General features: G+C 61.2%; 81 protein-coding genes (2 of these 81 running past the window's edge). 30 read left to right on the forward strand and 51 right to left on the reverse strand.

The annotated features are described in order from the left end of the window. From EKH80_RS03635 to EKH80_RS03645, 3 genes are all read right to left on the reverse strand, one after another. On the reverse strand, positions 1-19,965 hold the 5' portion of the coding sequence (locus tag EKH80_RS03635; RefSeq protein WP_126683362.1) for a non-ribosomal peptide synthetase. It extends 1,560 nt beyond the left edge of the window; the window shows 19,965 of its 21,525 coding nt (coding positions 1-19,965); its start codon is at positions 19,963-19,965; its stop codon lies off the left edge, out of view. Between the two features lie 45 nt (positions 19,966-20,010). Continuing rightward, positions 20,011-22,407 (reverse strand): ACP S-malonyltransferase, encoded by a 2,397-nt coding sequence (gene fabD, locus EKH80_RS03640; protein WP_126683363.1) that lies wholly within the window; start codon positions 22,405-22,407, stop codon positions 20,011-20,013. Positions 22,408-23,152: 745 nt separating this feature from the next. Further along, a complete protein-coding gene (locus EKH80_RS03645; RefSeq protein ID WP_126683364.1) occupies positions 23,153-24,727 on the reverse strand; it encodes a tyrosinase family protein in 1,575 nt (524 codons plus the stop codon). Positions 24,728-25,348: 621 nt separating this feature from the next. Between EKH80_RS03645 and EKH80_RS03650 the strand changes: the two genes are divergently transcribed. After that, positions 25,349-26,290: an MBL fold metallo-hydrolase gene (locus EKH80_RS03650; RefSeq protein ID WP_230473419.1), complete on the forward strand. Its 942-nt coding sequence runs from the start codon at positions 25,349-25,351 to the stop codon at positions 26,288-26,290. 205 nt (positions 26,291-26,495) lie between these two features. Here EKH80_RS03650 and EKH80_RS03655 read toward each other — a convergent pair whose 3' ends face one another. The 10 genes from EKH80_RS03655 to EKH80_RS03700 form a co-directional block, all read right to left on the reverse strand. Further along, on the reverse strand, positions 26,496-27,137 hold the full coding sequence (locus EKH80_RS03655) for a hypothetical protein (RefSeq protein ID WP_148110419.1): 642 nt from the start codon (positions 27,135-27,137) through the stop codon (positions 26,496-26,498). A gap of 16 nt (positions 27,138-27,153) precedes the next feature. Continuing rightward, entirely contained in the window at positions 27,154-29,892 is a 2,739-nt protein-coding gene (locus EKH80_RS03660) for a GAF domain-containing protein (RefSeq protein ID WP_126683367.1), read from the reverse strand. A 20-nt stretch (positions 29,893-29,912) separates the two neighbouring features. Then, positions 29,913-30,959, reverse strand: a complete 1,047-nt coding sequence (gene cheB, locus EKH80_RS03665) for a chemotaxis-specific protein-glutamate methyltransferase CheB (protein ID WP_126683368.1) — start codon at positions 30,957-30,959, stop codon at positions 29,913-29,915. A 52-nt stretch (positions 30,960-31,011) separates the two neighbouring features. Beyond that, complete coding sequence (locus EKH80_RS03670) at positions 31,012-33,339, reverse strand: hybrid sensor histidine kinase/response regulator (protein WP_126683369.1); 2,328 nt, start codon at positions 33,337-33,339, stop codon at positions 31,012-31,014. A 5-nt stretch (positions 33,340-33,344) separates the two neighbouring features. Beyond that, positions 33,345-34,814 (reverse strand): CHASE3 domain-containing protein, encoded by a 1,470-nt coding sequence (locus EKH80_RS03675; RefSeq protein ID WP_126683370.1) that lies wholly within the window; start codon positions 34,812-34,814, stop codon positions 33,345-33,347. Positions 34,815-34,854: 40 nt separating this feature from the next. Then, complete coding sequence (locus EKH80_RS03680; protein ID WP_230473398.1) at positions 34,855-35,514, reverse strand: chemotaxis protein CheW; 660 nt, start codon at positions 35,512-35,514, stop codon at positions 34,855-34,857. Further along, positions 35,511-36,947, reverse strand: coding sequence for a CheR family methyltransferase (locus EKH80_RS03685; RefSeq protein ID WP_126683371.1), 1,437 nt, complete (start codon positions 36,945-36,947; stop codon positions 35,511-35,513). Before EKH80_RS03685 ends, EKH80_RS03680 begins: the two co-directional genes overlap by 4 nt. Beyond that, a complete protein-coding gene (locus EKH80_RS03690; RefSeq protein WP_230473399.1) occupies positions 36,944-37,423 on the reverse strand; it encodes a chemotaxis protein CheW in 480 nt (159 codons plus the stop codon). Before EKH80_RS03690 ends, EKH80_RS03685 begins: the two co-directional genes overlap by 4 nt. Before the next feature lie 330 nt (positions 37,424-37,753). Beyond that, positions 37,754-39,187 (reverse strand): DUF1501 domain-containing protein, encoded by a 1,434-nt coding sequence (locus EKH80_RS03695; protein ID WP_126683372.1) that lies wholly within the window; start codon positions 39,185-39,187, stop codon positions 37,754-37,756. Positions 39,188-39,197: 10 nt separating this feature from the next. Then, the gene (locus EKH80_RS03700; protein WP_126683373.1) at positions 39,198-40,982 is read right to left on the reverse strand and encodes a DUF1800 domain-containing protein; all 1,785 of its coding nucleotides are present in this window, start codon (positions 40,980-40,982) and stop codon (positions 39,198-39,200) included. 576 nt (positions 40,983-41,558) lie between these two features. On the opposite strand from EKH80_RS03700, the gene EKH80_RS03705 reads away from it, so the two are divergent. Both EKH80_RS03705 and EKH80_RS03710 read left to right on the forward strand, forming a co-directional pair. Then, the gene (locus tag EKH80_RS03705) at positions 41,559-41,810 is read left to right on the forward strand and encodes a hypothetical protein (protein ID WP_126683374.1); all 252 of its coding nucleotides are present in this window, start codon (positions 41,559-41,561) and stop codon (positions 41,808-41,810) included. 111 nt (positions 41,811-41,921) lie between these two features. Beyond that, positions 41,922-43,211 carry a DUF6895 family protein gene (locus EKH80_RS03710; protein WP_126683375.1) on the forward strand — a complete coding sequence of 430 codons (1,290 nt, stop codon included), beginning with the start codon at positions 41,922-41,924 and terminating at the stop codon, positions 43,209-43,211. A 68-nt stretch (positions 43,212-43,279) separates the two neighbouring features. On the opposite strand, the gene EKH80_RS03715 is transcribed toward EKH80_RS03710, so the two are convergent. From EKH80_RS03715 to EKH80_RS03830, 24 genes are all read right to left on the reverse strand, one after another. Then, complete coding sequence (locus EKH80_RS03715) at positions 43,280-44,668, reverse strand: PKD domain-containing protein (protein WP_230473400.1); 1,389 nt, start codon at positions 44,666-44,668, stop codon at positions 43,280-43,282. Between the two features lie 393 nt (positions 44,669-45,061). Further along, positions 45,062-46,717 carry a DUF6519 domain-containing protein gene (locus tag EKH80_RS03720; RefSeq protein WP_126683377.1) on the reverse strand — a complete coding sequence of 552 codons (1,656 nt, stop codon included), beginning with the start codon at positions 46,715-46,717 and terminating at the stop codon, positions 45,062-45,064. A 9-nt stretch (positions 46,718-46,726) separates the two neighbouring features. Beyond that, positions 46,727-48,991, reverse strand: a complete 2,265-nt coding sequence (locus EKH80_RS03725) for a hypothetical protein (RefSeq protein ID WP_126683378.1) — start codon at positions 48,989-48,991, stop codon at positions 46,727-46,729. Next, complete coding sequence (locus EKH80_RS03730; RefSeq protein ID WP_126683379.1) at positions 48,991-52,164, reverse strand: putative baseplate assembly protein; 3,174 nt, start codon at positions 52,162-52,164, stop codon at positions 48,991-48,993. Before EKH80_RS03730 ends, EKH80_RS03725 begins: the two co-directional genes overlap by 1 nt. Then, entirely contained in the window at positions 52,161-54,875 is a 2,715-nt protein-coding gene (locus EKH80_RS03735) for a putative baseplate assembly protein (protein WP_126683380.1), read from the reverse strand. Before EKH80_RS03735 ends, EKH80_RS03730 begins: the two co-directional genes overlap by 4 nt. Next, positions 54,872-55,243 carry a GPW/gp25 family protein gene (locus EKH80_RS03740; RefSeq protein ID WP_230473401.1) on the reverse strand — a complete coding sequence of 124 codons (372 nt, stop codon included), beginning with the start codon at positions 55,241-55,243 and terminating at the stop codon, positions 54,872-54,874. Before EKH80_RS03740 ends, EKH80_RS03735 begins: the two co-directional genes overlap by 4 nt. Positions 55,244-55,250: 7 nt before the next feature. Continuing rightward, positions 55,251-55,574 (reverse strand): hypothetical protein, encoded by a 324-nt coding sequence (locus EKH80_RS03745; RefSeq protein WP_126683381.1) that lies wholly within the window; start codon positions 55,572-55,574, stop codon positions 55,251-55,253. Between the two features lie 12 nt (positions 55,575-55,586). Continuing rightward, positions 55,587-56,096, reverse strand: coding sequence for a phage baseplate assembly protein V (locus EKH80_RS03750; protein ID WP_126683382.1), 510 nt, complete (start codon positions 56,094-56,096; stop codon positions 55,587-55,589). After that, complete coding sequence (locus EKH80_RS03755; protein ID WP_126683383.1) at positions 56,093-57,229, reverse strand: hypothetical protein; 1,137 nt, start codon at positions 57,227-57,229, stop codon at positions 56,093-56,095. The genes EKH80_RS03750 and EKH80_RS03755 overlap by 4 nt, the downstream gene beginning before the upstream one ends. Then, a complete protein-coding gene (locus EKH80_RS03760) occupies positions 57,222-57,542 on the reverse strand; it encodes a LysM peptidoglycan-binding domain-containing protein (RefSeq protein WP_126683384.1) in 321 nt (106 codons plus the stop codon). The genes EKH80_RS03755 and EKH80_RS03760 overlap by 8 nt, the downstream gene beginning before the upstream one ends. Beyond that, positions 57,542-58,201 (reverse strand): hypothetical protein, encoded by a 660-nt coding sequence (locus tag EKH80_RS03765; protein WP_126683385.1) that lies wholly within the window; start codon positions 58,199-58,201, stop codon positions 57,542-57,544. The genes EKH80_RS03760 and EKH80_RS03765 overlap by 1 nt, the downstream gene beginning before the upstream one ends. 202 nt (positions 58,202-58,403) lie before the next feature. Continuing rightward, complete coding sequence (locus tag EKH80_RS03770) at positions 58,404-59,693, reverse strand: eCIS core domain-containing protein (protein ID WP_158628737.1); 1,290 nt, start codon at positions 59,691-59,693, stop codon at positions 58,404-58,406. 514 nt (positions 59,694-60,207) lie between these two features. Beyond that, positions 60,208-61,362: an eCIS core domain-containing protein gene (locus EKH80_RS03775; RefSeq protein WP_126683387.1), complete on the reverse strand. Its 1,155-nt coding sequence runs from the start codon at positions 61,360-61,362 to the stop codon at positions 60,208-60,210. Beyond that, the gene (locus EKH80_RS03780) at positions 61,359-62,300 is read right to left on the reverse strand and encodes an eCIS core domain-containing protein (RefSeq protein WP_230473402.1); all 942 of its coding nucleotides are present in this window, start codon (positions 62,298-62,300) and stop codon (positions 61,359-61,361) included. Before EKH80_RS03780 ends, EKH80_RS03775 begins: the two co-directional genes overlap by 4 nt. A 218-nt stretch (positions 62,301-62,518) precedes the next feature. Further along, on the reverse strand, positions 62,519-62,800 hold the full coding sequence (locus EKH80_RS03785) for a hypothetical protein (protein WP_126683389.1): 282 nt from the start codon (positions 62,798-62,800) through the stop codon (positions 62,519-62,521). Then, on the reverse strand, positions 62,797-64,971 hold the full coding sequence (locus EKH80_RS03790; protein ID WP_126683390.1) for an ATP-binding protein: 2,175 nt from the start codon (positions 64,969-64,971) through the stop codon (positions 62,797-62,799). The genes EKH80_RS03785 and EKH80_RS03790 overlap by 4 nt, the downstream gene beginning before the upstream one ends. Next, a complete protein-coding gene (locus tag EKH80_RS03795; protein WP_126683391.1) occupies positions 64,968-66,209 on the reverse strand; it encodes a Pvc16 family protein in 1,242 nt (413 codons plus the stop codon). The genes EKH80_RS03790 and EKH80_RS03795 overlap by 4 nt, the downstream gene beginning before the upstream one ends. After that, positions 66,206-67,060, reverse strand: a complete 855-nt coding sequence (locus EKH80_RS03800) for a hypothetical protein (protein WP_126683392.1) — start codon at positions 67,058-67,060, stop codon at positions 66,206-66,208. The genes EKH80_RS03795 and EKH80_RS03800 overlap by 4 nt, the downstream gene beginning before the upstream one ends. Further along, on the reverse strand, positions 67,057-67,794 hold the full coding sequence (locus EKH80_RS03805) for a T4 family baseplate hub assembly chaperone (RefSeq protein ID WP_126683393.1): 738 nt from the start codon (positions 67,792-67,794) through the stop codon (positions 67,057-67,059). The genes EKH80_RS03800 and EKH80_RS03805 overlap by 4 nt, the downstream gene beginning before the upstream one ends. 3 nt (positions 67,795-67,797) lie before the next feature. Further along, entirely contained in the window at positions 67,798-68,325 is a 528-nt protein-coding gene (locus EKH80_RS03810; RefSeq protein WP_126683394.1) for a phage tail protein, read from the reverse strand. Positions 68,326-68,336: 11 nt separating this feature from the next. Then, positions 68,337-69,896, reverse strand: coding sequence for a phage tail sheath family protein (locus EKH80_RS03815; RefSeq protein ID WP_126683395.1), 1,560 nt, complete (start codon positions 69,894-69,896; stop codon positions 68,337-68,339). A gap of 35 nt (positions 69,897-69,931) precedes the next feature. Then, the gene (locus tag EKH80_RS03820; RefSeq protein WP_126683396.1) at positions 69,932-70,201 is read right to left on the reverse strand and encodes a hypothetical protein; all 270 of its coding nucleotides are present in this window, start codon (positions 70,199-70,201) and stop codon (positions 69,932-69,934) included. A 303-nt stretch (positions 70,202-70,504) separates the two neighbouring features. Continuing rightward, positions 70,505-71,494, reverse strand: coding sequence for a sigma 54-interacting transcriptional regulator (locus EKH80_RS03825; protein ID WP_126683397.1), 990 nt, complete (start codon positions 71,492-71,494; stop codon positions 70,505-70,507). 481 nt (positions 71,495-71,975) lie between these two features. Continuing rightward, on the reverse strand, positions 71,976-72,764 hold the full coding sequence (locus tag EKH80_RS03830; RefSeq protein ID WP_126683398.1) for an SDR family NAD(P)-dependent oxidoreductase: 789 nt from the start codon (positions 72,762-72,764) through the stop codon (positions 71,976-71,978). A 153-nt stretch (positions 72,765-72,917) separates the two neighbouring features. On the opposite strand from EKH80_RS03830, the gene EKH80_RS03835 reads away from it, so the two are divergent. The 6 genes from EKH80_RS03835 to EKH80_RS03860 all read left to right on the forward strand — a co-directional run bounded on the left by EKH80_RS03835 (position 72,918) and on the right by EKH80_RS03860 (position 79,578). Then, entirely contained in the window at positions 72,918-73,832 is a 915-nt protein-coding gene (locus tag EKH80_RS03835; protein ID WP_126683399.1) for a LysR substrate-binding domain-containing protein, read from the forward strand. Positions 73,833-74,180: 348 nt separating this feature from the next. Then, positions 74,181-74,894, forward strand: coding sequence for a DUF3348 domain-containing protein (locus EKH80_RS03840; protein ID WP_126683400.1), 714 nt, complete (start codon positions 74,181-74,183; stop codon positions 74,892-74,894). A 9-nt stretch (positions 74,895-74,903) separates the two neighbouring features. Beyond that, on the forward strand, positions 74,904-77,000 hold the full coding sequence (locus EKH80_RS03845) for a DUF802 domain-containing protein (RefSeq protein WP_126683401.1): 2,097 nt from the start codon (positions 74,904-74,906) through the stop codon (positions 76,998-77,000). Then, positions 76,997-77,647, forward strand: a complete 651-nt coding sequence (locus tag EKH80_RS03850) for an OmpA family protein (protein ID WP_126683402.1) — start codon at positions 76,997-76,999, stop codon at positions 77,645-77,647. Before EKH80_RS03845 ends, EKH80_RS03850 begins: the two co-directional genes overlap by 4 nt. Next, on the forward strand, positions 77,559-78,272 hold the full coding sequence (locus EKH80_RS03855) for a DUF2894 domain-containing protein (RefSeq protein WP_230473403.1): 714 nt from the start codon (positions 77,559-77,561) through the stop codon (positions 78,270-78,272). Before EKH80_RS03850 ends, EKH80_RS03855 begins: the two co-directional genes overlap by 89 nt. Before the next feature lie 160 nt (positions 78,273-78,432). Next, positions 78,433-79,578: an ABC transporter substrate-binding protein gene (locus EKH80_RS03860; RefSeq protein ID WP_126683403.1), complete on the forward strand. Its 1,146-nt coding sequence runs from the start codon at positions 78,433-78,435 to the stop codon at positions 79,576-79,578. 89 nt (positions 79,579-79,667) lie between these two features. Here the strand turns inward: EKH80_RS03860 and EKH80_RS03865 are convergent, their stop codons facing one another. Then, positions 79,668-80,009 carry a hypothetical protein gene (locus tag EKH80_RS03865; RefSeq protein ID WP_126683404.1) on the reverse strand — a complete coding sequence of 114 codons (342 nt, stop codon included), beginning with the start codon at positions 80,007-80,009 and terminating at the stop codon, positions 79,668-79,670. 158 nt (positions 80,010-80,167) lie between these two features. Between EKH80_RS03865 and EKH80_RS03870 the strand changes: the two genes are divergently transcribed. The 3 genes from EKH80_RS03870 (at position 80,168) to EKH80_RS03880 (ending at position 81,796) form a co-directional block, all read left to right on the forward strand. Continuing rightward, entirely contained in the window at positions 80,168-80,737 is a 570-nt protein-coding gene (locus EKH80_RS03870; protein WP_126683405.1) for a MarR family winged helix-turn-helix transcriptional regulator, read from the forward strand. Further along, positions 80,734-81,168 carry a DoxX family protein gene (locus EKH80_RS03875; protein WP_126683406.1) on the forward strand — a complete coding sequence of 145 codons (435 nt, stop codon included), beginning with the start codon at positions 80,734-80,736 and terminating at the stop codon, positions 81,166-81,168. The genes EKH80_RS03870 and EKH80_RS03875 overlap by 4 nt, the downstream gene beginning before the upstream one ends. A gap of 70 nt (positions 81,169-81,238) precedes the next feature. Then, a complete protein-coding gene (locus EKH80_RS03880; RefSeq protein WP_230473404.1) occupies positions 81,239-81,796 on the forward strand; it encodes an SRPBCC family protein in 558 nt (185 codons plus the stop codon). A gap of 282 nt (positions 81,797-82,078) precedes the next feature. Here the strand turns inward: EKH80_RS03880 and EKH80_RS03885 are convergent, their stop codons facing one another. After that, complete coding sequence (locus EKH80_RS03885; RefSeq protein ID WP_126683407.1) at positions 82,079-82,615, reverse strand: hypothetical protein; 537 nt, start codon at positions 82,613-82,615, stop codon at positions 82,079-82,081. A 403-nt stretch (positions 82,616-83,018) separates the two neighbouring features. Between EKH80_RS03885 and EKH80_RS03890 the strand changes: the two genes are divergently transcribed. The 5 genes from EKH80_RS03890 to EKH80_RS03910 all read left to right on the forward strand — a co-directional run bounded on the left by EKH80_RS03890 (position 83,019) and on the right by EKH80_RS03910 (position 87,607). Then, complete coding sequence (locus EKH80_RS03890; RefSeq protein WP_126683408.1) at positions 83,019-83,339, forward strand: hypothetical protein; 321 nt, start codon at positions 83,019-83,021, stop codon at positions 83,337-83,339. A gap of 406 nt (positions 83,340-83,745) precedes the next feature. After that, positions 83,746-84,819, forward strand: a complete 1,074-nt coding sequence (locus tag EKH80_RS03895; protein ID WP_126683409.1) for a hypothetical protein — start codon at positions 83,746-83,748, stop codon at positions 84,817-84,819. Positions 84,820-85,005: 186 nt separating this feature from the next. Continuing rightward, on the forward strand, positions 85,006-85,764 hold the full coding sequence (locus tag EKH80_RS03900; RefSeq protein WP_126683410.1) for a hypothetical protein: 759 nt from the start codon (positions 85,006-85,008) through the stop codon (positions 85,762-85,764). A 60-nt stretch (positions 85,765-85,824) separates the two neighbouring features. After that, the gene (locus EKH80_RS03905) at positions 85,825-86,970 is read left to right on the forward strand and encodes an XRE family transcriptional regulator (RefSeq protein WP_126683411.1); all 1,146 of its coding nucleotides are present in this window, start codon (positions 85,825-85,827) and stop codon (positions 86,968-86,970) included. Continuing rightward, entirely contained in the window at positions 86,960-87,607 is a 648-nt protein-coding gene (locus EKH80_RS03910; RefSeq protein ID WP_126683412.1) for a hypothetical protein, read from the forward strand. The genes EKH80_RS03905 and EKH80_RS03910 overlap by 11 nt, the downstream gene beginning before the upstream one ends. Positions 87,608-87,796: 189 nt before the next feature. Here the strand turns inward: EKH80_RS03910 and EKH80_RS03915 are convergent, their stop codons facing one another. Then, entirely contained in the window at positions 87,797-89,053 is a 1,257-nt protein-coding gene (locus EKH80_RS03915) for a patatin-like phospholipase family protein (RefSeq protein WP_126683413.1), read from the reverse strand. Between the two features lie 44 nt (positions 89,054-89,097). On the opposite strand from EKH80_RS03915, the gene EKH80_RS03920 reads away from it, so the two are divergent. Next, entirely contained in the window at positions 89,098-89,295 is a 198-nt protein-coding gene (locus tag EKH80_RS03920; protein ID WP_126683414.1) for a hypothetical protein, read from the forward strand. Between the two features lie 18 nt (positions 89,296-89,313). Here the strand turns inward: EKH80_RS03920 and EKH80_RS03925 are convergent, their stop codons facing one another. The 4 genes from EKH80_RS03925 to EKH80_RS03940 all read right to left on the reverse strand — a co-directional run bounded on the left by EKH80_RS03925 (position 89,314) and on the right by EKH80_RS03940 (position 92,975). After that, entirely contained in the window at positions 89,314-90,039 is a 726-nt protein-coding gene (locus EKH80_RS03925; RefSeq protein ID WP_126683415.1) for a hypothetical protein, read from the reverse strand. 299 nt (positions 90,040-90,338) lie between these two features. Continuing rightward, complete coding sequence (locus EKH80_RS03930; RefSeq protein ID WP_126683416.1) at positions 90,339-90,932, reverse strand: hypothetical protein; 594 nt, start codon at positions 90,930-90,932, stop codon at positions 90,339-90,341. Positions 90,933-91,225: 293 nt separating this feature from the next. Then, positions 91,226-92,032 carry an MBL fold metallo-hydrolase gene (locus EKH80_RS03935; RefSeq protein ID WP_126683417.1) on the reverse strand — a complete coding sequence of 269 codons (807 nt, stop codon included), beginning with the start codon at positions 92,030-92,032 and terminating at the stop codon, positions 91,226-91,228. Between the two features lie 310 nt (positions 92,033-92,342). Next, positions 92,343-92,975: an OmpA family protein gene (locus tag EKH80_RS03940; RefSeq protein WP_126683418.1), complete on the reverse strand. Its 633-nt coding sequence runs from the start codon at positions 92,973-92,975 to the stop codon at positions 92,343-92,345. A 432-nt stretch (positions 92,976-93,407) separates the two neighbouring features. Here EKH80_RS03940 and EKH80_RS03945 point away from each other — a divergent pair, with 432 nt between their 5' ends. Next, a complete protein-coding gene (locus EKH80_RS03945) occupies positions 93,408-94,250 on the forward strand; it encodes a CPBP family glutamic-type intramembrane protease (protein ID WP_126683419.1) in 843 nt (280 codons plus the stop codon). Between the two features lie 145 nt (positions 94,251-94,395). On the opposite strand, the gene EKH80_RS03955 is transcribed toward EKH80_RS03945, so the two are convergent. After that, positions 94,396-96,123, reverse strand: a complete 1,728-nt coding sequence (locus EKH80_RS03955; RefSeq protein WP_126683420.1) for a lipase family alpha/beta hydrolase — start codon at positions 96,121-96,123, stop codon at positions 94,396-94,398. A 140-nt stretch (positions 96,124-96,263) separates the two neighbouring features. After that, a complete protein-coding gene (locus tag EKH80_RS03960) occupies positions 96,264-97,658 on the reverse strand; it encodes an HD domain-containing phosphohydrolase (protein ID WP_230473405.1) in 1,395 nt (464 codons plus the stop codon). Positions 97,659-97,902: 244 nt separating this feature from the next. Between EKH80_RS03960 and EKH80_RS03965 the strand changes: the two genes are divergently transcribed. After that, positions 97,903-98,598 carry an alpha/beta hydrolase gene (locus tag EKH80_RS03965; RefSeq protein ID WP_126683422.1) on the forward strand — a complete coding sequence of 232 codons (696 nt, stop codon included), beginning with the start codon at positions 97,903-97,905 and terminating at the stop codon, positions 98,596-98,598. Positions 98,599-98,807: 209 nt separating this feature from the next. Here the strand turns inward: EKH80_RS03965 and EKH80_RS03970 are convergent, their stop codons facing one another. Then, positions 98,808-99,032, reverse strand: coding sequence for a hypothetical protein (locus EKH80_RS03970; RefSeq protein WP_126683423.1), 225 nt, complete (start codon positions 99,030-99,032; stop codon positions 98,808-98,810). Next, positions 99,029-100,258 (reverse strand): acetate/propionate family kinase, encoded by a 1,230-nt coding sequence (locus EKH80_RS03975; protein ID WP_126683424.1) that lies wholly within the window; start codon positions 100,256-100,258, stop codon positions 99,029-99,031. The genes EKH80_RS03970 and EKH80_RS03975 overlap by 4 nt, the downstream gene beginning before the upstream one ends. Positions 100,259-100,570: 312 nt before the next feature. Here EKH80_RS03975 and EKH80_RS03980 point away from each other — a divergent pair, with 312 nt between their 5' ends. Both EKH80_RS03980 and EKH80_RS03985 read left to right on the forward strand, forming a co-directional pair. Beyond that, positions 100,571-101,281: a response regulator gene (locus tag EKH80_RS03980; RefSeq protein ID WP_230473406.1), complete on the forward strand. Its 711-nt coding sequence runs from the start codon at positions 100,571-100,573 to the stop codon at positions 101,279-101,281. After that, positions 101,278-103,305, forward strand: a complete 2,028-nt coding sequence (locus EKH80_RS03985; RefSeq protein ID WP_126683426.1) for a PAS domain S-box protein — start codon at positions 101,278-101,280, stop codon at positions 103,303-103,305. The genes EKH80_RS03980 and EKH80_RS03985 overlap by 4 nt, the downstream gene beginning before the upstream one ends. 10 nt (positions 103,306-103,315) lie before the next feature. Here EKH80_RS03985 and EKH80_RS03990 read toward each other — a convergent pair whose 3' ends face one another. Further along, complete coding sequence (locus EKH80_RS03990; RefSeq protein ID WP_158628738.1) at positions 103,316-104,044, reverse strand: Crp/Fnr family transcriptional regulator; 729 nt, start codon at positions 104,042-104,044, stop codon at positions 103,316-103,318. A 330-nt stretch (positions 104,045-104,374) separates the two neighbouring features. Between EKH80_RS03990 and EKH80_RS03995 the strand changes: the two genes are divergently transcribed. From EKH80_RS03995 to EKH80_RS04005, 3 genes are all read left to right on the forward strand, one after another. Beyond that, positions 104,375-104,944: a GNAT family N-acetyltransferase gene (locus EKH80_RS03995; RefSeq protein ID WP_126683428.1), complete on the forward strand. Its 570-nt coding sequence runs from the start codon at positions 104,375-104,377 to the stop codon at positions 104,942-104,944. An 18-nt stretch (positions 104,945-104,962) separates the two neighbouring features. Further along, positions 104,963-105,847: a universal stress protein gene (locus EKH80_RS04000; protein ID WP_126683429.1), complete on the forward strand. Its 885-nt coding sequence runs from the start codon at positions 104,963-104,965 to the stop codon at positions 105,845-105,847. A 134-nt stretch (positions 105,848-105,981) separates the two neighbouring features. Continuing rightward, positions 105,982-106,476 carry a universal stress protein gene (locus tag EKH80_RS04005; protein WP_230473407.1) on the forward strand — a complete coding sequence of 165 codons (495 nt, stop codon included), beginning with the start codon at positions 105,982-105,984 and terminating at the stop codon, positions 106,474-106,476. A 153-nt stretch (positions 106,477-106,629) separates the two neighbouring features. Here EKH80_RS04005 and EKH80_RS04010 read toward each other — a convergent pair whose 3' ends face one another. Beyond that, positions 106,630-107,403, reverse strand: a complete 774-nt coding sequence (locus EKH80_RS04010; RefSeq protein WP_126683430.1) for an SDR family NAD(P)-dependent oxidoreductase — start codon at positions 107,401-107,403, stop codon at positions 106,630-106,632. Between the two features lie 143 nt (positions 107,404-107,546). On the opposite strand from EKH80_RS04010, the gene EKH80_RS04015 reads away from it, so the two are divergent. Beyond that, the gene (locus tag EKH80_RS04015; RefSeq protein ID WP_126683431.1) at positions 107,547-108,431 is read left to right on the forward strand and encodes a LysR family transcriptional regulator; all 885 of its coding nucleotides are present in this window, start codon (positions 107,547-107,549) and stop codon (positions 108,429-108,431) included. Positions 108,432-108,547: 116 nt separating this feature from the next. On the opposite strand, the gene EKH80_RS04020 is transcribed toward EKH80_RS04015, so the two are convergent. Next, entirely contained in the window at positions 108,548-111,646 is a 3,099-nt protein-coding gene (locus tag EKH80_RS04020) for a sensor histidine kinase (RefSeq protein WP_196240332.1), read from the reverse strand. Positions 111,647-112,223: 577 nt separating this feature from the next. On the opposite strand from EKH80_RS04020, the gene EKH80_RS04030 reads away from it, so the two are divergent. The 4 genes from EKH80_RS04030 to EKH80_RS04045 all read left to right on the forward strand — a co-directional run. Further along, positions 112,224-113,420 carry an MFS transporter gene (locus tag EKH80_RS04030; RefSeq protein WP_126683433.1) on the forward strand — a complete coding sequence of 399 codons (1,197 nt, stop codon included), beginning with the start codon at positions 112,224-112,226 and terminating at the stop codon, positions 113,418-113,420. Between the two features lie 78 nt (positions 113,421-113,498). Continuing rightward, positions 113,499-114,131, forward strand: coding sequence for a response regulator (locus EKH80_RS04035; protein ID WP_126683550.1), 633 nt, complete (start codon positions 113,499-113,501; stop codon positions 114,129-114,131). A 225-nt stretch (positions 114,132-114,356) separates the two neighbouring features. Then, complete coding sequence (locus EKH80_RS04040; RefSeq protein ID WP_230473408.1) at positions 114,357-114,725, forward strand: hypothetical protein; 369 nt, start codon at positions 114,357-114,359, stop codon at positions 114,723-114,725. Positions 114,726-114,733: 8 nt separating this feature from the next. Beyond that, on the forward strand, positions 114,734-115,343 hold the 5' portion of the coding sequence (locus tag EKH80_RS04045; RefSeq protein WP_158628740.1) for a sensor histidine kinase. The gene runs 212 nt beyond the window's last position; 610 of the gene's 822 nt are visible here — the first part of the coding sequence; its start codon is at positions 114,734-114,736; its stop codon lies off the right edge, out of view.

The following is a 115,343-nucleotide window of genomic DNA, read 5'->3' on the forward strand; positions in this document are numbered from 1 at the left end:
ACGCGCCAGGCCGTCGCCGGCAATGAACAGCTCGCCGGCGACACCACGCGGCACGGGCTCACCCTGCGCGTCGAGGATGTAGGTCTGCGTGCCGGCAATGGGACGGCCGATCGACACCGCCGCGTTCGAACCTTTCTCCACCAGGGTGAAGGTCGAGTACGTCGTGTCCTCCGAGGGACCGTACAGGTTGTAAACCCTCTCGACCGAAGGCTGTTGATACAGCGCCTGCGCCAAACTGTTGGCGAGCGCCTCGCCCGCCAGATTCACCACCTTGACCGAGGGCGGCAGCTCCCTGGCGCGCAGCACTTCGGCCATCGCCGAGGGCACGGTATTCACCAGCGTGACCGGCAATGTGCCTGCGTTTTCCATGAAATGCAGGATGTTGTCGACCAGCCATGCCGAGCCGCCCTGGCTCAGCGGCACAAACAGCTCGAAGATGGAAAGGTCGAAGCAGACCGACGTCGAGGCCAGTACCTTGGCGAGGCTTTCGCGATCGAAAGTAGCCAGCGCCCAGCGGATGAAAGCCACGGTATTTCGGTGCTGGATCGCGACACCCTTGGGCGTACCGGTGGAGCCGGAGGTATAGATCACGTAAGCCAGATCATCGCCCGTGGCCAGCAACGAAGGATTATCGTCACGCTCGCCAGCGAGCGACGCGCTTTGCGTGTCGACGCGGATGACCGTCATCCCGTCGATCGCAGGCAGCTCCAGCTGCAGCGAATGCTGCGTGAGCAGCACCCTTGGCTGCGCATCGAGCAGCATCGTCGCGATGCGACCAGCCGGATACGCGGGGTCCAGCGGCACGTAGGCGCCGCCGGCCTTCAGCACACCGAGCAGGCTGGCCACCAGGTCAGGCGTGCGCGTCATGCAGACACCCACCAGCACATCCGGGCCAACACCCAGACTGCGCAGCCGATGCGCCATGCCGTTGGCACGGCGGTTCAGTTCGGCATAGGTCAGCGCGACACCGTTGTGCATGACTGCCACACCGTCAGGCGTACGTGCCGCTTGCTCCTCGAACAGCGCATGCAGCGTTTGCGAACCATGCTCGGTACTCGAATCAACCACTGCGGCGTCGTTGAACCCATGCAGCAATTGATGCCGCTCGGCATCATCCAGCATCGCCAACTCACCCACCGGCCGCTCCGGCGCTGCCACGATCGCGTGCAGCAGGCGGCTGAAGTGGCCAGCCATCCGCTCGATCGTGCATGCGTCGAACAATGCCGTGCTGTATTCGAAGCTGCCTTGCAGTCCTTCCTGGCTTTCGATCAGCGTCAGCGTCAAATCGAACTTCGACGTCACGCTTTCGCTTTCCTTCAGGCTCAGCGACAGCCCCGGCAACGCCATCCCATCCATGGGCACGTTCTGCAACACCAGCATCACCTGGAACAGCGGTGCATAGCTGGTATGTCGCTCCGGCTGCAGAGCTTCCACCAACTGCTCGAATGGCACGTCCTGATGGGCGTACGCCTCCAGCGTCTGCTGACGCACTTGGCCGAGCAGTTCGGTGAAGCCGGCTTTCAGATCCACCTGGGTACGCAGCACCAGCGTGTTGACGAAGAAGCCGACCAGGGCCTCGATGTCGGCGCGGTTGCGGTTGGCGATCGGCGTGCCGATGCAGATATCGCCCTGGCCCGAGTAACGCGCCAACAACACATTGAAGGCCGCGCACAGTGTCATGAACAGCGTGCTCTGCGTAGTGCGACCCAGGGATTGCAATTGCGTTACGAGTGCCATCGGCAGCACGAACGGCATCGTAGCCCCCGCGTGGCTCGACTGCGGCGGACGCGGTCGGTCCGTCGGCAGCGTCAGCAGGCTCGGGCTGCCAGCCAATTGCCGTTTCCAGTAACGCAACTGGCCCTCTAGCACCTCGCCGCGCAACCATTCGCGTTGCCAGTGTGCGAAGTCGGCATACTGGATGGGCAGCGGCGGCAACGGCGAAGGCTCGCCCCGGATGAACGCCTGGTACAAGGCAGCCAGCTCGCGCACGATCACGCCGATCGACCAACCGTCCGACACGATGTGATGCATCGTCAGCAGCAGGATGTGCTCCTGCTCGTCAAGCCGCAGCAGCGCACTGCGGATCAGCAGATCCGATTCCAGGTCGAACGGCGTTTGCGCCTCCTCCTTGAACAGGCGCCGTGCCTCCGCCTGCCGATCCTTCGGCGACAGGTCCGACAGATCGCTGAGGGCCAGCGGCAACGCCATGGCCGGCATGATGACCTGCACGGGCGAACCTTCGTGGTCCGCGAAACGCGTGCGCAATGCCTCGTGGCGTTGCAGTATCGCGTCGAGCGCACGGCTCAGTGCATTCATGTCGAGATTGCCGGACAGCTGCAACGCTACCGGAATGTTGTACAACGCGCTCTCGCGATCCAGCTGATCCAGGAACCACAGGCGCGCCTGGGCGAACGACAGAGCCAGGGGCATGTCGCGATCCACCGGCCGCAGCGGCGGCGCGCTGCTTACGGTGCCGGCGTCGGCCAGGCGCTCCATCAATGCAGCAATCGACGGAGCATCGAACAAGACGCGCAACGGCAATTCGATGCGCAAGGCGCGCTGGATACGCGACACCAACCGCGTCGCCAGCAGGGAATGGCCGCCCAGCGCAAAGAAGTCGTCATGGATGCCGACCCGATCGAGCTTCAGTACCTCGGCCCATAGGCCGGCCATGATTTCTTCAGCCGGCGTGCGCGGCGCAACGTATCCCATGTCGCTGCGCGTCACATCCGGAGCCGGCAGCGCGCCGCGATGGACCTTCCCGTTCGGCGTCAGCGGCATGTGCTCAAGCGTGATGAAATAGCTGGGCAGCATGTATTCGGGCAGCGTCCGCAATAGCATGGCGCGCAGCTGCGGTTCGCTGGGCAACGGCCGCCCCTCATGCGCCACCAGATACGCCACCAGCCGCTTGTCGCCCGCACTGTCTTCGCGCGCCAGCACCACCACTTCGCTGGCCACGGCCTGCAACGCGGCCTCGATTTCACCCAGTTCGATGCGGAAGCCGCGCACCTTGACCTGATGATCGATCCGGCCGAGATATTCGATCTCGCCGTCCGTCCGGTAGCGGACCAGGTCGCCGGTGCGATACATGCGCGCCCCCGGCAGCGAACTGAAAGGATGGGGGACAAATTTCTCCGCGGTCAGCTCCGGCCGCTGCAGATAGCCGCGCGCCAATCCTTCGCCTGCGATGAACAGCTCACCGGCCACTCCCAGCGGCACCGGCTCCCCTTGGGCGTCGAGGATATAGGCCTGCGTACCGTCAATCGGGCGTCCGATCGACACGGGCGTGTTCGAGCCCTTCTCTACCAGGGTGAAGGTCGAGTACGTCGTGTCCTCCGAGGGACCGTACAGGTTGTAGACCTTCTCGACCGATGGCTGCTGATACAGCGCCTGCGCCAACGAGTTGGCCAAGGCCTCGCCAGCCAGGTTCACCACCTTGACCGATGCCGGCAACCCGCGCCCACGCAGCACTTCAGCCATCGCCGAGGGTACCGTGTTCACCAGCGTCACCGGCAATGCGCTCGCGTTCTGCATGAAATCCAGCACGTTGTCGACCAGCCATGCCGAGCCACCCTGGCTCAGCGGCACGAAGATCTCGAAAATGGAAAGGTCGAAGCAGATCGATGTCGAAGCCAACACCTTGGCAAGACTTTCGCGATCGAACGTTGCGAGCGCCCACTGGATGAAGGCTACGGTGTTGCGGTGCCGGATCGCTACGCCCTTGGGCTTGCCAGTCGAGCCGGAGGTATAGATCACATAGGCCAGGTCATCGCCACCGGCAAGCGGCGGAAGATTGTCGTCACATTCGCCATCGAGCCTTGCGTTTTCTGTTTCGACACAGAGCACCGTCATTCCGCTTACTTCGGGCAACTTCGCTTGCAGTGAGCTTTGCGTCAACAGCACCCTCGGCTGGGCGTCGAGCAGCATCGTGGCGATGCGTTCCGACGGATACGCGGGATCAAGTGGCACATAGGCGCCACCCGCCTTCAATACGCCCAACAGGCTGACGATCAAGTCAGGCGTACGCGCCATGCAGACGCCCACCAGTACATCCGGACCGACCCCAAGACTGCGCAGCCGATGGGCCAGGCGATTGGCGCGCCGATTCAGTTCGGCATAGCTCAGCACGACGCCGTTGTGCATTACCGCTACCAGGTCAGGGGTGTGCTCCGCTTGTGCCTCGAACAGGGAGTGAACGGTCTGTGTCAGTGCCGGTGTCGCCACTGTCGCCGCTCCGTTCCACTCTTGCAGCAGCTGCTGCCGCTCGGTGGCCGGGATTACATCCAGGCTGTCGATGCGCGCCTCTGGCTGGGTTTCCAGCGCATTGGCCAAGTCCTCAAGCACCGTATGCATGTATTGGCACACACGCTGTGCGCGGTCCTCGCCCTGGATCTGGACGGCGATACCGAAGCCATCGCCCGAGTCGTCGACCGAAACCAGGCAGGGATAGTTGGTGCGCTCCTTTACCCGAAGCGGACGCATGCCCTCCAGCATGTCGATAGCGGACGCGTCGGCGCCGACGTTATGGCGATAGTTGAATAGAGATGAGAACAATGGTGTCGGCGCAACCACGCTGCTGGCACGCTGAGCCAAGGCCAGCGGTGCATGTTCGTGGCGCAGCAACCGGGTCAGGATCGAATGCGTATCGCGCACTCCTTCGAGGACGGTCTTCGCTCCGGTCTGGATGCAAACTGGCAAGGTATTGATGAAGATGCCCAGCACCCGGTCCGAACCCTCGCCGCTCTGCATGCGGCCGAACAGTACCGTGCCGAACACCACGTCTTTCCTTCCGGAGAGGCGCGACAAGACCTGTGCCCACGCCAGGTGCATCAGGCTGGCCGTGCTCACGCCCAGCCTGCGTGCCTGCTGCCGCAGCCGTCGGCCCAGCATCGACTCCACTTTCAGTTGCGCCTCGGCGATATCCGTACCGTCGCCCTGCACGTTCAACATGCCGAACGGCGCGGTGGGCTCGTCGACGTGCGCAAGCATCGGGCGGAAGAATGCCTCGTGTTCGGCCTGGCTGACCCCGAAGCGGGCCTGCGCCACGAAGTTGCGATACGGCAGTGGCTCGGGCAATGTCGCTCCACGTCCGTCGAGCACGGCCTTCAGTTCGCCCATCAACAGCTTGAGCGAGGTGTTGTCGTCGATCAGGTGATGCAAGAGGACCTGCATCAGCCAGCGCCCCTGTGCCGCATCCTCGGCCACGAAGCAGCGGAGCAGCGGCGCCTGGCGCACGTCCAGGCGGTAATTGAGCGGGTTGTAGCGCTCACCCAGCTGCGCGGCCACGTCACCGCTCGGGTCCAGGCTGACTTCTTCAAGCGGCAACGGCGCATGGCGCCATACCACCTGCATCGGTTCGGCCAATCCTTCCCAGACCATGGCGGTGCGGAAGGCATCATGCCGCGCGATCACCGTCTCCCACGCCGAGACGAAGCGGTCGAGATGGCTGCGCGTTTCGAACGCCCACAGCATCTCCATCAGGTACGCGTCACGCTCGCCCGCCATCCGGTGGTGGAACAGAATGCCCTCCTGTGCCGGCGCCAAGGGATAGATGTCCTGGATATTCGCCGCGCCGCCGGGCACGCGCTGGACAATGGCGGCGATGTCCTCGCCGCTCAGTTTCGTCAGCGTCACCATCTCCGGCGTGATCTGCGTGCAACCCGCCGGAATCGCATTGGCAGGCACGACCATCCCATGGCCGCCCTTGCTCGTTGCAACGGCCAGCGCCGCCACCGTCGGCTCGGCGAAGAACTGCCGGATATCCACCGCCAGTTCGACCCGGCGCATCCGCTCGATCAACGCGATGGCGAGCAGCGAATGGCCGCCCAGGGCGAAGAAATCGTCGTGCACGCTGACCTTGTCCAGCTTCAGCACTTCGGCCCAGATGCCGGCGATCACCTCTTCCGCCGGCGTGCGCGGTGCGACATACGTTGCCTCGCTGCGCCTGGCGTCGGGTGCCGGCAACGCCTTGCGGTCGAGCTTGCCGTTCGCGGTCAGCGGAAAGGCCTGCAGCGCCACGAAATGGTTCGGCAGCATGTACTCGGGCAGGTTCTTCGCCACGGTTGCTCGCAGTTGCGCCTCGTCAGGCATTGATTGCCCGTCGCGCGCTACTACGTAGGCCACCAGCCGCTTGTCGCCGGGCTGGTCTTCGCGCACCACCACCATGGCTTCGCGCACTGCCGGATGGTCGACGATGCGCGCTTCGATCTCGCCCAGTTCAATGCGGAATCCGCGGATCTTGACCTGTTCGTCGTTGCGCCCGAGGTACTCGACGCTGCCGTCGGCCAGCCAGCGGCCGACGTCGCCGGTCTTGTAGAGCCGCGCTTGCGGATCGTCGATGAACGGGTGCGCGATAAAGCGTTCGGCGGTCAATTCCGGCCGATTGAGATAACCGCGCGCCACGCCTGCACCACCCACGTACAACTCGCCCGCCACGCCAATCGGTGCCGGCTGGCGATGTGCATCCAGCACATAGAGCTGCAGGTCGGGAATCTGGCGCCCGATCGGACTGGGGCCGACGCGATAGGCATCCGCCGCCGCCAACGCCAGATAAGTGACGTGCACGGTCGTTTCGGTGATGCCATACATGTTGACCAGGCGCGTAGCGGCGTTGACCGACCGTTCGTACCACGGTTTGAGCGCGCTCAACTCCAGCGCTTCGCCGCCGAAGATGACGTAACGCAGCCGATGCGGGCGAGCATTGTCACCCTGGGCGGCAATCAGCTGGCGGAACGCGCTGGGCGTCTGGTTGAGCACCGTCACGCCTTGCGCGCACAACAGCTCATGAAACTCCAGCGGCGAACGCGTCACTGCTTGCGGCACCACCACCAGCTTGCCGCCGTAGGCCAGTGCACCCCAGATCTCCCACACCGAAAAGTCGAAGGCGAAAGAGTGGAACAGTGTCCATACGTCGTTCCGCCCGAAGCCATACCAGTGGTCGGTGGACGACAGCAGGCGCGTTACGTTGCCGTGCGCCACCATCACACCCTTGGGTTTGCCGGTCGAGCCGGAGGTATAAATGATGTACGCCAGATGATGCGGCATGAGCCCGATGTCGGCGACGTCGAGATTGCCTGCATCGGCACGCTCCCACATCGCTGCGTCGCTTTGCAGATCCAGCACCGGCATCGATGATTCCTGCAGGATGTCCTGCACCGCCGGCGGCAGGCTTTCCCTGCCGTTGACGAGCACCACGACCGGCGCGCTGTCGGCGAGGGTGTAGCTCAGGCGATCGGCCGGATAGGCTGGATCCAGCGGCACATAGGCGCCGCCAGCCTTCAGTATCGCCAGCACACCCACGATCATGGCCACCGAACGCTCTACGCATAGCCCCACCAGCACGTCCGGACCTACGCCCCATCCACGCAGGTGGCGCGCCAGGCGATTGGCCTGCGCATTGAGTTGCGCGTAAGTCAGCGATGCATCCTGGTAAACCACCGCGATGCCGTCGGGCTCCATTGCCGCCTGAGCTTCAAACAGCTCATGCAACACGCGCCGATCGGGCCCGATGCCCGGATCCATCACGCCGGTGTCGTTGAAGGCATACAACAGCTGCTGCCGCTCAGCGTCATCCAGCATGGCCAGCTCGCCGACCGCGCGTTCCGGCTCCGCCACGATCGCCTGCAGCAAACGGCTGAAGTGACCGGCCATCCGCTCGATCGTACGCGCCTCGAACAATTCCGTGCTGTATTCGAAGCAGCCCTGCAGACCCTCCCTGCCCTCGGTCAAAGTCAGCGTCAGGTCGAACTTCGACGTCACGCTCTCGCTTTCCTTCAAGCTCAGCGACAGACCCGGCAACGACAGCTCGCCCATCGGCATGTTCTGCAACACCAGCATCACCTGGAACAGCGGTGTGTAGCTGGCATGGCGCTCGGGCTGTAGTGCTTCCACCAGCTGCTCGAACGGCACGTCCTGGTGCGCGTACGCGTCCAGCGTGTGCTGGCGTACCTGCCCAAGCAATTCGGTGAAACCAGCCTTCAGATCCACCTGGGTGCGCAACACCATCGTGTTGACGAAGAAGCCGATAAGACCTTCTATGTCGGCACGATTGCGATTGGCGATCGGCGTGCCGATGCAGATGTCACTCTGGCCCGAGTAACGTGCCAATAGCACATTGAAGGCCGTGCATAGCGTCATGAACAGCGTGCTGCGCGCACTCCGCCCCAACTCCTGCAACCGCGCGACCACGGTGGCTGGCAGCGCAAACGGCAAGGTTGCGCCGGCATGGCTCGACTGCGGCGGGCGCGGCCGGTCCGTCGGCAGTGCCAGCAGACTCGGGCTGTCGGCCAGTTGCCGTTTCCAATAGCTCAGTTGCCGCTCCAATATCTCTCCGCGCAGCCACTCGCGTTGCCAGTGGGCAAAGTCGGCGTACTGCAGCGGCAAAGGTCGCAGCGGTGAAGGCTCGCCCTGCAAAAATGCGCGGTACAGCGCCGCCAATTCGCGCACCACCACGCCCATCGACCAACCGTCCGACACGATGTGATGCATCGCCAGCAGCAGGATGTGTTCTTCGTCGCCAAGCTTGATCAGATGGAAGCGGATCAGCGGCCCCGTCGACAAATCGAAAAGCGCGACCGCGTCTTCCTGCGTGCGCAGCCGTGTTTCCGCCTCGCGTTCAGCCAACGACAGCCCGCTCAGGTCAGTGATCGCCAGATCCGGCAACGAAGCCGCGACGATGCGCTGTACCGGCTCATTGCCTACCATCGCAAACGTGGTACGCAAGGCCTCGTGACGATGCACGATCTCATTGAGCGTGCGCGACAAGGCGTTTACGTCGAGCTGCCCGGACAAGCGTACGGATGCGGCGAGATTGTAGAGCTCGCGCCGCGCTTCGTACTGATCGAGGAACCACAGACGCTGCTGCGCGAACGACAAGGGCAATGCCGCATCGCGCGCGACGGGGTGTATCGAAGAGAGCGATTCCGGCTTGCCTGTTGCCGCATCAGCCAGACGCAACCTTGCGGCCAGCGCCTTCAGGCTTGGCGCCTCGAACACCGCACCCACCGGCAGTTCGATGCCCAGCTCGATGTGGATGCGTGACACCAGCTGCGTCGCCAGCAAGGAGTGGCCGCCCAGCTCGAAGAAGTCGTCATCCGGTTCGATCGATGCGCGTCCAAACAAGTCCTGCCAGAGACGGAGCAGCGTCGATTCGGGGCCGGCCTGCGGCTCGCTCGGGCTTGCCTCGACAGGCGGCGCATCCACAACCGGGACTTCACGCCGGACAAATGATGTAGCCAATACCTCGGGCGCTTCGGGATACGGCACATCCGTCCAGTAGCGCTCACGGGCGAACGGATACGTCGGCAGACTGATGCGACGCGGGCGTCTCGCACGGGCACCGGCTTCATACAGCGAGTTCCAGTCGAAACCGAAGCCCTTGACCCACAGCTCCAGCAACTTGGTGAACTTGCCTTTGGCGACCCATGCCTGTACCGCCAGCTGGATGTCTTCGTCCCCTGCCAGCATCGCCATGGCGTGACGCTTGGCGTGGCCGCGATACACGCCCGTGATGTCTGCGTCGCCCGCGGCGCATGCGGCCAGCTTGTGGCGAAGTTCGTCGAGCGAATCGACCAGCAACGCAAGGCGCTCTTCCATGGCTTCGCGGCCGACCTGCAGCGTATAGGCCAGATTCGCCAGCGTCACGTCGGCGCTTATCCGTGCCGGCGAAATTGCCTCAGCCAGACGTTGCACCTGCTCCTGCAAGCGGCGGGGATCGCGTGCCGACAACACGACCATTGCCGGACCACGCAGCTCGGCATCCCAGCCAACCGGCGGGGGCGCGACATACTCCTCGATCACCAGGTGCGCGTTCGCACCGCCGGCACCGAATGAAGACACGCCGGCGATCCGGGGAACCTCGCGCTGCTGTCCTGCGATAACCAATACGGGACGCTTCCATTCCGCAAGGGCCCGTTGCACAAAGAACGGCGTGTCGGCGAAATCGATGTTCGGGTTGAGCACTTCCGCATGCAGGCTCGGCACCAAAGTGCGGTGCTTCATCTGCATCAGTACCTTGCTGATCCCGACGAAACCGCTGGCGCTCTCGCTATGACCCACGTTGGATTTGACCGAGCCGATCGAGCAGAACTGCCGGTCCTGCGTTCCGCTGCGGAACGCCTTGGACAAGCCGGCTACTTCGATCGGGTCGCCCATGCTGCTGCCGGTACCCTGCGCCTCGATATAGCTGACGGTGCGTGGCTCGATGCCGGCGCGCTGCAGTGCGTCGGTAACCAGCTGCGCCTGCAGGTTCGGGTTGGGCGTCATGTAGCTGTGCGACTTCCCGCCGGAATTGATCGCACTACCCTTGACCACGCCATAAATGTGGTCGCCGTCGTCGATCGCTCGTTGCAGCGGCTTGAGCACCAGGGCCCCCACCGCCTCACTATCGACAAAGCCATCGCAATCGGCCGCGAACGGCTTGCACTTGTCGCCGCTGGCCAGCATTTCCAGCGAAGACAGATCGATCACGTGCGCCGGCGTCACCAGCAGGTTCACGCCACCGGCGATGGCGACCTCGATTTCGCCACTGCGCAGGCTTTCGATCGCCAGGTGCACCGCGGTCAGCGAAGACGAGCAGGCGGTATCCACCGCCATGCTGGGCCCCTGGAAGTTGAGCAGATAGGAAATGCGGTTGGCGATCGACCAATAGCGCGGGCCGGTCGCGTAGTGCTCGTTCAACACGCCCACGTAGGTGCCGATCTTTCGGCTCCGGCACAGGGTTTCCGGCGTGTAGCCGGCGTCTTCGATGCTGGCGTAGACCTCTTGCATGAAGAGCCGCTCTTGCGGGCTGATCACGCGTGCCTCCTGCGGCGTGATGTTGAAGAACAGGCGATCGAAGCTGTCCGCGTCGTCCACGAGACCGGCCCAGCGGGTGTAGGTCTTGCCGGGCTGCTGCCTGCGCGGGTCAAAAACCTTGCTGCTGTCCCAGCGCTCCGGCGGCACTTCGGAAATACAGTTGCGCCCGGCGACCAGGTTGTCCCAGAACCGATGGACGTCGCTGGCGCCCGGGTAGCGTCCGGAAAGACCGATGATCGCCACGTCGAAGGGCTGCCCACTTGCTGGCGCGTTCGTCGCCACTTTCTGGGGACGGTTCCATCCGCGCGCGGTACGGCGCTTCGTTACGGATATTGGCGCCGATACCGCGACTGGCATCGACTTTGTCGACACCGCGGTCGTGGCGGGCGCGGTTGCGTTCGCCCCGCCAGCTTGTGCTTGCGCAATCGCCGGATATTCGTGCACCAGATGGCCGGCCAGTCCGGCCAGCGTGGGGTATTCGAAGAAGATCGTGGGCTTCAGTTCCAGCCGGTAGCGCTGATTGAGCGCGTTGGCGAACTCGGCAAACATGATCGAATCGAAGCCGTATTCGCTCAGCGAAGTGTCCTCGTCGATATCCTCCACCCTGACCTTGATCAGCGCCGAAGTCATGCTCACCAGTTCGCGCCCTAGCCTTTCCGGCTGCGGCTGAGCACTCATGCTGGCCACGGTGACGACCTCATCGGCTGCCTGGACCGGGGGCACCGCCGGTTGCCCGGATGGGCCGGTGAGCACCTCGCGGATGCGTGCCGCATCGCCGGCCATCACCAGCAGCTGGCTGACGCCACTCGCCAGCGCCTGCTGCAAGCTCGCCACGCCGCTGGCGCTGTCCAGCGCATGCATGCCCAACTGCTGTGCCAGCATGGCGCGCGTTGCCGCATCCACCTGCATGCCGCCCTCATCCCACAGCGGCCAGTTCACCGATAGCGTGCGTCCACGGCGTTGCCCTTTGGCGACCAAATCGCTGCGATAGTGAACGAAGGCATCCATGAAGGCATTGCCTGTTGCGTAGTCGGCCTGCCCGGGATTGCCGAGCGCTCCGGCGATCGACGAGAAGCAGGTGAAGAAATCCAGCGCAATATCGCGACTGGCTTCGTCCAGATTGAGCGTACCGGACACCTTGGCAGCCAAAACTTCGCGCAGTTGCTGCGAGGTCTTGCCGACGAGATAGCCGTCGCGCAGGACACCCGCGCTGTGGATGATGCCGTCCAGGCTCTCGAACTCTTCCGGAATGCCGCGTACGAGCTCTGTCAGCGCATTGGCGTCCGCGACATCCACGGCGTGGTAACGCGCCACGGCGCCAAGCGTTTCGAGCTGGCGAAGATTTGCCTGGATGCGCTCGTTCGAGGCCGAACGGCCGGTGAGGATCAGCACCGGGTTCCTGGCCAGGCCGGCTATCGCGCGCGCGAAGATCAGACCCAGCCCGCCGGCGCCGCCGGTGATCAGATAGACACCCCCTGCCTTCCACGGCATGGGCGTTTCGGTGGCCTGCGAGTACTCCTCCCAACCCGCCACCTGGCGTTTGCCGTCGATGTAACGCACCTGCTGCACATCGTCGCCGCGATTCTCCAGCAGCGCCCTGGCAACATCCTGCCCCGGCTCGACGCTGATGAGCTGGCCGGCCACGCGGGAATTTTCCAGCGCCGCGGTACGCAGCATGCCACCCAGTCCACGCAAGGTCTGGTGCACACCGCGGTCCGGCACGACTATCTGTAGCAGCAGCTTTCCTGCCTGACGGCTCCACGCCTGCAGTTGCTCAAGCAAAAGCTCCGCCGCGGCCTCGAAGCAACGGGCCGGATCACGGTCGGTCGGCAGGCGCAGGCAGATGGCATCCGGCAGATCGCGCTCGATGGCCGCATCAAGCCCAAGCAAAATGACGTGCCTGGCATAAACGGCATCCGTCGATTTCGCTACCGAACGCGCTAGCCATACAGGCTGGAACATAAGGGTTTGCATCGATGCCTGCGACATGGCCTGACGCGCAGCCGGTTGCGGCTTGACCGCAGTGCTCAGCACGGGCATCAGACTCAGGCCACGCAGGCGCACGCATACCGCGCCCTGCTCGTCGCAAAGATCCAGATCGAGCCGGCGCACTGCATCACCAGCCTTGCTCGCCACACTCGGACGCACGACCACCCACATCGAAGACGTAGACGGACGCAACATCTCCAGCGCATCCAGCGCGAACGGCAGCATCAGCGCCGTGTCCACCTTGCCGGAAGTCGTATCCATCTGCATGCCGAGCGTCGCCTGCAATGCGGCATCAAGCAGGCTTGGATGCATCCCATAGCCTTCCTGCGGCGCCGTCGGCGGCAGCACAATACGCGCAAGCAGCTGCGACGATCCGATTGAGATTTCGGCGAGGCCCTGAAACGTGGGACCGTAGTGCAGGCCCATTTGCTCGAACAACGCGTAGCACTGCGATGCACTCAAGCTGGCGGCGGCGCAATCACTGCGCAGCGATGCCAGGTCAAGCGAGGCCGAAGCCACAAGTGTGGCGACAGCTGCCGTGCCGTGGCTGTACACCATCGGCTCGCCGTCTTCGCCATCGCTATAGATTTCGAACGGCAACTCGCCGGTTTCTTCCGGATAGAGCGCAATGTGCAAATCGAGGCCATCGGCGTCCACGACCACGGGGCGCACCCAGGCGATATCACGCAGCTGCAGCCCGTGATCTTCGCCAAAGGCTTCGCGTGCGGCGCAACGTGCCATCTCCAGCTGCGCGGCGCCAGGCAGGATACGCGACCCGCGTACGACGTGGTCGGCCAGATAGAACTCGTGGCCGGTCAGCCGCGTGCTGAAACGCAAGCCTGATACGTCCGACGTGTTCCGGTGCAACAGTGGATGTAGCACCGTGTTGGTGGCGCCGTTGACGGCGCCCTGCGGCGCATTGACGTCGAGCCAGTACCGCTCGCGGGCGAAGGGATAGGTCGGCAGGCTGATACGCCGCGGCGCTTGGCTGTAAAGAGCCTTCCATGCCACCGGCAGACCCTTCACCCACAGGTCCAGCAATTTGCCTTGTTTGCCCTGGGCCATCCACGTGGACAGCAAGGTATTCGTCGCTTCGTCGCCGGTCAGCGTGCTGAGCGCTTCCTTGGTCCGTTTCACCTGGCCGCGGTAGATTTCTTGCTGCTCCGCTTCGCCCGCCAGGTATCCGGCCAAGGCCGAACGAAGCTCACCCAGCGTATGCACCGCTACGCCAAGACGCTCATCCATCGCTTCGCGCCCTACCTGCAGCGTATAGGCGAGTTCGTCCAGGCGCAGCGAGGCATCGTTCTTTCTTGCCTCCAGAAAGGCCGACAGCTGAACCACTTGTTGCCGCAGTTGTTCCTCGTTACGAGCCGACAGTACGACCAATGCCGGGCCTGATTGAGCGACATCCGTACGTACCGGCGCGTCGTACTCCTCGATCACCACGTGCGCATTCGCACCGCCTGCGCCGAACGAGGAGATCCCCGCAATGCGCGGATAGGTGCGCGTGACGCCATCTTTTTCCACCACTGGCCGCTCCCACGGGGCCAGCGTCTGCTGCACCACGAAGGGCGTGGCGGTGAAGTCGATGTTCGGATTGAGCACACTCGAATGCAGGCTGGGGGCCAGCTGCCGGTGCTTGAGCTGCAGCAGCACCTTGGTGACGCCCGCAATGCCCGCCGCGCTTTCGCAATGCCCGATATTCGACTTGGCTGAACCGATCGCGCAGTACTGACGGGCCTGCGTCCATTGCCCGAACGCCTTGCTCAAGCCCGCGATCTCGATCGGATCGCCCAGGCTGGTGCCGGTGCCGTGCGCTTCGATATAGCTGATCGCACGTGCGTCCACGCCGCCATCGCGCAACGCCTGCTCGATCACCTTCGCCTGGGCGTTCGGGTTCGGCACCGTGTAGCCGTTGGTCTTGCCGCCGTGGTTGATCGCCGTCGCGCGAATCACGCCATAGATATGGTCGCCATCGGCCACCGCCTGCGCCAGCGGCTTGAGCAGCACCGCACCCACGCCTTCGCCCGGCACATAGCCTTCGCCGCCCTCGCCGAAGCTTTCGCAGCGCCCCTTGCCGGAGATGAACTTGCCCTGCGCCAGCATCAGGTACTTGTTCGGATGGATCGATACGTTCACACCGCCGGCGACGGCCACAGCGCAACCGCCTTGTCTCAGGCTTTGACACGCCAGGTGGATGGCCGTCAGCGACGAGGAACACATCGTGTCCAGCGCCAGGCTCGGACCATGGAAGTTGCAGTAGTACGAGATGCGGTTGGCCACCGAGGCGGCGCTGTTGAGTACGGCTACGTTCTGTCCGCGCGCCTGCGCCTGCGCGCCGTATAGCTGATATTCCTCGTACATCACGCCGACGAACACCCCCACGCTGCCGTCGGTGGCGGCACTTTCACGTGTATAGCCAGCGTCTTCCAGCGCCCCGTGCACGCATTCCAGGAACAGTCGTTCCTGTGGGTCCATCAACTCCGCTTCGCGCGGCGAGATGTTGAAGAACAGCGGGTCGAACTTGTCGACCTCGTCGAGGAAGCCGCCCCATTTGCTGTAGGTGGTGCCGGCCTTGCTACGGTCGGCGTCGTAGTAGCGCCGCCAGTCCCAGCGTTCCAGCGGGATCTCGGTGATGCTGTCCTTGCCGCCGCTGAGGTTGGCCCAGAACGACTCCACGTCGTTCGCCTGCGGATAGCGGCCGGACAGGCCGATGATCGCGATGGCGCCGTGGTCGCTGGCTACGGCGGACGAGGCTTCGACACTCGCGCTTTGGAAGTTCGGACTCTGTGTGCCAAAACGAGGGCGACGCTTCAATGGCGAGACGAGCGGCGGCGCCGATGCCGTTTCGGACGCAGTCGCTACGCTGGCATCAGGCGCAGCTTCGCCCAACAATTCGCCGAGCCGGCCGGCATGGTTCTGCACAAAATAGCCGGCCAGCGCAGCAATCGTCTGGTATTCGAACAGCAGCGTCTTGGAAAGCGTCCCGAAGGCTTCTTCCAGCGCACGGGTCAGCTCCATCACCAGAATCGAATCGATCCCATAGGCTTCCATCTGCGCATGCGCGTCGATGCCATGCGCCGGGCGCTTCAAGGTACCTGCCAGTTGCCGCACCAGATAGCGGACAGCTTTCTCCTGCAGATCGCCCGTCTTGCCTTCCGGGTCGGCCGACCTGGTTGCCCCCGGCGCGACAGCTGGCGCTCCTTTGGCAAGATGGGCCTTGAAACGATCGATCGCGCCCTCGGCCACCAGCAGTTGCGGCATGCCGCTCGCGCATGCCTGTGCGTAGGCTGCCCAACTGCTTTGGGTACGCAGAGGTATCAAGCCGGTATCGCGTGTCATCGCCTGCCGGGTCGACTCATCGACCTGCATGCCGCCCGCCTCCCACAAGGGCCAGTCGAGGGCGAGCGATCGGCCAACACGCAATCCTTGCCGCACCATTTCGGCACGGTATTGCATGTAGCCGTCCATGAAGGCATTGGCCGCCGCGTAGTCGGCTTGTCCCACATTGCCAAGTGCGCCCGAAGTGGAGGCGAAGCAGATAAAACTGTCGAGCGCCATTTCGCGGCTGGCCAGGTCCAGGTTGACCAGGCCGGCGACCTTGGCGCGCAGCACTTCGCGCAGCTCCTGCGCGGTCTTCTTGATGATGAAGCCGTCGCGCAGCACGCCGGCAGCATGAACGATGCCGTTCAAGCCGCCGAACTCATCGCGGATGTTCCGCAGCAGCAGAGCCACGGCAGCGGCATCGCCGACATCCACCTGCCGATAGCGTACGAACGCGCCCGCTTGCTCGATCGCGCGAATATCCGCCTGTACCGCCTCGCTGGCCGGCGAGCGTGCCGCCAGGATCAGGGTGGCCCCCTTCGCCTGCCGCGCGATCTCGCGCGCAAAGATCAGTCCCAGGCCGCCGGCGCCGCCGGTGATCAGGTAAACGCCGTGATCCTTCCATGGCGATGGTGCGTCGGCAATGGGCGCCAGCTCGTTCCAGGCCATCGTCATGCGCCGCCCGTCGACGTAACGCACCTGCGCCGCATCGCCGCCGGCATTTTCGGCCAGCGCCTGGGCCATGTCCTGATGGCGCCCGACGGCAAGCAGCTGGCCGATCAGATTCGGATTTTCCCGTTGCGCCGTGCGCAGCATGCCGCCCAGTCCTGCCCAGGCCATGCCCTCGCCTTCGTTCGGCACCACGACCTGGATCAGCTGCCGCCCCTTTGAGCGATAGAGTTCCTGCAACTTTTCCAGCAATTGGCAGCACGCGTCTTCATAAGTCCGCGCCAGATCGCCTTCCACGTCGACGTCGACGCACTCGACACCTGGCATCGGTGTCGAGTCGACGCCGCAAAACAACGCCACGCGCCGGGCAAATGGGGCCGCCGCAACCGGTGCGGCCGGTTGCTCGCGCCAATGCGGATGCAGCAAAGCCGTGCGCGACGGCTCGCCTGCATCATCCAGGGTTGCCGCACGCACGCAGAAATCCTTGAGGCGAATGCATACGACGCCCTGGTCGTCGCAAAGATCGAGATCGAACTTCTGTACCGCGCCGGTGGCACGGCGATGGATGACCGCCCACATCTGCGGTACGCACGGCGCTAGGACCTCCAATTCACCGAGTGCGAACGGCAACACCAGGCTGCGCTCACCGGCGCTGCCGTCGCCCTCCCGCATCCCGATCGCCGCCTGCAGCGCCGCATCGAGCAAGCTCGGATGCAGGACATAACCGCCCTCCGCCATGCGCAGCACGTACGGCATGGCGATACGCGCCAACGCCCGCTCTTCACCCACGAACAATTCGACCAGGGCGCGATGGGCCGGGCCATAACTCAAGCCGACCCGATTCAACGCGGCATAAATTTGATCGGCGCCCAGGCGCGCGTGTGCGCACTGGCTACGGAAACCCTCAAGCTGGTAAGGCGCGACCGCTTCAGAAACGCGCTTCGTCACCGTGCCTTGGGTGTATACGACCGGCTCGCCGCCGTCGTTCTCGCTGTAGATCTCGAAATCGATGCGTCCGTCGGGCGTCGGGAACAAGGCAAGGTCCAGCTCGACCGCGTCGGCGCGCTTGGTGACCGGCCGCATCCACACCACATCGCGAAGACGATAGCTGCCATCGGGCCAACCCATCGCCAGCTTGACGGCGCCGCGGGCCATCTCCAGCTGGGCTGCGCCGGGCAAGGTACGCGCGCCTTTCACCACGTGATCGGCCAGGAAGAATTCGCTGCCGCTGAAGCGGGAACTGAAACGAAGCCCCGCAATATGGGACGTGTTCTGGTGTACCAGCGGATGCAGGGTCGGAGTGTCCCGCTTTACGCCATTCGCCTCGACCCAGTATTTCTCCCGGGCGAAAGGATAGGTGGGCAAGGCGGTGCGGCGTGGCCTGCTCGCGCCATAGAGCCGGGTCCAGTCGATCTCGTGGCCGGCGGCCCAGCGTTTCGCCAGCTCAGGGAGATTGCGTTCGGCAAGCAAGAGGGCGAGTTCATCGCCGGACTGCGAATCCTCGGTCAATTGCGTCAAGGTTTGCGCGCCGACGCGCCCCGTGATCGCGCCGGTCGAATCACCCTCCAGCCATGCCGCCAGCTGGGTCCGCACCGCGTCGAGCGAATCGGCCACGAACGCCAGGCGTTCTGCCATGGCCTGACGCCCCACTTGCAGCGTGTAGGCAAGCTCATCCAGGTGATAATGGCGCTCCTCCCGCGATGCCAGCGCATTGAGCAATTGCCTGGCGCCTTGGCGCAACACGGCAACGGTTTTCGCGGACAGCAGGATCAAGGCCGGCTCCGTCGCGATTTCGACACGCGCAGGCTCTCGATACTCCTCGACGATCACGTGCGAGTTCACGCCGCCGAAACCGAACGAACTGATGCCCGCACGCCGCGGGATGGCCGCTCCGGCTTCGTCCACCCGTGCAGGCCATGGCTGTGCCTGGTCGACAATGAAGAACGGACTGTCCGCCAAGCTGATGCGCGGATTGAGCTTCTGGTAATGCACCAGCGGCGGAAAACTTCGGTGCTGCATACTCAACACAGTCTTGATCACGCCCGCCAGGCCGGCCACCGATTCCAGATGGCCAACGTTGGTCTTGACGCTGCCGATGCCGCACGAGTGCTCGTCTAGCGTGACACCCTGTTCAGCGGCCACGCGCGAAAAGGCCATCTTCAGGCCTTCCACTTCGATCGGATCGCCCTTGGGGGTACCCGTGCCATGGGCTTCAACGTAATTGACGGTATCCACCGGCACTGCCGCGTCGCGCAAAGCCTCCGCCACCACGTTCGACTGGGCGAGCGACCCCGGATAGGTCACCGTGCGCGCACGGCCGCCATGGTTTATCGCCGAACCGCGCAGCACCGCAACGACGCGGTCGTTGTCGCGCCTGGCGTTGGCGAGCGGCTTGATCAGCAGCATCGCCGCGCCTTCGCCACGCACATAGCCATTGGCGCGCTCATCGAAAGTCTTGCAGCTGCCGTCGGGCGACAGCATGCCCGTCTTGGAGAACGAGATGAAATGCGTCGGACTGCACAGCACGCTGATGCCACCGACCAGGGCCTGATCGCACTGGCCGCGACGAATGGCATGCGCCGCCTCGTGCAACGCGACCAGTGAGCTGGAACATGCCGTATCGATCGGCAGGCTCGGCCCATGCAGGTTCAGGAAATGCGAGATGCGATTGGGAATCAGGGCCGTATGCGTGCCGGTCGAGACATGCCCCTCGATCGCATCGAGCGCGTTACTCAGATGCGCCTCGTAGTCGAAGTTGAAGACGCCTATATAGACGCCGGTCCTGGTGCCGCTCAGCCCTTTCGGGTCGTAGCCGGCATCCTCGATGCAGGCCCACGCCTGCTCCAGCATGATCCGCTGCTGCGGGTCCATCACTTCGGCCTCGCGCGCCGAGACGCCGAAGAAATCCGCGTCGAAGTACTCCACTGCGTCGACGAAGCCGCCCCACTTGCTGATCGATTTGTTTTTCGCCTGCGGATCGGGCGAATAGAACGCCTCCTTGTCCCAGCGGCTTTCCGGTACCTCGCCGATACTGGACAGGCCATCGCGCAGGTTGCGCCAGAACTGCTCGTAGTCGGCCGCCCCGGGGAAACGACACGCCATGCCGACGATCGCCATCAAGCAGCTGTCGTCACCTGCCTCGTTCGTGCGCGACAGACCTTCTCCGCCCGGTAACTGCTGAACGCTCATGCTGATCCCTTCCCTTGAAGTGCGATGCGTAACGACTGCTTTCTTTCAGTGACCCATAAACCGGGCGTACGACTGTGTAAGGTGTTTCGCCGCGGCATCCATAAGCTTTACGGCAATGTGATCCACGTGGCGCTTGTCCCACGACTCAAGCTCGGTGCCCTTCACCCACTGGTTGAACGAGCCGAGCGCCGGGCCGGTATGGATCTGATAATTCACCCGGTCCTCGCCCTTGCCCTCCATCGCAATGCGCGTGCAGTACGCGAAGTACCAGCGAAACACCAGCGCCATCTTGTGCTTGGCGTTCGCCTCGGCCTTGGCCACTTCATGGTCGAGCTTGACCGAGCGGAAGTAATCGACGGTCTCGCTCCAGATCTCGGTGAAGGTTTTCTTGAAGAAGGTGCCTTCCAGTTGCTGGCGCGTGCGCAACGGGATGTCGTCCAGGCTTTCGTAGTGCCGGTACAGGGACAGCAGCTTGTTGGCGCGGGCGGGAAAGAACACCGATTTCTTCATGACCTGCACTTGCGCGCCGATCTCGAACATGTCGCCGGCCGGCGCGTACTCGGTGTCCTGGATGTCGATCTCCTGCAGCATGGACTTGCCGTCCGCGCTCATGCCCGCCTCAACCGTGCACTGGTTGATCGAGCCGGTCATGACGAAATCCGCGCCGAGCAGAAACGCTGCCGCCGCGGCCTCCGGGCTGCCGATCCCGCCGGCCAATCCCATGCAGATGGGCTCGGCATAACCGTGCGTGCTCTGCATTTCGTCGCGCATGCGCAACAGCGGCGGCAGCATCACCGCGGCAATGCCGCCATCGGTATGGCCGCCGGAATCGGCTTCCACGCAGATGTCGTGGCTCATCGGAACGCGCGTCGACCATTCGGCCTGCTGCGGCGTGACCTGGCCGCGCTCGAGCAGCTGCCGGACGACGGCTGCCGGCGGCGGTGACATGAAGGCACGCGCGACTTCGGGGCGCGACACCTTGGCGATGATGCGGTGATCGCAGACCAGCTCGTTGCGCTCACCCAGCCGCAGGCCGTGCAGGCGATAACGCACCAAGGCCGGCGTCATCTGCATGAAGGCGGCCGCCTCGACATTCCGGACACCTTGCCTCAAGTAGAGGTCGACCACCGCCGCCTCCAGCTCCGGATAATCGTGGTTCGCCAGCAGATTCATGCCGTACGGCTGATCCTGCGCGAGCTCGCCCTGGATGCGCACAAGGTTGGCTTCGATCTTCGCCGGCGACAGGCCGCCCGCGCCGAAGAAACTGAGAAATCCCGCGCGACCCATGCGGATGACCAAGTCGGCCGATGCGACGCCGCGATACATGGCGCCTGCCAGGTAGGCATATTTGAGGCCGAAGCGGCGGCGAAATACTTCGCTGCCCAGGGACGTCGCTTCGATACGAGGTGCCGCACCGTTCGCGTCCGACCCGATCACGTCAGGAACTGGTGCGCGCGCATCCTCTGCTGATTCCCCGATAAGTGGTGATGCGGCGTGAACTGCCGGTCGCACCTTGTCGACTATGTGTTTGTCAAAGATCGGCTTGTCAAAGATGGGCTTGTCAAAGAGGGGCGTCTCACTGGCCTTGATGTCGGCCACCATCTTGGAAAGCACGCTTGCGCCGATCTCCTCGAACTCGGTCACGCCCCGGCCCATCAGGTAGCGGATCGAATCCACCCAGTGCACGGGCGAGGCGATCTGCATGGCCAGCGTTTCAGCAATACGCTCACCATCGTAGGGACGCGCAGTGGCATTGGCGATGACCGGAACCGAGAGGGGCGCGAACGAAAACTGGCCGAGGAACGCAGCGAAATCCGTCTGCAACGGCCGCACGTGACGCGAATGAAAGGCTGCGCTGACATTGAGCATTACGCAACGAATATTCATCGCAGCAAAACACTCCACGGCGGCGGCCAGCTGCAACTTCTCGCCGGCAATCACGGTCTGCTTGGGCGCATTGAAATTGGCGACGTCGATTTCGCCAAAGCCATACCGCTCAAGCAGCGCCTGCACCTCTAGGGCGGAAACGCCGATCACCGCCGCCATACCGCCGCCATGAACGGCGCTCATCAGTTCTCCGCGTTTCTTGACTAGCCGCAATCCCGTTTCGAACGAAAAAACGCCAGCGGCCCACAGCGCGTTGTACTCACCGAGGCTATGTCCGGCAAGGAAATCAGCGTGCGCCGGAACCTCGCCAGCACGACTGTGCGGGTACTTGCGCAGGTAATGCATGGCATTGACGACATACAAGGCCGGTTGCGTGTACTGCGTCTGCGACAGGCATCCGTTCGGATCGGCCAGGCACAGCTCTTCCAGCGAATAGCCGAGAATCTCCGAGGCTTGCCGGACCTGCGACGGAAACAGCGGAAAAAGCTCCCTGCCCATGCCCTTGAATTGGGAACCCTGCCCCGGAAACAGGATGACCTTCGCTGCTGACGTCATGGCGTGCGCACTCCTTGCCCTACCGTGCCGATCGCCCGGCGTGGCAACACTCGTTTTCTGATGTCTCGCGCCCCAAGGGCGCGAACCCTACCCTGAGAAAAGCAGTACGTAGTTTACGTGCCGCGTATGAAATTCAGCCCATCAGCGCGCTCCAAGCTCGTACCATCCGCCGGCACCGTGGCCGGCGATCGAAGGCGTGAGACCTGGCAGGCCTGGCAAATGGCGCTCCGCCCCAGGTGCCGCTGTTCGGATTGATGTTTTCGATGCCGAGGGGGAGCACTCGGCGGCCCACCGCCTCGGGTTGATGAGCTGTCGATATTCCGGGTCGAGCGCGACCGTCGATGGCGACAAGACCACGCCGTAGCAGCCGAACGCCACTTTCGCGCCCGGGCTCGCAGCCGGCCCGTCCCGTCCAAGGGCATCCCTACGCATGAATTCACCATGTCCCCTAAGCCCGTCGAATTCAAATCAACATTGCGTGAAAATGCCGTGAAGACCATCCTCACTAAGGGCAACCGGCCGGCATGCGCCCTGTGACTGCCAATCAGCCAGTCACTCAGCGTGGTGATCCATGCCGGGCTCGGGGATACCGGCATTGCCGAAACCGTGCAAGACAACGAGCCGCATGACAACCGCTTGACCCACAAATGGTTGCCTGGCTGCAGGCTGACGGCTATGGCGGAATTTCCCTCGACGCCGAAAATGAAGGCACGCCTTACCTCCCCAACTGCTCGCCAAGGGACAACTACTGCCGAAGTTCGATAGCACCAATGGTCAAATTCGCGTCGGGACGAAGCGTGGCCTCAAGCGCTCTGCGAAGTTCATTGGGTGCAACAGGGTTCTTGCTGGTAGGCACCAGTCCTGAGCTCGCCTCGAATAGGATGGTCAACTCTTTTGCGTCTGGAAACCCAAGAGCTTGCAGCTGTCGGGTTACATTGTATTCGAACGTGCGTGCTACTGGCCCTCCACGCTCCATGCGATCCATGCTGTGAGCATGATCGAAGACACCGAACCAATTGATGGTGGCAACGTAAGCTCTCGGTGTCGATTCGTCATTTTTCGCAACATACACATCCACCAATGCGCCGGGCGCGAAGAGTGAGCTTACATCGCGCAGCACAAGTTCTGTATTTTTTAGCTGCGCAGTCGCGGAAATCGTCACTTCAACGGAAGTAACATTCGAGTTTAACGGGACTGGCATGCTCGAAAACAAAACGTTCGGAAAGGCTTGTTCGACGCTGGCCGGCGGCTGTATCTGCACTTCTACTGCAGCGACCGCTGGTACGCGCGTGCATGCGCTGTCGTTGTCGTAAACATAACCTAGCACGGTGGTGTCAAGAAAATCTTTGACGGGACGGGTTACCTCAGCGCCGGTTTCGTCTACGAAGGTGAAGCTCTGGTTTTCCCACGTGCCGGGTTGCTCGCTGGGGTGCAAATACTGCCAGCAAGACCACATTCGGTCGATATTCGTGTGATGCATATAGAAGATCGGATCGTTGGCTGCCACGCCGACCAATCCCATCAGCGCTACAGGGCAAGTTTTCACCATGGCGCAGTGCACGTTGCCATGCACAGTGGATTCAATGTCCTTTTCGTACTGGAGAAAGCTCGTGTCCGTGGTCAAAGGGCCGTCAATATCGGTTATGTTCGGGTTCAACGCGAGCTGGCCCTGGTTCACCGCCGTGGACCGGCGCCAATCGTAGAGTGGAGAGGTGGTGTCTCGAAATTCAGCCGGAAGCGCAGTTTCAGCGGGATTCGTGTAGTCCCAATACGGAAGTGTCAGCGTCGGGTCGTTCGCAGCCCAGCGCATCACACGCTCCAAATAGTAAAGAAACATGCGGTGCCAACCGAAAAAGTTCACCTCCATCCCCGGCGGCGAATGCTGGCAAGTTGCCCAGATCGTCTTCGCGATGGCGTCTGGCGGTGTCTGGTCGACGATTCCCGGCATGCCCGCGGTACCAACCAGATACGGCAGGTACTGCGACAGGCCATCATTCGTCAATTGTTGGCTTCGTTCGGCAACCGTCCCGAACGAGCTGGTAGGCCCGAGATAGCCATGAATATTCGCCCAATATTTCCAGCTTCGACGAAAATCGGCCGAATCCGTCGGACTGTTATCGAGCGACCTCATTTTGGCTACGGCCTTCTTGAAGCTAGCCAATCGCTTCGCGCCATCAGGTCCGCTGACAAAGTCCTGCCATTTCATGCGGGTGTGCAGCCCAGTCACTGGGGTGGACTGCGCGACAGCAGTTTGGAAACCCAGGTTCGCGGCCACCAAGCCAAGCACGGCCACCAGCATCGAAGAGCTAAGGAATTTCATAGCTCCTCCTTTGTCACGCAGAAATACGAAGAATTGAATTTAGCCGCCTGCTCTCGTCTGCGCTGCGTGAATAAGGCCTAGCGAAAAATCCTTGCAGCATTTGTTGACGAGGATGTGAATAAGCCTTGGCGGCGAAATTTGTGCCAAAGGTCCCTCTGCTGGCAATATTTTCCAACGATACCGAGAAGGGCAAAACGTGAGTTCCCGTATTTCTCTATCGATGTTGGCGGAGCATGCCAAGGCACGCGGTTGATGAGCGTGAAAAGCACGTCACCGAAGCTCTATCCGGCGTTGATACCTGGGCTGGTCGTCTTCCTCAATCTCAATACGAGCCGCATTCCGAGGTATCGGAAAGGAGAAGACAGGGCCATCCAAGATTTAAAACGTGTGTAATCTTGGGTGACCCAGTTCTGTTTCCAGTGAAATCATTGGGCATGCAAAGGATTTGCTCGTTCGACTCATCTAACTTTGAGCACACAGAGGAAAGCAGGCCGAGGAAAACCGACGCCTAGAACAAGCGCCATGCCGTATCGTGTAAAGTGACGAGATCCACGTGATGGCAACTAGCGGCAACCCATGAAATCCCACCGAATCCAAAGCTCCATAGTGGGGCTTACCTTGGTGACTGCTGCCTTCACATCGCCCGCAGCGACATCCCATGCCCAACCCGCCAGCGTGGAACAATTGCCGGGGGTCTATCGATTCGCGCTGGGTGACGCCAAAATCACCGCGCTCTCGGACGGAACCATCGACCTGGATCTGCACCAGTTGCTGCGCGGAGTCACTCCCGATCGCCTCGACGCATTGCTCCGGCAGGACTTCCTGGAAGATCCCGTCCGCACGTCCATCAATGCCTTCCTGGTCGAGACCGGCAAGCGCCGCGTATTGGTCGACACCGGGAGCGGCGAATTGTTCGGCAACCGCGTCGGCCGGTTACAGGAAAGTCTCGCTGCAGCAGGTGTCCGCCCGGATCAGATCGACGACATCCTGATCACTCATGTGCACATCGATCACGTGGGTGGCCTGGCGCATGGCGGCAAGGCGGTTTTCACCAAGGCAACCATCCATGTCGGCAAACCGGACCTTGCTTTCTACTTTTATCCCGCAGCGTCATCGAGAGCACATGGCGACGCCGAGTCGTCGGCAAGCGCCGTCAAAGTACTGAAGCCCTACGCCAATCTCGGCAGGATAAAGCCCTTTTCCGGGTCGGAAGAAATTTTTCCTGGCATGACCGGCACGATTCGACCCGGACACACGCCTGGCAGTGCATTCTATACGCTCGAAAGCCAGGGCAGGAAAATCGTCTTCATCGGGGACTCGATTCACTCGCTCGCACAATTGACCGATCCGTCCATAACCATAGCCTTCGACACCGATTCGAAGCTCGCTGAAGGCGTTCGCACCCAGGCTTTCGCGGACTTCGCGTCCCACCGCACGCTTATAGCAGCGCCGCACCTCCCCTTCCCGGGCATCGGCCATATCCGTCAAGCCGGCCAAGGCTATACATGGGTGCCCGTTGGCTACGATGACCGCCCCTTGACACCGCTTCCCCTGGAGGACTGAGGTTGAACTTTTCCCGAAGCTAAGGCGGCAACCTTAATTTCAAAGATTGGGGCCGCAAGCTTTCGGGTGGCACTGTATGCGCGTCTGGCAGAGCGTAGGCCGGGATGGCAATCCCAGCATCTCGCGGCTGTAAGCATCGCAATGCTGGGTTTTGCAACCCAGCCTACGCGCTGGCGGCGACCGTTTTGAACGGCTCGCACGCTCCCTATGCATCGCCGGCTTTGGCTTTCCTTATTATCTCTTCCTCATAAGGCTGTATGGGAATCGGCCATCCCTCAGGACCCTTGATATATTTCACGGCCTCATCATCGCCTGGCCATATTTGGATAAGATAAAAATCTTCCGATGACCCGTCCAGCCGGCCAGTGTACTGCCCACCCCAATATATCCTGGCACGGTGCTGTCCGTTTTCCGCGGAAACCCTGGCGAAGGGCTTTGAATCGGTACTCGATTCAAAATAAATCACCCCGTCAACAACCATAAGTGGGCATTCTGCAACACGATCCCATTTACCCAAGTCCTCCTTGGTCAAATCAAGCTCATCGAGCTGATACTCGATTTGAATCGCAATTTCGCTGAATTCACTCAGAACGCGAACCATCACCCCACCAGAGAACAAGCCAAAACCGCGGGCATTACATTCATCCGCAACCATGCCGGCATTTTCAGGAAATGCCCGCGATCGGTTAAATAGGTAAAACGACAAATATTCCGGCACATGCTTAATGAGCGATATCATCATGCCATCCAATGGTTTGTCATGCAGGGAGCGCAGGACGCAAGCCCGTTTCTTCGGTCTCTCTGGGCACCAGTTATGAACGATTCCGCGAGCCAGCGCAATCGTCACCGCATGCGACTGCCGCTTAGTGACGCTCGGGCAGAATGAGTTTGAAAGTGGAGCCGCGTCCGACCTCGCTTTCAAAGCGGATGCTTCCGTTCTGCATGACCGCGAGGCGCTTGGAAAGATAAAGGCCAAGGCCGGTCCCTTCGATGGGGTGATCCGGGAGCTGGTCGACCTGCGAAAATGCCTGGAACAAGGCGTTCTGGTCTTCCGGCCGGATGCCGCATCCGGTATCGGCGACACGTATCTCGCAGCAATATTGGCCGTCGATCATGGTGCGCTCCGCCGCGAAGGAAATCCTGCCACCCTGCTCCGTGAACTTGATGGCGTTATTGCCAAGATTGATCAGGATCTGGCTGAGCGCGCGCCGATCGGCATAGATATCCAGCTCGGCCGACGGCAGCTTCAGTTCAAGCGAAATGCTCTTGCGCTTGACCAATGGATGCAACAAGGTGGCCACCTCCTCGATAACCTCCTTGCAGGAGAGATAGCGCATGTTGAGCTCGGGGTGCCCGGACTCGATCTTGGCCAGATCAAGCAGGTCGTTGATCAGCGATAGCAAGTGCTTGGCACTGGACTCTACCGTTTGCAGCTGCCCTTCCTGCTCCGCGTTCAGCTCGCCGGGCAGTCGCATCAGCAAAGTGCCGGTGTAGCCGAGGATGGCGTTGAGTGGCGTACGCAACTCATGCGACATGGAAGCCAGGAATCGATCCTTGGCTTCGGAGGTGACACGCAACTCGATGTTCTTATCGTGCAGCCGACGCTCGTTTTCCTCGTTCTGCAAATGATTCATCGCGAAAGAAATATCGCTGGCTATTTCGACCAGCAGCTGTTTCTCGTCGGTATCGAACACGTTCTCTTCGAACGCGTAAAAGCCCAGTACGCCGACCAGCTGGCCGTGTACTGCCAAAGGGAACATGGCCGAAGAACAATAGCCTCGCCTGAAGGCCTCTACGCCCAATGGCTGAAGACGATCGTCTTCGGCGATGCCGTTGCATATCACTGGTTGATTTTTCAACAACGCGGAGACGGCCGATACGCCCTTCAGACGTTCGCCCCTGGCCTCGTTCAAACTCAGGGTAAACTTGCAGGCATCAGCGTGGCCCTTGCAGGCAACCGGGGTCACCGTCTGGCTTTCTTCATCCACCAGACCTATCCATGCCAGGGCGAATTTGCCCAGTTCCACGGCAATGCGACAGGTTTCCTCAAAAAGCTCCTCGAGCTCGCGCACGCGCACGATGACACTATTGATGCCGCTGAGCACGGCGTACAGCCGATTGAGACGGGCTATCTTCGCCTCGTAGACCTTGCGTTCCGTTACGTCCCGAATGGCCACCGCAACCATTCTGTCGCCGTCGGCCTCCATCGGACTGAGACTAATGTCCACCGGGAACGACGTCCCGTCCTTGCGTACGCCAAACAGGCCATTACCCCCAGCCTCAAGACTGGGCTTTCGGTGCACGTCCAGGTGAGCCTTGTCCAGGATGCGTGGCAAAAGCCTGCCGACGTTTTCGCCGACGAGCTCGATCCGGCGGTAGTCGAATACCGCCTCGGCCTGACGGTTGACGAGTGCGATCCGGCCATTCCCATCGATCATCAGAACGGCATCGGGGGCGTATTCGAAAAGATTGTGAAACTTCAACTCCATCCGCCTGCGCTCAGCCATCTCGGCGGTCAACGCGGCCGTCCGCAAATCCACGAGACGTTCCAGATGGGCGTGCAAATTCGCGCGCTGCAGTGCAATAGCCAGCTGCAGTCCCAAGCTGTCGAATGCTTCCAGGTCACCTTCCGCGAACTCCCCCTCCCCGCCCACCAGATTGAGAATGCCCAAACTCTGGTCTCCGCTCCATAGCGGCACGCAAGCGTGAGTGGCCGCGCCGTTGCCAGGCCGTGCAATGCGCCAACAATCCGGCATATTGACAGACCGGTTCTTTCCGTCTGCAATGAATTGGCGCTGGCACTCGCACAAATCCTGAGCGGCGCACTTGGCTTGCAGTTCCGTGTCAAGATGGTGCGTACCCCCGAGTCGGAACGACTCATCGCCATTCCATAGATAGATCCATCCGCCCTCTACCCCGGGAAGATGCACAGCATTCGCGAGCGCCTGCGCGCATACCTCGCGCTCGCTCAACGCGCCATTCAAGCCTTCGGCAATGCGGTAAAGACCCGCCAAAGTAAGATTGGACTCGGACAATTCGCGCTCACGTTTCGTCAGCTCCGCAGTCAGGTGGACGGCTTCTTCATAGACCGATATCAGCAGGTCCACGATTTGCTGCCGCTCGGCCGTGACGAAATGCTTTTCCCCTCCCAGGTAGATCTCCACACCCAGGTTTATCTTTTGGTTGCGCCGCAACTCGTTGGTCATCAAAAGATAGTCGACCCTTGCAAGCAAATAGTCATCCTCGTACGGCTTGCGTATGAAATTGTCGGCGCCGCATTTCAATCCTTGCATGATGTCCGACGCATCCGAGAGCGAGGTGAGAAGAATCACCGGTACGTCATGAAGCTGCTCGTCATGCTTGACTTCCCTGCACAGATCGAAGCCGGTCATCTCGGGCATCATCACGTCGCTGATGATCAGCGCAGGCTTGCGTTTGAGCGCTGCATTCAGAGCCTTGCGCCCATTTGCCGCGATCGTCACCGAATAGCCATGCTCTTCGAGCAGGTAGCGCACGCGTTCGGCCTGGGTCGAGCTGTCCTCGGCAACGAGTATCTCTGTGGTGCGATTTTGCTCTCTCGTCTTGCTCGCTTCAGGTTTCATGATTCACCTTCCCATGTGGCTTATAGGCGCCGATTGGCGGCCGCCATGAACATGTCGGCAATCTTGTCCAGCGGGAGGACGTGCACTGCGGCGTGGAGTCGAATGGCTTCGCCGGGCATGCCATGCACGACCGAACTGGCCTCGTCCTGCGCAAAGGTGATGGCCCCCTTCTCCCTCAGCAAGCGCAGCGCCTGGGCGCCATCTCGCCCCATGCCGCTTAGCAGGCCCGCAATCGCCTCGCCGCCATAAACCTCGGCTACGGAACGGAATAGATAGGAGGCCGACGGGCGCGAGCCGGATTCGGGCGGGTCGTTGGTCAACACGATGGTGTTGCCGTGCGACACTTTCATCTGAAAGCCATCCGGCGCCACATAGACATGCCCGGGACGCATGACCTCATGCTGGGAGGCCACATGGATCGGAAGCCTGACCGTCGGCCTGAGCCATTCGACGAATCCTTCGGTAAAGCTGGCTGTCATGTGCTGGACGATCAACACCGGGACCGGAAATTCCTTGGATAAACGCGCAAGGATGGCTTGAATCGCCGGCGGCCCCCCAGTGGAAGCCCCGATCGCCGCCACGCGAATTCTTGCCGGGGCAGACGGGCTCGCCACTTCGGGAAAAAGCGCGCTCGCCACATGATTTGCACGTGGCCAACGACGGACCAGCTTGATTTCCGACATCAGCTTTACCGCCTGCACCAGTTCCTTGGCCATGCTCGCATGCAGCGGATGACCAATGCCCATGGGTGTCGCCAGCACCGTCAGGGCCCCGGCTTCCAATGCCTTGAAGGTAGTCGCCAACTCCTTTGCGTCGCGGCCTGCGGAGACGATGACGATCGGCGTAGGCGTGGTTTCCATGATGCGGCGCGTGGCTTCCAGCCCGTCCATCTTCGGCATGTGGATGTCCATGGTGATGACGTCAGGCCTATAACGGCGCACGGCGTCCAGCGCTTCCATGCCATCGCGCGCCGTGCCAACGACTTTCAGCTCAGGATCCGAACCCAGCACGTAAACCAGAAAATCGAGGACCGCGGACGAATCCTCCACGACAAGGACCTTGATCACGCGCTCCCTCCTGGAAATCTCTAAAGACAGGACTGCAATGCATCCGACGGCGTCATACCAGCCTCCTGACGGCATCCAGCAGATTGCTCTGGTCAAACTGGCTCTTCACTATGTAGGCATTGGCGCCCACATCGATCCCCCGTTCGCGATGCTCACGTGACCCCAACGCCGTCACGAGCACCACCGGCAAGTCCGATAGCTGCTTGTCGGCGCGCAGCTTGGCGGTAAGGTCAAAGCCATCCATGCGCGGCATTTCCACGTCGGACACGACCAGGTCGAATTTGCCGGTCTTGAGCGTGGTGAAACCGTCCATGCCGTCAACCGCCGTGCTGACCTGATATCCGGCGGTCTCCAGGATGCCTTTGAGCAGGGACCGCGAGGTGATCGAGTCCTCGACCACGAGTATCGACCGCTTTTCGGTGACTTCGCCCTTGTCGCCGTCAGGGCTGGCGCCTGCGGCTCGTGGCGTGAACACCTGCTTCATCGCCGATTTCAGCAAATCCGAGACATTCAATACCGGCACGACCTGTCCCGTGCCCAGTACGCTCGCACCGGCAACATTGCGCACGCGCACCAGCTGGCGGCCCAGCGGCTTGACCAGCACTTCATGCTCGCCAAGGACCTCATCCACGCGAAACGCCACCTTTACATGCGCCATTTCGATGACGACCGCCAAGGTGCTGCTCCTGGGCGGTTCGCTCGTACGCGATCGCGGCATCTCAAGCACGTCGCCAAGTCCCACCAACGATACCGCCTGGGCATTCACCGGAATGGTTTCCCGATTTTCCACCGTGCGAATGGCGCTATGATCCAAACGCATGACGCGTTCGACGTGGATCGTCGGAATGACCAAGAGTTGACCGCCTTCGCGAACGATCAAACCGTGGAAATTCGCCAGCATCAAGGGCAGCACGATGCGAAATACCGTTCCAGCATCACGCCGGGATTCAATCGCGATACTGCCACCGAGCTTCTCGACCTTTTCGCGAACGATGGCTAGCCCAAGGCCACGGCCGGAAACGTCCGTGATGATCGGGCTGGTACTGAGGCCCGACTTGAACACCAGCGCCATGGCCTCCTGCTCGTCCATGCGCCCTCCGTCCTGCAAGGCGATGTTTTTGAGCTTGCTGGCCGCCGCCTTTACCGCGGGGACGTCGATCCCCGCGCCATCATCGGCAACGACCACTTCGACCTTGCCGCTGTCCTTTTGCGAGATGGCCACCATGATCGTGCCCCTCGCCGGCTTGCCCTTGGCGCCACGCACTGCCGGAGTGGCTATGCCGTGATCAATGCTATTGCGCAGTAGATGAATCAGAGGATCTTTCATCGCATCCAGAATGCGCCGGTCGATTTCGATGTCGCCGCCCTGCATCGAAAGTTCCACAGTCTTGCCCTGTTCGCGGGCCAGCTCGCGAACAAAGCGGGGAAACCCTTCCAGCAGCGACGAGAACGGCAGCAGCTGCATCTCCTTGCAATCGCGCAACAGGCTGTCGCTCATGCTGGTCAGAACACGCTGATCGTGCTGCGTGGATCGACTGAGCCTGGCCAGGTGATCCTCGATGACTTTCAGCTGCACCTGCTCGCTGTCCAGGTACTCCAGCAGCTTCGACAGCTCCTGTTTACGGCTGGTCGCACCGTTCGCAGTAGCGTGATCGTCGGGCTCCCCCACCACGCTTTGGGAAGAAGCCTGCAGCGAATGCTCGATCACGCGCAAGGCCGGTTGCAGCCGTGCGCGCTGCTTCTTCCACGCCGAAAGCATCGACACCGCCTCATTGAGCTCCAGCAGGCGCTGACTGGCGGCCAGCCGAGGCGCCAACAGCTCCTCCACATGGCGCATCACCGTATCCAGCTTCGCAATGGATACTCGTACCGTTTCAGGCGTGACGTTGGGTGCTACGTATGGCGTGTCGGCCGGAGCCTTCATGACAGGCTCATCCGGCTGCTCCGTGTTCGTCGACTTACCCTTCAGCGCGTCGTCAAGCCGCCGCGCCGCCGCCGCCGCGAGCGGCAGGCGCTGGTCCAGCGACGCTGCATCCGTCGAAACCAGGTGGCCGATCGTGTCCAGTGACTCGTGCAGGAGATTGAGCAATGCTGGCTTCGGTTCCAGCCGCCCCGCCTTCAACGCGGCCAGGACGCTTTCCAGCGGCTGACATACCGACCCGATGGGTTCGAGATTTACCGCCTGCGCAGCCCCCTTCAGACTGTGTGCACTGCGGAATATGGCCTCGATCAGGCTTTTCGACTCACCTGACGAGGCCTGCTCCAAAGTCAGCAAGCCCGATGACATCGACTTCAGATGCTCGTCGGCCTCCGACTGAAAGGTCAGCCGCAGGCGTTCCAGCAGATCATCGCTCTTCTTGTCGGTAGTACGCCTGGTCATGGCCGTCACACCGCCACACGATGACTTCCGATCAGATCACCCAGCCGCAATCCCAGCACGTGCAGACTTTTCGCGGCCTCTTCCGCCTGGCGCGTGCCGGTCACGTTTTGCGTGCTCGCCTGCTTGATGCTTTCCATCGCCACCACGACCTGATCCATACCCGCCACCTGCTGTTGGCTGGACGCCGCGATTTGCGTGGCGGCTTGAGCCGCCTCGGTAATACTGTCCGCCAGCAGGCGAATGGATTCGCCGGTATCGCCAGTCTGTTTTACGCCGGACTCCACCGCCTTGCTGCCCTGCTCGGTAGCGAGGACGGCTGCGCTGGTCGCTTTCTGGATATCGCCCAGAATGGTCCGCACCTGGGCCGTGGCCTGCTTGGACTGGTCGGCAAGGCTTTTGATTTCCTGCGCGACCACGCCGAAACCCTTGCCTTGTTCTCCCGCCTTGGTGGCCTCGATGGCGGCATTGACCGCCAGCAGGTTCGACTGCTCAGCCAGACCATTGACGGTGGCAATGATCTCGCCGATCGCCTGGCTCTGCTCGCTCAGCCGGACGATGCTGTCCGCGACGGATTCCATTTGCGCTTGAATGCGATGCATCCCTTGCACGGTGTCATCCACCGCGCTGCGGCCAACCGTGGAAACGTTTGAAGCCTTTTGCGCGCTGTCCAGGACATAGCGTGCTTTTTCGGTGGTGAGCTGGGCCGTCTGTTTGACTTCTTCCACCGTCGCCGTCGTCTCGCTGACTGCGGTGGCCGTTTGCACGACGCTGGCGGCCAGCTGGGTGGTCGTGGCAAGGATTTCCGACGCGGAGGCTGCGAGCCTGGAGATGCCGTCCCGAAGCTCATGCGTGATGGTGCGCACGATCGCAAAACCAAGCAGCGCCAAGACCACGAAGGCAATGGGTATACCATAGACGATGGTGTGGATCGCCGCATTCGACTTGATGCTGACGTCAACATCGCGCTGATCCAGCACCGCCTTTTCCTGGCGGTTCATGTCCGTTATCACAGCCCTTATGTCATCCATGACTTTCTTGCCCCGATCCGTCTGCACCACTTCCATCGCGGCCTGAAAGCCCTTGGTCTGCCGCAGCGCTATGGTTTCCTTGAGTTCGTCGAACTTGGCGTTGATCAGCGTATGGAGTTGATCGAGCTGACGTTGCTGCTCGGCATTGCTGCCGACGAGATCCTTCAGATTCTGCAACACCTTGTATACATTCACGGACGCAGAGTTGTAAGGCTCCAGATAGCGGTCCGCACCAACGATCAGGTAGCCGCGCTGCCCGGTCTCCGCGTCCTGCATGGTCGAAAGCGTTGCGGCAAGGTTATCGATCACCTGATAACCTTGCGCACGCTGTTGCACGGCCTCCTCGTAGCCGCTGGCATTTCGGTACGAAGCGACGCCGAGCACGGCAATAATCAGCAAGGCAACGGCGTAGCCGGCCCCTATTTTTGCCCCAACAGTCAGTTTCATATCGCCCCCATGCGTGATGGTTCGAATGCCCTGTTTCGCCTCAACTTTCGCGTATCTGTTCGTTCACGACGATACCTGCGTCGGACAACAGCTTCCCGCCGTCCAGAATCGCCAAGCAATCGGCTGTGAGGCCCATGAGATAGGTTTCGCGAATGCCCGTCATGGCCGGCAATGCCGGCTGAATGTCGGCAACCCGAATCTTGTCCGCCCTTGCCACGGCGTCGACCAGCACGCCAAAACTCATGTGTTCCGATTCAAGCACGATGACTTTGTTGAGGTCCGGAAGCCCTCTTTTTGGCAAATCGAAAAATATCCGGATATCGATGACCGAAATGATCTCTCCCCGCAGGTTGGCGACACCAAGAACGTGCGATGGCGTACACGGCACCGGGGTGAGATTCTCAAGCGGATGGACCTCTCGCACGTAGTGCGATTCGATGGCGTAGCGCTCGTAGGCCAGATTGAATTCCACGACCTCGATAGACGATTCAGACGCTTCTTCCGGCGTCCCTCCCATGGCAAGCGCTTGCGCCCTTGCGGCGAGAATCCTTCGACTGTCTTCGGGCGTCAGCGTCCAGCTCGACTCGATCGAGGCATGCGCGGTCGCAAGCTTCCTTTCCAAGGCAACGTAGTCGAAACGGACGCTCGAATTGCGGCCCAGTTTGGCTTTCTCGCCCTGCATCCCATCATCCTCCATCATGCGTTCGCAGCTTCGGCTCCATCAAGACTTGCCAGCACGACCGCGACAATTTCCGCGAGACGGCCTACGCTCAGTCCATCCGATTCGGGTACCACGTCCTCCCTCGGGAGGGAACGCAGAAGGTCAAGTGCGTTTCTGAAATAGCGTCTTGCGTCGCGATGACGTCCGGTCAACGTATAGAGATTCCCCAAGGCAAAATGCGCCAGCACAAACGCAGGATCCAGATATAGAGCGTGCTTTAGCGATTGCGTGGCCTGATCGTATCGACCCTGCTCCTGCAGGATGATGGCCAGCAGATAGCGAGGAAGCGGATCGACCCGGTTCGCCGCTATGGCTGTTTCACAGCACTGCGCGGCCTCGGTCAATTTTCCCTGGTTGGCGTAGCCCCTGGCCTCATCGCAGGACGCCGGCGGCATTGCTGGTTCGGATGATATCGATACAGCCGTTGCACGCTTTTCCGAATGCTTCACGGGCGAAGGCGCCGCCACCCTCGCTGGGGCTAGGCGCTCCAGGGAAAACGATTCGAATTTCGGATAGACCTTCCCTGGCGATGGCTGCGACGCCTGGCCGCCACCTTCCGCATGCTTTTGATAAAAAATGGCGCCGGGAAATTCCACCATCTTCAAGCCATGGCGGGGCTGTACCCACGTCTCGGCGGGTGCGACGATCAACCATCCGCCGTCGATCAACGAGTCCTGCAGTTTCCTGCAAACCCGCTCCGCCTGGTCCGCGGTGAAATATTGCATCACGTTCCGGCAAATGATTACGTCCATGGCGTTGGTATTGTTCGTCATGGAGGGATAGATGTCGTCGGCAAGATTAAGATACGAAAACGACACATATTTTCGTATGTGGGGTTTCACTTCGTAGCGTGACTCGGCTGCGCGCCTGAAATACCTGGTCATGGACTTGGCCATGGCGGACGTGCTGCGGAATGACCACTGCGCATAGACGCCAGCCGATGCCTTGCGCAAAAACGAAGGGTTTATATCCGTAGCCAGGATGGCTACATTCCAGGCATGGGCATCCGGAATGAGTCGATCAAGCAGCATAGCGATCGAGTAGGGTTCCTCGCCCGTGCAACAGCCGGCGCTCCAGATACGCAAGCGCCGCTCATGCTTCATTCGTGCATGAATGAGCTCCGGAAAAATGTTCAGCTCCAAGGCCTTGAAGCAGCACTCGTCGCGAAAGAAGTACGTTTCGCCCACGGTCAGATGACTGGCCAAGGTCTCGATCTGGCCACGCGTGGGCGGCGTCGACAACAGCCAATTCGCGCAACTTTCGGCATTGGGCATGCCAAAGGTCGAGGCAGCGGCGGCAATGCCACGCTCCAGATCACCCCTGCGCTCCGCCGGAAAGTTCAAACCCATGCGCGCGGCGAGCATGTCGCTAAGCTGCGACAAGGTATGCCTGGGAAGCGTGGCGCTCGTCATAAGGGATGGCTTGCTTCCAATGCGCCATCCAGTGACTGTTCTTCATCCAGCGACAAAAAAGCATTGAGGTCGTGCACCAGCACCAAGCCGTCATCAAGCTGGATCACGCCGCGTACATAGTCCAGGTTCGGCAGGATGTTTCCGCTATGGGTCAGGTCACGCGCGTCGCACTCGATCACACCCGTGACCGTGTCCACCCACAGCGCCACCACCCGCCGCTCGGTACGAGCAAAAATGATCTGGTCGGCAACGCCGATTTCTCGTTCTGGCACGCGAAACCGTCGACGCATGTTGAAGACCGGCACGACGAGTCCTTGCAGGCTCACGATGCCAAGAACACAATCGGGAGCCTTTGCCAAAGGGGTCACGTACACCGCGTGGACCACTCTTTCGACGGCTGTCAAATACAGCGCGTAGCGCTTCTCGTCCAGAAGAAATACAACATAGTTTTCCCGCTCGCGCATATCGATCGGCACCCCAGAAATCAGCCTTGAGCCAAGACACTGGTAATGACACTTTCGATCAAGTCACGGTTACGTGGATTTCCCCTTTTTTACGTCGCGCCCGATCCCGGAAGATCGTCGCGACCAGCGCATCGCAAGTCGGCGATGGCGTAGTGGACGTTATACTTGTTGTTGTCGGCAATCAATAAGATTGTCTTCGGCGCGGCCATGGCACCTGAAATGTTAAAATGACGTGCAGATCACGTCATGCAGACATGAAGGAAGGGCCGAAGCCCCAGCCTTCTTCGATGGCCGGGATAACTGGGCAGGGCGTCCTCCTCCCATCCCCTGCCCGCGCACGAATTACCCAAAAATGCGCAAATTCGGTGCATTGAAGCGACCGAGATTCGGGAAGATGCCCGCGATATCGCCTGCGCTTACACCAAACCAACTCGCCAGCGTCGCCGCGTATTGATCGACTGCCAGGGTGGGAATGATCTGGCCGTAACCGGTATCGTTGGGATTGCCCGCAGCCGTGGTCAGCAGGCTCGGCATCGCACCGTAAAAACGTTGGCCACGCACCGCACCGCCGACGACGAAGTGGTGGCCGCCCCAGCCATGATCCGTGCCGCCACTGTTGACGGCGAGCGAGCGGCCGAAGTCCGAAGCGGTGAAGGACGTCACGCTCTGGTCCAGCCCCAGCGCCACGGTCTCGTTGTAAAACGCGGACAACGCCTGCGAGAGTTGCGTGAGATTGCCCTGCTGCTGCGCCAATTGATTGTCGTGCGTATCGAAGCCACCGGCGGAAACGAAGAATATCTGCCGGCTCACACCGAGCTTGGCGCGGATTTGCAGCAGCTGCGCCACCATTTTGAGTTGATTGCCCAGCTCCGTATCCGGAAATGCCGTGGTAGGCGCCGACGCTTGACTGAGGGCATCGAGGAGTACCGTGTAATAGTCGATGGCGCTGCTGGTCGAGGCGGCGAACGCGCGCTCGAGCGCGTTGCTCGGCGCAGGGCCTCGAATCAGCGCGTTATACGCGTTCACATCGTCCGTCGTGCCGCCGGCGACCCAGGACTCCGGGCCATTGCCGAGATAGCTCATGGCTTCGACACCGCCCGGATCGACGGCATATTGGTTCACCACCGCACCACGCTGGAAGAGATTGGTGCCGGACAAGGTCATGCTCATCGAGAATTGTGGATTGGCGTTGGCCGACGCCAGCAGATCGGCCATTCTTCCGCCCCAGCCATTGGCATTGGCATCGTCCGGGCGCGAGGTCTGCCACTGCGTGGTCTGGTCGTCGTGCGAAAACAGTTGCGGTGGCGCCGGCACCAGGCCTAGTTGATACTGCTGCTGCGTGATCGGGTAGAGCAGCGAGCCGACATTGGCGACGATGGCCGCATGCCCGGCATTGAACAGACCGCGCAATTCCGGCATGGCCGGATGAAGGCCGTAGCTGCCGCCATCGCTCGGCGGCCCGCCTGGCAATCCGCCCGCAAGTGCGGCGGGGAGCAGATTATTCGCCTGGATGTCCGCCTGCGCCAGCGCAAGATTGCCGCGCGAGGCCGCATACACCGGATAGATGGCACTGTCGTAAGGCACGATGGTGTTGAAACTGTCGTTGCCCCCATACAGATATACGCATACAAGTGCCTTGTAGTCGCTGAAGGCGTAATTGTTTTGCAAGACGGCGGCCTGCGCCAGGCGAAGGCTGCCTAACCCGGAATAGAGGCTCACGCCACCCAGAGTGGCATACATGCTACGGCGCAGAAATTCACGGCGACTGATGGGCATATCGGCATCCTTATTTCTGCACGGAATATTCGGGGGAGTTGATGATCAGATAGAGCGCGTGCAGCACGCGCTGACGACCGAGATCGCCGGCCGAGTTATCAGTTAGGGCATTGAGCCGGTTCAGCAACGTGTCGTGCATGAACGGCGACATCTGGCCCGACATGAACACCAGATTGTAGGCATCGATCAATCCGGCGGGATTGCTGAGCGCGAGCGCGGCGTCGCGATCCGCATAGATCGACATCGTGTTCGGACCGCTCGAGGTGTAGCAGCTCGTGCTGGTCGTGTAGTCGCAGAAAATGCGATGGAAAATATCGTTCGGGATGGTGACGGCCGCTGTAGCCGTGTGGATCTGGAACTCCGGACCATAAAGCCCGCGCGTGCGCAGCTCACCCGGTTGCTGGAAATCCGGCTTGAAGAAATTGAAGACGGAGGGCGATCTCAGCGGCGCCTGGCCGTAGGTACTTTCCCATTCCGGATAAGGCGTATCCACGCGCCCATTGGTCGACCCGGCCGCCATCGCTCGCCATAGATGCGTGAGCTTGAGCAAGGGCTCGCGCAACTTGCCGTAAGCATCCGGATTCGGCACATAGGATGCACCCACCCGCGCCTCGGGATCGAGCAGGATCGCTTGGACCACGGCTTGGAGATTGCCGCGCACATGGGCACTGCTGCCGTCGTCGGCGAATACCTGTGCGATGTGATTGACGTAGCCCGGAGTCGGATTGCTCGTCACCAGGCGCTGAATCAGGCGCCGCGCGATGAACGGACCGACATTGGGATGATTGAAAATATTGTCCAGCGCAGCGCGCATCTCCGTCTGCGCATCACCGCCATGAATCAGTATCCCATTGGTCAACGCCACGCCGGGATAATTGAGCAGTTGCTTGTCCGAGGTGCTGTCGTGGAAGTCGGCGACGGGTTGCAGCGGGTTCCACCACGCGGGGTCGTTGATATCGCTCGGACCGCAATTCGGATAGGTGTCCACACTGCAACACGGCCGCGTGGATGCACTGCAGCCAATGTTGTTCCAGCCCCAGCCCGTGAACACCGCCGCCATGCCGCGTACCACGGTCTGGTCGTAGGTCGGAATCGGCTGGTTGTTGGCGTCCAGCTTGGGTGTGCCATCGGAGTTGAGCTGCACCAGTCCGATCGAGAACAGCTGCATCACCTCGCGTGCGTAGTTTTCATCGGGGTGGATGTTCTGCGTCGGATCAGCCTTTTGATTGCCGACCATATTGAGATACGTACCCATCGCCGGATGCTTGGTCACGTCGTCGAGCAGGTTGCGGTAGTTGCCGAACGCATCGCTGGCAAGCATGTCGTACCAAGTCGCCAGCGCATAGGGTTGGTAGGCAAGCGTGCCGTTCGCATTGGAGACGACGAAGATTTCGGACAGCGCAAAGGCGACGCGCTGCCTTAGCTGATCGGTCGGCACCCGATTGCCGCGACTTGGGTCCGGCGTACCCAATGAATTGATCCACCACGCCTCCATCCGGGTGTCGTCGTTGACCGTGTTATTTCCATCCGGCGTGTTCGGCAGACCCGCCACCCAGTCCAGATAGGGTTTTTGCGTCGATACCGGTGCGGCAAACTGCTCGGTCAGCCACGCCTGATAGCCGACTGCGCGCAAATGGCTGATGTCCGCCGAAGTGGTTCCAAACGTCGCCTGGGCGAGAAAGCGTGCCGCTTCGGCGTCGGTCATTGGGCCGGCTAGCTGGGCCAGGCTGAGCGTTGGCCATAGAACCAAGGCGAGTGCGGCAGCGCGCAAGCCCTTCAAGGTAAAAACTTTCATGCATATCCCCTTTGCATCAAGGCAACCTGTTCACCATCGCGGTGAGCACCATTGGTTGAAGCTGCAAGCATTCATGAATGGCCGATGCCGCCGCTGTGATCAACCACACGTTTGCAAAATGTCGACGATCATCCGGTAATGTCGACGATCATCTACGTCATGCTTTTCATTACCTCATGATGGGGAGCAGTCATGAGATCAGCAGCAGGAGTGGAAACAATCGCAAAGGCACAGGATCACAGCTTTTCCGACACGTTAGAGCTAGGGACATCCCTATGCCTTCGCCGTGTGGACTGCGATGGCCGGCAAAAAGCGAGGGAACACCTCGCTTGCCTTGTGATGGATTATTTGAATAGCACGCCAGCCTTCACTTGATCTTCATGGCGTGGTAATGACGACTTTCCTATAAAGTCCAATCGCCTGCCATGACGGGCTGGGGGAATAGTTGGAATGTCCGTCGCTAGAGTCCGCTAGCGAGCAGGCGTTACGCAACGGAATCTTCCTGAAAGCGGTGACTTGTAGTGGGGTACCACCCGAGGTTGCGATGTACTCACCTCCAAAGTCGAGGATATTCCTATGGCAACTCGAGTAAACCATCAGGAGATCGTCAAGAAGCTGCTTGACACGAAGGCGGTTGACTTCAACGCGATTGGCAAGACCGTAGCAGAACTCGGGCCGTCCATGGCCATGGCCGATGAGCCTTGGGAAGGGTTTTGCGGCACGATGCGATTTTTTGTGCATCTGTACGTGATTCACCAGCCAGGGACCGGGAACACCGTTGAAAACCTGGAAAGCCTGAGCCGTTCGACTGGCGAGCTCAGGGGCTAGCATACCTTCGTTGCGTTCAGGGGCACCCGAGTGGCATCCGAGAGTTTCGCGCCAAACGCGAGACTCTCTTTTGTCCGAAGCCACCCCAGTCCCTTCCTTGGAGTGCTTACCATGTCTGCAGTCAGACGCACGTGGGATACAGGGGATCTGCAAAGGCGACTGTTTCGCGTACTGGACCTGGCAGAGCAAGTGATAACGCATCTTGCCTATAACGGCTACGTCGACACCGTCGACTCCCATAACACCGTTCGACCTGAAAAGATCATCGCGGAAACCGCGTTTCTGCTTTGGGTGGCATCCCATGTGAAGGACTGCCCGGGCATCAGCGCAAGGGTCGACAATCTCGCAAGGCAACTTATCCCCTACGCGCGCAGCAAGCGCATGCTCTTGCACATCTGCCTTGAACCTACTCATGCAATGGAATGTGCGCAGGCCCACATCCTTCTGGGGCAATTGGGATTCATCGATACCGAATTCGATGCCGCGGTGGCGGCCAGCCTCGAATCGCAGGCCGCCCAGGGGCGTGAGCGGCCACCCCATCGAGTGCTAGAGCAATTATGGTTCGACGACCTTCGTTCTTCGTCGACGCCAGGCGCCGGGCATAGCGGAAATCTCGTTGCAAAGCAGACTCTTCTTTACCTGCCTCTGGACTTGCTTCATGGCGGCAGGGAAGACATCTACGCCTTTACGCATGCACTGATGTACACGAGCAGATTTCAAAAATCGCCACTGAAGTGGCCCAAACCTCCAGGAGAAATTCGCGCCACCGCGGCATGCTTGCTGGCGCGGTGCCTGGACGATGAGGACTATGATCTGTGTGGCGAACTTTTGCTCTCATGGCCCCTCACCCGCGGCCGATGGAATGCAGCGGCCACTTTTGTCTTTCATGTACTGGCCCACGTGGAAGACGTGGCTGGCTTTCTCCCTACGCCGGCAACCCGCCTGAACAAGCTTGATACACTGACTGGATTGGCTCGCCGCAGGTACATGTTGGCGACTGCCTATCACACCATTTATGTCATGGGCGTTCTGTGCGCCTCCATCCTGGGGCTCGACCACCACCCGCCCCTGCGCATTCCCGTTCACAGCGCCAATTCCGGTGCCTCGAAGTGCATTCTTGAACAAATAGAAAGCGGCGACTCCCGTCCCCATTGGGTTGAAATTTTCATTGGGCTTCGCGATGCGGAGCGCGACGCCATCGCCGGGCTGCTGTTTGATTTGGCCGTAGTCAGAAGCACGCGGCTGAATGATTTCGACAGGCTGCTGCAGATCTTGAAGACTGGACATCGGTTCGGTCTAACGGCGTCACCTGCCGCGAGCCAGTGTGCCGAACTGCTGAACCGGATGACGGAATTTGCACGCATCACAAACAGACTATTGCCCGCAGTCATTGCGAGCTGATTTTCGAGTCTTGGCGGCCGCACGCCAGCGCAACGCTGACGGCGGCCCTGCTTGCAAACGCCTGTTTCTTACTGCACGTTCAAATTCACGTCATCCAGCACGAATGACGTCTGCTTTTGCGAATCCTCAGTGCCAATGAACTGCAACGTGATCGACTGTCCGATATAGGCACTCAAGTCGACAGTGTGCTGTTGGTAGTCCGTTGCAGCGTTGAGGTTGGAGAACTGCGCCACGGTGCCGAGCACGGTGCCGGAAGCATCGAGCACCTGCACCTTGAGCGTATCGTAAGCATTGGTCGTGCTGGTTTCGGCGGTATCGATATGCAGCCAGAACGACAAGGTCGCGCTCGTCTTGCCAGAAGGAATGCTGACCGCCTGCGAAACAGTGTCGGTGTGTGTGGTGCCGTACCCATCCAGCCACGCAAAACCCGTTCCTGAATGCGCCGTTTCACCAGTGCAACTACTGTTGGTGCACAGCACGCTGCTGCTCATCGACCAGGGCGAACCGGTGCTGTTGTCTTCGAAACCCGGATTGCCCAGCAACTGGGTGCCGCCGCCGGTGCCGCCGGAGGACACTGTCACCGCACTGCTCTTGCTGCCGGTCTTGCCGCCGTTATCCGTTACGGTCAACGTCACGTTGTAGGTGCCCGCGGTGGCGTAGGTATGGCTGGGGCTGGTGACGCTGGAGGTGCTGCCGTCCCCGAAATCCCAGGCACTGGATACCACCGTGCCGTCGCTGTCGGTGGAGCTGTTGGTGAACGAGGCGGTCAATCCGTTGGTCGAATCGCTGAAGTTCGCCACCGGGGGAACATCGCCGCCGCCGCTGCCGGGATTGAAGTTGATGTCGAGCACGGCATGCAGTTCGATCGCATTCGGTGCGACGCCGGTCTGGCCGTGATTGAAATCAAAGAAGCCTACCCCGCGAACCTCGACCGGAATATTCGCCGTCTGGAAGCTGGTCGTGGCGGTATATTTGCCGTCGAACTCGCTGCGTGCATTCTGGATGCCCGCGGCAAAGGGGCTGCCGGCGCCAACGCAGGCCGGATCGGGGATCTCCGCGATCATGGTGTTGCCCTGGGCATCCTTGAGCACCAGGTGATAATCGGAGTCGCTCTCGAGTTTGTATTCAACCAGGGTTGCGTCGACCACAAACAACGTTGTCTCGGTCGGTTGCACTCGACTATTGGCCGGCGGCGAGCTGGGGGCGGTCAATGAATCCAGGTAGCTGATGGTTTGCGAAACCGGATTGTTGAGATTGACCAGGCCTGCATCGGGATCGGTACCCGTCTTGACCGACCAGCGCTCCACCCCGCAACTGCCGCTGCTGGCGTTGGGCGTGGCGATCATTTGTTCGTGCTCAGCTTCGGATTCCACCGCTTGGTTGGAGGCCGACGCCACTGCGGCAATACCTCCCAACGCGCAGGTGATAAGGCACCACAACACGACCTTGCTCTTCATGAGAACACCTCGATGCATGTAGGCGGGATTCAATACGGCACGTATTCGGCACCCTCGCCCGATGACGGGGAGGGTTGGGGTGAAGTCATGCGAGCTTGCCCCATCGTGATGCGGAGCTTGCTTATCCCCAATAAGCCATAGTTACACAAAACGGAATTCGCGGGCGCAACCCTACCTTACATTTGCTCACTGACGTTGAGCTGTCGCACGCTGTCAACGTTTCGACATCTTTGTCGAAATTTCGTGACGACACGAAGACACTTAAGGATGATCTGATCTAATCCACGCGCCTTGCATGACGTCCAGAGCGGCGTAGGCTGGGATGATAATCCCAGCACCGGGATACCACGTGGAAAGCTGGGATTGTCATCCCAGCCTACGCGCTATCGCAGACTATGCGGAGGGTGCCGATGATGCAGAGGGCGTCGGCGATGCCGATGGTGTCGATGGCGTCGGCGATGCTGATGGCGTCGATGCCGTCTTCGCGCTGCGCCCGCTCGCGGCAACCTTGCCGGTAGCGGAAGCAACGTTCGCTATGGCATCCGTCGACTGGGCCGATGTTTGCCTGAGCCGCGTGCACAACGGCCCGAACCGGCAGCAGCATTCCTTATAAGCGTTCTTTTCGTCATGAAGGCCCAGCACGGCATAGTGGTGCAGGCCGCTTGCGCTGAGGGGCTTTGGGCTACCGTCGTCCTGCGTGGGCCAGTCCAGGCTTCCGCCATCGGCAACGCGCGCCGCGATCACCCAGTAATCGCCGGTGGCGTACAAGCCTCCGGGCTGGAAAGTCACCAGCACGCCGCTCTCCAGCTCGACGGCCCCATCAGCGCCCTCCATGACCGGAATAGCGCCGGTCTGAGATGCCCCCTTCTGCTGGTCCCAGCGACGCACATAGGGACGTTTGCCAAGAGTCACTCCATACGGCTGTTGGGTTTTGGATGTCTGCAACGTGACAATGCGGGCGGGAATTTCGATGGCGGCCACCTGCAGCAAGGGCGAAGCCTGCTGCCGCAGCGTGTAGGCATCATCGACCAGTTCCACCCAGTCACCCACGGCTAATCCAAGCCGATCATCGCGTCCCAGGCTGGCAAGCGTTACCGTCATCTTGGTTTGGCTGCCTTCTACCGTGGGAGTCGAGGCACTGGTGATGGGAAAGATCACCGAGCCATTTTCGCGCGACCATTTGAAACTGGCGCCGCCGCTGCCTGGGAGGCCCTTGTCATGGATCTCGACCCGATAGAGCTGGTTTTCGCAACCGCTGTAGCGGGCATCGGCCGCAATCGAGCAAGGATCGCCGTCCGCACTGCCGGACTTGAGCTCCGCCGTGAGTTGTGGGCAGGCATTGTTGTTGCGTGCGTTGAGCACATCGCGAATGAGTGCGCATGTATCGGTTTCGTTGCTGTCTGCGCTGCCGGAAATCTGGTTCTTCAGCGTGGCGATCTGCTGGATTTGCCCGTTGATGGCGGTGGTGTCGCCGGTCGTCGCTTTCAGGCGTATCTGCAAGGCGCCCTCCACGTCCTTCAGTAGTGCCACTGCCGCGGTCTGGCTCAGCAGCCGCAGTTGCCAAACGGTCTGCATGCGCGAGGCGGTATCCACGCCGTCCAATGCGATATCGGCGATCCGCGGCGCTTCCACATAGGACAGATGTCGCTCCCATACGTCCATCCACAGTGCATATTGCGGCGGCGGATTGGCGAGTCCACTGCTGCCGTCGGCACCGTCATCAGGGGTGGGCAGATTGGGCTGTGTCGCCAAGGTGCAGTCCTGATCCAGTTCGCACAGGATGCCGTCAACATAGAAATGCCCCTGGCTCAACTTCCAATCACCTAGCTGCTTCGAATTGCCTTTGGCGTCGGTGGCAGTGATCGCGAAACCGGTGCCCGATGCCCAGCACGGCCCCACCAGGTCGGTGATGAAGCTGCGCAGCAGGTATTGTTGGATACGGCCCTGCTCGTTCCAGTCGGCCTCCAGCAACACCCTTCCCTGCTGCTGGAAAACCTGGCTGTAGTGGTTGGCCGGGTCGAATGTGACACGTGCGAAGTCGCCTTTCATAGCGGGCCTCTAGCTGGCAAAAAGTATCCCGGCGTCGATGCCGGCTGGTGTGTATTCGTTGAGCCGTGCGGCAAGATTCGTCTCGCGTTGCGGCTCGTACAGGTCGTGGTACACGCCCATCTGCGCATGGTCGGAAGAGCCGCTGCGGATTTCTTCGCAGCAGCCGTCCGCCAGGCGTGCATAGTCCGGCGCGGTATAGCGCAAGCTGCAAAACTCCGGCACCACGCGCTGCTGCTCGCTTTCGCGGTGGTCCTGATCCGCTGCGTCCAGGGCCAGGTCCGGCTGGCAATGAAAACGGCGCGGCGTGCGCGAACCGATCGGCACGTAGCAGAAGCGCACGCAACCGCGTTGACGGCGCAGCACGCGCAAGGGGCTGGTGAAGACCGAATCCTCCGCCAGCAGCACACTGTGCGCCTGCACTTCGCCGATCACCGTGCAGCGCCTGAAGCTGGCTTCGACATAGGCCACCGCTTCGTCGGGAGCGCCCAAGGCGACGCGCTGCACGCCGGTGGCGTCCAGAATGCTGTCGCACAGGGTGAGTTGCGGTGGTTCACCGCGACGCGGCGGACTGATCACGGCGATCGCGCCGACGATGCTGTGTTCTATGCGCAGTGCCGCGCGTGAACTGTCGAGCGTTATGCTGGCTTCGCCGGGGCGTTTGGGGTCGCAATTGCAGTGCAGCGACCAACCGGGCACCAGGGTGCAGTGCCTGATCTGCAACTCGCACAGGTCTTCGCTCGCGACCGTCTGTGCCTCATCGTCGCTGCTACCCTGCACGTCGATGCCGCGTCCGGTGATCAGCAGGCCGTCCAACAACAGGCGGCTACCCGGCTTTCCGCGCACACTGAACGCATCGGGCTGGCTGGCGCGGATATCCAGCAGGCGCAGCACCGGACGCGTGCGCTCGGCGGCACGCAATTGAATCGCTTCGCCGGCGCCGAGCTGAATGTCGATGCTGCCTTCGTAGACGCCGCTTTCGGCCAATTCGATGATCAGCGCGCGCAGCGGCGGCTGTCCCTCGGGCACTTTCGCTTTCGCCTGCGCCCAAGCGGCAAGCGCATCGGCAATGCTGCCGAAGTGGCCGGCCGGCCAGGGTTGCTGCGGATCAGTGCTGGGCAAGGTCGCGTGTACTATGTAGCGCGTTGCGTTTTCCAGCTCCGATACCTTGCGCCCGTACTCGCCGCCGCCAAGATCCGCGGCAAAACCGTAGCAGTAGGACACCCACGCGCCGCGCTTGGGCCGCTGGTTGGCGGGAAACATCAAGCGGCCGCTTTCGGGATCCACCGCGACGCTGCCGCGCGGCACCAGCCCTTTCCAGTTGGAGAGGTCGGCCGGTATCAGGCGCTCGATCGGCACCGGCATGCCCTCCCCCTTGTTGGGCCAGTCCGGCGCCCAAAGCAAGGTGCTTTTGCCCTCGCCATAGAGCGCTGGCGATACCTTGGTGTAATCGGCGTTGTTGCCGCGCAGCGCATAACGATAGCGTCGCAGCGGCAGCGGCAGATGACGTTCACGGCTTATCGCGGTGGCATCGTCAAGCGGCTCCGGCAGCTGGAACAATGGCGTGTCATTGCCCAGGGCGCTGAAGGTCATGCAGTTCATGCTTACGTCGGCGACAAAGGCGGGCGTCATCGTCACCCGATAGCTGCGCAGGCGAAATACGAATACGCCGACATCGGGAATGCCGAAACGCCCGCGCGTATAGCAGCTCGCCAAGCGCCGCACATCCACCGTATGCGCAAACGGATCGAACGCTCCCTGCTCGAACCTCAAATCCTGCAAAGGCCCTGGCCGGCGCAAGTCGGCGTTGCGGCCGCGATGCGGATGCTGGTGATCCAGATGCTGCATCCAGCCCAGCAAGCGATAGAACTCCACCGGATGCGCCGGCCAGCCGGCGGCATCGCGCGCCAGGTCTTGCAACAGCGAAAGCGTGCCTTTGCGCCGCCGCGCATCGATGGTGTTGGCCACGTCCGCGCGCGGCGCCAGCACGCGCCCCAGGCGCAAGACCGGCGCACCTTCTTCGCCCAGGGTCGCCGCTTCCGGCAACAAGGTGTAGCCGAGCAAATCGCCGATGTAAGGCACCACCCACTCGTCGCAGGTTTCGATGAACCAGTTGCGGTACAAGCGGGTGATGTCTTCTTCCAATACCTCCGCCTGGCGGGACAATACACGCAGAAAATCCCGCAAGGCATAGCCCTGCTCGGCATCGCGCATCCGGTAGATCACCGGCAGCAGGTCGTACAGCCGGTCCTGATTGCGGGTGGCCAGGGCGCTCATCAGGTCGCCTCCTGCAGCAGCAAGGTATCCGGGATATCCGGCAGCAGATAAGCGAGCTGCGCGGGAAGGATGGTCAATGGATCATCGGGATCACGCCGCGTCGGCAGGACAGGGATGAAGGCTTCGAGCACTTCGTTCAGGGGCAGCTTCTGCTTCAACATCGCCGCGTTAAGGCTTGGCGCGTCACTGCGTTCGAGGCCATTGTTGGGCTTGTCGCGACCTTCGAAGCCGAGCAGCAAGGTCTCCCGGTCGAAACTGCTGAACAAATCGACCGTTACATAAGCCACGCCGCGTACAGCCTGGACGCAAGCTATGAGCTCGCTGCGGTAAACGTTCTGCGCCAGCTCGCGCCGTTCGAACCCGAACCGGTCCAGCACCGCGGCGCGCACCAGCGGTTCGACCGCTTCCCACTGCTGATCGGGCGCAAGTCCCACTTTGGCGCTGACCCTGAGCGCCAGCAGCTCGCGCACGCTCAGATCCACGGGCAAGGCCGGATCGCCGTAGCGCTGAAATGCCTGCAGCAAATTGCGGTACAGATCGGAACTTGGATCGATCGGCGCATCCGCCGCACCGGCGATCGTCACCAGCACCTGTGCGCCGGACTTCACCGCGGATGCCTTGCCCACGCCGCCGAAGCTGCGCGCGAATTCGGCATAGTCGCTAACCGACACCAGCCGGTCCAGCGCCGATACCGAAATCGGCACGTTGCGGCGTGCCTGGTCGCGGCTTTCCGGATCAGCACCGCCGGAAGCACCCAACGGATTGATGACATCCTTCACCCCCAGGGGCTTGGTCGTCACCAGGGTGACCTGGCCCGCGCGCACATTGCCTGCCACGCCGATGCCGTTGCGATAGACGGCCTTGACGTTTTCCACGCCAGTAGGAAGCCGTGCACCATGCGCACCGTCGCCGAACGTTACGCTGGTCTTGCCATCGTTATCCGTGTTGGTGACGAAACTGCGTTCCGCACTGCCGGCAAACGCCAGATTGCGCACCTCGTGCCAGAGCACGTCATTCACGCTAACGGAGAGCGTGCTCTGTACCCCGTCCACCGTCGGCGCCGACACATAGGTCAGCGGCGACTGCTTCAAGGTGAACGTCTGCATGGGCGCGGCGCCATTGCCGTTGCCGATTACTTCGTTGCGTGTTTCGCCATGCGTGGCGCGCACCACGTTTGCATGCACCACGACCGAGTCGCGGCGATAGCGATAGGCTAGCCCCTGATTGGCCAATACGAGGGTGCTATGCACGGTATCGCCGGACAGCCGTTTGTTCTGGCTCTGCTCCACCGCGGCGATCATCACCAATTCGGCTGCCGTGACCGCATCGGTACCGGGCACATCCACGCGTTGGCCTTCCACGATCACCCAGCGCCCCGATTTCAAACCGTCGACCACGCTATCGAGCGTGAGATGGGTCGCATCATCCTGCGTCTGGCGCGGCGCCGTATCGCTGGAATCGGGAGCACCTACCGGCTCGGTCAATACTTGCTCGGCCAAGGTAAGGGCCTCGCTCTGCGCAAAAACCGTAGCACTGCGTATGACATCCCACGTCGGCACCGACCAAATCGGTGGCTGCACAGCGCCTCCCACAGTCGTTCCCTTCCCCGTATCCACCAGCGTGATCTCCGTCGTCTTGCTGCTCATTCCGTAGTCGGTGCGCGGATGCACGCTAGCGCGCTGAACCTGTGCAACGGTCGTTTCGATTTCCTGCATGCCGTCATTTGAGTGTCGCTGAATGGCGACATAGCCGCCGGCGAGTACGCCGTCATAGGCGTTGTCGAGCGACAGCACATCGGCGGCCTCGTCGATCGTCCAATCCGTGTAGCCGGTTGTAGTCGTCGTACCGCCGCCGTCTTTGGGCACTTGCGTAAGGGTGATCTGTTTCGGCGCGTTGTAACCGAACAATGATGCCGTCACCCGCATTGCAAAGACCCCCTTCAAGGCCGGCGAAGGATTGCCATACGAAACGCTGGTCCAGGCCTGATAGAAGGTATCGCGCAAGCGAGGCTCGAACTGCAACAGCATCTGCGGACGCGTATCGCTGCTTACGCCTAACGCGGTGGCGGCGTCGCGTACCAGCTGAAAGCGGTTGGCAGGCTGTAAAGTCGGCGGTGCAATCAGCGCATCGAACAGGAACTGGAAGCCACCGCCTGAGGACGAGGGACTGGAAATGCCGAAAGCCGCCTTTACGTCGTTCAAGAATTGCGTAACGGCAGCCGGATTGTTGTCCTGGTTGAAGTCGCTGACATAGTGCCCGATCAACTCGTTCGAACTTCCCCAGTTGCTGCCGCCAAGCAGCAGGTCGGCGCGGATCTTCTCGATGCGGCCAAGCCAGAAATCGCGGTTGGAACCGTCGCTGGAAAATTCCAGCGCCCCGATCGCCTTCGTCGCCGCTGCCACGATCTGTACCGTGGCATCTTCCAGGGCTTGCAACAATATCTTGCTGCGCTGGTTTTGCGCGTCCGTTTCCACCGCGCGGACCAGCCGAATCGCCTGCACCCCGCCAGCCAGATCTTCGCCGAACAGGAACAGCAAGCGGTCTCCCGTCTTCAGATTGTTATTGATACCGCTGATCCAGATCGTATCAAGCCCGGCTATCGTGTCGACGGAGATCTCCACTGGTTGAGTCTTCCGCGCCTTGATCGCATTCCATTCATAGCGTGCATCCAGCGGTTCAGCGGTCTCGAAAGTCTGCATCTGCTCGCCCGGCGCCGGCACCGATTGCGCGCGCGAACCGGCGGAAAGGGTCACCGGACCCGAGTTCTGATCGATGGTGTACGACAGATACACGCTGGCCGCGACACCCGGACGCAACCGGTAATCCACCAGCCGCCCCAGTTCCAGCACCGAACGCCGCTCGGTCGCGGTGCGCAGGAAACCTTCGTTGGCGATGCGTTCCTGATAGAAGCTCAACACCTCCGCACCCACTGCCCAGGTATCCAGCAAAGCGATCGACGGATCATCCGCTTCACGCGTGCGCAGCCCGGACAATGCCGGCAGGCTGGCGTCGCTCAAGTCCGCCTGCATCGTGGCGCGAAAATCGGCATAACGGCCAACGCGGTAACTCAGGCTATCCAGCCCCGGCCGGTTGTACAGCGACAACGGCGTCCTGGTAAGAGGGCCGCAACCGCAGGCGCAGGCGTGTTGGCCACAGGCGCTACAGCAGCTCATCGCCCACCTCCCATGGTGAATTGAATGCCGCCGTGATCGGGATGATCCGGATCGTTGTCGACCTGGGCGATCTCGCGCTTGCCCAGAAGCAACACGCCGCCGGGCGGCCGATCGCTGGTGCCGTTGTCCGCCCGCATCAACCGGGTTACTTCCACGTGCACAACGCCGGTGACGGCTTGCGCTTCGGCGATCAGCGCACTCTCGTCGATCGGCATGCCCAATTGCAGGCGATCGGGATGGAAAAAACCAGGCATGCCGTCGCGACGCAAACCTGCGCTGAAGCGATCCTGCAATGCTGCCTTTACGTGGGCGGTGAGAAATGTTGGCGCCACGCATACGGACATTGTGATCAGCAACGGTACGTAGCAAGCAGCATGCACAGCCACGTCGTGCCCCATGCGCCGGTAATGCTCCAGGTCCGCATCGATACTCTGCGCCATCGCCATGGGCAGGTCTTCCCGGCCCAGCGGATCGACCACCACGTCCGCTTCGTACCAACTGCCGGTCCAGTCCATCGTGCAGGCCGTGTCTTGTACGCCGGGCGTGCGCGCAGCGAACATCGCATAGTCATCAGCGACGATGGCGCGCAGCGGATTGGCGCGAAACGCACCCGGCGCATACAGCTTCACTTCGGCAAGGCTTTCCGCTGCGCTGCCGCCGCTGGCCGGCAAAGGGTTGCGCGGCTGGATGTCCACACCGGAAAGCGTGCCCGATGCCAGCGCCAGCCAGATGATGCTGTCGCGCCCCACGTTGCCGGCCGGACCATTGCCGATGCGCGGCAAGGCGCGGAAGAAGTTGCCCGCCTGCGGCTGTCGCCCAAGCACGCCGTCACCGAAGCGCAGATGAGCCAGGCCATCGTCATCGATCTCGACCACGAAATGGCGATCGTCGGGACCGCTTTCCAGCAGATCCGGACGCGCTTGCCAACGCAATGACTCAGCGGGAATCCCGTTGACGAGCACGTCCTGCAACGTACCGCCGTAAACGCGCAATTGCGGCAGAGCCGCGCGCACATCGCGCGCCAGCAATTTGCAGATCGGCGCACCCGGCTGTGCCGGCAGCGGCTCCGCCCAGGTCAGGGGCGTGCCTGGCAGCACGTGTTCCGTATCACCAGGTGGACACAGGACGTCCTGCACTGCTCCGTCGCAGCGGCAGCAGCCGTATTGTGTGGTGCCCGGCACCAGCCAGCAATCCTCGGCCAAGGCCTGGCAGCGCTGGCAGGCATCCGTCATCGCAGCAAGCGCCTTGCTCAAGCCTGGGTAGTCGCTGTCGACATCAGCGGGGGGCTGGCAGATCACATCGCACTTGCACTGGCCGGACAGATGATCGCCATGGTCGACCAGCAACACATTGCCGCGCGCCAGGCTTACATCACCGATCCAGCGGCAATCGGGTGCCGCCATGCGGATCGACAGGCAAAGGTCGAACGGCAAGGCATCACAGGCATCCCAGCTCACTTGCAGAAGCAGGGTGCCGTCGAGCGGATCGACCGTTTCCTGTACCCCGGCAAGGCGCACGGCATGGCGATGCTCCGGATTCGCATCGGCGGGACTGCCGGTCGCCGGACCCAGCACTTCTTCGAAGATCAGCAAATCACCCGCCTTCAATTTGAGCGCGCGCGTTCGATCGACGGACGCTTTTGTGTTGGTAGGTGGCGCATCGACCAATACGGCTTGGGTGCTGCCGCGAGGAAGGCAGCACAATGCATTGCCCCAGGTGTGCAGGCGGATGGCACTTTGCGCAGCCACCACAGTGATCGACGTCGCGCCATCCAGCGCCATCGGCTGGAATATCTGCGCGCCTTGTACACGTGCGGCAGCGAGCTTGACGCTGTCGATCATGCCGGCCTTCGCGTCGCCCTGCCCGGCCGGCGGCGTCAACAGCAGGAGCTGATCCAAAGGGAGCGTCACTTCGCCCGCAGCGAGCGACAAGCTCACCAGCGCGCGCGCGTTGCAACCTTCGTGCATCCGATAGTCAACCAGCCGCGCATGCCGGCGCACGGAAATTCTGCGCCGCGCCGTCTCCAGGTAGGCTTCGGTGGCCACGGCGTCCTGGTAGTAGCTGAGATGGTCGGCGGTGTAGGCCAAGGCCTCGATCAGCGCAATGCCGATGTCGGGCACATGACGCTCCTGCCATGCGGGCACATCCAGCGCCATGCGGTCTAGAAACAGCTGGCGGAAGCTGGCGTAATCCTTGGCCAGGTAATTGATCTCCGGCTGCGCAGCTGCCGGCTGCACACAGGGCGGCAGCGCCGCGCAATCGCTCTCCTTTGCGCAATCGAGCCGAAAATACAGCGTGGCGCAGGCATAGCGCGGGTCGAAACCGGGATAGGCCACCCAGGTCGAAGGATCGATGCCTGAGGAGGCATCCACCAGACACAGGCAATACGGCGAATGATCGCCTTCGCGGTCCAGCTCCACGCGCAGGCAGACATCATCGTGCAGCTCGGGCTCCTGCTCGGGCTTCACGCTGACTGCATGCAAACCAGTGATGCGGTCACCGCCGCTGATCCGCACATTGGCGATGCCAAGCTCAGCCGGCACGCCGCCGAACAGATGAATGCACAGCGACTTGCCACTGTCGCCGACTTCCACGTAGTCGATGCCGTTGAGACGGCCGGACAAACGCAAGCGCTCGCGCCGCGCCTCATCGCTGCACGCAGGCAACGGCACACAGCCCACCGTCCCGGTGCTGATGGCTACCTCGCTCATGGCATGCTCCGGTTGAAGCTGGCGCTGCGTGCGTCGCCGGTGGCCAGCACGGTGTAACTGATATCCACCCGCAGCGCAGAGTCGTCGCAGACCACGTCCAGCGCATTGACGCCGACCACGTCGCCCAGCCAGCGTTGCAGTGCCGCCTGCATCGTGAACTGCAGGGCTGCGGCGATTTCCGGGCTGTTCGGCGCAAACACCATTTGCAACAGGCCGCTGCCGAAGTCGGGACGGTTCACGCGCTCGCCGGGGCTGGTGAACAGCAATTGCTCGATCATGTCGCGTACGTGATCGTCGTCGCTGGCTGCGGCTGTGCGGCCGCGGTGATCGAACTGGTAGGGAAAGGCGATATTCAGCGGGCTGTCCATGGCGTCCTCACATCGCGCTTGCGCGCATCTGGGCGGCGGCGATCAGCACGGGCGTTCCAGTCGGCGCACAGATTGCCTGGCTGTCCATGCACAACAGGGGCTGCCCATTGGACGTAACGCGCATCGCCGAAGTGACGAATTGCGCACTCACGCAGGGGCCGTTCCCGGTCGGCGGTGGCGGCATGGCGCAACCGGCCACCACCCAGGGTGCCGCGATCGTTACCGTCGGCTGCCCGCTTACTGTCACGCGCGGATTGGGCATCGTGGCCTGAGCCTGTCCGCCATGCGAGCAAAGCACGCTGGCGCCGACATGGATGAGAAAACCGGGCATCGCGCATTCTCCTCACGTCACGACCAGCGCGCCGTTGTTGATGGTGACGGTGGGCCCGGCCAGCACGATGGTGGCGCCCTTGCCGTTGGAAATGGTGATGCCGATGTCGTTGACGACGATCATCGCGCCGGTGGTGCTCTTCAGCATGATGCCGCCGGTAGGGCCCGGCAGATCGCTGATCGAGAGGGTGTTCTGCAGCCCCGACTGCAGCACAAGGCTGGGACTGGCCGGGTTACCGGCCAGCGCGAGCGTGGGCACTTCGGCCGCGATGCCCCAGAAGCCGCCGGTCCAGATCGGGTAATCCGGGTCGCCCTGCTCGAACTCGATCCACACACCGGCGCCGATCTGCGGCACCACATATACGCCGCTCAGCTTGCCGGCGATCGGCACACAAGGCATCGCCCAGCTCGACGGCAGCAGGCCGGATACGTCCGGCACCATCACCTGGATGCGACCCATCTGTTGCGGGTCCACGTTCTGCAGCACCGTGCCGCGATATTTGCCGTAGTACTTCTGGCTCATGGCGGCACCACCGGCAAGGTGGAAATGAGGCCCTTGCGGGACAGATTGAAGCTCTGCTTGTATTCGCCGCGCTTGATCGTGTGGCGCACTTCGCTGACGTAATACAGCCCGTCGAAGGCAGGCCCCACACCGCGCACGCCGACCAGCTGGCGCGACTTCAGCACGCGGCCGTAGCGCGTGACATCCAGGCTGCCGCGGCCGGTAACCGTATCGGCTGATTTGGCCGCTTCGGCCATGCCCAGCAACAACGCACGCACCGGCGAATACTTCGCCGTTTCCGGCAATTGGCGCAGTTGTTGCGGCGGCGGATCGATCAGGCCCAAGGGCGGATTGAGCGGGCCGATATCGGGAATCGGGATCGGAATCGGCACCTTGGTCTGCGGATTCTGGATGTATATAACCGGCAGGCTGCGCGCGTTGCCGTTGTAGCTGAAGCTCAGATTCTCCACATTGCTGCCCGCGTCCATGTCCGCGTTCAAGGCCGGTTGCGGGATGCCCACTTTCACCTTCGGCCCCCAATAAGCCGTGCTGGTGCCGGGTGCGGGGCCCGGTTCGATGTAGAACACGTAGCCTACCCGCTCTGCCAGCATGCGGATGTATTCCAGGTCATTGCCTTGCTGCGTGGGAATGCGCTCGGTAGGAATCGGCACGTCCATCGCAATGCTGGGTATCACCAGCGGAATGATGCCGAGAAAGGCATATTTGGCCAGCAGCAAGGCGACGATCGCCTCGGCCGGCATCGCCGGATAAGGCAAGCCTGGCAAGCCGGAAAATTCCAGTTTCTGCATCACTGTGGTGAGATCGTCGCCGGTCACCTGCAAGGTGGTATGACGCTGGTCCGCGCCAGGCATCACCTCGGTCTTGGTCACCACGCCGTCGATCAGCACCTGCGGCGTGCCATTGATCGTGGCCACCAGGATCAAGCGCAGCAACGGCACCACGCCGCCACCGCTGAGCAGGAACAACGTGTGCAGCGGCGATTGCACGCTCAAGGAGAACTGTATGGTGAATGCACCGGCCGCTTCATCCGGCTGCACCACTTCCACCTGGGTCAGTGCGTCCAGCACGACTTGCGGCACCGGCACCGGTATCACCGGCCCCAGCAGCAAGGTCAGGTGTATGCCCTTAAGCATGCGGCACCCCGGGAATGCCTTCCGGCAAGGTGATGGCGAGCTTGCGGCCGATGGTCTCGGTGAGTTCCTCCGGGCGCAGCGCGCGGTTGGCATCGCAAAGCCGCCAGAACTGTTCGGGGTCGCCGAGGTATTTCGCGGCGATGTTGTCCAGGCGCGCGCCCTGCACCACGCGATGCCATTGCAGCAGCGCGAAGTTCTCCGGCGGCGGCACCAAGCGGCGCTTGAGGTACGTCACCGGAGTGCCGTCCGCACGCACGAACGTATCGGTGGGTATCAGCGCATAGCGGCTGGTCGGAGGAAAGACGACGTTCATCAGGGTACTCCCGTGATGCCCAGCGCAGACAGCGGCATCGCCGGCACAGCGCCGGCGAGCCGTTCCTTGTTCTGCAGGTAGCTCATGAACAGACTGGCGGCCTTGTGCCCGGACGGCACGTCGTCCACCGACAGCACGCGCATTCCCAGGCTCACCTTGGCACGGATCGGGTTGAGCGCCGCGTCGAAGGCTTCTTCGGTGATGCTCAATTCGGTGACGCGCACCGGCAGGATGCGGGTTTGACTCCACACGAACAGCGCCAGCGGCGTTTCCATCGGAATGATTTCCAGCGTACCGATCTGCGACAGTATGTCGTTCGTACTCAATTGCCCGCTGGTGGGATAAATCATGGTTTCCAGCGCGGCGAGCTGGGCAAACACACCGCTGCGCGTGGCGACCGGATTGCGCTCGGGAAACTCCAGCTGATCGGTGGCGTCAATCTCCGCTTCCAGCTTGATCGTCTCCACCGGCGGCCCTTTCAGGCGTAGCGCTTCCGAACGATCGTGACCGTCGGCGCTGATCGCCTGTACCTGCAGCGAGCGCGTAATCGAGTCGGGGTTGTACTGCAGCGAGATCACGCGCAGCACCGCCGACGAGTCCGGATCGATCAGTACCAGACCGCCTTTGAGGATGCGCGGAGAGCCGGGGAAAGCGCTCATGATGATTTGCCTAAGCGCAGCACTCGATGCTTGCCGCAAGCTTGAATGACTTCACCCCACTTCAACCCCCCTCTACTGCACATCTGCAGTAAGGCCGGTTGAGATAGGCTGCAAGTCGTTCGCTTGAGCATGCCATAGCACTCATTTGAGGATTTCATACGTGCTTCCGATCTGGAGTCAGGTTTCCAACAACGTTGTGCTGTCATTGCGTAAATTGAATAACGGCCATCCCTCCGACATCGATGGAGTTGGGGCCGGCAGATTGCAGCGTCGGTCCGACCGAACCCTGTGCATTGATCTGTAGCCATTTCCATGGTTGAAATGCGATCTGAGTGCCTGCGGTGGGCTGGAGCTGAGCATTCGGGGGAGATCCCGTGCCGACGGTCCCGCCAGCGAGCACTTGCGCAAAAGCGGCCCAATTCCAACGGTTGTTGCCGAACGGAATCACATACGAAAGCTGCCCGCCGCCTGCGACGCTAACTTGCCCAGTAGTCAGACTGATCTGCACTTGATCCAACATCTGCAACTCCACGCCTCGGCGGTTTTCGCGGTGATATTGGCGGGTGTACGCATTCGCCAATTGCACTACCGCCTCGCGCGCGGGATCCGTGGCTCCAGGACGCGTCAAGTAACTATGGCTGGTTACCCCGATACCCACTGTTTGACTCATCTGTTCCGAAACCGCAGCCGCGCGCCCGGGTGCCGATGGCTGGGTTTCGGGAAACGCGCGTGATCCGATGTCGTCATCGCAAGGCCCGTCAACCGGGAGCGTAAGTAGTCGATCGACCTGCGCCAGGGCCATGACGGAAAGGTTCGGATTTTGCTGGGGCAGCCTCACACAATTGCAAGTGGGTTGGGGTGTCGCCAAACGATTTAAGTGCACCAGCCAGCGGCTGCAGTCCTCATTGACTACTACCTTCCGGTCGGCCCAAAGCTGGTACACACCCGCATTTGCCCGGCAGGGGAAAGAACTCAGGCGAAGAGGCGAAAACAAGTCTGCCGCGCTGGCCCCTGTCGCACCGGCAGTACGACCAGCTCCCTGTCCTCCATCCGCGCTTGGCGCTGACTGACGCGAAAGCACCGGTCGTGCTGCGGACATCAAGCCGAGTGGATGCGCACCGGTCATCACTCGGTCCGCCGCATGATCCGCATCGCGCTCCAGCGCCGAGCCGGCCTCGCTGATTGAGCCTGGATCTCCCCTGACATGTTGCTGTTGAACGACGTGAGCAAGTTCATGCGCCAGCAGGTGCCGGCCTGAAGTCGAATGTGGCGCATACTTTCCATTCGCGAAAACCACATGCGCCCCCACGGTATAGGCCTGCGCCTGCAATGAATGGGCCGACGACGCAGCAGCTTCGTCGGTATGCACGCGTACGTGAGAAAAATTGCGCCCGAATCCGGACTCCATGAATTGGCGTGCGCCGCTGTCCAAAGGTTGCCCTGGCGTGTCAATGACCTGGTGCACGTTCGGCGCAGCCTCCATCGACGCCATAGCCCCACCGTCGACTTTGCGTTGCAGCGGATTACGCCGGCCTTTGCAATCGGGACACTCACCACCGGCTGCATGCGTGCCGCACTCGCATTTGCGCTGCAGCAACATACCCACTGCACCATGTGTGGATGCAGTCTTCGCCGTGCTTTGGCCCCTGCGTTCGGTCATGACGACAACGCTCCGTCAAAGCAGTCAGAAGGGGCGTAATGGGCTGGGAAGCTCTGCACGCATTTTTCGGTCGGCCTGCGCTGCAGCGAGGTGCGCGCGGGAGTGAAAGGCCTTTTGGCATTCTCGCTGGCGAAATTCCTGCTCATGCGTCCTCAACGTGTTCGCTCAAAGCACCCGCAATGGGTCGAACCGCGCCGCTGCGCGCACTCCAAACATTCGCCCGTGCCGAATGTATGTGTCCCGCAGGCGCATTTGCCTTGCAACGACGGCGTAGCGCGCGCTGCAGCGGTGGGTGTGGCGACAGTGGCCATTTCAGTCATGCGTATACCTCTTGGACGCTCTCTCGCTACGGTCGCGATGGCGTATTGCCACCTGAGCCGGATTGCACTTCCGCTTTGTCCACGGTTCCCGTAGTGATATGCACGGGTGGACCTCCGGCCAAAGGTTGGTAGGTGCCCGCCTGGTAATTGCGTGTGATACGGAATGTTCCGGCAGCCAGGGCACCGGAAACCGTATCGCAGTGATAGCGTTGTTCACATACGACGGTGCACGCATTCACTCCGGTGCCCTCGAGATAACTCTGGGCGTTGTGCGTAACATGACCGTCAAGAAAGGTGTTCCCAGACCGGATCGGCAGGCAATCGCCTTGGGAACACGGACGCGACAAGTTCGTCAGCCGCGCCGGGCAATTGTTGGAGACCAGCGACAACACTTCTTGCATGCAATGGCCATGGTGGTCCGGCCCCGGCCCCGCCTCCATGGTCACGATGTCGCTCAGATAAGTACGGTAGCGCTCCTGCAGGCTGCGAGAAATATTGCCATGGTTGTAATGACGCTGCGACTGGATGCGCGCTGTCGCCGGACAAGTCGCCGGTGGTGTCTGCGGTGGTTGTACAGGCTGTGGCGAAGGCGCTGGCTGCCGAGCAAGCACAGACTGACCCGCAGACATCAGTTTCAACGAGCCCGCACCTGACATCACCCGTTCCGCGGCACGATCGGCGTCTCGTTCCAGCGATGAATCAGGATCGCTCAGCGAATCAGGCATCGACTTGAGATCCCGCTGTTGCACAACATGCGCGAGTTCATGTGCAAGCAGCCGACGCCCCGAATCGGTATGCGGCGCATAGTGACCCGAAGCGAAGACGACATTGCGTCCTGCCGTATAGGCCTGGGCGTGAATCTCGCGTGCTGACTGCGCCGCTTGCGCGTCGGTGTGAACACGGACGCCGCTGAAGTCTTGGCCGAAGCGGCGTTCCATAAATTGCCGGGTTGCGGCATCCAGCGACTGGCCCGATCCGCCGAGCACATTGCCGACGATTGCCGGTATGGTCGGTCCACCCGCTTGACGGGTGGATTTGCGTTGTATGTGCTTGCGTGCGCAGTCGTCGCACTGTACGTCATTGGTGCGGTTGCCGCAGGCGCAGCGGCGTTGCAGGATTATCCCTTCCGTCGCTCTTGGCGACACCTCCCTGGAGGCAATCTTGGCGGTACGCTCAGTCATGCGAGCGCCTCATCCGCATCACTGGCATCGCCGGACGATTGATCGGCGCCCTTCGCGTCTTTAGGTGTGTTGCAACAGGCGTCTTTATCGATCGCTTGCTGGCTGGCGCCTGGACGGAATATCGAACCTTTGAATGATGAGCCTAGCGTTACACCCAACGCCTTTTGAATGCCTGGGCTCACCTCAAATCGCGTTTGGGTGACCGATTTATCACGCACATAGCCCGTGGTGCTCTTGCCATTGGCACAAATGGTCCAAACATCGCCGCATTGCGCCCGCGTAAACTGATTGCGTGGCACCGCCATCCAGTTGTCGTTATCGTCGCAACCTTTTTTCAAACTGTCCTTGCACTTGGCTTCGCAGGTAAATCCCGGCGTAAATTTGTTGCTCGGGCAATCGATGCCGTCAACATCCTTGGCAACAGCGCGTTTTTTTACCAAGCCATTTACTGGATCACAACAGCGATTGGCCGCGCCATCGACCAGGTCCTGGCAGGTTCCTTCGGAGAAAATCGTCCGCGTACAAGGATTTTTCGCCGCCGCCTTCTGCTTGGTCTTTTTGCCGTGCTGATCAGCTTTGTGCTGGCCGCCTTTGTTTTTGCGATCCTCTTTCGCCAACGCATCAGCCATCGCGTCGGCCTGCTGCTCAAGCGCATCATTTTCGAGGCTGTCGCCGCTGTCGGCCAAGCGTTGCAGGTCCGCTCCGCGCCCAGACTGCTGCTGTACGACATGGGTCAGTTCGTGTGCCAACAAATGTCGTCCTGTGGGCTCCGTCGGTGCGTAGCGTCCCGCACCGAACACTACGTGATGTCCAACGGTATAAGCATGGGCATGCACTACCCCGGCGGATTCCGCGGCACGCGCATCGGCATGCACTCTTACCCGGCTGAAATCGTGGCCAAAATGATCTTCCATGCTCAACCGGGTGGTCTTGTCCAAGGGTTGGCCCGAGGCGCCAAGCACCTGGCTGACGATCGCAGGCAGCTGCGGCGTCGCCGATCGATCGATCGACTTACGTTGTATGCGCTTACGCGCGCAGTCCTCGCATTGGCCGCTGCTGGTGTGACTTCCGCACGCGCATTTGCGTTGCAGAAACAGGCCCGGCGCAGGTGCCACTTGCCTTGCTCTGGAAGCGACCTGACGAGCGCTTGCAATCATCATCGCCTCCTATCGCCCTGACCGGCCGGCGATAGCCCCAACGCATTGCCCGTCGCTGCGGCAACGCGCGCACCGATGGAGATATGCGCCAACGTAGCCTGCGGCAGGTTTTGCACCGGCAGTGATGCGACCGCTCCAATGTGACGCAATACCTCCGGATCGTGCCCGGCGAGCCGTTGCGCCAACTCACGCTCGATCGCCGAACGCACGACCTCGCCACGCTCACCATCCAGCAGCGCAGCATCAAGCACCAATCGTTCGATATGTAGCGCGATGGTCATTGTTTGCCTCCCACCGGTTCCACCCAGCGGAAGTCGGCCTCGTTGATCGGCTTCTCCAACTTGCGCAATTCGCTGCGCGCGGCTTCGAGCACCAGCGGCATGGTGATCTGCCCGCCATTCTTCGCGGCCATGAACGCGGCATTCAGGGCAATGCCCTGGATGCTGCCGCCGGTGAGCGCAAGTTTGGCGAGCCGTTCGATGTCCAGCCCGGCCGTCGCCAGCTTGGATGGAAACGCGTTGCTCCAGATCGCCTGCCGTTGCGGCACACCGGGAAAAGGGAAATTGACGATGAAGCGGATGCGGCGCATGAAGGCGGTGTCGAGCGCGTTCTTCATGTTGGTGGCAAGGACCGCCAGTCCGCGGAAGCTCTCCAGCCGCTGCAGCAGGTAGTTCACTTCGATATTCGCGTAGCGGTCGTGGCTGTCCTTGACCTCGCTGCGGCGGCCGAACAGCGCATCGGCTTCATCGAAGAACAGGATCGCCCCGCCCTCTTCCGCCGCGTCGAACAGTTTGCGCAGGTTCTTTTCGGTTTCGCCGATGTATTTGCTGACCACCGCGGACAGGTCAATACGGTACAGCGACAAGCCTAGTTCATGGGCGATCACTTCCGCCGCCATCGTCTTGCCGGTGCCGCTCTCGCCCGCGAACAACGCGCTGATCGACAGGCCGCGGTTCATCCGGTCGCGGAAACCCCAATCGTCATACACCGTGCTGCGTTGCGCGACCTGGTCAGAGATCTGGCGCAGCAGGGACTTCTCGGTTTCGGGCAGTTTCAGGTCGTCCCAGCCGGCCTTGGGCTCGATGCGTTGCGCCAGCTGGTCCAGCGCCGGCCGCGTACGCGCCAAGGCACCATGCCATAACGCATCTCCCAGCGTGCTGCCATCCGTTCCGGCCGTTGCCAGCGCCGTGCGTGCGACTTGTGCGATCTTGTCCAGATTGAAGTCGAAGTGGCCGGCCAGACGCCGAATGTGCGCTTCGGCGCCGTCGCCCAGCAGGTGTTGCCAGGTCTCGCGCTGCTCTACCGCAGTGGGCTTGCCCACATCGCGGCTCAAGGTGTTGCCGGCGCTGCCGTTCCACGCCTCACGCGTGTCGATGAAGCTGAGGCTGCGTACGCGCGAAAGAAATCGCTTGATGAGATGCGCAGCCGCATCGCCGCCATCGACGTCGTTCGCATCCAGATACAGCGCCGTCGGCATCAGCTTGCTTTCGCGATGCCACAGGCGCAGCAGTGTTTCCTGCTCGGCAACCGCTCCGGGCAGCAATTCGGCAGACAGCCGCAACGCCTGGGTGCCAAACGCAGCCGCGACGGCCTGCGCGATCGCCTGCTTGCTGGCGCTATCGGCGCCGATCAATTGCACCGCTGGCAGCAGCTCGCCGGACGGGACATGCTGCAATTGCTCAACCAGCTGATCGACGACGGCCTGTTGCGAGGCCGGCAATTCCATGTTCGTCAGCGGCGTGAGCAAGGGTGCCAGGCGATCGTCGAGATGGTTCAGACCCTTGACGAAATTCACGATGCGTTCGTCGGCGCTCAAAGCGGCGCTGACCAAAGGCTGCGGCCCCGGCTGATGGATGTCCAGCAAGCGCCAATAACGCAGCGGGCGTTCTGGCGACAGCGCATCCCAGCTTGGTTGATCGAACAGCGAAAGGGCCAGCGCAAAGGTGGGCCATGGCTTGCCGGGATCGTGCTGTGCTTGCGCGCACAGCGCAGGAATGCGCGTATCCAGCTCCATGCCGATACACAACAGCAGCACCTGACGCTCGAAATCAGACAAGCCCAGTCGTTGTGCCAGCAACAGCAAGGCCGGCGGCACCTGGTCTTCGCTGACGGCTGGAGCTGGAGCTGGAGCTGGAGCTGAAGCCGGCGCCGGCGGAGCCGCGGTCGATGGTGGCAGCGGGTTAGCGGTCGCTGATGGCCGAACTTCGGCAACCGGCTTGGCCTGCTGCGCATGCCCGTTGAAGATGAGCGACAGCCAGGACAGCGATTTGCCGTTGCTCGTCGGCGACGGCTTGGACGTGGCAACCATCGCGCTGGGCTTGACGGCATTCTCGGCCGGCGCTGCTGCAGCGCCAGGTTGGGCGGCCAGGCGTTGCAGGCGCTCGCGCAGGTCGGCCAGCGCATTGGCCAGATACTGTTCGTTCGATACCAACCATTGTGCGTAGTCGCTCATGGCACCACCACCTGCTGGTTGGGGTCGAATTTCGGCACGGCGCCGCTGAAATCGACCGGGATGCTGTCGGCACCATCCACCCGCAAGCGTATCGTGTAGGTGTCCGCCGGAACGCCCGGCACCTTGAAGGTGAGCGCGGTCGGCAGATGCGGATCGACCGGATTGCTGATGCTCTGCGGCAGTAGCCATTGGCTGCCGAACAACAGACCGACGCGTTGGCCATCGCGTATGCGAGGCATGCAGGTTAGGTGCAACAGCGTACCCGCTGCCGCGGAGAGCGGGCTCACGCTGATGATGGGTGCCAGCGACAAGGGCAATTCGTTGCTCAGCAACGCCGGCGAGCCTGGCGGCTGCAACAGCAGCGAAAGCGTGTAGATGCCTGGCGCCCAGCGCGACGCCGCATTCGCATCTTCTGCGCTGCCGGCCAGATGGACGTTTAAAGTACCCTGCGTATCGCCGGCAGTGGGTGTCACATCCACCGGCGCATCCAGGCGCAGGCTGGTGAAACGTGCGATAGCATTCGTGGCGGTGAGCTGGCTTCCGGCAAGCACGATGTCATCGCCCAGGCGCACCCCAGCCTGGCTGTGCGGAAAGCGCATGCCGCTCAATACCGGGGCCACCGAGGTTGTGGTCGCCACGCCGCGGTCCTGCGGGCCGCGGGTGAGCACGGGCAGATTGGCGCGCGTCGGTGCGTGACTGTCGATCAGCACCACGGTGGCTTCGTAGGCGGACGAGACACGGTAATTGGTCTGGAAGGCGGTCCATAGCTTGGATATCTCTTCCACGCTCTGCGGCAACGGCGTGAGGCGGACCCGTTCGATCTGGTCGGCAAGATCGTTGTTGAGCAAGGCGCTGCGGATGTCGCTGCGATCGAGCAACGGACGATCGTGCAGGAAGCTCATGGCCGCGGAGAGCACGCGATGGCTTACGGCGTCAGGGTCGGTTTCGCCACGCCCCCAGGCCGTGATCAAGTAATGCAGATTCAATGCAAGAGGCGGTTGCCCGGATTCGCCGGCACGCACACGGCCGGGCATATCCATGTTGCGCCACGCGGCGTTGTAGACGACCTGATAGAGGAAAAGATTCAGCTGCGAGGAGCTGACGCCCTTGCGCGCCATGTCGGGCGGCTGCAGGGTCACCGAAATATCGCTCAGATCGCTGTCCAGCAGCGGTATCTGCGCCTGTAGCAGATTGCGAAGCGTGCAAGTAGCCGCGGCGATGGCGAGCGCGTTGCTCATGCTGGCTTCCCGCCGCGTTGGCGCAGATACTCATCGAGGCTGTTTGGGCGCCCCGTTTCCTGACGCTTCGGCGCGGCCGTACCCTGCGTGGGTGCCGCGCGTACTTCCAAGCGGCCGATGCTTACGTGCACAACCGGCTGTTGCGACGAAGAGGGGCTGTCCATCGACTGGGGCTGCTTCGATGTCACAGCGCGTGGTACGGGCACCGATGGTGGCGTGGCAAAGATCGGCCGCCCAGGGGGCAGCAACACGCCTGTTTCGCTGTACTGGACCGATTCGTCGCTCGACGCGGCAAACACCTGAGGCTTGCGTAGCGCGGACAAGGACGAAGCAGAATCCGATTCCCGATGTCGCGGCTCCCGCACGGCAGCAGTCTCGTGGCGGACCAGGCTGGATGAGCCATCGTGATCGGCCGTAGTGATACGGGCCGGCTTGACCGCGACCTCCGGTACGGCGGCTTCCCGCGTCGGTGTTTCGACTTTCGATGCAGGCCTTTCCAAGGCAGCTTCTGCTTGAGCCGTGGCAAGAGCAGGCTGGGTTGCCGTAACGATGGGGCGAGGTGACACAGGCGTCGGCGTCGCCTCCAAAGCAACTTCGTTATGAGAGCCCACAGAAACCGGCTGCATTGCCGTGGCGGCGGGGCGAAGAGACACCGGTGTTTGCGTCATTTCCTGGGGCCACAGGATGTCGGCGTTCGATCGCCCTTCTCGTGGCGACGAAACCGGTAGCTCATCCTGCTCCCGGCCACCTGATGAAGGCCGCACTGGTTCGAACAGCGAAGGCAGCCTCGGCGACAGCATCGCTTCGCCGCCCATCGCGCGTACAGCCACCCGGTCGAGAAAGTCGCTCACGATACGCATTGCTCCAGGTAGGCCTGGCGACGACGCGGTGTCATGGCGAGGATCTCCGCTTCGCTCCAGTGATAGTTGCGGGCCAGGGTGTCCACGTCGCGCAACAGCCGCAGCGCCCAGGCATGCAGCTGCTGCCAGAGAAAACGGCCAATGTCGAACAGCGGCGACCAGTTGTGCGCACAATCGGGGCAGCTGAGCACGAGCTGCAGATCGGCCTGTGGATCTGCCTCGGCCATGGCTTCGGCCAGCGTGGCCTGGGCGCTGCCCGACAAGCTGTCGACCGGCGCCATGACGCCATCCTTGCTGAGCTCGATCACGCAGCGCTGAAGCAGCTGGCGGCGTGCATCGGCAGCATCGGTACAGAACTGCAGGGCAAGCAGATCGCTGACGTCAACGGCGCGAAAGCGAATCTGCACCGACTCGCCGGGTATGAAAAGCTCCTGTATGCCGACGTTGCTGGTCTGCGCAACCCGCAAGGCATCAGCATCGAAGCCGATTTCGACCCGCGCGTGGCAGGCCGGGCATTGCGCCACCCCGTCGAGCTGGCGACCGAACAGGCGCGCATACAGCTGCAGCAGCAAGGCGTCCCGACGACCCAACGGCAACTGCGCGAGCACGTCGTCATCCGGCTCATCGCTGCATAGACGCAGCAACACAAGACTGCGCGCGGCAGCACCGTAGTCGCCACCGCGTTCCCATGCCTGCAACAAGTCGCTGGCCGCGGGCGTGCGCATCGATCAACCTGCCGGGACCGTGTAGCTGGGCTCGGTGGGCTCCTGCACGCTGGTATCGCGTTCCCAACCCTCGTTCTCCAGCTTCAGATGCTGAAGCGCCACGGCGTTGGCATTGGCGTCCAGGTCCGGCAGCGCCTGGTATTCCGACACCCAGCAACGGTAAAGCCGGTAGGCGAGCGCAAGCTGGCCGGCCTCGTTGTACACCTCGAGGATCAGGTCCTTGCGAAAATCCTTCAGCGACGCTTCGGCACCCAGACCCGCGCCGTAGTGCCAGACCTTGTTTGCCCACTTCTCGAACTCGGTATCGTGCGTGACGCCGCGTTCGATGGTGATCGCCTCGAATTCGCTGCGGCCCGGCGATTTGCGGCTGCTGCTGGGATCACCGCCTTCGCGATGCTTGACCACTTCGGTGGTGCGCTTGAGTCCCGACACCTTGCTGATGCCCGCCACGTAACGGCCATCCCATTTCAGGCGGAACTTGAAGTTCTTGTAGGGATCGAAACGCTGCGCATTGACGCTGAACTGAGCCATGTCGAAAGTCCTCAAGTCTGGATCTGGCCGGCCATCTGCTGCAGCTTGATGACCACGAATTCGGCTGGCTTCAGGGGCGCGAAGCCGACCACGATGTTGACGATGCCCAGGTTGATGTCGTTCTGCGTGGTGGTTTCACCGTCGCATTTGACGAAATAGGCGTCCGTCGGCGACTTGCCCTGGAAGGCGCCCTGGCGGAACAGGTTCTGCATGAAGGCGCCGATGTTGAGGCGGATCTGCGCCCACAGCGGTTCGTCGTTGGGCTCGAACACCACCCATTGCGTGCCGCGGAACAGGCTTTCCTCGATGTACAGCGCGAGGCGGCGCACAGGCACATATTTGTAGTCGTCGGCCAGCAGATCGGCGCCGCGCAGCGTGCGCGCACCCCACACGACCGGCCCGACCGCCGGAAAGCTGCGCAGACAATTCACGCCCAGGGGATTGAGCGTGCCGTTCTCTTCGTTGGTCAACACCGTGGCAAGCCCTTGCACGCCGTTCAACGCCGCATCCAGGCCGGCCGGCGCTTTCCACACGCCGCGTTGGGCATCGGTGCGCGCCATGATGCCGGCGACGACACCGCAAGGCACGAAAGTGTCAAGCTGTCCCTGCCGCGCCGGATCCGATTCGATCACGCGTGGGAAGAACAACGCTGCGTTGCGCGCGGCGACGCCATTCAGCCCCAGCGCGGTAAGCGCGGCATCGTTCCCTGCTGTGATGCTGCCGGCGCTGGTCCAGCCCGAAGGAGGATCGACGATCAACATGGCGCGCCGATCCACGCAGAACGCCATCGCAGCTTGATAAACCGGCGCGCTCGTATCGCCGCCGCGCAGGTCGGCGGGGATGCACAGCAGATTGAACAGATCCACTTTCTTCAACGAATACATGCCGGTCTTCGCGACGGCGTCGCCTTCGTAGGTGGCGTCATCGAGCGGATCGCTGTCCTTGGCCTGGGTGCTCACCGAGGTCGTGCCCGCGGTCGGGGTTGGTGGTGCTGGCGACCAGGTCACACCGGCTGCGACGCGTATCAGCGACGAACTCGCCTTCAGCACCCGGTCAACACGCCGCGGGCTTTCTTTTACGCTCAGGTTGAGAAAGCTTTCCTGCGTACCGCTGACCAGGTCGCGCACCGTGATGTTGAAGAGATCAGTCGCGGCCAGACCATACAGGGCCGCGACGTCAGCCGACACGTTTGTATCGATAACCACCTGCAACTGGTTGGCCCAGGTACCGGCAGACGCTGCTTCCAACGGCAGGTTGGCGACTGCAATCTGCGCCTTGGCAGTGGCCGCCGCGCCCTTGTAAAGGCGCACGATGACGGCTTGTCCACCGCCATTGAGGTAGAAATCGCGTACGGCGTAGCCCATCGGATAGGCCGGATCGAGCGCACCGAAATATCGCTCGTAGTCGCCGTAGCTGTTGATGATCACCGGACCGTCCGGATCGCTGCCCAAGGATCCCTTCGCGGCGCGGCCGATGAAAGCGGTGATCGACGTTGCCACACCGGTGATGGTGCGAACGCCGCTTGGAATTTCCTCGAGATAGACGCCTGGATAACTCAGGGTGGCTGGCATGTTGGTTTCCTCGGAAGTGACTAAAGCTTCGGCAATCAATGCGGTGACGCGTCGCCGCCGTGATTCAAGGCATACAGCACGGCGCCGTCAGGCAATCGGTAACTGCACAGCTCGCCACCTTGGACCAGATGCTCGAGTACGCGCTTGATGCGCTCGTGCTCGATTTCGTAGCGCTGCTGCGGCAACCACCAGCTAACGATCCCCTCCAGCGTGTCGGCGGCATGCGGATGACCGTGCAAATAGCCGAGCACGGATTGCTCGACCTCCCGCTCGCCTTTTTTGTTTCCGCGGGACAGACGGCTCATGCTTGGCCTCCACGTTTCCCGGTGATCCAGGCAACATGCGTGCCATCGAAAAAACGGGGACATATCGCGGATATTGCTCCATCGGCGTCGCCAGGCGGGTCGTGCTTGACCCGGTTTTTCGGCGCGAGCGGGTGCGCAACGACCCGCTCGCACTCGACTGCTTGAGGCGACAAGCTGAATTCCCGGGCGCGTAGGCTGGGATGACAATCCCAGCACCAGGATGTCGCGTGCAAGCTGGGATCATCATCCCAGCCTACGAGTTGTATGCGCGTGTGGCGGAGCGTGGAATAAATCAGAGCATGCTTAAAGAGGTTGTGGCGACAACCGGAATTCCCGCGTGTCGATACCGTGCTTTTTCAGCAGCTTGCCAAGCTGCCTGCGTTCCATTTCGCACATGCGTGCGGCCGCAGTGACATTACCGCAGCTGCGTTTCATCAAATTCGTCAAGTAGTCGCGTTCGAAAGCCAGCATCACGCGCTCTTTCGCGGCCATGTATGGCAGATTTTCCGGGCTCAGGATTGGCTGCGATGGCAGCGCGCGCATGCCAAGCACATCGCCGACGACGGACGCGTCTATCGTATTGCCTTCGGCGCGGATATAGGCGCGCAACGAAATGTTTTCCAATTCGCGCACATTGCCCGGCCAGTGATAGGCCGCAAGCGCCAGCAAAGCCGAGCAGGACCAATGTTTGCGCGGCCCGCTCAAGCGCTGCCCCACCAAACCGATGAAATGCTCGGCCAGCAGAGGCAAGTCGTCCGCGCGCTCGCGCAACGACGGCAGCCGAATGTGCAGGGCATTGAGCCGATATTGCAGATCGCGGCGAAATTGCCCGGCAGTGACGCGTTCTTCGAGGCAGCTATTGGTAGCGGCGATCACGCGCACATTGGATGAGCGTGTCACATCGCCGCCGACCGGCCGGTATTCGTTGTTCTCAAGCAGGCGCAACAGAGTGACCTGCGCCTTGCCCGACAAGCTATCCACCTCGTCGAGAAACAGCGTGCCGCCCCGCGCTTGATCGATCAGGCCAGCCCGCGCCTGTTTGGCATCGGTATAAGCGCCGCGTTCGTGCCCGAACAGTTCGCTTTCGATAAGGCTGTCCGGCAACGCGCCACAGTTGACCGGCACGAACGAACACCCGCGACGCGCACTTGCGTAATGAATCTCGCGCGCGGCCAACTCCTTGCCGGTGCCCGTCTCCCCTTCCACCAAGATATGCACATCGCAGCTGGCATAGCGCTTCAACTGCTCCATGACCAGCAAAAAAGGCCCGGATTGCCCAAGCATCGCCGACATAAACACCTCCTTGGCCTTAAGCCGACGCGAGAATGTCTCTGCACTCCAACGGTGTGATGTTCCCCAGCCAGATCGTAAGCCCGCCTATATTGAGCATGCGGGCGCGTCCACGCAAGAGGCGGGGCCAGCAGAAGTGGCAGTTGCCCTTTTTCTGTCATCTCGGCGCAAGCCGGACGATGATCAAGGCACATCATCAGGTCGCAAGCAGATTGCGAAAAAACGCGCACCGTCCGCGACGAAGCAGCCTCGACGCCATCTTTTCAGCCGCCCACGGCGCTGCGCGCAATAAGCTGCCTTGACGATTGTAGTCACGTACAGCATCGTGCCCAGGCTGCCCAAGCAGACTCCTTCGACTTGACGCTGACACGATTTAAATCTGCTCTCTTGCCTCAACGTGTAGACTGGGATGGCAATCCCAGCATAAGGATGCTGTGTGGAAAGCTGGGATTGTCATCCCAGCCTACGCGCTGCACAGCCTGAATCACCCTGCTTTGCGATAGCGCTCCGCCGGATGCACCCCCGAGAAGTGCACCAGCATGGCTTTTCTCGCCGCATCGTAGGCATCCCACTGTTCGGTGTCGGGCAGCAACGGAAGCGTGATGGCTTCACGACGATCGAAACCAACCAGCGCCGCGTCCACCAATTCGTCGACCGACATCATCGGCGGCAACTCGTCGACGTTCCGGCCGGAGCGGTCCCAGATCTCGGTAGCCGTGGCGGCCGGAAGCACAGCTTGGACATACACGCCGCCAGGCCCCAGCTCGCGCTGCAGCGTCTGAGACAACATCAGCACGAAAGCCTTGGTTGCACCATACAAAGGACTGCCAATTTCATGCGCTATGCCAAGCACCGAGCCGATGTTGACGATCGCCCCGCCCTGCTCGCGTACAAAGCGCGACGCGGCCGCCGACGCGAGCCGCGCAACTGCCGTGACGTTCAGATCGACCAGCGCGGAGATCGTGTCGGGCGGCAAGTCGCCGAACGCGCCCGCCTTGGAGGCCCCGGCGTTGTTGATCAGTATGCCGATGCGGCTGTCATCGCGAAGCCTGGCTTCGACCTGCGCCAACTGCGTGCGATCGACCAGATCCGCCCGCAAAATGTCGATGGCAACGCCGTGTTCGGCGCGCAGGCGCTCAGCCAGTTGCTCCATTCGGCTCTGATCGCGCGCAACCAGCACCAGGTCGTGCCCGCGCCTGGCAAAGCGGTCGGCATAGGTGGCGCCGATGCCGCTTGAGGCACCCGTGATCAGCACTGAGGGTTGAGTGGACATGGAGGGACTCCTGGATCGGGATTTAGGGATGCCGGCCGCTGACGCGGGAAACTGCTAAGGGGTGGCTGGCCGGATGCGAAGGAAAATTAGCCCCTTCCAGGTCCGCTCACTAGCCGGTAAATTCGGTAGGCACCCTTCCCTAGGTGAGAGGCCGTGGACCGACTCGAAGCCATGCGGATCCTGCTCACGGCGGTAGACACGGGCAGCCTTTCCGCGGCCAGTCGTCAACTGCGTATTCCGCTGGCCACCGTCAGCCGTCGTGTAGCGGAGCTGGAAGAACACCTGCGTGTCCGCCTGGTGCTGCGAGGTACGCGAAAACTCACCTTGACCGAAACGGGCCGCGATTACGTCGCCTCGTGTCGGCGCATCCTGGAAGACCTGGTGGAGGCCGAGCGCACGGCAGCCGGCGAGTATCGGCAGCCGCAGGGAGAGCTGGTCATCAGTGCACCGCAGGCCATTGGTCGCTATCACGTGGTCCCCGTGCTGGTCGAATTTCTGCAGGCCTACCCAAAGATTCATGCCCGCATCCAGTTGAGTGATCGCGTCGTCAACCTGCTTGAGGAACATGTCGATGTCGCCGTACGCCTGGGCGAGCTTCCGGATAGCGACATCATCGCCACCCGCATCGCACTCATCGGCCGCGTGCTTTGCGCCAGCCCCGCCTATCTCGCATCGCACGGCGCCCCCAAGGAGCCGAACGATCTTGTTGCACACGAATGCATTACCTATGAGGGTTACACCGCCGCAGACCGATGGGAGTTTCGCTTTGGCCGGACCCATCAGCTCGTGCAGGTGTCGTCGCGCCTCATCGTGAATTCGGCAGAGGCCGCCGTCGTTGCCGCTGTCGCCGGTGCCGGCATTGCTCGTGTTCTATCGCATCAAGTGGCCGAAGCATTGAAATCGGGGGCGCTGGTACAGCTGCTGCAAGCATTCGAACCCGCGCCCATGCCAGCCAGTCTCGTGTATCCGAATCAGCCGCATGCGCCGTTGAAACTGCGTGCATTCCTGGACTTTGCGACGCCGCGGCTTCGGCAGCGCCTCGGCTATGAAAACCCGCCGGGCGCCTAGCCGATCGCGGCCTCATTCGCGCTGTGTGAAGCGGAGGAGATGGGTGCGCAGAGCCACGATCTCCTTTTGCAGCCTGGAGAAATCCCTGGGCGACTGCGCACATGCTTCATCGAGATTCACGCCCAGCGCGCGTTCGCGAAGGAACGGAAGATGGATATCGCCCGATCCCATGATCTTCCGGCTGGCTCGAGCGCCCTCCCTCTCCCTTGGCCGGACAGGGAGGGGGCGCTTTGGGCTCAGTCGACGTTCACCCGGCCCATGGGGATCCGAAGAATCCAGGCAGCGTGGCCACTGCTTAAGCTTTGCATCACATTAATAGTGTAAAATCGCCGTCTTTTGCCTGTATCCATGACGCAAACCACTCGACGGACGATGGTCCGTGGCCCGACCTTCATTCGCCTGCTTGCTCGCTTGACGGAAGTGGCTGATGTTCCTGCGCCCAGCCAGTCATTGTCATGCCGGCTGAGTGATTGGCTGGACTGGAGCCAAGCGGTTGCGCTGTCCACGGCACTGGACGGCAAGCCGTCCCTGGAGGATTCCGGCGCCCCTCTCCCTGGCGGCACTGAAGAAGACGCGTGTGCCCGCGTGCGCATGGCGTTGACCCAAACCATTGTCGGCGACCAGGCATTGACCGTCTTGAAGACGCGGGGCCATGGCAAGACGATCGCCGAAGAAAGACAACTGAATCCATCTCTCGACTACACGGTCTTTCGTCAGCACTACCTCACCATGCAGCGGCGCATGCAAACGGCCGTCGGCAACTTGCGAAGCCAGCTTCGGGGCGTGCTTGCGCAGAAATCGGCGGACATGGCCCACCTCGCGCAAGTGGACGCCGCCATGGAGGTGGCGTTGAGCCCGCGCGAGCAGAAACTGATGGCCTCGGTACCCGCTTTGCTTGGCAAACACTTCGAACGTCTGCGCCAGCACAGGCAGGATTCGCGCACCGCGCCGGACGCGTGGCTGAACCTATTTCGCAAGGACATGCAGAGCCTGTTGCTCGCCGAACTGGATGTTCGTTTTCAACCGGTCGATGGCCTGCTTGCAGCGCTTCGCGCTCGCTGAATCGGATTTATGCTTAGAAATCTTGCTTTTTACGCTGTGTTCCTCGCTGGCCTTGCTGCCGTATGCTGGATCGGGGCGGGTCATGTCGGCTCCAATCCGCTGGGGGCCGCGGTCGCGATGCTCATCGGCGCGTGTTATCTCGTCGGCGGATTTGAGCTGCATCGCAGCCGGCAGGCCACCGCCATGCTGGAGCACGCCGTTTCCGGACTGACCGTGTCGCCGCTCAGCCTGAACGAATGGCTCGACCGCCTGCCCCCTCGCCTGCGCACAGCGGTACGCCTGCGTGTCGAGGGGGAGCGCTCGGCTTTGCCCGGCCCGGCCCTGACGCCGTATCTGGTCGGCTTGCTGGTGCTGCTGGGCATGCTCGGCACGCTACTCGGCATGATGACGACGCTCAGGGGCACCGGCCTGGCGCTGGAGAGCGCGACGGATCTGCAGGCCATTCGCGGATCGCTCGCCGCACCGATCAAGGGCCTGGGGTTTGCATTCGGCACCTCCATGGCCGGCGTTGCCAGCTCGGCGATGCTCGGCCTGCTTTCGGCCCTGACCAGGCGCGAGCGGCTCCACGCGGTGCTACGGCTGGACACCAAAATCGCCACCACCCTGCGCGTCTATTCGCCGGCCTATCAGCGTGAGGAAACGTTCAAGTTGCTGCAGCAGCAGACCGAGCTGCTGCCTGCCCTCGTCCATCAATGGCAGGCGATGATGGCGGCCATGGAGCGGCAAAGTATTGCCGCGAGCGAGCGGCAGCTTGCCAGCCAGGACAGCTTTCATGCCAGGACCGAGGCGGCTTATCTACGCCTTGCCTCCTCCGTCGAACAATCGTTGCGCCAGAGCGCCGCCGAAAGCGGCCATGCCGTCAGCGCCGCGCTGCAACCGGCCGTGGAAGCCACCATGGCCGGCCTGGTGCGCGAAACAGCTTCCCTGCGCGACACCGTTACGCACGCGGTACAGCTTCAATTGGGCCAGCTATCCGCCGGCTTTGAGAAAACGGCTGCGACCGTGGCGGAAACGTGGGACGAGGCACTGACCCAACACCGACAATCCAATGCGGCGCTTGTGCAAGATCTGCGCATGTCGCAGACGCAGTTGACCGAAACCTTCGATCGCCGCTCGCTCGACTTGCTGGAAGGCATTGCCACGCGCCTCGACCTGACCGTTAACCATCTGTCGGACGGCTGGAACAACGCATTGTCGCAGCAACAGACAGTCCATGCCGATCTGACCACTCGCCATGAGCACGCATTGGCCTCAGCCGCCGTAACCTTCAAGGAGCACGCGACGTCGCTGGTCCAAGTCGTGCATCAGTCGCATACGGATTTGCAGAGCACACTGGAATCGCGTGACCAGCTGCGCCTAACTGCCTGGACAGAAACCTTCTCTACGATGACCACGGCATTGAGCCAACGTTGGGAGCAGCAGGATGAGCACTCCGCGCAGCGGCAAGTTGCGGTTTGCGACTCGCTTGCCCAGACCATGCGCGACGTATCGGCGCAAATGCAGGCACATACCGGCGACACCATCTCGGAAGTCTTCCGTCTGGTGCAGGCTGCGTCGGAAGCACCCAAAGTGGCGGCTGACGTCATCGCCGAACTACGCCGGAGCCTGTCCGACAGCATGGCTCGTGACAACGCCATGCTGGAGGAACGCAACCGCTTGCTGGGCACCCTGGAAACCTTGCTCGATGCCGTCAACCTCGCGTCGAAGGAGCAACGCTCTGCGGTCGACGCGCTGGTGACCACCTCGGCGGATCTGCTGGATCGAGCCAGCACACGCTTTACCGGCCAAATCGAGGCGGAGGTCGGCAAGCTGGAGACAGTGGCTGCCCAGATCGCCGGCGGCGCCGTTGAAGTGGCGAGCCTGGGTGAGGCATTCGGCACGGCCGTCCAGCTATTTGGCCAGTCGAACCAGGCCTTGATGGATCAGTTGCAGCACATCGCCGATGCACTGGATCAGTCGCTATCGCGCAGTGACGAACAGCTCGCGTATTACGTGGCGCAAGCCAAGGAAGTGATCGACCTGAGCATGCTTTCGCAAAAGCAGATCATCGAGGACCTGCAGCGCATGGCTCGCCAACCGGCGTCGGCCGGAGTTGAAAGCGCATGAACGACGACTGGGAAGCCGACGAGGTATCGGCGGCGCCGATCTGGGCCGCCTTCGGTGACCTGATGTCGGTGCTGCTGGGCGTGTTCGTACTGATCCTGGTGGGCGTGATCGGCGTGCAACTGCAACTGTCCCATCGCTTGGACGACGAGATCAGACAGCGGCAAGCCGAGGCACAGCGCAGCAAGGCCCTGGAGCAGGCGCTGGCAGCTCCATTGGCCGCAGGCCGCGTCACTCTGGTCAATGGACGCATCGGCATCAGCGGCAACGTGCTGTTCGCGCTCAACTCCGATCAACTGCAGCCCGAGGGCCGCGAGCTGTTGAAGAGCCTGGCCGGCCCGCTATCGAACTACCTCAAGGCACGCGGCGGCCAGCTGATGGTGAGCGGCTTCACCGATGATCAGCAAGTCCGCGATGACAATCGTCGGTTCGCCGATAACTGGGAGCTCTCGGCGGAGCGCGCGCTGACCGTGACCCGCACCCTGGTTGCCGAAGGCATCCCCGCCTCCTCGGTATTCGCCGCCGCGTTCGGCTCGGAACAGCCAGTCGCCCCGAACAGCAATGACGAAGGACGAGCCAGGAACCGGCGCGTGGAAATCGCCCCCCTGCCGGGCCCGCCATCGGCGACAGCCACTACTCATGAGCCATAGCAGGACTCACGCCAGAGTGACGCTTGACGCGTGGCGCAAGCAGCGCGCCGATCGCATGAATCCGGTTCGCTTTCAATTCATCGAGGCAATGGAGCGACGCGCGGCCAGTCATACGGGGGAAGTGCGCCGGCTGCTGGACGACAAGCTGTCCGAACTGCTTGACGCCTATGCCAGTGATCTCGAAAAAGCGGCCGATAACGCAACAGCGCCATGCCCACCCGAGCGCGGAGCGCTCGGCGTGCTGATCGATCACATCGCCAGCCATGCGGCAGCGCGCAGCAACGAGCTGGCAGCGAAAGGCGTGCCGCTCTATCGCCACGACTTTCCAAGCTTGGGCATGCTCGACGAGTTCAGGAAAATCTGGTCCCAGGTGCGCGCTCAAAGCCAGTTGCTGCAGTCACTGGAGCCGGTGCCCGCGCATGCGGGCCCCCTCAACTCAAGCGCCCTCGTCCATCGCTCGATCACGCTGATGCGCGAATGGTCACCCGAGTATCTGCAGCACTTTTTGTCCTACGTTGATGATTTGTCCTGGATGGCGCAGATGAATGCCTACGGGGTCTCGGCAGTCCCAGCCAAAGACGCGCCTCCCAACAGGAGTGCCAGAAAGCGCGCAGCGGATAAATGATGGGCGTGATCTCAGCCATTGAGATTGACTGAGAGCAGGTTGACGCCATTTCAAAGCGAGTCGTCATTCCGACAGATGCCGGTATTGTCAGTAGCTCCAAGTGGCTCACTCGTCATGGTTCAAGTCGGGGAGAAGATGTGCATACTGGCTGGAATCTTGGATGGTCAAGGCCGCTTGCAGGAGACATGACCAGGTGGGTACAGCACAGTTGCCATCGACAGCAGAACGCACCAACGGAGCATCCATCCGGATCGGCGCTCTCGTCCCCCTGAGCCGGCCAGGCTGGGTCGAGGCAGGCCAGCACTTGCTTGCCGGACTCGAACTGGCGGTTCGCGAAGTCAATGACAACGGCGGAATTCTAGGCAAACCACTCGAACTGATCGTCCGCGACACCGCAGCTGATCCACAGCGCGCCACGGCTGCCGTGGATGAATTGGCTGGCCTGGGCGTGGCCGCACTAGCGGGGGAATATCACAGCGTCGCCGCCCGCGCAGCAGCTGCCCGAGCCGATGCTCTAGGCCTGCCCTTCCTTTGCTCATCAGCGGTACTCGACGCACTCACCGAACAGCCAACCGATTGGGTCGCGCGCCTCGCTCCGGCACAATCCTACGGCTGGAAGATCTACGCGGACTTCCTCCTCAACGCAGGCCACCGTCGAATCGCCGTGGCCATCCAGCCGAGCGTCTACTGGGCCTCCGGCACGCGCATTCTGCGGGACTACCTTGCGCCACGCGGCGGCACTGTCCTCGAGCTCGACATGGGTGCGCATGCACCCACGGCGGTATGCGACCAGTTGGTCGAAAATCGCGCCACCGCCCTCCTCCTGCTGGTCGGCTACCCCGAACCAGCAGCATCGATCGTCAGATCGGTCCGCCGCGACCAGCGTCTCGCCGGGCTATTGATTGGCGCTCCAGCGGGGCAACCGGAATTCGCCGAGTGGCTTACGTTGCTGGGTGACGACGGCAACTCCATCCCGTTCCTGCGCTACCTGCCCGAGCGCTTCAGCTCGCTCGGCGTACGCGTCGAGGCTGCCCTGCGTGAGCAACTGACCGAAGCGCCCTCCTTCCTTGCGTTCGAGGGCTACGACACGCTCACTGTTCTCGCCGAAGTGCTGCGCTCTCACGGTGTGGATAAGGAGCGCAAAGTCGAATACTGGTCGCGTGTCGCGGTCGAAGGCACCCGCGGGAAGATCCAGTTCTCCCGCACGCCAGGCATAAGCGTGTGGCAATGGACTTGGCCGCCGGTCCAGGTTGTTGACCGTGATCCGAATGAACCCGATCGCTTTCGAATCCTGCACGCCGGTTGAGCGCGTTGGGTGCTTCGCACGACGTGTTCAAACTGGATTGACCGGCTACTTTGCGTCGTTTTGCGCTCGCCCGAAAACCATGCTACCCGTCAGATAAGCATCCGCTCATCCTCAGATGATTCGCTCGGCATCGACGAGTCGTAGTGTTGGACGGTTTCCGGGTGAGTCAGCAAGTAGCGGTCGTCTTCGGGGAAATAGCGAGCGCGCGAAATGTCTTCGCCCGCGAAAGCCTTGATCGAGGCTTCGTCTTTCCACCAGCTGAGCGTGACGATTTCCGATCGCTGCGCATCGAGATCCCGCACCGCGATCACTGCCGCCAGATTTCCTTCCGTGCCCCGGTACTCCGCCAGCCCCGTCGCGGTGACGTACTCCACATATTCGTCTTTCAATTCGCGTCGAATTTCCGCGCGCCACTCTCTCAGGATAGCCATACGCCCTCCGCTAGTGGATTGTTCAATAAGGCGTTTTTCCTAAAAGCCAAGCACTCCAAACCCCGATTTTCAAGGAACTCAGCCTCGGCTGGATATATCTTGACAATCAAGATACTTGATCATAGAGTTACTCCAAGGCCGCTGGAGTACCACTTCCCTTGAACACCTCAAGCAAATCGCCCCAACGCCGAACCAAGCCTAGTCGCAACACCCACGACGACCGTGTCGGCCGGGTTGACGTTTTGATCCGCGAGATGGCCGCCCAAACGGTCGTGACCAGCCAGATCGTGGCCAGTCACTTCGGTCTGCATACCACCGACCTACGCGTGCTGGACATCATCTACATGCGTGGAAAGGTACTTGCCGGCGAGTTGGTGAAAGCCACCGGACTCACCTCCGGTTCGGTCACGGCGCTGGTCGACCGATTGGTCAAGGCAGGCTATGTCGAGCGCCGCGACGACGCCGCGGACCGCCGCAAAGTCTGGGTATGCAGTCGCCATGACGCCATTGAGCCGATCAAGGAGATGTTCATGCCCAGCCAGGTTCGCATGTACGAGTTGTGGCGCACGTTCACGGCGGAAGAGCTCGAAACGATTGCGTCTTTCCTGGAACGCACCACGGCACTCGCCGCCGAGTGTGCGGAGGAAATGCGGCGAGAAAGTAAATCGACAGGCACAAAACACCCTCATAAACCCCACCCTCATAAACCCAAGGAGAAAGCATCATGACTTCGCTCCACACCACCAGGCAGCCCGGTACCGCACCGAATTCAACCTCCACCGCCATGCGCCGAGTGGGCTACGGCTTGAGCACATTCGCCGTGCTGTTCCTGCTGCTGGATGCCGGCATGAAAGTGATGGCCCTGCCCGTCGTGCTACAAGCCAGTGCACAGCTCGGATACCCTGCCACTGCCGGCTTCGCGCATCTGCTGGCAGCGATGATGCTTGCAAGCACCTTGCTCTACGTCATTCCCCGCACATCCGTATTAGGAGCTGTGCTGCTCACCGCTTATCTGGGCGGGGCGGTCGCAAGCCATCTCCGGGTCGGCGACCCTGTCGCTACGCACGATTTGTTCGGCGTCTATCTCGCGATCTTTATCTGGGGTGGCCTGTATCTGCGCAACTCAAACCTGCGCGCCGTGTTTCCCTGGTGCCGGTAAACGATTCATCAAGCTCCACCTCATCCCGCAAGGGTTCAAACGACACGCTTTCCAAACGGAGGTAAGTATCATGTTCAGCATCCTAGGTATGGTTGGGCTCGTACTCGTCGCGGCAGTGGCGTGCCTTCTGATTTACGCGGCCACGCGCCCGGATGAATTCCGCATTGCCCGCTCGGCAACGATCGATGCCCCCGCCGAGACGATTTACCCCCTGATCAACGACCTTCGCCGCTTCAACGAATGGAATCCCTTCGCCAAAGGCGACCCCTCGCTCAAGGTGACCTATGGAGCCTCCTCAGAGGGACGCAGCGGGAGTTACGATTGGGATAGCACCGGCCGAGCCGGCAAAGGCCGCATGCAAATCACCGACACCGTGCCCGCCAGTCGCGTCACCATGAGCCTTCAATTCGACAAGCCCATGAAGGCGACCAACACCGTCCACTTCACTTTGCAACCGCAAGGCGCCGCGACCGAAGTTTCCTGGGAAATGACCGGCGCCTCGAACTTCATGCAAAAGCTGTTCGGCGTGTGCTTCAACATGGACAAGATGGTGGGTGGTGAATTCGACAAGGGACTGACCAGCTTGAAAGCGCAGGCGGAAGCGGCGGGCGCGAAAGGCACGGTATAGAAATCTAGTCAATGGATGTGGGGTGGCGCTGAAGCGACACGGGGCCACTCCATGTCCATAGCGCCCTCCCTTCATTGAAACTCGCGATCGTGGATCACTGCGTCACGATGACCGCCTCGACGCACTCGCCATGGCCGTCGCGTATTGGGCCGAGTGGCTCAGCCGCGACCTCGCAAAGGAAGAAGACAGGCGCATACGGCAACAAATAGAGGAGGAGCATCGCAAGTTCGAAGACTCCTCCCTCGATCACTCATCGCCGCGCGCCAACTTTTACGACAACTACTAACCGTAGACTTCGAGCTCCTCAAAGCCTCGATCAATACCGCGTAAAATGTCACCGCACATAGCGGTGACACCTAGCATTTTCGTTATCTCGGGGTCTTGCTTCGTGACCGCGAGCGCGATCTTAGCGAACTCCCAAAATAGTGTGCCGCCTGCGGGTTCACCTTCCTTTGATGTGAAATCACGGCACTCTGAATAAAAGAGGGAGCGTGCGCTATAGAGGTTGTGGAAGTTCTGGCGTGATCCATCCTGCACTTGCTCGGCAATGATGGGTAACAGGGCGCCCATCAAAATTAGACCGCCGTTTTTCCCTCGTGCCTTCACTCGTGTCAGTCGATCCGCCAAGTGAAGCTGAAAAATCATCACTTCATGTGCCGTTGGTCTAAACACATCGCGTGATGTTCTTTCCCATTCCTTACCAACGGCACCGAGCATCACCCCGCCAGTAACGCCTTCAAGGGAATCGAGCAGGAATGCCGCGGCCAACGCGGCACGTTCCTCCACGGTCGTGCGCTTCGATTTACTGAACGGCCACACTAGGAAGTCCCCGTCCAATTGGAGTATTCCATAGCTTACATGTCTTGCGGCGCCCTAGCGTGCCCACAATAGTTAGGCAATAGTTAAAGACATGCATGATTTAGAGGACTACTTCCGATTCAGCAACGTATCTGTCACAAGCACTAATGCTTACGCCGATTATCACAGCACGGCGCATTAAGTCCCATTGCTCTATTTATTGAGCCATTGCGCACGCACCAAGCTGGCGAATGCCTACATCGCGCAACCACTGCGATCTATTACGATCAGAGCGTCATCGGCACAATCTCTGTTTGCGACTATGCCGACGACATTTGCAGTAGCGCGGTAAGAAAGCGCGGCCCACACGGGTTAGGCCCCCATGTGAGCCGCTAAATCACAATCAACGCGAAAGGAGTTGATCATGATCTGCAACGATCATACGACACACGAACGCCCTTCTGAACTGTTCTGGCTCATCAACGAGCCGCAACTGCCCTCGGACCCTAAGCAGGCGAAGCGACACACGTACCAAATGAGAATCGCCGGCACGTCGCTGGCGATGTGTGTGATTCGAAACCTGCTAAGACACCACGACGCCTACCGCCGAAAGAAGGCGACCCTCACGCCATCCGATGCCGAGGCATGGCCGCTCAGTCCAACGCAACTGCAGGGTCTACGCGCGGCGTTGTATTTCCTTCGCATACATAGCGACCAACTGCTGAAAGCTGAGCGGGACGAATAAGCCGTTCGCGTACGCATGACTCCTTTTCGCGGCACCTCGATGGGAGATCGGAGTGCCGCCATGGAGTCGGGCGCAGAAAGACTGGAATGCTTCAGTCTGTGCAAAGAGTAGATAGGGACATCCCAATTGGCTGTTTCGGCTACCCGATTTGCTCGGTTTTCGCCCTGACACGGGGTGAGTTGATTCCCTTGCGCGCTCCTGCTGGGGACTAGTCCGACGAGCAACTCTTCTCACCTAAATTTCCAAGAAGTAGATTTATATTTATGATTTATAAGACAAATATGAATTGAGGCGGCCTTAATCCCTGCATGCACGCTGACACTAACCCTAACTATCCTTACTTGCATAACCTTCCTAACCAACACACTGGAGGCGTGAGATGAGGTGGCCGCATTTGGAGGGTCCGATGAGCATCCTGAGTTTCTTGACCCTGGAAGATCTCCAAACGGCAGATCCGCGCGACGCCATCAAGTGGGGGAACCTGACAGTGGACGAGCTCGGGCCTGGCGGCCTACCTCGCCTGAACCACAATGGTGTGCGCATCTATCGCAACGGGGATTTGACCGAAAATCGGCGCCTTGCCCTGCAGGAATCGGCGGAACGAGTCCTGGCGGACGAAAGGTCACAAAAGGCACCCATCCGTGACGTGGGTATGCAAGGCCACGTCTGGATGCTGATCCACGGCAATCTGGTCCTCAGCGCTCCTGAGCCTTTATTGTTAAGTGGAGCAATTGAGCCCGCTACGCTTACATCAGAGATCTATGACGCCATGCTGGTAGAAGTGGTCATGAACGCGGAGGACGACCCCGCCTTTGCTCGGCATGATCCAGATGCGTTGAAGCAGATGTTCGCGCGCCTACGTAAAACCCTACAGGCCAGTCTGATGCCGCCTACACCTAGCAGCGTTGCCACGGATCCGCCCGTAATCACGCCCGGTCGTGGGACACCGATGGAGCGCATGGCTGCTCAACGCGAAGCATTCCTGGACCGCGGTTGGCCGACAGCCACCGAACTGGCCAGGCTATGGGGGAGCAAAGCAGAGAACAGCTCGCGATTCACTAGCGCGCTGCGTCGAGACAAGAAACTTTTCGGTGTGTGGTCAACGAGACACGGTGGCACCTACGTCCATCCGGATTTCCAATTCGTGGATGCGCATACGCTCTCGCCGCACGCGCCAGCGCTGTTGGAGGCGTTGGAAACCATCCCCGGCTTTAGCGACGATCCCAATGACGTGAAAGGCGGTGATCCGGGACGATGGCGGCGCCTGTTCTGGTTGTACGAACCACGTAAGGAATTGAGCGAACGTAACCTGGCCGAAACGGCGGCGATGAAGCAGGGTCAAAGTGCGCTTAATGCGGTGGTCGCCATGGACGGAGTGGACGAAACCCCACGCACGCCCGCGGACGTGTTCGCCGAGGCTCCCGAGGCGGTGATTGCCCTCGCCCGCAAGGATGCAGCTGATGACCGCTCCCCTATTTGAGCTGCCTCGCCTTTTGATCAGCCAGCTAAAGAGGGGGATCGCACGTCCGGTTAAATCTTTGTATATTCAAGAGCGACTTACCTGCGTGGCGGCCCCTTCAACGCTGCCCGTATTTATGGGGGGCGCATGGTTTTCGGAGTATGTCGGCTCACTGGAAAGCGAGGGACGTTCGTCGACTCGCATCTCTTGCCCAAAGCACTGACGCGACCATTGCAGCCAGGGAAGCCTTTCGTCGAGGCTGGCAGAGGCAAGCGGCCAATTCGTAGATTCAGCAGCTGGTATGACAATCGCCTGGTCACCAAAGAGGGTGAAAGGATATTGCGTGACTTAGATGATTGGGGTATTGCAGAACTCAGGAAACACCAGCTTATTTGGAGCGGCTTGGATTTGGATACTGAGCCGCCCTTGATTGAAAGAGTCCCCGACACAAGTTTCGGCGTTCGCGAAATTAGGGGAATAGATAGGGCTCGATTGCGATTGTTTTTGCTCAGCTTGCTATGGCGTGCCGGAGCAACGAATCGAATGGAGTTTGATGCAGTATCCATGCCCGAGAGCGAGCTAAGTCAGCTCGGGGATATGATCCGAACGAACAACCCTGGCCCTCTTTCTTTCTATCCGGCCACACTCATACAACTTGTTCCATCGGGTGAAGTACATAACTATTCACCCACAGCAGGCGTTAAGAAGCAGCTATCTCGAGATGGAACTCAGGAATGTGAGATTCCGTTTTTCAGGTTTTACTTTGACGGACTGATTGTTCATATGCATCGCAGTTCTCGTAAGAACTGTGCAGTAGATAAGACGCTATTAGTAGGTGGCGACGATTTGCTTCTGGTAAGCATCATGGATACGGGAAAATCTGCGCAGTACGGCTACATGGCTCAGGTGGTAAAAGAAGCCAATGAAGGATGGCCCGATGTAATGAACAAGCTCAACCCTCCATAGTGAATGAGGAATGCTAGCTGTGTAGATCAGGGCAATATCGATCGATATGGGGAGTAAATCGTGAATCTTCGACTCATTGGGAAAAGACTTGCTCAGGCTCGAAACCTGCTGGAGTTAGCCGTTGAAAAAGTGGAGGCTGATACTGGAATACGAAGGGCTCGTCTGGCCTCAATTGAGTCGGGTACGGAAGCGCCCTCTGGTGATGAACTTTTGATCATGGCAAGTTATTACGCCAGGGACGTCCGTGATTTTATTGACCCTTCTCGACCGGAACCCTTTAAAGAGACCAGCATTCTCTATCGAAAACATGGTCCTGCGTTCACTGCAGAGGATCGGCGTTCCGTTCAGGAGTTTTTGTTTCTATGCGAAATTGAGGCGGACTTAGCGTCTCAATTAAACGTTGAGCGTGTGTCGTTTGAGTTCAAGCCATCAAATGGCGATCTTCACAAGACGCATGGCGTGGATGCCGCCGCCGCACTTCGCCGAACCCTTGGATACACGGCGAGGCAGATTCGCTTAGATATCTACGCAGATTTTCGACTTATAGGACTCCACGTTTTCCGTCGCCGGCTGCGAAACAAAGATTTATCAGGGCTATACATTGAACACCCTGTCGCTGGTCATTGCATTCTCGTTAACTATGATGAGGACATTTACCGACAAAGATTTTCTGTTAGTCACGAAGCGGCGCACGCCATCTTCGATTCGAATGATACGGCAAGCATCTCTTATGAGAGATCCAGCTCCAAATATAACAAGATGGACTTGAAAGAGATTCGGGCTAATCGATTTGCATCGCACTATCTAATGCCGCCGACGCTTCTTCCTAGGGTTCCTAGCTGGAGCAAAGAGTTGGCTTTACATTGGGCGCAAACGCTGAAAGTAAGTACCGAGGCGTTGTCATACGCATTGCGCGAAGCAGATCTTGTGGATGATGCAGCAGCGAGAATGATTCGTTCCGTACGCGTACCCATGATTGATAAGGTCGACCCCGAAGCCCCATCTAATTTGTCCCCTTCGCAGCTGGCGCGAAGAAAAGAGCTTATGGAAATGGGTTTGTCCGACTATTACGTCGGACTTTGCTTTGAAGCTCACCATCGCGGACTGATTTCAGCTGGTCGACTAGGCGAGGCCTTTCTGTCCGACTATAGGGGGCTACGCGAAATATCGGTGCTGTATGGACGGAGCATCGTCAATGAACTTTGATCCCAGTCGCTTCTCGCCAATGTCCGTAGCGGATTCGTGCGCCGTATGGAATATGCTTTCTTCGCAGCGCTTAAATAGGGCTGCTGTTGGCGCAAATCTGCATTTCTGCATCACGCCCGCCGTGCTGTACGAGTGCCTTTTTAAGCCTAGAAAGAATATATCGCAAGAACAGACAGAGCTGATGGGGCAGCTTCGGACTGAGCGGGACGCGGGGCGTTTTCCTGTTCAAGGTTGTAGCTTGGACGACTTGCTTGCGGTCTTGTCGAAGATACCTAAAGGGCTTGGTGCCGGCGAGCTATCGTGCATTGCGACTGCTTACGGAATCCGAAGCATTGCGTTCATGACGGATGAGCGTCTCGCGCGACGCGAGGCGGAAGGAAAACTCGGCCTTTCTGTGGAAACGACACCTCGCCTCTACGGTTACCTTCATTACCACAAGCATCTAAATGATGGCGATCACAACGCAGTCATTGCCGAGCATGAGAAATTTGAAAGGAGGCCGCTTACAAAGTTCTTTCAAGACACATACGAAGAGGCAATGCGATGCAGGCTTATGGTCGCGACCACTAATGCCGACGCATCTGGGCAGAGCGAAGGCATCGGAGAAGAAAATGCCCAGGGCGGAGCACCATCTTAGGTCGTTTAAAACGATCTCTTCGTAGTGAGCGAGCGGCTGTGAATTAATCGGGGGAGGATGACACCAAAGTTACCGACAGCCCAACGTCCTCTCAGTTTTGGATGGCTCATCCGCTTGGAGACAAATCCACCAATCAAGGAGATTAGGTGTGGATGGGCGATCTCAGTGCAAGCTTAGCTCTGTGCCATATTAACCTACAGACTCGTCAGCCACCATTGACGATATCGATGAAGGCGGACCTGGCAGTTCGCCGCCCAACTTTCGCCAAGCTTCCTTTGCATCCAAATACAACTCATGCCCTACCCCGTCACGTTCCAAGGTCGGCTTCATCCGAATGGCCTGATTGCGCGCCTTGTTTTTCAGCCACAGGTTAGTGAAAGTCTCGATCGCCTCAACTTCGTCGTCTTTGATGGCATCCATATCCAGACCCACCAATTTCGTGAAGGTGTCCTGCTCTTCTTTGGTAGGCGATCCATTTTCGGCGGGAAAGGTATAGTTCCCCGGCTTGCCCATTGGCGACACCATGGGATTCATTCGCACAATGCGACTGTCCACCAGCGGAGGCAATGCAGGCGGCACTGCACCTGCCATGACATGCGCAATGAAGCTGGCCGAATCAGGCGGGTCATCTACAATCGCGCTAGCGAGTTTCCTCACATCCGCCAGGACACCTTGAGCGTACAAGGTACTGTATAGCGCCCGATTCGAATCGGGCGGGTCAGGAGGTGGCGGCGCCAAGCATACCGTGCCAGTGCCAATAGATAGCGCGATCACAGACTTTGATCGCCCTTGCATTACCATCGCCTCAGTCACCGCAGCCAGCACGGGGTTGTTGCAGCCCGTTACGCCACCATCCCAGTAACGTTTACCCGAATCATGTGGCAGTACCGCCGGTTGATCAAAATACAGAACGGGTGCGGTGGATGACGCATGAATTGCCTCCACCAGCGGCACTTGCGCAGGATCACCACTTCCAAGGTTCGCCCCCTGGGCCGGCGCTGAGCGGAAGAACCGTGCACGATTGCGGTCGTAATCGAATCCGATAATAAGCAGATGAACCGGCTTGCCGCTGGTCTTGCCCGGAATATCCTTCACTGCATCCTGCATAGGCAAGTTGCAACAACGAGGGAACGCCTCCTTCAATCCGCCAAGCTTCGCATCCGTGCGATACCTAGGGGTGGGAATGAATGATGGGTGCGGCCATTTTTTTACGAATATGCTTTCGCGCCTCTTCGGATCTTTAAAGAATGCCAGCAGGTCACCGAGCTTCATGTTCGCCACCAATCCGCCTAGCACAATGCTGCCGCCGGAGTTGGCCGCCACCATGTCGAAATCACGAAGAACGGTATGTCCAGTTGTTTCGCTGTTGTATAGATCAATCAGCGCCTTTACCTGGATCAGCGCCCATGATCCACCGCCATCCAGTGAAAGAATCTTGTAGTCCATGGTGCCCCCTCGGGTCGAGTGAGATCAACCTAAGCAGACCGCTATTGCATCAGTGGAGTCAGGCGCATAGCGACACAGCTGAGTTGCCCTGGCAGGGCAATGCCTATTTCCTGATTGGTGACCCTTTCCCCTTGGCCGACAGTTCGGTCAACGATGCCACCGACTTGTCAACGCTGATGCTTTACCAGCCAGACCATGAAGATCTTGTCAATGAGGGTAAGAAAACCATGCGTCAGCTCTAATCGATTTCCGGCGGCTTCTTATTGCATCACCTCGACAGCCCCTTGATTGCACGTTGCCACAACGGCGATTTGCATATCGCTCATCTGTCCTTCTTCGACGCCAGCCTCCGCCAACAGAGCTTCATAGACATCAAGGCGGCCTTTGATGCGTGCGCCCCACCAAGCCACGAGATACATGATCGCCAGCATCCATAGCAAAATGCTGCCGATCAAATGTACGTGGCCAAGCAAATCCTTCCAATCTCCGAATGACCATTCCTTGAGCTGCAAATACAGCAAAGCCAGCAGTGGAAGAATGCCGAGCTTTTCCATGCCTCCACTCAGCAGGGCATGCCGATACAGCAACGTTGTTTTTCGATCACGGACATAGCGTAAGTACCTGGCAACCTCATCGGCTGGACACTTTCGCAAGGCATCCACGACATTCCGGTAGCGCAAATAGAAGTCGTCAAGATGCATGGCGAAGTCCAGGTATTGCCGTTTGTAAGCGCGCCACACCCGATAACCAACACGAACGCAAACGATCATTACACAAGCCCATTCCAGCAATGCGCCGGCCTGCAGAATCAGCTGACCTAGTCGATTGCGAAGTAATAAATTGATCAGTATCACCAACCCACCGAAAACGACCACGCCAGCCAGCGAGTAGAGTTCGAATCGTGTCACAGCCGTATCGTCCGCGTCCTGCACGTATTCGGCGATGCGCTCCTCCAGCCAGGCAAAGCTAAACGACTGCGACGGCATAGGCAGTCTCCTGCATTACCTGATCGATCCCAACATTCCACGATACGAAATCCATGGACAAACCTTCGGCTGAACTGGTTAGCCGCATCAAGCCATCCATACTCATCGCCATCCCCTACTCTGCGTTAATCGGAACACTAGCGCGTAGGCTGGGATGATAATCCCAGCTTGGCATCCGACATGCAGGTGCTGGGATTACCATCCCAGCCTACGCCGCGCCAGACCCACATACAGGGCGGCGACGGGTACGTGGAAAGGCGTGCGTGAAGAACTCACGCACGCCCGATGCCGCCTGCCGCTTAGGGGTAAAAAGTCTGGGCCGGGCTGGCCGTCAGCAGGCCACCCGCCAGGCAAGTGCCACCGTCCGAGGCGTTCCCGAAGGTTACGCCACCGGTGGCCCGCACCTGATCGGACGGAGCGGGATTGGTCAGGTTGGCGTACCAGAGCAGATTGGGGAAAGGAGCAAAGCAAGTCACTGGGCGCTGCGGCCCGAACCCAACCCACTGGACTGACTTGATAGCCAGAGAGGAGTTGTAGATAACGCTGCCACCGGTGCTGCTATCCACGCTGAAGGTTCGCGGAAATTGACTGTTATCAATATAGAAATGGGCCTGTGTACCCACGCCGCAATCGTAGTTCACACTGGCCGAGGTCACCGTAATGTCGCCCGTACCCGCCATCATGCCGTTGATCGTGAGGGTGCAACTGGTCGACTGTGTCTGGCCCTTATACGTGGGTGAGCTGGACAGCGATATCGAAAGCGGGCCAGTCAGGGTGATCGCCCCGCCCGGGCTCACGCTCGTGGCCTGGGCAGACAGGCTCACGCCCAGACCCAAGGCGATAGCGGTCATCGCCATCGCCAGCTTCCTTGAAGACATTTCAAAAGCAAACATTCTGCATCTCCTTGTGAATGAATGGTCTTTTGCTTCTTGTGTCACGTCCCCTGTTCCTGGGACCGAGGGTATATCGCCGACGATTGTCATGGACAGTGCCAGGACAAAGCACCGCATGTGACTTCATTGAAATAAACGCTGTCATGCGCGTAGGCTGGGGCGGCCATCCCAGCATGGGGTGCCGCGTGCAAAGCTTGGGATGACAGGGGTTTTAATTTTTCCGCATGAAAGATGGAAACTTTCCCTAGACAGCATTGGGCCAGTGCCGGCATGGCGATTCGCGGTCAAATCGGCTACTGCTCATTCACCGCCGTCAAATATCGGTCGAAAGACACGTCCACGGCGGCGCGGCCTCCCCCCATGATGTTGCGGTTCCAGGTGTAGCCGAACACATCCTCGAAGGCATAGCCGTCCAATCTCGCCCGCATGGCTTTTACATCGCCTGGCGCCATGGGAATGTAATTGGGATAGCTGTACATGAAGGTGACGTGGCGGCGGTCCATCGCCACTTGCAGTGCGTCACCGGGGAAAAGCGCGCCGCCAGGGCGCGGGCCTTGCTTCCAGTGCAAGGCGGTGCTGCCTGGGAAATGGCCGCCGCAGCGAATGAGCGTCACGTCATTCGAAAGCTTCAGCTGATCACTGCCCCAGAACTCGATGGACGACGAGTGACGTTGTACCCACGCTTTGTCCGCCTCATGCAGAAGAATGGGCACATTGCCGAAGGCACGGCTCCATTCCACCATCGAGGCGTAGAAATGGGGATGGGAAATGATGATACGGTCCAGGCCGCCGCGGGACTTGATCGCAGCAATCGCATCATCGGAGACGAGGCTTACCGTTTCCCAAAGGATATTCCCCGCGTCCGTCGGCAGCAGCAAAGCCCGTTGATCGATGGCGAAATGGGGCGTGACGCCGATGGCCAGGAGCCCGGCTTCCTCGCCCAGTCGCTGACGATAGGTGTTGTGCAAGGCATCCATGCTGGTCCAATGCTGTCCCTCCCATCCGACGTACTGGCGTTCGTCTTCACAGATGGGGCAATGCCCGGGCGGAACGTCCGTATCGCCGAATTGCGTTCCGCAAGTGGCACAGATGGGCAACATAAGCTCGTTTCTCCGCTGGATGATGAGTCGCCGGATGCTTTACACAGGCTAACCGCCAGCCGCCCACTTTGATGAGAGCCACTGCCGACAAAAGCATGGGGTCCAGTTCGGAATGAGGGGCGTAGGCTGGATGGCAATCCCAGCATCGCGCGGATTGCATGCACGGCAATGCTGGGTTTCACAACCCAGCCTACGATTGGCATCCCACGCTCCGCCAAACGAGCATCACACGGGACAGCCCGGTTCACGGGTATCCCAAGCTGTCAAAGCGGCCGCGCGAACGATTGGCCGGCCACCGCACCAGGCGGCCTCATCCTTGCGGAGCCGATCCTTGCGACGACGACGTCGGAGATGCCGGTTCTGGCGTTTGCGCGCCGGCAAAATCCACCACCAGGCTCACGCGACGGTTGGGCTCTCCGGCTTCGCCCGATTTGCCCTTCAGGACCTGGCGATTGACCGACTTGCCGTAACTGACCGTGCGCACCTGGTCAGCCGACATGCCGCCCGTGTTCACCAGGTAATCGCGCACCGCGTTCGCACGCTTCCGCCCCAGTTGCATGTTGTACGACGCACTGCCGGCGGCATCGGTAAAGCCCTCCACGGTGACCACGGCTTGCGGGTAGTTCTTGGACATGATCTTGGCGAAATCGTCGAGCAAGGGCTTGTCCTGGTCACGCAGGGTGGCGTCGTTGAACGCGAAATGGGAAACCGTATCGACATGGATGCGGCCATTCAGCTGGGCAATCTTCGCGTCGTATTGCGCAAAGTGCTGCTGCATCGTCTGCGTCAGACCGTCGATTTCCTGCTGCTGCTTCTGTTGGTTGGCGCGCAGCTCGCCAATGGCTGCGTCGAAATCGGCCTTCTTGACGTAGCCCTGGCATCCACCCAGGCCGACGGCCAGTACAGCCAACGACACATAGGCAAAACGTTGATAAGAGCGCATGGAACAGCCTCGTTGTCACCACATCAACATCCTTTTTGCAGCGTCGTGCGTTGTCATGGCGTGAACTTGAAGTCTGCATGGATGGGGCGTACGAGCACGTTTAATGGATATTCCACTTCGGTTTCATTGAAAATCGCAGTGCCTCAGCGCAAGAAGGTTGGGGCCGCACGGTATGCGCGTCTGGCACAGCGTAGGCTGGGATGGCAATCCCAGCACCGGGATGCCGCATGCAAAGCTGGGATTGTCATCCCAGCCTACGCTGCTCATTTTTGAATGGATGCATCAAAGCAACCTGCAAGCCCACTCCAGGGGTGCCTTTTGGCAGGAATGCCTTTTGGCAGTCGTGCTTTGCGCGCGGACTGGCACAAGCTGCACCGGGAGCCATCGTCGTGCCGAAGGCACCACCGTGGGCAACGCAACGAGGGCGCAGCCATGCATTCGTCTTTTCGCACACCGGCGTGGTTTTACTTTGGGGTCGCATTCGGCATCACCTGGGCGTTCTGGCTTTTCCCCGTGCTGGCCAGTCGCGGCATCTTGCCGCTTGGGCAGGGTGCGCAGCTGGCCTGCCTGTTCGCCGGCTCCTTTGGACCTTTCGTCGGGGCCTTTCTGGCGGCATATCGCGATGGTGGCTGGCCGGCAGTACGCGAATTCGCCGGCCGTAGCCTGCGCTACCGCATGGGCCCGATCTATTTTCTCGCCGCCCTATTGCTTACGCCGGTTGCGGCCGCCCTGTCGATGGCATGGCTGGCCAGTCACGGCGGCCCGCCGTTCGCCATCGCGGTGTCGCTGAGCCATTTGCCCCTGCTGTATCTGGAATTGTTGCTGTTCGGCGGCTCCGTCAACGAGGAATTCGGCTGGGCCTACGCGATCGATCGCCTGCAGCAGCGGCAAAGCTTGCTCCGCGCGGCGGTGGTGCTGGGCGTGATATGGGGTTGCTGGCACATCCCGCTGTTTTTCGTTACCGGCCTGACGCAGTCGTTCATGCCCTTCTGGGCCTTCCTGGTCTTTACCGTCGCGCTGCGCATCGTGATCGTCTGGGGCTACGCAAGCAATCGCCAAAGCATCCTGATTGCGCTGCTCTTTCACACGGGCAGCAATCTGGCCTTCAACCTCTTTGAGGTGGTGGATCGCTCGTCACGGCACGATCAGCGCGGCTTTATCGGCTATGGGCTGATCGTGCTCGTCATTGCGCTGCTGATCGCGTTCAGCGCACGCTGCTACCAGCGCGTGCCACCGAATTCGATCGCAGGCACAGACGATAAAGTCCTCGAATGAAATATCCATATTCAAGCTTGATCCGCGGCTTATGCCGCAACGGCGACAGGTTTTAACGGTCAAGCATAGGTTTGCCGTAGTGACTGGGTCATTAGGACTTGTCTCAATCCACCGCCTGACGCTCACCCCGCCACTGAAACGCGCATCAGTGCCCTGAAGCTTCGGTCACGACATCGTGCGAAATGCCGTGCTCGCGCAGGATTTTCAACACGGCGGCAATCGCCTCCGGCCGGTTCGGCACCTTGTGATCGGAGGGAACGATCAAGGTCGTGGTGGAACCCGGCAGCAACGCACTGCTCAAGGGCACGTAGCCGTCTCCGGGCGGCGTTACGCCCGGCAGAACACCGGCGATCGTGTCGTAGCGCACGCCCGCCGCGGGCATCAGTTTCTCATCCGCGAGCGTCACCGGCTCGTCGGGCTGCAAGCTGGTGATGCTGGTGATGTGGCCCGTCTGAAGCATCGCGCGGATCGCCGGTTGGATGGATTTCGGATTGTCGGCAACGATGCGCATGAGCCCGGCCATTTCTTCGATGTGCCGCCAGCCCAATAGACTCACCAAGCGCCCCAGCAATCCGTCCGCTGCGGGGCTGCCGCGCTGCGGCGCGGCCATGAAGATGATCTCGTCGACGCCTGGATAGGGTTGGAACTGGAACACGTGCTTGAGCGTGGCCAGGTCGTCCGCACCCGCGTGCAGGCTGTCGATGGGCGCCGAAAAAGCCGCATCCCATACCGCCGGTGTGCTTTGCGCGCACAGCAATCGTGCAATCACGCCACCCATGCTGTGGCCGACCAGCACTACACCTTGCCGCGCCGGCGCGTGTCCGTCCGGATCGAGAACGCGCCAGGCTTCATCGATGTAACGCTGCACGCGGTAGCGTTCCACCAACAGCGGTGCATTGCTCTGATAGACGATGTGCCAGATCTGGTAGCGCCGATGCAGTTGGGCATCGCCCATGATCGCGTTGCTCAAGCGCGCCCAGATCAGCGGGCTCCCGGCCACACCGTGGATCATGATGATGGGGGTCTTGTTCGGATCGTAGTCGTCCAGCAGGAACAGGCCCGATCGCTTGCCGACTTCCGCACCGCCGATCATGCCCCACCAGGCCAGGCGCTTCAGGCTCGTTCGTTCCAGCAACTGCGCAATGGGCGCCGAAACATCCTCGGCCAGTGCATAGGGATGGTTACCCACCCTGTGTTCGGGCTTGAGCTCGGCGTTCTGCACCACCAGAACCGGCGTGTTGTCATGAGCACCACTGCCGGTTGGCGCTTCCAGCCACATCGTCGCCGGCCGGAACACACCCTCCGGCGGATAATGACGGCAGATGGCGCGATCGGAACACGGCAACGCGAACGCCACGAGCGGCACGCCAAATCCCGAGTGCCGGTAGCGAGCGCCATCCAGGGCATCCACCGGCACTTGGTCGGCGAGCTCCAGATAGAAGCTGCTGCCGAGGCTGTCGGGGACGTCCCGGAATTCAACGCGGACGGCGACACCTGCCAGGAACGACTGGCCCATCGCCACGCCGATAGGGCCGCCCTGGGCCGCCAGATCGAAGAAAGAGCGACTGCATTGCGTCGCGAGCCAGCTGGCTGCCGTCCTGGTGGCTTCTGCTTCGCCGGCCATGGCATCGTGCGCCAGTGTTGCGCAATGCAGCCACGCATCCGCTCTAATTCCTGCTGACTGTCCCCGGATCGCCACCGTCTGCCATGCCTGGGCTTTCTCCAGCAACGCTTCGGCAGAAAGATGGGAAGCACCTTCCCCGCCCGTCGATGCACAACCGGACAAGCATGCCACCCACATCATCCATGCGAAAGCTCGCACGGCCGACAGCTGGCGAGCTACGCGGCGATGCCTGGTACGATCCGCCATCATCCGACCTTCTCCGTGCCCGAAGAACGTGCCTCCACCCTTCGTGGCTGCCGAACGCCCGCCCGTAAGCTCCCCCTACTGCGGCCCCACGCGACGTAATAGTCTACTCCGGCGAGTGATCTAGCGAAGTCGCGCCCGACTCGCTACAGCAGCCCAAGCTGAGTGGCTTTCAAAGTGGCCGCTGCCCGCGTGGAGCACTCCAATTTGCGAAACACGCTCTCGACGTGGGTACGTACGGTACTCGGACTGATGGAGAGCTTTTGCGCGACCTTCTTGTTGCTCGCACCGAGGCTGATCCAGCGCAGGATTTCGCGTTCACGCCCGGTGAGCAGTCCTGCCGACGGCGTAGTCGGTGACGCGACGGGCCTCGGCGCTTGGTTGAGCAGCGCATGCACAACGTTGGCATCATGACGGCCCGCCTTGACTTCGGCCAGCAGCAGCTCCGCCGCGGCGTCTTCGCTGTGAGCGTCGCGCCATGGCCGCGGCGCGCGCAGCGCAGCGAGTGCGACCGAACTGGCGAGAATGCGCCCTTCGAGTGAAAGGCCACCCTGCTTGAGCTCGCGAAAGTAACCGGATCCATCCAGCCGTTCGTACGCGTGGGAAGCAACTTCCGCCTCGCCGGCTAGCGAACCGATCTGGCGCGCGGCGCGGCCGGTCCAGTACGGCACCAGGCGCACCCGTTCCCAGGCCGATTGCGCCAGCCGTCCGGGCGTATCCCAGATCATGTTGGGGACCGAGGCCCGGCCCATGCCGTGGATCAGCGCGGCGCGATGGATCCGCCGCTGGCCAGCTTCATCCAGGCCGAGCTGCAACGCGGCGTTGCGAGCCAGCTGCGCTACCTGCCGAGAGTGGCCGGTCATCCAGGGCAGCTTAAGGTCGATCACGTGAGCCAGGATTTCCAGCGATGTCGTGCTGCCGGCGAAGGCCGCATCGAGCGAGCACGGGCCGGACAAGGTTGGATCTTCATCCAGGACGGCAAGCCATGGCCGCGCGTTTGCAACGACTGCGCTCGCCAGATCTCGCGGGTACAGCACGCCGGCACGCGCATCGATCAACTGGCACGCCTGCTCGATGCCATACAGCCGCTGGAAGATGTCGAGGTCGCCGGCCAGCGAGGCCATGTAGACGGCCGCCGGCACCTCCTCCGCGCGCAGGCCATCCGGTGCGCCGCTGCCGTCATGGCTTTCGAACAGATGGCGCAAGGCGAACTGCGTGCTGTCGTCCAGACCAAGCTGCACGGCGATGTCGCCCGACACCTCGCAATGGATGCGCGACAAGGAGTGAAACGCCGATCCCTTCTTGCGGGTGACGGCGCGAAAGCCGCCCGTTGGCGACTGGGTGGCCAACAGTGCTTTGCGCCCGCCCACGTCGTCGCCGAACAGCTGCGCGAATTCGGGCGCATTGGCCGTGCAGCCGGACCAGCGCAACAGCGCCACGGCCATGGCGCGGGTGCACGTCGCCCCATCGGCGCCGCTCTCCCTGGCCAATTGCCCGGCCATCCAGGCAACGCGTGGCGAATGGTCCGTGGGCTGGCCCATGGCGAGGTCGCCCACAAAGGACAGGGATCGGACCACATCCAGCAGGGGAACGTTCGAATCATCCATAGCAAGGCCGGTGGCTGTCGACAGTGAGGGGAAGTCTAGCCATGCCCGCCTCGCTTTGGCCTCGGTCATTCATCCGATAGTGCGCGTGATGGGCCAAGCGCAAGCTGTTCGCCAAGGTTGGTCCGCCAACCTCACACCGACCAAAGTTCGATCCACCTACCCCTATCTGGAGGCTCCCATGAAAGCGAATAACGTCAAGAACGTCGTGCTGGTGCACGGTGGCTTTGTTGATGGTTCCGGCTGGCTGAAGGTCTACAAGCTGCTGAAGCAGGACGGCTACAACGTCAGCATCGTGCAGAATCCGACCACCTCGCTGGCCGATGACGTGACCGCCACCCGGCAGGTCGTTGCGCAGCAGGATGGGCCGGTCGTCCTGGTCGGCCACTCCTACGGCGGTGCGGTGATCTCCGAAGCCGGCACCGATCCCAAGGTGGCGCGCCTGGTCTACATCACCGCCTTTGCGCCCGATGCCGGCGAGTCGGTGCAGTCACTGATCGCCAATCCGCCCCCGGGCGCACCGGTGCCGCCGATCCTGCCGCCACAGAACGGCTTTCTGTTCCTGGATCGCGACAAGTTCGCCGAGTCGTTCGCGGCCGACGTCAGCTCCGAGGAAGCGTCGTTCATGGCCGACTCCCAGGTGCCGTGGGGAGTGAATGCCCTGGCCGGCGCGGTGAGTGTGCCAGCCTGGAAAAGCAAGCCGAGCTGGTACCTGGTCGCCAGCGACGACAAGATGATCCCGCCGCCTGCGCAGCGCCAGATGGCCCAGCGTGCGGGTGCCAGCGTGGCCGAGGTCGCCGGCAGTCATGCGGTGTATGTCTCGCAACCGCAGGCTGTCGTTGATCTGATCAAGCGCGCCGCGGAGGGTGTCGCGTAACGGATGCCGCGACAAAAAATTTGCTCAAGGCGAGATCGATACGCCGGCCAAACCAACTCCCTCCCCTGCTTGCACCCTGCAAACAGGGGAGGGAGCCGTTTCCGGTTATCTGTTCCATCTCGCCTTGAACTTATTTTTTAGTCGCCTGTTACCTGGATGCACGCGAAAGCATCGCGCCTCAAGCGTTTGCACGGCGTTGCGAATGCTCCCTAGACGGCAATGGGCCCACGCCCGAATAACGATACGCCTGGATAGACCATCGTGTTGAGCAGGGTTTCGGAAAGCTCGCACCAAGTATTGAGGCAAATGTCCCCCCACCACTGCATGGGCGCCGCAAACCAGGCCATCAGGGCCATCGGCGCGTAGGGTGCCAAGGGAGCGAAAGCTTCGAAGGGGGCGAAGCTGGTGTCGAAATCGTAAAGCGAGGCGCTCATGACGCCCTCCTTTCTTCAAACCCATGGTTCGGATACGGCAATGACTGCTTCCGCAACAGTTCCGCCGTATGCGCGGCGATCATCGCCTCTTCGTCGGTGCCGATCACCAGCACGCGCACCACGCTGTGCGAAGTGCTGATCAGGGCTTCGTGCCGATCGTTCGCAAGCCCGTCGCATTCCACCCCAAGCCACGCGAGGGCGTCGCAAACCTCCGAACGGATGGAGGCCGCGTGTTCGCCGATGCCGGCCGAGAACACCAGCGCATCCAGGCCGCCCAAGGCGGAAGCCAGCGCACCGATTTCCTTCACGATGCGATAGACGAACAGGTCGATGGCCTCCCGGGCGCGCGGATCCTGGCTTTGAAGCAGTGCACGCATGTCATTGCTGATGCCGGAAACGCCCAGCAGGCCGCTATCGTGATAAAGCGTACGTTCGACCGCTGCAACGTCGAGCCCACAGGTTTGTTGCAGATACAGCACCACTCCCGCGTCGATGCTGCCGCAGCGCGTTCCCATCATCAGGCCATCCAGTGCGGTGAAGCTCATGGTGGTGTCGATGCTGCGTCCATTGCGCAAGGCGCACAGACTGGCGCCATTGCCCAGATGCGCCATGATCACGCGTCCCTTGGCCAGGGTGGGCGCCAGCAGGCGCAGGCGTCCGGCCAGGTATTCGTAGGAGATGCCATGGAATCCGTAGCGGCGCAATCCCGCTGCGGTATACGTCCGCGGCAATGGCAATCCTCTCGCAACCGCCGGCATCTCATGGTGAAAGGCGGTATCGAAGCAAGCCACTTGCGGCAATCCAGGTCGCAAGCGGGCCACGGCTTTGACGGCTGCGAGATTGTGCGGTTGATGAAGCGGCGCCAGCGGCACCAGCCGCTCAAGTGCGGTCAGCACGGTTTCGTCGATGCGCACGGGACGGTGGAACAACGGCCCGCCGTGCACGACGCGATGCCCGACGCCCGCAAGTGCCTCGCCGCCAAGATGATTGGTAATCCAGACAAGCAAGGGCTGCAGCAGTTCTTCATGCGAGCGGGCTGCCTGGTGTTGCCACGCGTAGCTCTCCAGCACCGTTGCGTCCGGCGCACGTGCGGTAAATCGCGGCGTTTCGCCGATGCCCTCGATGGCACCGCGCGAGAGCAGGCGCTGGGTGCTGCCGCCAAGTTCGTATAGCGCAAACTTGATGCTTGAAGAACCCGCATTGAGCGTAAGGATGGCCTTGGGCATATCAGCCCTCCGCCATGATCAGCGCGGGCATCCTGGTCTCGTGCACCATCAGCACGGCGACGGCAATGGCGGCGGTTGCCTTCAGGTGGGGCATGGCACGATCCTCGATCATGAGGCCACCATGCCACGGGCGGGAAGCCGGCTCGTTGATGCAAATCAAGTACAGCTGCCATCCAGCGTTCAAGTCCATGCCATGCGGCTGCAGCGCGCGACACTCCAGCGTATGCTTCTTAAAATAACGCCCCTCTTCAAGAGCATGTCCGGATGGCCGTTCCTCCAAGCCCGGCTCCAACCCCAAGCCCGCAAGCCCATATGCTGGTGGTGGATGACGAGCCTGAAATCACCCAGCTTTTGAGCCGCTATTTCACGACGCACGGATTCCGGGTGAGCGTCGCCAGCGACGGCGCGCAACTGCGTCACCTCATCGGCACCGAAAGTATCGATATCGTGATGCTCGATCTGGGCCTGCCGGGCGAGGACGGCCTCAGCCTGACCCGCTATTTGCGCGAGCACTGGCAAGGTCCGGTGATCATTGTGACCGGGCGTGGCGATTCCGTAGACCGGGTGGTGGGCCTGGAGCTGGGAGCAGATGATTACGTCACCAAGCCGTTCGATCTGCGCGAACTGCTGGCACGCGTGCGCAGCGTGCTGCGCCGGTCTTCACCGCCCTCGCCCACCAGGATGCCCGTACCGAATTCCGCATCCCGGCGCTTTGCGTTCGATGGTTACGTGCTGGATACGCAATCGCACGGCCTGTTCGGCCCGCATGGCGAAAGCATCGATCTGACCACCGGCGAATTCGCACTGCTGCGAGTGCTGGTGGAGCATGCCAACAAGGTACTCAGCCGCGACCAGCTCATGACCCACATGCATGGGCGCGACGCTGGCCCCTATGACCGTTCGATCGATGTGCAGATCGGCCGGCTGCGCCGCAAGATCGAGCTCGACCCGGCAAGCCCGCAGCGCATCAAGTCGATCCGCGGTGCCGGCTATCTGTTCTCGCCCAGCGTGCAGCGCTTATGAACGACATGCCGTCCAATCCTGGCGCAGACGCCGAGCTGTTCCGCTCCCTGTTCGAAACCGCACCGGACGCGATGGTCGTGGTGGACCGGCACGGGACGATCGTGCTGGTCAACGCGCATGCCGAACAGCTATTCGGTTATGCGAATGGCGCGCTGAGCGGGCTGCCGATCGAGACCCTGCTACCTGCAGCGGTACGCCAGGCACACATCGCGCATCGCACGCATTACATGTCCAATCCGCGTGTACGCCCCATGGGCGCCGGCTACGAACTGACCGGGGTACGCGCGGACGGACAGTCTTTCCCGGTGGAAATCGGGCTGGGCCCGGTTAGCTCCTCGTCCGGCACGCTGTATGCAGCATCGATCCGTGACATCTCCGAAACCCAGCGCGCGCGCCAGGCCCTGCAACGGGTACGCTTTGACGAGGTGATGGCGCAGATCAGCCGGCGGCTGCTGGAAGCGACCGCGCATGACGAGCAGGCCGTAGCAGAAATACCCGAGTTGATTTCCGCCACGCTGAGTATTCCCGCCGCTGCCATCGTATTGATCGATCCGCACCATATTGGCCTGCAGGTCCCCGCCTCCATGGGCTTCTCCCGGAAAGCGCTGGCTGACGTGCCGCGCAATGCCGCCCTGCAGGTACTGGCAAGTAATGCCACGCCGGAGGCCGATAATCAGGCCACTGCCCTTGGCAGCCTGCGCGAGGCATGCCCCGCCCTGGCCGAAGGCTTCGCCGACGCCGCCATCGTGTCCTTGCCGGACCGGCGTGGACCGATGGGCCTGCTGCTGGCGGTGTCGCATGAACCGGGCACGTTCGACCGGGACCGGCTGCAGTTCCTGCAATCGGTCGCCAACATCCTGGCCGCGGCGATCCAACGCGGACGCAGCGAGGAACAGCTTGCGCATGCCCAGCGCCTGGATGCGCTGGGTCAACTCACCGGCGGCATTGCGCACGATTTCAATAATCTGCTCACAGTCATCTCCGGCAATCTGCAGTTGCTGGAAGCCGATGCAGCGGAAGATCCCGCCACGCGCGAAACCCTGGAAAGCGCCTCGCGGGCGGTGGAGCGTGGCGCCGCCCTCACCCGCAAGCTGCTGGCGTTTTCGCGTCGGCAGCACTTGCTGCCACGAGCCGTACGCACGGTGCAACTGCTGGCCGACCTCAGCGACATGTTGAGCCGAACCCTGGGCGAACGCATCAGCGTGACGGTGGAATGCGCCAGCGACGTGCCGGCCGTGTACGCCGACCCGGGCGAGCTGGAGGCAGCCCTGCTCAATCTGGCGCTGAATGCGCGCGATGCCATGCCACGCGGCGGACGTCTTGCGATCAAGGCACGTGAGCACCAGGTGGTCAACACCGACGACGATGCGCGCCTGGCGCCCGGCGCTTATGTCATGTTTGCGGTGGCGGATACGGGCGTGGGCATGCGGCCGGAGGTTCTCGCGCGCGTACTGGAGCCATTCTTCACCACCAAAGGCCCAGGCAAAGGTAGCGGGCTGGGGCTGAGCATGGTGTACGGCTTCGTCAAGCAGTCCGGCGGTCACCTGAGCATCGACAGCCAGGAAGGACACGGCACGCGCGTGAAACTTTACCTGCCGGCAGCAGCGAGCTTCGGCGAGGAATCCCCGGCGCCGTTATCGCGCAAGGGACATGAAACCGTGCTGGTGGTGGAGGATGAGCCGGAAGTACGCCGCCTCGCCATGGCGTTTTTGCGCAATCTGGGCTACGTGCCGCTGGAAGCGGGTGACGTGGAGACCGCGTTGCGGCTGTTGTCGACGCAGCAAGGCATCGATTTGCTGTTCACGGACATCGTGCTGGGCGGCGACATGACCGGCTTCGAGCTGGCCGCCAAGGCACGCGAGCAGTATCCGCGCCTGCCGGTGCTGTTTACCTCAGGCTACGAATACGCCTCGCTCGACATCGACCCGCATGCTTTCGGCGCGCTCGAACTGCTGCGTAAACCGTATCGGCGCGAGCAGCTCGGCAGCACGATTCGCCGCGTGCTCGATCGGGAATCGGCCTGAAGCCTAGCGCTCAGTTCAGCACCAGGCCGGAGCCGGCCAACGCGCGCAATCCATCCACGTCCAGCACTTGAACTTCCCGGCGTTGTACGGAAATGAGATGGAGATCGTGCAGACGTGACAGCGCACGACTGACCGTTTCGTGTTTCAGGGCCAGGAAACTGGCCATGTCGATCCGGCTCATGCGCAGGATGAAATGTTTGGCGCTGTAACCCAGATGGGCGTAGCGCGCCGCCACATCGAGCAGGAAGGCCGCCACACGACGCTCCGCCGCCAGCGTACCCAGCATCAGCATCCACGAACGATCACTGCGCACTTCGGCGGCCAGTGCGCCGGTGATGTAAGCCTGCAGCTCCGGCAGGTGCAGGCAGGCGCGCAATATGGCTGGATACGGCAACTCCCATGCCTCGCTGTCTTCCAGCGCGATCACGTCGCAGGAATAATTCTTCAGGCCAATCGACTCGGTCCCCATCAGGCTGCCGCGCATGCGGAAACCGGTCACCTGTTCGCGCCCGTCGTCGGCCAGTTCGCAGGTCTTGTAGGAGCCGGAGTGGACCAGATAGAGCGCCAGGAAAGGCTGGCCGGCATGATAGACCCCTTGGCCTGCTGCATGCTTGCAGCGACGCACCGGCACGTGCTGGCGGATTGCCTCGATATCCAGACGATCGCCGTTGGCCAACGATAGAAATGCATTGGCTTCGGTCGCGGCTGCGGTACCGATGACAGACGTTGGCGCGTTCATGACGTTTTCCCCGAAAAACGCAGTTGCTGTTGACTGCAGGGTCGACTCTAGGCGCGTCGCGTAACGACCGAAGTTCCCGCCGGCAACGGTTTGTAACAGTCTGTAACAGCGCGTGGGCTGGGATGATAATCCCCGCTTTTCACGCGCCCCCCGATGCTGGGATTGCCATCCCAGCCTACGCATGGCCTTGCGCGTTCAGTGCGCCATCAGGGGCCGCAGCTTCGGCGGCGATTTGGTTTCCAGTTGATTCCCGTCAAGTGCCCTCCGCCGGGATCCGGCTAAAAGAGGAAGCGTAGTCCCTGGGGCACCACCCGAAGCGAGGTTCCGAGCATGTCTTCCATCGCCAAACATTCCCCCGCGCCGAGCATCACAGACTTCCCCGCCCTGAGCGGCGATCACTGGATCGAACCGTTGCGAGACGGCGCTCGGGTCTTGATTCGACCGCTGCGCGAGAGCGATCGGACGCTTGAAGAAGCGTTCATCCGCCGGCTGTCGCCCGAGGCGAGGCGCTACCGCTTTCTTGGCAACTTCAAAGAGCCCTGCAAACAGCTGCTCGACCGACTGATGCACGTCGACTACACGCACGACATGGCCTTCGTGGCCCTGGCTCACGACGGTGGCCAATTGAGAGAGGTTGGCATCAGTCGCTATTCGGCCACCAGCGATGGCCAGCAATGCGAATGCGCGGTAACCGTGGCGGACGATTGGTGCCACCGCGGACTGGCCGTATTGCTGATGCGGCACCTGATCGACGTGGCGCGCAAGAACAAGTTCACACGGATGTTTTCGATCGACGACGCCACCAACGAACCGATGCGCGAACTGGCCGGCTTCCTGGGTTTCCAATGCGAATCCCTTCCGGACGACCCCAGGACGGTGATCCACTCCTTGTCGCTGTAAGGCCGCCGGAGAACTTGCATGAACATCGAAGCCTCCCGTCGAGCGAGTGCCGACGTATCACGCCAGCCGGCGCATGCCCCATCGAATTTCCACGACGTGCTGGCACTGGGCACCTCCGTGGCCCCGTGGAGTCCGGCGCTGCTGGCGGCTGTCGACATCGCCGCGCTGTGGAACAGCAATGTAACCGGCTGCTACGTTCCAGGCTGCCTGCGCGAACAACGCGCTCTAGAGGACGACCCAACGGTACTGAGCCTGTTGGCGGACATTGGACAGGAATGGATCGACGATACCGAGGCATTTCAGACTTACGCAAAAGACCATGGTGCGCGTCATGCGGCCTGGATGGTGACACGTACGGCGATCGCACCCACGTTGCGCAAGCTCGGCGCCTGGCATGACCTCGCTGTGCTCGAACGCGACATGGTGGACGAAACGCGCCTCTTCGACATTCTCGGCGAAGCCATGCTCTGCAGCCGAGTACCCTGCCTGGTGCTGCCTCAGGGCTGGAACAAGACCCTGCCGTTCAAGCGCATCGTCGTGGCCTGGAACGGCAGCTTCGAATCCACGCGCGCCCTGCATAGTGCATTGCCCCTGCTCCAGCTTGCCAGGGAAGTCAGCCTGATCAACGGGCACATCAGCGATCCCGATCCCAATCGACTCAGCGTGGCCGAACCGGATCCCATGATCTACATCATGCATCACGCCGTTGCCGCCAAGCCGCACTACCTCAACGTCTCCGCGGACGAAGCCGGCAAGGCCTTGCTGGATCGTACCCAGCATGAACATGCCGACCTGCTGGTCATGGGCGGTTATGGGCATTCGCGCATACGCGAACGCATACTTGGCGGCGCCACGCGACATGTCATGGCGCACGCCGGCATTCCGGTATTCATGCAGCATTGAGCGGAAAAGGTTGCCTGAAAGAAGGCCGGGATAGGCATCCAAGCCTACGCTTGACGACGGTCAATACGCTTGTCTGCTCGTATCCCATCATGGTCGCCACCAAGTGCATGCATGAAATATCGAGGGGCCTGCCCATGTCCATCAACGCCATCGAGACCAGTTCTGAATCTTGCGCTGCACAGCCAACAGCCTTGTTCCGACGCATCCTGCTACCGATCGACGGCTCCGAGCTGTCGTTACGCGCCTTCGGCGTGGGCCTGGAGCTGGCCAAGTCCATCGGCGCCAAGATGGTAGTGATGCACGTGGTGCCCCCGTACAACGCTGTCGCCTACATGAGCGAATTTCTCGCTGCGGCAGAACTGGGCTACAGCCAGCAAGCAGTAGAAAGTGCGTCGCGCTACCTGAGCGAGGCCAAGGGCAAGGCCAAGGAGGCCGGCGTAGCGTGCGAATGCCACTACATGTTCGGAGAACATCCTCACGAAGCCATCCTGGATGCCATCACTGAGCACCACTGTGACCTTATAGTGATGGCAACCCACGGCTGGCATGGCATGAACCGGCTGTTGCTGGGCAGCGAAACGCAGAAGGTGCTGACGAGCAGCTCGGTACCTGTGCTGGTGTGCCGATAGGTCTGAGATTGCCGGTCGTCCCAGGGCATCCGAAGAAGAAGAAATGAAGACGCTGATGATGAATTGACGACCGATTGAGCATGGGCAGCCGACGACGAGCGTTGGTCGCTCGCCGCGGCCACATGCGGCGTTTGATTGCGAAGCGGGTATTACTCAGGCGATCGAATAGCCGCCATCGACCAACAGGCCATGGCCGGAGACGAAAGACGCATCATCGGAGCTCAGAAAAGCCACCGTTTTGGCCACTTCTTCGGCCGATCCCGCTCGACCAGGTACCGTGGACGCGGCGAAATCGTCCTTGGCTTGCGCACTCGGCCAGATGCGATCCTGGAAAGGGGTATCGATGATGCCGGGATTGACCGCATTGACCCGGATACCCTGCTTGAACAGTTCGATGGACGCGGTCTTGGTCAAGCCGAGCACCGCATGTTTGCTGGCGATGTACAGGCCTGCATTCGCGAACCCGATCACGCCGCCCATCGAGGCGTTGTTGATGATGACGCCACCGCCCTGCTCCAGCATGGCCTTGGCTTCGTATTTCATCGACCAGAACACACCCCGAACGTTGGCGTTGAAGACGGTGTCGTAGATCGCGGTGGTTTGCTCGACGAACGGAGTGAACTCACCCTCCGTGCCGGCGTTGTTGAAAGCGATGTCGAGTCGGCCATAGGTCTGCATGGTTTTCGCAACCAGATCCATCACGTCCTGTTCGACATTGATGTCCGCGACCACTGCTGTTGCTTCATAACCGTTGCCTTTGATCTGGGCGGCGAGCGCCTCGATCTCAGCCTGGCGACGGGCGCTGACGACCACTTTTGCGCCACGACGCGCAAGCTCCAAGGCCGTGGCACGGCCAATACCCGAGCTCGCGCCGGTAACCAGGGCAACCTTTCCGGACAGGGACTGAGGGGCAGCCATCGTATTCATACTTATTCTCCAGAATCAAAGTGTTGGGATCTCGATGGCCAAACAAGAGCGTGCGGCCGCGAGGACTTGGACGCTATTCTGGGATTCGCGATTGTCATGATAAAGTACGCAGTACTTGCCACAATAATGAATGGAATTCATTAATGGACCCGACCGAACTGGCTGAGCTCACCGTCTTCGTGGCGGTCGCAAAACATCTCAGTTTTCGTCAGGCCGCCACCGAACGCGGCACGTCCGCGTCGGCGATCAGCCATTCGGTGCGCAGCCTTGAAGCGCGCGTAGGCGTGCGCCTCTTTCACCGCACAACGCGCAGCGTCTCGCTCACGGATGCCGGCGAGATGCTCTTCGCCAGGTTGGAGCCGGCCATTCAGGATGTACGCGCGGCCGTGGATCAGCTCAATGCGTTTCGCGACACGCCGATCGGCAAGATTCGCATCAATGTGCCGAACTCCATCGCCACCTACGTACTCGGTGACGCCATGCAGACACTTCTGACGCGCAATCCGGGCTTGAAGCTCGAAGTGGTCGCAACGGACGCCCTGGTCGACATCGTGGAGGAAGGATTCGATGCCGGGATCCGTTTCGGCGAACGCTTGTCGCCGGACGTGGTCGCCGTTCGTATCAAGCCGACCTTCCGCTTCATCGTCGTCGGCTCACCGGGCTACTTCGAAAAGAAGTCGATCCCCCAGACGCCGCACGATCTACATGAGCATGATTGCATTCGATATGCGTTCCCCAGCGGCGCGCTGTTGAACTGGGAGTTCAGCAAGGACGGTGAGACCCTCCAAGTCGAAGTCGCTGGCACCCTCACTGTCGATAGCCAGGAATTGATGACCGATGCAGCGGCACGCGGATTGGGTTTGGCCTACATCTGGACAGATCGAGCAGAGCCTTACCTACGCGATGGCCGACTGCGATCGTGCCTGGAGGACTGGTGCACGCTCGATGAGAGTCTGTTTCTGTATTTTCCAAGCCGTAAACATCAATCAGCCGGTCTGCGGGCGCTGATCGAGGTCATGAAGGCATGACATTGTCTACAGCAGGCCGAGCTGGGTAGCTGTCAGTCGCCATTCTCATCATCGCTGCGAAACCAAAACAGCCAAGCCGCCACCAGCTGGGATTTTCATCCCAGCCTACGACAAGATTAGCGCCCTGCGCCAAGCAGCCTTGACAGCCACGACCTGCGCACGGTGAGTTCATCGGCATAGGCAACGGCGGCCGGCACCTTCACTTCAATCTCCGTGCCATGCTGAGGACGTGCGCTGATGGTCAAGTTTGCCTTGATGTTCGCCGCCCGTTCGCGCATGGAGGGGAGCCCCCAGTGTCCGGGCCGAAGGCCCTTCTCAAGCACATTTGCGTCGATGCCGACACCGTCGTCCCGGATCCGCACACTGAATTGCCTGAAGCCGTAGTCGATCTCGACCTCGACTTCATCGGCATGGGCGTGCTGGAAGGCATTGAGCAATGCCTCGCGCACAATCAGCCGCACTTCGTCATCGACCACCGGTTCCAGGTCGCGGGCCTCCCCCACCCTAACCAGCCTGAACGCTACTGCGTGGTCGGTCGACAACGTCTCGCCAAGCTCCGCAAGGCCGCGGTCGAGGCCCTGTCTGGAACGCGTGCGCAGACCACTGACGCGGTTGCGCCCCTCGTCCAGAATGACTTCGGCGCGATCCAGCGCATCGTCCAACTGTGTGCGTACCGGCTCTTCCTCGGGCAGCCGTTGATTCGCTACATGGATATTCAAAACCAATCCGTGGATTCCCTGCAGCAGCGTATCGTGCAAGTCGCGCGCGATCCGTTCGCGCTCATTGTGGCGTTCCTGCATGCGAGCTCGAAGGCGCTCATTGGACATACGCACATAGGCAAGCACAGCCAACCACGCCATGACCAAGGCAAGCATGGCGCACACCAGCTTGAACGCAATGGTTTGATAGAACGCTGGGGCAATGGAGAAGGACAGCCTTCCCGGCAGAGTGCTTGAAACGCCATCTTCGTTGATGGCGATCACCTGGAAGGTGTAATGACCCGGCTCCAGGTTGGTGTAGTACGCAGACCGGCGCGTGCCCGCATCCTGCCACCCCTTGTCGACGCCTTCGAGCTGATAGCGGAAATGCACGCGGTCCGGGCGAGTCATGGACGCCACCGTGTAATCGATCCGCAGATTTCTGGTCAGCTTCGGCAAGACCGGCCTGGAATCGACCGCGTAGTCAACTTCACCGGCCTGCAATGCCTGCACGTGCACCGGGGGGACCAGCCGGTTGCGAAGGATATGCTTGGGATCGATCCAGGAGACACCCGCCAGCGTCGACACCCAGATGCGTCCGTCCTGGCTCTGCGCCAAGGTCGGACCGGGGCGTATCAGCGCCGCGAGGCCGTTCGTTATGCCGTCGCTTTCGTCGAACCGCTCGAAGCGGACCTGGTATTGGGGGTCTGCACGTACAAGGGCGATCTCCCGCGCATCTATGCGATAAACGCCGTGCTGGGAATTCAGCCAAAGCTCACCTTCCTTGGTCTCGAGAATGCCGGAGGTCGCTGCGAAATCTTCGCCCCCCACCCCGTGAAGCGCATGAAAACGACCCTCCTGAAAAAATACGACAGCCTTGTCGCCTGACACCCACAACGTCGAACCGCGAACGAATAGAGCCAGCGGGTTACCAACGCTCAGCCCATCATTCGCGGTAAACAGCTTGATCACGTTGTTTTCGAGCAGCGCAAGGCGGCTTCTGACATAGACAAACCACAAGCGGCCTTGCTCGTCCTTCAAAATACGCGTCGCCGGCTCCATGGGCAGATCACGCTGCCCGCCATTGATGATCCAGTTGCCGTTCTTGTATTCGAACAGGCCAACCTGCGCCATGGAAAGCCAAAGCCCCGATGTCGCATCGCCCGTCAGGCTCTGACAGCGATCCCCCTTGTGATCAGCACCGGGCGGTAGCGGCAGCGTGGTCGTGTGCCCACCTGACAGGCCGTATACGGCGTCCTTCCCGACCATCCACAAGGTTCCCCTGCCATCATCGCGCAAGCAATAAATGGACGGCGTGGGACTGTCTATTTTCGTGGTGCCGGTGTCTGCCGAAACCAACCCATGATTGAGGCCGCCGATCCAGACGCCGCCGCCATGATTGGGCTCCAGAACCGGCCAGTAAGAGTATTCACCGGTTGAGAGCGGCGCGAATTTCGTGCGGCTCAACTTCATGATGCCGAGGGTGGTAGCGGCCCAGACGTTGCCCTCCTGGTCGGCCAGGAAATGATTCACGCCAAACGAGGTGTCCGTGTAGACGGGGAAAAATTCCTCGACCGGCGTCCGGCCACTGGGGGTGTCGATCCAACGGAAGCGACCCAGGCCCCTGCCCAGCTTTTCGAACCAAAGTGCCCCCGCAGCATCCGTCAAGGTGGGCGTGAAGGGATAATCGGGTCCGCGAGGAAGGCGTTCGCCGAATGGCAGGTCGAAAGGCAGAAGCAATGCTTCTTCGCGCTGGGCCGGCTCGAAATGAGAAGACCCCGCCCGCATCACAAAAGCCGCATGCTCGGTGATGACCCAAAGCGCTCCCTTTCGCTGCCCCATCCACCACGGGGGCGTTCCATCATAGCCCTCAGCAACGCCGGCCTTGATCCAGCGCCCCCCGGCAAACACCAGCAGCGCATGCGTTGCGCCCGCGTAAAGCCTGCCATCCGGGCCTCGCGCTATGGCGAACACGGCACTCTGGTCGAGCTCGTGAATGTCGAAGTTTTCGATGTGACCGTCGTGAAGTCGACTGATGCCGCCAAACGTCAGACCTATCCACAAATCGCCATTCGGATCGGCAAACAACGCATAGACGACGGGCGAAGAGAGCTCCCTGGTATAACGATCGTCAAAGTTGGCGCCATCGAATCGGATCAATCCGCTTTCCGTTCCCAGCCAGAGAAACCCATCCCTGGTTTGCGCCATCGAGACGACCACGCTTTTGGGAGCGCCGTCCCGTTCCGTCCACATCGTTTGATGGAACTGCTTGACATCGATATTCAACGAGGACGCGTCCGGCTTCTGCGCTGGCGGCTGGACCTCATAGAAGCCGTACCGAAAGGCCAGCTCGGGGGGCGACGCCAAGTAGCTGACCGGCCCGGTCGAAAGTGGCGCCGGCCTGGTCTGGTCCCCTGAAGCAGGTGGCGCAGACGACTGCGCCAGCGTAATGGCCGACTGCACCATTCCAACGACTACGAGCGCCACCAACGCGATTGTCCTTGCGAGGCAGGACATGCCTCCGTCAACCGTTCTTATTATCGTCATGCCCAAAACCTGCCACTTCACACTGCGCAAGCATGTTACCCCACGCCGCTTCAAATCAGCTTCGAATTGAGATTCGAAGCTGACGAAGAAGGCCCCGCAAGGGGTCTTCCACCTTGGGATGCCCCGTCGTAACGCCGCGGGTGCCCCGGCTGGCTCCGGCTTTGCACGAGACGCAACGGAGCGTTGCCTTTCGCCCTGATTCAAACGTCCTGAAATCATCCCTAATGTTTGTCGCCAACACGCATTCGCGGATGGCGCCGGGATCCTTCCATGAACTCGAAACTTTTAACCCATCCAACTGGGCGACTTCGATCTCAAGCATCGGGTAACCATGGCCCCGCTTACCGACGTCGCCCTATCGCCTTTGGCCGCCGGTTTCTCGCCAATCCGGACCTGCCTTTTCGCTTCCGCCACGCGCGGCCCTTGAACCCACCCGGCGGCACCACATTTTTCGGCAGCGCCGGGCGCGGCTATACCGACTACCCGCCGTCCCCTAATTCCAGGCCGCCTGAGCGTAGACCGTCACCCACTCGCGAGTAACCTTGCCATGTCGAACCATCCTATGCCCGCGCCGCCATTGTCCAAGGCGACGCTGTATTCCATGGCCGCGGCCACAGGCCTGGCCGTCGCCAACATCTACTACAACCAGCCCATGCTTGGCGTCATGAGCAACAGCCTGCACGACGCCCGGGTGCAAGGCTGGATCCCCACCTTGACGCAATTGGGCTATGCCGCCGGCCTGCTGTTCCTGTTGCCGCTCGGTGACATGCTGGAACGCCGCCGACTGATCGTCATGCAGTTCCTGGCGCTGGCCGCAGCCTTGATGGTGGCCGCCATCGCTCCGAATCTGGCGGCCCTGGCTGTCGCCTCGGTGGCGCTGGGCGCGATGGCCACCGTGGCCCAACAAATCGTCCCGTTCGCCACCCTCCTGGCCGCTCCCAAGGAACGCGGCGCGGCGATCGGCACCGTCATGAGCGGGCTGCTGACCGGCATCTTGCTCAGCCGCACACTGGCCGGTGTCGTGTCCAGCGTTGCCGGTTGGCGCACCATGTTTTGGCTGGCCGTACCCATCGCGATCATCGGTGCCGCGTTGATGGCTCGTTCGCTGCCCACACACCATCCACGTCATCCGATGCGCTATGGTCAACTGCTCGCGTCCTTGGGCAAGCTCTGGTTGAACGAGCCCGTCTTGCGTCGCGCCGCCTTCATTCAAGCCCTTCAGTTCGCTTCGTTCTCGGCCTTCTGGACCACGCTGGTTCTGCGCCTGGCGCAGCCCCCGCTGAACCTCGGTGCCGCCGCTGCAGGTCTATTCGGCATCGTGGGGGCCGTGGGCGTGGCGATGGCGCCGATCGCCGGCCGCATAGCCGATCGCAAGGGGTCGGCGCCGGTCATCGCGGTAGGGGCTGCCGCCGCCCTTCTGGCGTGGATCATCTTCGGAGCCTCCACCAGCTTGATAGGACTCGTCGGCGGCGTGATCGTGCTCGATTTTGGCGTGCAGATATCGCTGGTTTCCAACCAGCATCTCATCTACGGCCTGCATCCGGAATACAAGAGCCGCCTCAACACCCTGTTCATGACCACCATGTTCGTCGGCGGTGCACTGGGATCACTCGCTGCCGCCTCGGCGTGGAATGCCTTCGGCTGGACCGGCGTATCGATCCTGGGCGGCGCGCTACCCGTGATCGCCCTGGTGATGAGCGTCCTGCATTGGCGCTCAGGCCTTGCGACGGAATCGGTCCACTGAGGCGCTGACGGTCATGCACCATTTGTACAGCATGGAACACGGATCATGATCACCGAAGACAAGCTTGGGGGTGCTGCCATGACCACGAAGACATCACCGATCCGCGTCATGATCGCCGACGATCATCCGCTGTTTCGCGAAGGCATCGCGGCAGTGCTTGGCTCTCAAGCCGACATGAACCTGGTCGCCGAGGCCGCCAGTGGCGAGGAAGCCGTCGCGAGGTTTCGCGAGCACAGGCCCGACATCGTGCTGATGGATTTGCAGATGCCCGGCATGGGCGGCTTCGATGCCATCCGCACCCTTCTCGGCGAATTTCCCGAGGCACGTATCGTCGTGCTGACCACTTATCGAGGCGACATGCAGGCAGCTCGCGCGCTCAAGGCCGGCGCGAGGGGCTATCTGCTGAAGAGTACGTTACGCAAGGAGCTGCTGCATGCCATTCGCCAGGTTCATGCCGGTCTGCGGTACATACCCGGCGAAGTGGCGCGGGTCCTCGCCGAACATCTACACGAAGATGCGCTTAGCGTGCGCGAGCTGCAGGTGCTGGGCAAAGTTGCCAACGGCTTTTCCAACAAACATATCGCCACCCATATGGACATTTCGGTGGAAACGGTGAAAACGCACGTAAAAAGCATCCTGGCAAAAATCAACGCGCGGGACCGTACCGAGGCGGTGATCATTGCCCTGCGGCGCGGCTTCATTGATGCGTGAATCCGCCTGGGCAGCGTAGGCTGGGATGCCAATCCCAGCTTTCCATACGGCATCCCTATACGGGGATTGCTATCCCGCGCCATCTCGCCTTCGATCTAAAGCACTTGCGCTGCACCAGGCATCACTCATCGGAGGGGCGCGACGGGCCGCGCTTGGCGGATAATCATCGAAAGATGGCTTGAAGCATCTTTCATCAAGGCCTTTTGCATGCAACGGACCTATTCCATGTTTCCCCTTGGAGCATCGGGGGGCGGCCTTTTGTTGCTTCGCGTGGCGCTGTCGGCAGCCTTATGGCCCTTCCTGGCCGCCACGCTGCCTTCGCCGTCAAGCAGCTATGTGTTTTGGCTGGTCATCGGCATGAGCTTGTCGCTGCTGACCGGGCTGCTGACGCCGCTTGCGTGCGTTTCATGCATCGTGCTGGCAGGCAGCCAGTTCGTTTCGCTCCACTCCGGTTTGGCAATGCAGGTTCTGCCTGTGCCATTGATTGCCATGGCCCTGTTGCTGCTCGGCCCGGGAGCGTATTCGATGGATGCACGGCTTTATGGGCACCGCGTGCTCACCCTGTCCGGAAAAAAAGTAGCGGATTGGAAATGAGAGCGTCGATGAACCGCCGATCCTGGACGCCTTCGCTCGCTTCGATCCCCGTCGTCGTCGACTCCGGCTTCTTTCAAACGCTCTGGTTCAACCTGCTGTGCGCGTCGTTGTTGCTGGTCTGCATCCTGGTCATGCTGAGGCGGCTTATTTCTGCTTCGAATGAACGCGTACGCCTGCGTCTGCTAGCGCGCCATGCCAAGCGTGACCGGATCGCACGGGAACTCCATGACACCTTGCTGCAAGGTGTGCAAGGTTTGATATTGAGGATACACGGCGCCATAGGCGCACTTCCCAACGACCACCCGGTAAGCTTATCCATCCAGCACACGCTGGATCGTGCCGAAGAGGCACTGGAGGAAGACCGCAAACGTGTGAGCGAACTGCGCCTGGGAGACCCGCCCAATCAGGATCTTGCGTGTCGCCTTGCCGAGCTGGGCATGCAACTTAAGCTCGACTACCCGTGCAAATTCAGGGTGGTCTCCAACAGGGAAAACCGGAAAGTCACGCCGCAGGTTTCCGAGCAAGCGTATGGGATCGCTGGCGAGGCGTTGCTCAATGCATTCAAGCATGCCCATGCCGGCGAGATCGAAGTGGAAGTGTCCTATGGTTTCCGGCACC

The organism is Dyella choica (assembly GCF_003977665.1).
Taxonomy (GTDB): domain Bacteria; phylum Pseudomonadota; class Gammaproteobacteria; order Xanthomonadales; family Rhodanobacteraceae; genus Dyella_B; species Dyella_B choica.

Bases quoted from the DNA above. Each gene is read 5' to 3' on its own strand.
- EKH80_RS03850 (WP_126683402.1), top strand. From the start codon at position 76,997: ATGAACGACGACTGGGAAGCCGACGAGGTATCGGCGGCGCCGATCTGG.
- EKH80_RS03770 (WP_158628737.1), bottom strand. From the start codon at position 59,693: ATGGCGTCGATGGAGGCTGCGCCGAACGTGCACCAGGTCATTGACACG.
- EKH80_RS03705 (WP_126683374.1), top strand. From the start codon at position 41,559: ATGGCAACTCGAGTAAACCATCAGGAGATCGTCAAGAAGCTGCTTGAC.
- EKH80_RS03845 (WP_126683401.1), top strand. From the start codon at position 74,904: ATGCTTAGAAATCTTGCTTTTTACGCTGTGTTCCTCGCTGGCCTTGCT.
- EKH80_RS03975 (WP_126683424.1), bottom strand. From the start codon at position 100,258: ATGCCCAAGGCCATCCTTACGCTCAATGCGGGTTCTTCAAGCATCAAG.
- EKH80_RS03675 (WP_126683370.1), bottom strand. From the start codon at position 34,814: ATGAAACTGACTGTTGGGGCAAAAATAGGGGCCGGCTACGCCGTTGCC.
- EKH80_RS03645 (WP_126683364.1), bottom strand. From the start codon at position 24,727: ATGAAATTCCTTAGCTCTTCGATGCTGGTGGCCGTGCTTGGCTTGGTG.
- EKH80_RS03915 (WP_126683413.1), bottom strand. From the start codon at position 89,053: ATGGACTACAAGATTCTTTCACTGGATGGCGGTGGATCATGGGCGCTG.
- EKH80_RS03790 (WP_126683390.1), bottom strand. From the start codon at position 64,971: ATGAGCGACTACGCACAATGGTTGGTATCGAACGAACAGTATCTGGCC.
- EKH80_RS03735 (WP_126683380.1), bottom strand. From the start codon at position 54,875: ATGAGCGAGGTAGCCATCAGCACCGGGACGGTGGGCTGTGTGCCGTTG.
- EKH80_RS03815 (WP_126683395.1), bottom strand. From the start codon at position 69,896: ATGCCAGCCACCCTGAGTTATCCAGGCGTCTATCTCGAGGAAATTCCA.
- EKH80_RS03895 (WP_126683409.1), top strand. From the start codon at position 83,746: ATGAGCATCCTGAGTTTCTTGACCCTGGAAGATCTCCAAACGGCAGAT.
- EKH80_RS03760 (WP_126683384.1), bottom strand. From the start codon at position 57,542: ATGAACGTCGTCTTTCCTCCGACCAGCCGCTATGCGCTGATACCCACC.
- EKH80_RS03715 (WP_230473400.1), bottom strand. From the start codon at position 44,668: ATGAAGAGCAAGGTCGTGTTGTGGTGCCTTATCACCTGCGCGTTGGGA.
- EKH80_RS03750 (WP_126683382.1), bottom strand. From the start codon at position 56,096: ATGAGCCAGAAGTACTACGGCAAATATCGCGGCACGGTGCTGCAGAAC.
- EKH80_RS04030 (WP_126683433.1), top strand. From the start codon at position 112,224: ATGTCGAACCATCCTATGCCCGCGCCGCCATTGTCCAAGGCGACGCTG.
- EKH80_RS03745 (WP_126683381.1), bottom strand. From the start codon at position 55,574: ATGCCCGGTTTTCTCATCCATGTCGGCGCCAGCGTGCTTTGCTCGCAT.
- EKH80_RS03925 (WP_126683415.1), bottom strand. From the start codon at position 90,039: ATGCCGTCGCAGTCGTTTAGCTTTGCCTGGCTGGAGGAGCGCATCGCC.
- EKH80_RS03830 (WP_126683398.1), bottom strand. From the start codon at position 72,764: ATGTCCACTCAACCCTCAGTGCTGATCACGGGTGCCTCAAGCGGCATC.
- EKH80_RS03855 (WP_230473403.1), top strand. From the start codon at position 77,559: ATGACGAAGGACGAGCCAGGAACCGGCGCGTGGAAATCGCCCCCCTGC.
- EKH80_RS03795 (WP_126683391.1), bottom strand. From the start codon at position 66,209: ATGAGCAACGCGCTCGCCATCGCCGCGGCTACTTGCACGCTTCGCAAT.
- EKH80_RS03775 (WP_126683387.1), bottom strand. From the start codon at position 61,362: ATGACTGAGCGTACCGCCAAGATTGCCTCCAGGGAGGTGTCGCCAAGA.
- EKH80_RS04010 (WP_126683430.1), bottom strand. From the start codon at position 107,403: ATGAATACGATGGCTGCCCCTCAGTCCCTGTCCGGAAAGGTTGCCCTG.
- EKH80_RS03695 (WP_126683372.1), bottom strand. From the start codon at position 39,187: ATGCCCATCAGTCGCCGTGAATTTCTGCGCCGTAGCATGTATGCCACT.
- EKH80_RS03725 (WP_126683378.1), bottom strand. From the start codon at position 48,991: ATGAGCGCCCTGGCCACCCGCAATCAGGACCGGCTGTACGACCTGCTG.
- EKH80_RS03765 (WP_126683385.1), bottom strand. From the start codon at position 58,201: ATGAGCGCTTTCCCCGGCTCTCCGCGCATCCTCAAAGGCGGTCTGGTA.
- EKH80_RS04000 (WP_126683429.1), top strand. From the start codon at position 104,963: ATGAACATCGAAGCCTCCCGTCGAGCGAGTGCCGACGTATCACGCCAG.
- EKH80_RS03740 (WP_230473401.1), bottom strand. From the start codon at position 55,243: ATGGACAGCCCGCTGAATATCGCCTTTCCCTACCAGTTCGATCACCGC.
- EKH80_RS03720 (WP_126683377.1), bottom strand. From the start codon at position 46,717: ATGAAAGGCGACTTCGCACGTGTCACATTCGACCCGGCCAACCACTAC.
- EKH80_RS03890 (WP_126683408.1), top strand. From the start codon at position 83,019: ATGATCTGCAACGATCATACGACACACGAACGCCCTTCTGAACTGTTC.
- EKH80_RS03660 (WP_126683367.1), bottom strand. From the start codon at position 29,892: ATGAAACCTGAAGCGAGCAAGACGAGAGAGCAAAATCGCACCACAGAG.
- EKH80_RS04005 (WP_230473407.1), top strand. From the start codon at position 105,982: ATGTCCATCAACGCCATCGAGACCAGTTCTGAATCTTGCGCTGCACAG.
- EKH80_RS03810 (WP_126683394.1), bottom strand. From the start codon at position 68,325: ATGGCTCAGTTCAGCGTCAATGCGCAGCGTTTCGATCCCTACAAGAAC.
- EKH80_RS03700 (WP_126683373.1), bottom strand. From the start codon at position 40,982: ATGAAAGTTTTTACCTTGAAGGGCTTGCGCGCTGCCGCACTCGCCTTG.
- EKH80_RS04015 (WP_126683431.1), top strand. From the start codon at position 107,547: ATGGACCCGACCGAACTGGCTGAGCTCACCGTCTTCGTGGCGGTCGCA.
- EKH80_RS03860 (WP_126683403.1), top strand. From the start codon at position 78,433: ATGGTCAAGGCCGCTTGCAGGAGACATGACCAGGTGGGTACAGCACAG.
- EKH80_RS03710 (WP_126683375.1), top strand. From the start codon at position 41,922: ATGTCTGCAGTCAGACGCACGTGGGATACAGGGGATCTGCAAAGGCGA.
- EKH80_RS04035 (WP_126683550.1), top strand. From the start codon at position 113,499: ATGACCACGAAGACATCACCGATCCGCGTCATGATCGCCGACGATCAT.
- EKH80_RS03990 (WP_158628738.1), bottom strand. From the start codon at position 104,044: ATGAACGCGCCAACGTCTGTCATCGGTACCGCAGCCGCGACCGAAGCC.
- EKH80_RS03730 (WP_126683379.1), bottom strand. From the start codon at position 52,164: ATGAGCTGCTGTAGCGCCTGTGGCCAACACGCCTGCGCCTGCGGTTGC.
- EKH80_RS03970 (WP_126683423.1), bottom strand. From the start codon at position 99,032: ATGAGCGCCTCGCTTTACGATTTCGACACCAGCTTCGCCCCCTTCGAA.
- EKH80_RS03685 (WP_126683371.1), bottom strand. From the start codon at position 36,947: ATGACGAGCGCCACGCTTCCCAGGCATACCTTGTCGCAGCTTAGCGAC.
- EKH80_RS03880 (WP_230473404.1), top strand. From the start codon at position 81,239: ATGTTCAGCATCCTAGGTATGGTTGGGCTCGTACTCGTCGCGGCAGTG.
- EKH80_RS03940 (WP_126683418.1), bottom strand. From the start codon at position 92,975: ATGCGCTCTTATCAACGTTTTGCCTATGTGTCGTTGGCTGTACTGGCC.
- EKH80_RS03955 (WP_126683420.1), bottom strand. From the start codon at position 96,123: ATGATGGCGGATCGTACCAGGCATCGCCGCGTAGCTCGCCAGCTGTCG.
- EKH80_RS03960 (WP_230473405.1), bottom strand. From the start codon at position 97,658: ATGGGCCAGCCCACGGACCATTCGCCACGCGTTGCCTGGATGGCCGGG.
- EKH80_RS03985 (WP_126683426.1), top strand. From the start codon at position 101,278: ATGAACGACATGCCGTCCAATCCTGGCGCAGACGCCGAGCTGTTCCGC.
- EKH80_RS03785 (WP_126683389.1), bottom strand. From the start codon at position 62,800: ATGACCATCGCGCTACATATCGAACGATTGGTGCTTGATGCTGCGCTG.
- EKH80_RS03865 (WP_126683404.1), bottom strand. From the start codon at position 80,009: ATGGCTATCCTGAGAGAGTGGCGCGCGGAAATTCGACGCGAATTGAAA.
- EKH80_RS03755 (WP_126683383.1), bottom strand. From the start codon at position 57,229: ATGCTTAAGGGCATACACCTGACCTTGCTGCTGGGGCCGGTGATACCG.
- EKH80_RS04020 (WP_196240332.1), bottom strand. From the start codon at position 111,646: ATGTCCTGCCTCGCAAGGACAATCGCGTTGGTGGCGCTCGTAGTCGTT.
- EKH80_RS03980 (WP_230473406.1), top strand. From the start codon at position 100,571: ATGCTGGTGGTGGATGACGAGCCTGAAATCACCCAGCTTTTGAGCCGC.
- EKH80_RS03910 (WP_126683412.1), top strand. From the start codon at position 86,960: ATGAACTTTGATCCCAGTCGCTTCTCGCCAATGTCCGTAGCGGATTCG.
- EKH80_RS03805 (WP_126683393.1), bottom strand. From the start codon at position 67,794: ATGCGCACGCCCGCGGCCAGCGACTTGTTGCAGGCATGGGAACGCGGT.
- EKH80_RS03820 (WP_126683396.1), bottom strand. From the start codon at position 70,201: ATGAGCCGTCTGTCCCGCGGAAACAAAAAAGGCGAGCGGGAGGTCGAG.
- EKH80_RS03670 (WP_126683369.1), bottom strand. From the start codon at position 33,339: ATGACCAGGCGTACTACCGACAAGAAGAGCGATGATCTGCTGGAACGC.
- EKH80_RS03995 (WP_126683428.1), top strand. From the start codon at position 104,375: ATGTCTTCCATCGCCAAACATTCCCCCGCGCCGAGCATCACAGACTTC.
- EKH80_RS04040 (WP_230473408.1), top strand. From the start codon at position 114,357: ATGTTTCCCCTTGGAGCATCGGGGGGCGGCCTTTTGTTGCTTCGCGTG.
- EKH80_RS03875 (WP_126683406.1), top strand. From the start codon at position 80,734: ATGACTTCGCTCCACACCACCAGGCAGCCCGGTACCGCACCGAATTCA.
- EKH80_RS03935 (WP_126683417.1), bottom strand. From the start codon at position 92,032: ATGTTGCCCATCTGTGCCACTTGCGGAACGCAATTCGGCGATACGGAC.
- EKH80_RS03930 (WP_126683416.1), bottom strand. From the start codon at position 90,932: ATGTTTGCTTTTGAAATGTCTTCAAGGAAGCTGGCGATGGCGATGACC.
- fabD (WP_126683363.1), bottom strand. From the start codon at position 22,407: ATGACGTCAGCAGCGAAGGTCATCCTGTTTCCGGGGCAGGGTTCCCAA.
- EKH80_RS03680 (WP_230473398.1), bottom strand. From the start codon at position 35,514: ATGATGGAGGATGATGGGATGCAGGGCGAGAAAGCCAAACTGGGCCGC.
- EKH80_RS03965 (WP_126683422.1), top strand. From the start codon at position 97,903: ATGAAAGCGAATAACGTCAAGAACGTCGTGCTGGTGCACGGTGGCTTT.
- EKH80_RS03825 (WP_126683397.1), bottom strand. From the start codon at position 71,494: ATGTCGGCGATGCTTGGGCAATCCGGGCCTTTTTTGCTGGTCATGGAG.
- EKH80_RS03945 (WP_126683419.1), top strand. From the start codon at position 93,408: ATGCATTCGTCTTTTCGCACACCGGCGTGGTTTTACTTTGGGGTCGCA.
- EKH80_RS03840 (WP_126683400.1), top strand. From the start codon at position 74,181: ATGACGCAAACCACTCGACGGACGATGGTCCGTGGCCCGACCTTCATT.